Raw genomic sequence first — 104,254 nt, 5'->3', positions numbered from 1 at the left:
CTGTCGACCCAACTTCCGCCCACCGTGGTGGGGGGGGGCCCCCCCCCCCCCCCCCCCGGCCCCGGGGGGGGGGGGGGCGCGGCCCCCCCCCCCCCCCCCCCGCCCCACGTCAGGTGCCGGCCCCCGGCGGGCCCGTCGGGGAAAGACCCGAGGGAGGTAGGCCGGAGTCGTCGGTCAGCGCGCGGCCAGCGGTTGCCGGGCCGGGTCGACCGGGGCCGGCAGGGCACCCGTCCCGCCCAGGTGGGCGTGGATGGCGGCGGCCGCGGCCCGCCCCTCGGCGATCGCCCAGACGATCAGCGAGGCGCCCCGGTGCATGTCGCCGGCCACGAAGACGCCGTCGGCGTCGGTCTGCCAGTCCGGCCGGGCGTCGATCGCACCGCGCGCGTTGCGGCGCACCCCGAACTGGTCGAGCAGCGGCTGCTCCTCGGTGCCCTCGAAGCCGATCGCCAGCAGCACCAGGTCAGCCGGCAGCTCCCGCTCCGAGCCGGGCAGCGGGGTCACGATGCGTCGCCCGTCGCGCTTCTCCACGGTCACCTCGGCGATCCGCACCGCCCGCACCTGGCCGGTGCCGTCGTCGACGAACTCCTGCACCGCGACGGCGAAGACCCGCTCGCCGCCCTCCTCGTGCGCCGGGTAGCTGCGCAACAGCCAGGGCCACGTGGGCCATGGGTCCCGGGCCTCGTCCCGCGCCTGCGGCGGCTGCGGGTAGAGGTCCAGCTGGTGTACGCCGGCCGCGCCCTGGCGGTGCGCCACGCCCAGGCAGTCCGCCGCCGTGTCGCCGCCACCGATGATCACGACGTGCTTCCCGGCCGCGTCGATCGGCTTGCCGTCGGGCAGCACCGCCGTGTCGGGTCGGCCGCCCGCCGCCGCGGCGACCACCCGGTTGGCCGCGACGAGATGGTCCATCGCCTGGTGTACGCCACGCAGCCCGCGACCCGGGGTCTCCGGGGTGTCCCGGCCCTGCAACGCGCCGCAGGCGAGCAGCACGGCGTCGTGCTCGGCGCGCAACTGCTCGGCGGTGACGTCGACACCGACGTTCACCCCGGTGCGGAAGCGCACGCCCTCGGCGGTGAGCTGGGCCAGTCGCCGGTCGACGTGGACCTTCTCCAGCTTGAAGTCCGGGATGCCGTACCGCAGCAGGCCGCCGATCGCGTCGTCGCGCTCGTACACCGTCACGGCGTGACCGGCGCGGGCGAGCTGCTGGGCGGCGGCGAGACCGGCGGGCCCGGAGCCGACCACGGCCACCGACCGGCCGGTCGGCGTCGCCGCCGGACGTGGCGACAGGCCGCCCCGCGCGACAGCCGCGTCGGCGATCTCCACCTCGACCTGCTTGATGGTGACCGGCGCGCCCCCGCCGATGCCGAGCACGCAGGCCGCCTCGCAGGGCGCCGGGCAGAGCCGGCCGGTGAACTCGGGGAAGTTGTTGGTGGCGTGCAGCGAGTCCACCGCGGCGTCCCAGTTGCCGGTACGGACCAGGTCGTTCCAGTCCGGGATGCGGTTGCCCAGCGGGCAGCCGTCGTGGCAGAACGGGATGCCGCAGTCCATGCAGCGGGTCGCCTGCTCGCGGATGAGCTCCTCGCCGGCCGGCGGGTACACCTCGCGCCAGTCGCTGATCCGCACCGGCACCGGGCGGCGCGCGGGCAGCCGCCGGTCGTAGCGCAGGAAACCGTTCGGGTCAGGCACGAGCCACCTCCTGGACCGTCACCCGCTGGGCGGGCACGGTCGACACGGACTTCGCGGCGGGCGCGAGTGCGCTCATCACCGCGTCGTCGACGTCGCGGCCGGCGGCTTCGGCGGCCCGCATGATCTCCAGCACCCGGCGGTAGTCCCGGGGCACCACGGCGGTGAACTCCGCCACCGCCTCCGGCCAGCGCTTGAGCAGCCCCTCGGCGACCGCCGAGTCGGTCTCGGCGAAATGTCGCTGCACCAGCTCGTGCAGCACCGCCTGTTCCTCCTCGGACAGCGGCGCCAGGTCGACCAGCTCCGTGTTCACCCGGCGGCGGTCCAGCTGGTGCACGAACGCCGTGCCGCCGGACATGCCGGCGGCGAAGTTGCGTCCCGTCGGGCCCAGCACCACCACGGTCCCGCCGGTCATGTACTCGCAGCCGTGGTCGCCGACGCCCTCGACGACGGCCACCGCGCCGGAGTTGCGCACCGCGAACCGCTCCCCCACCCGGCCGCGCAGGAACAGCTCGCCCGCCGTGGCCCCGTACAGGATGGTGTTGCCGGCGATGGTCTGGTCCTCGGCCCGCTGCCCCGGCGCGGCGTCGCCGTCGACGAACGGGGCGGCGGCGTCGGGCCGCACGACGAGCCGACCGCCGGAGAGGCCCTTGCCCACGTAGTCGTTGGCGTCGCCGTGCAGCCGCAGGGTGACCCCGCGCGGAAGGAACGCGCCGAAGGACTGCCCGGCGGTGCCACTCAGCGTGAACTCGATCGTGTCGGCGGGCAGGCCGGCCCCACCGAAGCGGCGGGTCACCTCGCCGCCGAGCATCGCGCCGACGCTGCGGTCGCCGTTGCGCACCGCGACCTCCACCCGCACCGGCGTACGGTCGCGCAGCGCCGGCCCGGCCAGGGCGATCAGCTCGTTGTCCAGCGCCAGCTCCAGCCCGTGGTCCTGGGCGCGTACGCCCCGGCGCGCGGCCCCGGCCGGCAGCTCCGGCAGGTGCAACACGGGGGTCAGGTCGAGCCCGCCGGCCTTCCAGTGCGCGATCGCCGGGGCGACGTCGAGCAGCTCGGTCTGCCCGATGGCCTCCTCGATCGACCGCAGGCCCAGCTCGGCCAGGTAGCCGCGGACCTCCTCGGCGAGGAACAGGAAGAAGTTCTCCACGAACTCGGGCCGGCCGGTGAAGCGTTCCCGCAGCACCGGGTTCTGGGTGGCGATGCCGACCGGGCAGGTGTCGAGGTGGCAGACGCGCATCATCACGCAGCCCTCGACGATCAGCGGCGCGGTGGCGAAGCCGAACTCCTCGGCGCCGAGCAGCGCCGCGACCAGTACGTCCCGGCCGGTCTTGAGCTGCCCGTCGACCTGCACGGTGACCCGGTCGCGCAGCTTGTTGAGCAGCAGCGTCTGCTGCGCCTCGGCCAGCCCCAGCTCCCACGGGGTGCCGGCGTGCTTGAGCGAGTTCAGCGGGGAGGCGCCGGTGCCGCCGTCGTGGCCGGAGATGAGGATGACGTCGGCCTTGAGCTTGGCCACGCCCGCCGCCACCGTGCCGACGCCGACCTCGCTGACCAGCTTGACGTGCACCCGCGCGGACGGGTTGACGCACTTCAGGTCGTGCACGAGCTGCGCGAGGTCCTCGATGGAGTAGATGTCGTGGTGCGGCGGCGGGGAGATCAGGCCGACGCCCGGCGTGGCGTGCCGGGTACGGGCGATCCACGGCCAGACCTTGTTGCCGGGCAGCTGCCCGCCCTCGCCGGGCTTGGCGCCCTGCGCCATCTTGATCTGGAGGTCGTCGGCGTTGACGAGGTATTCGCTGGTCACGCCGAACCGGCCGCTGGCGATCTGCTTGACGGCGGAGCGGCGGGCCGGGTCGTGCAGCCGCTCGACGTCCTCGCCGCCCTCGCCGGTGTTGGACTTGCCGCCGAGCCGGTTCATGGCGATCGCCAGGGTCTCGTGCGCCTCCGCCGAGATCGACCCGTACGACATGGCGCCGGTGGCGAACCGCTTGACGATCTCCGTGGCCGGCTCGACCTCGTCGAGGGGCACCGGCGGTCGCACGCCCGTACGCAGGGTGAACAGCCCGCGCAGCGAGCCGGCCTGCGCGGCCAGCTCGTCGACCTTGGCGGTGTACCGGCGGAAGACGTCGTACTGGCGGCTGCGGGTGGCGTGCTGGAGCAGGAAGACCGTCTCCGGGTTGAACAGGTGCAGCTCGCCCTCGCGGCGCCACTGGTACTCGCCGCCCACCTCCAGCCGGTCGGACGCGGCAGCGCCCGGCGCAGGCCAGGCCAGCGCGTGCCGGGCGGCGACCTCGGCGTGGATGCCGTCCAGCCCGATCCCGCCGATCTTGCTCGGGGTGCCCCGGAAGTAGCGCTCGACCAGCCGGGAGTCCAGCCCGACGGCCTCGAAGACCTGCGCCCCGCAGTACGACGACACCGTCGAGATGCCCATCTTGGACATGATCTTCAGGACGCCCTTGCCGAGGCCCTTGACGTAGTTGCGGACCGCCTTGGCCGGTTCGACTCCGCTCAGCGCCCCCGTGGAGATCATGTCCTCCACCGACTCGAAGGCCAGGTAGGGGTTCACGGCCGCCGCGCCGTAGCCGATCAGCACCGCCGCGTGGTGCACCTCGCGGCAGTCGCCGGACTCGACGACCAGCGCCACCTGCGTGCGGGTCTGCTCGCGCACCAGGTGCTGGTGCACGGCGGCGGTGAGCAGCAGCGACGGGATGGGGGCGAGGTCGGCGTTGGAGTCGCGGTCCGACAGCACCAGGATGCGTACGCCATCCTCGATGGCCTCGGAGACGTGCCGGCAGATCTCGGTCAGCCGGGCCTTGATCCCGGCGCCGCCCTCCCGCACGCGGTAGAGCCCGGAGACCCGGACGGCCTTGAAGCCGGGCAGGTCGCCGTCCTCGTCGATGGAGAGGATCTTCGCCAGCTCGTCGTTGTCGATCAGCGGGTACGGCAGCACGATCTGCCGACAGCTCGCCGGGCCCGGGTCGAGCAGGTTGCCCTCCGGCCCGATGGTCGACGCCAGGCTGGTCACCAGCTCCTCGCGGATGGCGTCCAGCGGCGGGTTCGTGACCTGCGCGAAGAGCTGGTGGAAGTAGTCGTAGAGCAGCCGTGGCCGGGTGGAGAGCGGGGCGATCGGGGTGTCGGTGCCCATCGAGCCGAGCGGCTCGACGCCCGTGCGCGCCATCGGCGCGAGCAGGATCTTCAGCTCCTCCTCCGTGTAGCCGAAGGTCTGCTGGCGGCGGCGTACCGAGTCGTGGGTGTAGACGGTGTGCTCTCGCGGGGGCAGGTCGGTCAGCTCGATCAGGCCGGCGTGCAGCCAGTCGGCGTACGGCTGCTCGGCCGCCAGCTCCGCCTTGATCTCGTCGTCGTGCACGATCCGGCCGGCGACGGTGTCGACCAGGAACATCTTCCCCGGCTGGAGGCGGCCCTTGGCGACGACCCGGGCCGGGTCGAGGTCGAGCACGCCCGCCTCGCTGCCCAGCACCACGAGCCCGTCGTCCGTACGCCACCAGCGCCCCGGGCGCAGCCCGTTGCGGTCCAGCACGGCGCCGACGACCTCGCCGTCGGTGAAGGCGACCGACGCCGGCCCGTCCCACGGCTCCATCAGGCTCGCGTGGAAGCGGTAGAAGGCGCGCTTGTCGGCGGCCATGTCCGGGTCGTTCTCCCACGCCTCGGGAATCATCATCAGCACGGCGTGGGGCAGGCTCCGCCCGGCCAGGTGCAGCAGTTCGAGGACCTCGTCGAAGTTCGCCGAGTCGGAGGCGGCGGGGGTGCAGACCGGGAAGACCCGGCGGATGTTGCCCGGCAGGTTCGGGGTACGCAGCAGCGCCTCGCGGGCCTGCATCCAGTTCCGGTTGCCCCGGATCGTGTTGATCTCGCCGTTGTGCGCGATGAGCCGGTACGGGTGCGCCAGCGGCCAGGAGGGGAACGTGTTGGTGGAGAACCGGGAGTGCACCAGCGCGATCGCGCTCTCGACCCGCTCGTCGGTCAAATCCGGATAGAACGCCGGGAGCTGGTCGGGGGTGAGCATGCCCTTGAACACCATGGTCCGCGCCGACAGCGACGGGAAGTACGCCGGCACGCCCCGCTCGGCGCTCTCCCGCTCGGCCTGCTTGCGTACGCAGAACGCGACCCGTTCCAGCTCGACGCCGCCCAGCCGCGACCCGGCCGGCCCGGCCGGCGTACCGGTGAGCCGGTGCGCGGTGAGGAAGAGCTGCCGGACCCGGGGCATCGCCGCCAGGGCGGTCTCGCCGAGGCCGTCCGCGTCGACCGGCACGTCCCGCCAGCCGAGCACGTCGGCCCCCTCGACCAGCGCGTACTTCTCCACGACGCGGCGGGCGCGGGCCTCAGCATCGTCGTCGTCGGGCAGGAAGACCAGGCCGGTGGCGTACTCGCCGGCGGGCGGCAGCGGGAAGTCCACCACCGCGCGCAGGAACGCGTCCGGGATCTGGATCATGATGCCGGCGCCGTCGCCGGTGTTCGGTTCCGCGCCCCGGGCTCCCCGGTGGTCCAGCCGGCAGAGCGCGTCGAGGCCGTTGGCCACGACCGCGTGCGAGCGCCGCCCGTACAGGTCCGCCACGAAGGCCACGCCGCAGGCGTCGTGCTCCTGCGCGGGATCGTAGAGCCCGGCCGCGGGCGCCCCGGGGCCGAGGTGCGGGGGCTGCTCCGGGCTGCTGTGAGGGTACGGAAAGGCCACCGGGCCTCCTGTCGTCACTCAGGGTGGATCTCGATCGGGACGACGTCGGCCCTCAAGGGTCTATTGAGTCTACGTTAGGGTCCCGAGCGCAAGGCCAGTGCAGATTGATCACACCTTCCAAACTCTGGGACGTGTAGTCTCGCTCGGTGGATCTTCTGCGCACGGACCTGTTCGGCCGGTTGGAACGGTTCTACGACGCGGTGCCCCGGGATGCGGCCCGGACGGAGCAGCACGGCGCCCTCGTACTGTTCGTCCGGGAGGGCGCCGGATGGCCGTTCTACGCCCGACCCCGGCTCGACGCCACCGAGACGCCGTCGCTGGCCGACGTCGCGGCGGTACGGCAGCGCCAGCGCGAGCTCGGCCTGCCCGAGGCCTTCGAGTGGGTGCACGAGATGAGCCCCGACATGCTGCCCGTGGCCCGCTCGGCGGGGCTGTCGGTGCTGGAGGCGCCGCTGATGGTGCTCGACCCGGCCGCCCTGCCCGACCCGGGCACCCTCACGGACGTACCGGTGCGGATGCTCGACGCGACGGAGCCCGGCTTCGCGGCCGACGTGGCGGCGCGGCGCGCGGTCGCCGCCGTCGGGTTCGCCGCGGCCGGCACCGACCGCGGCGAGGCCGGGCCCGCCCAGCGGGACGCCGCGATGGCCGAGCTGGACGAGGCGGCGCTGGACGAGGAGCGCGCCTGCGTCGCCGACGGCCGGCGACTGTCGGCGCTGGCGGAGACGCCCACCGAGGGCGCGCTGGCCAGCGGAATTGCGATGCGGGTCCGCGACGTCGCCGAGATCGCCGGCGTGGCCACCCTGCCGTCCGCCCGCCGCCGTGGCCTGGGCGCGGCGGTCACCGCCACGCTGGCCCGCGAGCTGCTGGCCGCCGGCACCAGCCTGGTCTTCCTCTCGGCGGGCAGCGAGGACATCGCCCGGGTCTACGTCCGCGTCGGCTTCCGCCGCGTCGGCACCGCCTGCATCGCCGAACCCACCCCGGTAACCCCCTGACCCAGCCCCCAGCCCGGTCGATCATGCAGTTCTGGTGCCCGCTTCATCCCCTGTGACACCCTTTGTCCACCACCACAACTACATGATCGACGGCGGGAACGGGCGGGGCACGCGGGGACGGGTCAGGTTGGGGGGCGCCACTGGGCGGCCGTGTTGGCGGCCGTGGAGAGCAGGCGCGGGTTCAGGGTGCCGAGGGCGGCGTCGCGGGCGCGCAGGGCCAGCGGACCCCGGGCCTTCAGCACCGCCGACATCCGGCGGGCCTGCCGGACCACCGTCGCCGCCCGGGGCCGGCGCGCCCGGTCGTACGCCACCACCGCGTCGGGCAGCCGGGACTCGCGCAGCAGCGAGGCGAGGGTGGCGGCGTCCTCGAAGGCGAGGCAGGCGCCCTGGCCGAGGTGCGGCGGCATGGCGTGCGCGGCGTCGCCGAGCAGCACCACCCCACCCGGGCCGGCCGGGAAGCCGTACGACCTGGGCAGCGGACGCAGCTCGCGGATCTCCTGCTGGACCAGGTCCGTCGGGTCCGTGGCGTCGAGCAGGTCGGCGATCGGCGCGGGCCAGCCCGCGTACCAGCGGCGCAGCAGGGCGAGCTGGGTCTCCGGCGGCTCGGGGCGGGGCGCGCCGACGGCGGTCGCCACCCAGTAGATGCCGCCCCGGCTGGAGGCGCCGGAGGAGCCACGCTCGCCGAGCGAGGCGGACACGAAGCGGTAGCCGGCGCCGAGCACCTCGCCGCCGACGGGCTGGTCGGCGGGCAGCTTCGGGGCCCGGTACCAGGGGATCACCGCCCGCCAGGCGGCACAGCCCGAGCTGACCACCCCGGACCCCGGGGCGAGTTGCCGGCGCAGCTCGCTGTCGGTGCCGTCGGCGGCGACGACCAGGTCAGCCTCGAAGGTGTGCCGGCCGTCGCCGACCGAGGGCCGCTCACCGGAGGCGGCGCGGACCGTGCGCACGCTCACCCCCGTACGCAGCTCGACCTCGTCGCCCAGGCCGGCGATCAGCGCGTCGTGCAGGTCCTCCCGGTGCACCACCACCGGCATCCGGTCGGCCGGGGTGGGGCGGGGCTGCACCAGCCAGTGCCCGTCGGGGCGGCGCACCCCGCCGTCGGGCAGCGGTGTGGCGATCGCCTCCAGGCCGGCGCCGAGGCCGAGGGCGCGCAGCGCGCGTACGCCGTTGGGCCAGAGCACCACGGCGGTCGGCTCGGGACGCACCCGGTCGGCCCGCTCCAGCAGGGTCACCCGCCAGCCGGAGCGGGCCAGCGCGCCGGCGACCGCGAGGCCGCCGATCCCGGCGCCGACCACGACCGCGCTACGCATGGGGTGCTCCTCCTCAGCTGTCGCGGTCGGCGGGCCGGGCGCCCGTGGCCCCGGCCCGGTCCTCCGAGGTCTGCCCGGCGGACGCGGCGCCGTCCCGGGCCGCCCCGGATCCGGCCTCGTCGCCGCCCGCTCCGGGGGTGGCCTCTTCCCCGCTCGCGCCGGAGGCGGTCTCGTCGCCGCCCGGTTCGGCCGGCGTCTCGCCGGTCTCCCGCCAGTGCCGGTACTGCTCCTCGCTCACCACCCGGTAGCCCTCCGGGGCCGCCGGCTGGGCGCCGGCCTCCCGCGCGGACAGGTCGACCTGGGAGACGTCGGATTCGACCGCCGGCTCCGGCGTCGCGGCGGCGCCGATCGGGATGACGTACTCCCGGGGGCCGCGCACCCGCACGAAGTAGATCAGGGCGCCGAGGAAGACCAGGCCGGCGGTCCAGACGTTCAGGCGTACGCCGAGGATGGTGTTCGCCTCGTCGGTGCGCATCAGCTCGATCCAGAACCGGCCGGCCGTGTAGCCCATCACGTAGAGCGCGAACGCCCGCCCCCGGCCGAGGCGCAGCTTGCGGTCGAGCACGAGGACGAGCGCGGCCACGCCGAGGTTCCACAGCAGCTCGTAGGCGAACGTCGGGTGGTAGAGGCCCGGTTCGAGGATCGGCTGACCGGCGTCGTCGCGCAGGGCGTGGCCCGGATTGTCCGGGTCCATCCGGTGGATCTCCAGCCCCCAGGGCAGGCTGGTCCGGCCGCCGTAGAGCTCGTTGTTGAACCAGTTGCCGAGCCGGCCGATCGCCTGCGCCAGCGGCAGGCCGGGGGCCAGCGCGTCGGCGACCACCGCGAACGGGATGCCGAGCTGCCGGGCCGCGAGCCACGCGCCGACGGCCCCGCCGGCCACCGCGCCCCAGATGCCGAGACCGCCCTCCCAGATGGCGAACGCCTTCATGGGGTCGCCGCCGGTGCCGAAGTATTTCTCCGGCGAGGTGATCACGTGGTAGATGCGGGCGCCGACGATGCCGGCCGGAACCGCCCAGACCGCGATGTCGAGGACCGCTCCGGGGGCGACGCCGCGCTGGCGCAGCCGCCGCTCGGTGACCCAGCAGGCCACCACGATGCCGAGGATGATGCACAGCGCGTACGCCCGGATCGGCACCGGTCCGAGCTGCCAGACGGCGGTGCTGGGGCTGGGCAGGGCCGCCTGGGGGGTCAGCGAGGCGTAGGTCACGGGTGCACACGCTACCGCCGAAGACCCCTTCGGTGGCACCCGGTCCGCCGTCCACCGCTTTCGGCGGCCTCCGGTCAGCCGGTCGGGGTGCGGACGCCCTCGGCGAGTTCCGTGCTCAGCGCGCGCAGGGCGGCCAGCCCGGACGCCTCGTCCGGCGCGTCGAGCACACAGCGCACCAGGGCGCTGCCGACGATGACGCCGTCGGCGTACCCGGCCACGGTGGCGGCCTGCGCGCCCGTGCCGACGCCCAGCCCGACGCCGACCGGCAGGTCGGTGACCTCCCGTACCCGGGACACCAGGACGGGCGCCGCCTCGGACGTCTGCGCGCGGGCGCCGGTGACGCCCATGATCGCGGTGGCGTAGACGAAGCCCCGGCAGTGTCCGGCGGTCATCGCCAGCCGCGCGTCGGTCGAGGACGGCGACACCAGGAAGGTGCGGTCCAGCCCGTACGCGTCCGAGGCGGCGAGCCACTCGCCCGCCTCCTCGGGGATCAGGTCCGGCGTGATCAGGCCGGTGCCCCCGGCCGAGGCCAGGTCGCGGGCGAAGGCGTCGACGCCGTAGCGCTCCACCGGGTTCCAGTAGGTCATGGTGACCACGGCCGCCCCGGTGGCCGCGACCGCCTCGATGACGCGCAGCGCGTCGCGCGTGCGTACGCCGCCGGCGAGGGCGATGTCGCTGGCCTTCTGGATCACCGGGCCGTCCATCACCGGATCGGAGTACGGGATCTCCACCTCGATGACGTCTACCCCGGCGGAGACCATCGCCTTCATGGCGGCGATGCTGCCCTCGACGGTCGGGAAGCCGGCCGGCATGCAGCCGACCAGCACGGCCCGCCCGTCGGCGCGGGCCTTGTCGAAGGCCACCCCGATCCGGCTCACGTTCTCACTGCTCCTTGTCGAGGATGCCGAAGTAGTCGCCAGCGGTGTGCACGTCCTTGTCGCCCCGGCCGGAGAGGTTGACCACGATCGTCGGCTCCCGGCCCAGCTCGGCGGCGAGCTTCGGGGCGACCGCGAGGGTGCCGGCGAGCGCGTGCGCGCTCTCGATCGCGGGGATGACGCCCTCGGTGCGGCAGAGCAGTTCGAACGCGGCCATCGCCTCGTCGTCGGTGACCGGCAGGTAGGTCGCGCGGCCGCTGTCGTGCAGCCAGGCGTGCTCCGGCCCGACACCCGGGTAGTCGAGCCCGGCGGAGATCGAGTGCGACTCGCAGGTCTGCCCGTCGTCGTCCTGGAGCACGTACGTCCGGGTGCCGTGCAGCACCCCGGCGGAGCCGCCGGTGATGCTGGCGGCGTGCCGGCCCGTCGCGACGCCGTCGCCGCCGGCCTCGAAGCCGTAGAGCCGCACGTCGGGGTCGCCGACGAAGGCGTGGAAGATGCCCAGCGCGTTGGAGCCGCCGCCGACGCAGGCGGTGACGGCGTCCGGCAGCGCGCCGGTCAGGTCGAGGCACTGCTGGCGGGCCTCGTCGCCGATGCCCCGGACGAAGTCGCGCACCAGCGCCGGGAAGGGGTGCGGCCCGGCGGCGGTGCCGATCAGGTAGTGGGTCTCGTCGACGTTGGCGACCCAGTCGCGCATCGCCTCGTTCATCGCGTCCTTGAGGGTGCGCGAGCCGGTGGCGACGGGGACGACGGTGGCGCCGAGCATCCGCATCCGGGCCACGTTGAGCGCCTGCCGCTCGGTGTCGACCTGGCCCATGTAGACCACGCACTCCAGGTCGAACAGGGCGGCGGCGGTGGCGGTGGCGACGCCGTGCTGGCCGGCGCCGGTCTCCGCGATCACCCGGCGCTTGCCCATCCGCCGGGTCAGCAGGGCCTGGCCGAGCACGTTGCGCACCTTGTGCGCCCCGGTGTGGTTGAGGTCCTCCCGCTTGAGCAGCACCCGCGCCCCCGCCCTGACGGAGAACCGGCGGGCCTCGTAGAGCAGCGAGGGGGTGCCGGCGTAGTCACGCAGCAGGGCGGCGAACTCGGCCCGGAACGACTCGTCGGCCATCGCCGTGCGGTGCGCGGCCTCCAGCTCGTCCAGCGCCGCGACCAGCGCCTCCGGCACGAACCGGCCGCCGAAGCGGCCGAAGTGACCGGCGGAGTCGGGCAGCGAACCGGCCGGGGCGCCCAACTCGCTGCGCTCGCTCATGCCGGCACTCCGCTGCGCTCCGTGCCGCCACGAGGCACCACCGCGCTGAACCTGACGATTCGCTCGCTGCGCTCGCTCATGGGGATCGTCCTCTCGGTGCTGAGGAACCGGCGCGGGGTCAGCGCACCGGGCGGGGCGTGGCCGGGTGGTTGCCGGCGTTGACCAGCTCGGCCACCGCCTCGCGGGGACTCTTCTGGGTGACCAGGCCCTCGCCGACCAGGACCGCGTCGGCGCCCGCCGAGGCGTAGCGGATGAGGTCGTGCGGGCCACGCACCCCCGACTCGGCGATCTTGACGACGCTGCTGGGCAGGCCGGGCGCGATCCGCTCGAACACCGAGCGGTCGACCTCCAGGGTACGCAGGTTGCGGGCGTTGACCCCGATCACCTGGGCACCGGCCTCCAGGGCACGGTCGGCCTCCTCCTCGTCGTGGACCTCGACCAGTGCGGTCATGCCCAGCGACTCGATGCGCTCCAGCAGGCCGACGAGGGCGTTCTGCTCCAGGGCGGCGACGATCAGCAGCACCAGGTCGGCGCCGTGCGCGCGGGCCTCGTGCACCTGGTAGCTGGAGACCACGAAGTCCTTGCGCAGCACCGGGATGCCGACGGCGGCACGTACGGCGGCCAGGTCGTCGAGCGAGCCCCCGAACCAGCGGCCCTCGGTGAGCACGCTGATCGCCCGCGCGCCGCCGGCGGCGTACTCGCCGGCCAGCTCGGCCGGGTCGGCGATCTCGGCCAGCCGCCCCTTCGACGGCGACGAGCGCTTCACCTCGGCGATCACCGCGACGCCCGACTTGCGCAGGGCCGCGTACGCGTCCAGCGGCGGCGGCGCGGCGGCGGCCAGCTCGCGGATCCGCTCCAGCGGAACCTGCTCCTGCCGCCGGGCGACGTCCTCACGCACGCCGGCCAGGATCTCGTCGAGCACGCCTACGGACGCTGCCGGACCGGCCTCGTCGCCCTCCGCGTGCGCATGCTCAGCAGTCACCAACGGACTCCCCTCTCCGGGTGTCATGGGCCGATGCTAGGGGGCGCCACCTGGCGACAAGCGCCGGGGGTATGGCGTGCCTCACGGAATGGGCTCGGGCATAATGGCCGACCTCCGGTGAACGGAATGTCACGCTGGGCGATCACGCCCATTGACGGACAGCGCTCTCCGGCCACCCCGCCTCCTCCCGGTCATCGACGTGATCCTATCTGCTGTGGCGGCCGGCCGCCGGGCACGGCGCCGACCGCCGGCACCGGGCCGCGCGTGTGACCTACCTCAAGGTCGAACGGCCCTTTCCCAGGTGGCGGCCCCGGAAGCAGAGTTGACGTGTCGGTCACCACGGCGAAACGTGAGCCAGCCAGCATCGTCCTCGGGCAGACTCGATGACGCGCCTGCCCACCGCCGTCGAACGATCCTCCGCAGGGTGATGATCATGAGCAATGTCGAGCCGCACCAGACCATCGGACTGACGACCGTCTCGCGTACCGTCGCGTCGCTCGCCGTCGGCGTCGTGCACACGCTGGAGCGCGCCGTGGTGGGCGAGGCACGGATGCGCACGGCGCGGGGCAACGCCTGGGAGGCGGTCTGCGCCGACCGCGCCCGGGCCGAGCAGCGGGCCGAGCTCGACCGCCTGGTGGCGGAGCTGGCGGCGGCCCGCGCCGCCGCCCGCGAACGCCAGCCGGTCAGCTGACCGTCGGGTCCTCGCCCCGGTCCAGCGCGTCCCACGCCTCGGTGGTCTGCCGGCCCGTGACCCGCCCGCCCTCGCCCCGGGCGGCCGGGAGGGCGTCGCCCGCGGAGCGCCGCTCGTAGCGGGCACCCATCGCCGGCCACCGCCGGCCCCGCGCCGCCGTCAGCAGCCCGCCCGCCGTGGCGAGCACCCCGCCGAGCAGGCAGAGCGCCGGCCACTGCCGGGCGACCTCGCCGTCGAACGCCGCGACCAGGCCGTAGCCGCCGCCGGCGGCCACCGCCACGCCGAGCGCGCACAGCAGCCCGCCCAGCAGCCGCCGCGCCCGGCCCCGGGTGGCGAGCACGGCGCCCCCGCCGGCCAGCCCGACCAGCGCCAGCGCCGGCAGCCAGGGCAGCAGGCCGGCGCCCGTGCGGACGTCGCGTACCGGCGGCAGCGGGGTGGGCCGGGCCGTCAACTCGACCGCCCAGGTGCGGGTCGACGCCCACAGCGCCAGGCCCGCGCCGGCCACGCAGAGCAGCACGGCGTACGTCAGCTCGCGCCGGCCCGTGACCGCCCGGTCGCGCTCCTCGGCCTCGGCCGTCGCGGCGGTCGCCGGTTCGCCGCCGCGCGGCTCCGCGGCGGTCACCGGGCGGGCCGGAGGGTCTCGGCGGCGGCGATGGCGGCGAGTACGGCGGCGGCCTTGTTCTGGGTCTCCTGGTCCTCGGCGGCCGGATCGGAGTCGGCCACCACCCCCGCCCCGGCCTGCACGTACGCCCTGCCGTCGCGCATCAGCGCGGTGCGGATGGCGATCGCCATGTCGAGGTCGCCCCCGAAGCCGAAGTAGCCGACGGTACCGCCGTAGAGGCCCCGCCGCACCGGCTCCAGTTCCTCGATGATCTCCATGGCCCGCACCTTCGGCGCACCGGAGAGGGTGCCGGCGGGGAAGGTCGCGGCCAGCGCGTCGAAGGCCGTGCGGTCCTCACGCAGCGTGCCGACCACGGTCGAGACGATGTGCATGACGTGGCTGTAGCGCTCGATGGTGGCGAACTCCGGCACCTCCACCGTGCCCGGGCGGCAGACCCGGCCCAGGTCGTTGCGGCCCAGGTCGACCAGCATCACGTGCTCGGCGCGCTCCTTCGGGTCGGCGAGCAGCTCCGCGGCGAGACGGGCGTCGGCCTCGGGGGTGCCGCCGCGCGGCCGGGTGCCGGCGATCGGGTGCAGCAGCGCCCGCCGCCGCCCCTCGGCGTCGCTGGTCACCTTCAGGTGCGCCTCCGGCGAGGACCCGACGATGTCGAAGCCGTCGAAGCGCAGCAGGTACATGTACGGGCTGGGGTTCGTCGTGCGCAGCACGCGGTAGACGTCCAGCGGGTCGGCGTGCGTCTCCCGCTCGAACCGCTGGGCCAGCACGATCTGGAAGCACTCGCCGGCCCGGATCGCCTCCTTGGCCGCCTCGACGGCCTTCGGGTAGCCGCCCTCGGGCGTACGGCTGCGTACCTCGCCCGCCGGGGGTCGCTCGACGGTCGACACCATCGGCGGGATCGGCCGGGACAGCGCGGTGGTCATCGCGTCGAGCCGCCCGACCGCGTGGTGGTACGCCGCCGTGACCCGCGCGTCGCGGTCCGGCTCGTCCAGCGGCGGCAGGATCGCGTTGGCGACCAGGATCGCCGAGCCGTCGTAGTGGTCCAGCACCACCAGGTCGGCGGCGAGCATCATGCCCAGCTCGGGCACGCCCAGGTCGTCCTCGGTCAGCTCGGGCAGCCGCTCGAAGCGCCGGATCAGCTCGTAGCCCAGGTAGCCGACCATGCCCCCGGTCAGGGGCGGCATGCCGCTGGCCGCGTCCCACGCCGGGCCGGCGAGCGCCTCGACGGTCTCGCGCAGCACGCGGACCGGGTCGCCGGAGGTGGGCAGCCCGGCCGGTGGGTGGCCCGTCCACACCGCGGCACCGTCGCGCTCGGTGAGCGTGGCGCTGCTGCGTACGCCGATGAACGAGTAGCGCGACCAGGCCATGCCGGCCGAGCCGACGCCCTGCTCGGCGGACTCCAGCAGGAACGTCCCCGGGCCGCCGGCGAGCTTGCGGTAGACGCCGACCGGGGTCTCCGCGTCGGCGAGCAGCCGGCGGGTGACCGGGACGACCCGCCAGCGGGCGGCCAGCCCGGCGAAGGTGGCGAGGTCCGGGCTGGCCGCGCCGTCGGTGCGGGCGCCCCCGCCGGGCGTCGCGCGCTGCGTGCTCACCGGGCCCCCGCCCCTTCCCCGCCGACCGGCAGCTCCGTGAAGAAACAGGTGCGGTGCCCCGTGTGGCAGGCCGCGCCGACCTGGTCGACGTCGACCAGCAGCGCGTCGCCGTCGCAGTCCAGCGCCACCGCCCGGACGTACTGGTGGTGCCCCGAGGTGGCGCCCTTCACCCAGTACTCGCGGCGGCTGCGCGACCAGTAGGTGGCCCGGCCGGTGGTCAGGGTGCGGTGCAGCGCCTCGTCGTCCATCCAGGCGACCATCAGCACCTCGCCGGAGTCGTGCTGGCGGACCACGGCGGCCACCAGGCCGTCGGGGGTGCGGCGCAGCCGGGCGGCGATGGCCGGGTCGAGCCGCGACGGGCGGAGCGCGCCGTCGGCCGCGGGCTCCTGCGGACTGGGGTGGGCGCCGGTCGCGGGCGCGTCAGGTACGGGCACAGTGACCCATTGTCCCGCACGCGGGGCGGGCACGGGCGACGGCTCCCGCCGGGGCCGTGGCGGCCGGTGGGCGGGCCGGGTCAGCTGGTCGACGTAGCGGTCCAGCCGGCCGTCGGTCAGGGCGGCGGCCAGGTCCGCGCCGGCGACCCGCGCGACCTCGGCGGCGTACGGGCGGATCAGCGGCAGGACGCCGCCGACCAGGCGGGCCGCGGCGGCGCAGAGCTGGCCGACGGAGCCGGGCCGCAGGCCGAGGCAGAGCAGCAGGTCCGCCCGGTAGTTCGGGGGCGCCACCGGCAGGTCGAGGGCGGCGGCGAAGGCCGCCCGGCGCGACACCACCCGCACCGTGGGGTTTGCCAGCCGGAGCACGGACGGGCAGAGCCGCGCCAGGTCGGCGGCGGCCAGCCGGACGCCGAGGTGGTCGTCGGCGTCCCGCGCGCCGGCCACCTTGCCGAGCGTCGCGATCAGCTCCTCCAGCTGCGGTTCGCCGGCGGGCTGGCAGAGCACCGGCAGGTCGATGCGGGGCCGCCAGTGCGGGTCCGCCCACAGCAGCCGGGCCGGTGCCACCACCGGCAGCCCGAACGCCCAGTCGGCGGGCTCGCCGAGGCGGGTCAGCCAGGAGCGGACGTCGCGGGCGGCCACCGAGACGTGGGTCAGTCGCCCGTCGTGCTCGGCCAGGAAGGCCCGGCGGGCGGCGTACGGCGCCCCGCTGACGAGCACGTCGACATCGACGTCGCTGTGCGCGGTGGCGGCCCGGCGGGCGTGACTGCCGCGCAGCATGATGCCGACCACGGGCTGGTCGGCACCGGCCCGCAACCGAGCCGCCCATTCGCCGAGGAACCTCTCGTCCGGTGACGCAGCGTGACCCACGGCGCCATCGTGCCGTACGCCCGATCAGGGCGCAATGCCCGGTGGCATGCCTGATGCCCGTTGCCGGACCCGCTGTCCGGGTCCGAAGGCTAATGCCCGACCATCCCCGTCGCCGCTTCGGGGTACGCACCGGCGATCGTTGCGACGCCGTGGACGTCTCCACTAGCGTCGAGTTCAACGCGTGATGAGTTTCTCCCCGGGAGGCGCGGTGGACGAGGCGATCGCCGTACGCGACCTGGTCGTCGAGCGGGGCGGGCGGCGCGTGCTGCACGGCGTCAGCGCGTCCGTGTCACGCGGGCTGGTCACCGGGCTGCTCGGCCCGAGCGGCAGCGGCAAGACCACGCTGCTGCGGGCGGTGGTCGGCGTGCAGGTGGTCGACGCCGGCACGGTGACCGTGCTCGGCCGCCCCGCCGGGTCCCCGGAGCTGCGCCGTCGCGTCGGCTACCTCACCCAGGCGCCCAGCGTCTACGCCGACCTGACCGTACGGGAGAACGCGCGCTACTTCGCCGCGCTGCACGGCCGGGGCCGCGCCGACGCCGACCGGGCGGTCACCGACGTCGGGCTCGGGTCGGCGGCGGGGCAACTCGTCGGCGCCCTCTCCGGCGGGCAGCGCAGCCGGGCGTCGCTGGCCTGCGCCCTGGTCGGGGAGCCCGAACTGCTCGTCCTCGACGAGCCGACCGTCGGTCAGGACCCGGTGCTGCGCGCCGACCTGTGGGCCCGGTTCCACGCCATGGCCGCCGCCGGCACCACCCTGCTGGTCTCCAGCCACGTCATGGACGAGGCGGCCCGCTGCGACCGGCTGCTGCTGATCCGTGAGGGGCGGCTGATCGCCGACGACACCCCCGACGCGGTCCGCGCCGCCGCCGGCACCGACGACCTGGACGAGGCGTTCCTGCGGCTGATCAGGGCCACGGCGGGCGGGACCGGGCGGGAGGCGTCGTGAACCCCCGGATCCTGGCCGCCACCACCGGCCGCATCCTGCGCCAGCTCCGCCACGACCGGCGCACCGTGGCGCTGCTGCTGGTTGTCCCGTCGGCGCTGCTCGCCCTGGTCCACTCCATGTACGTCGACCAGCCCGCCCCGCCGGGGCAGCCGTCCACGTTCGACCGGGTGGCCCTCGTGATGCTCGGCTTCTTCCCCTTCGTGGTCATGTTCCTGGTCACCAGCATCGCCATGCTGCGCGAGCGCACCACGGGCACGCTGGAGCGGCTGCTCACCACCCCGCTGGGCAAGCTCGACCTGCTCTTCGGCTACGGCATCGCGTTCGGGCTCGCCGGGGTGCTCCAGGCGGCCGTCGCGTCCGTGGTCGCGTACGGGGTCTTCGGGCTGGACACCGCCGGTCACAGCGGACTGGTGGTCATGATCGCCGCGCTGAACGCCGTACTCGCCGTCGCGCTCGGGCTGTTCTGCAGCGCCTTCGCCCGCACCGAGTTCCAGGCCGTGCAGTTCATGCCGGTCGTGGTGGTGCCGCAGTTGCTGCTCTGCGGGCTCTTCGTGCCCCGGGGCGAGATGGCCGGCTGGTTGCAGGCGGTCAGCGACGCGCTGCCCCTGTCGTACGCCGTCGGGGCCCTCCAGCAGGTCGGCGCGCACGCCGAACCGACCGGCACGATGTGGCGGGACGTGGCGGTGGTCGCCGGCGCGGCGGCGCTGGCGCTGGTGCTCGCGGCGGCCACCCTGCGGCGGCGCAGCGGCTGAGCGGCTCCCTGGACGCGGCGAGGAGCGGCGATGGCACGGCGGACCGGACGGCGCCCCGGCAACCCGGACACCCGGCGGGCCATCCTCGACGCGGCCCGCGCCGCCTTCGCCGAGCGGGGCTTCGACGGGGCCTCGATGCGGGCCGTCGCCGCCGCCGCAGGGGTGGACCCGGCGCTGGTGCACCACTACTTCGGCGGCAAGGACCAGCTCTTCCTGGCCGCGATGCACGTGCCGGTCGACCCGGCCGAGCTGCTGCCGGGGGTGCTGGCGGGCGACCGCGCGGGTCTCGGGGAGCGGCTGGTGCGCGCCTTTCTCGGCGTCTGGGACTCCCCGGCCGGCACCGCCGGCGTGGCCCTGCTGCGCTCGGCGGTGAGCAACGAGTGGACCGCCCGGCTGCTGCGGGAGTTCCTGGTCACCCAGGTGCTGCGCAGGATCCTCGACCAGCTCGACGTCGATCCGGTCGAGCTGCCGCTGCGCGGCTCGCTGGTGGCCAGCCAGCTGATCGGGGCGGCCATGATGCGGCACGTGGTCCGGTTGGAGCCGTTCGCCTCGGCCGCCCCGGAGACGCTCGTGGCGGCGATCGGCCCCACCGTGCAGCGCTACCTGACGGGGGACCTCACCGAGGGCCTCGCCGGCTGACCGTACTCCTCAGGACTGGTCGGCGTGCCGGGGTGCGGCGTGGCGGCAGACCATCGGGTGCAGGATCCGGGTCAGCTCCGCCTGGCAGTCGAGCGGACGCGGGAACGCCAGGCGGACGCGGCGGCGGGCACCCGGCCGGCCGTGGCTGACCAGCAGGCCGTACCGGTCGATCCGGACCACCCGGGGCGCGACGTCGTCGGTGAGGCCCAGCTGGCGGCGCAGGTAGCCGGACACCTCGGCGGAGTGGTGGTCGGCGAGGTCGGCCAGCAGGTCCGCCTCGACGGCGTGCAGCGGGTCGGGCTCCGCCTCGGCGTATGCCTCGGGGTCGACGCGGTGGACGCTGTCGCCGTGCTCCCAGCGGGCCTCGACCACCTCGAAGCGGTGCAGCCGGAACCGGGTGCCGACGTCGAGCAGGTCACCGGCCGGCTCGACGGCCGCGAAGTCGAGCGCGGCGCGGCGTTCCTCGTCGCCGTCCAGCCGTGCCGCCCAGCCGGAGACCCAGGCCCGGCCGAGGCTGGGCGCACCGGCGGCGGGCGGCAGGTCGAGCACGTCCAGCACCAGCGCGATCTCGGTCTCGCCGTCGACGGGGCGCAGCGCGGCGGCGAAGTCACTGACCACCGGCACCAGCAGCAGCACCCGGCCGTCCGGGTCGGTCACGTGCCGGACCTGGTGCGGGCCGGGCCGGTGTGCGACGTGGGCGAGGCCGGGCAGCCGGCCCGCGACGAGGGTGCGGACGATCTCCGCCGGGCTGGGCCGCATTGACGCCTCCTTAGTAGGTTAGCCTTACCTAACTTGGAGACTAGAGCACCGGATCGGAGACGTCCAGCGTGAACCACCCCAGGCCCAAGGCCCGTCTCTCCCGCGCCCTCGGCATCCCACTGACCCGCAAGTGCGTGCGGTACGTCGAGCGGCGCCCCTACCCGCCCGGAGTGCACGGCCGGCAGCGCCGCCAGACCTCGGACTACCAGGTGCGGCTGCTGGAGAAGCAGCGCCTGCGCCACCAGTACAACGTCAGCGAGACCCAGCTGCGGCGCGTCTTCGACGAGGCCGCCCGGGGCGCGGGCAAGACCGGCGACAGCCTGGTCACCCTCCTCGAACGACGGCTCGACGCGGTGGTGCACCGGGCCGGCCTGGCCCGCAGCATCTACCAGGCCCGGCAGTTGGTCGCGCACGGCCACTTCACCGTCGACGGGCGCAAGGTCGACCGGCCGTCGTACCGGCTGCGGCCGGGACAGGTGGTGGCCGTCCGCGAACGCAGCCGCGCGTCCGTGCCGTTCCAGCTCGCCGCCGCGGGCGCCAACGCCACCGAGGGCCCCGGCCAGCCGTACCTGTCGGTGGAGCTGGCCGAGCTGCGCACCACGTTGCTGCGCGAGCCCGCCCGGCACGAGGTGCCGGTGATCTGCGACGAGCAGTTGGTGGTGGAGTTCTACTCCCGCTGAGCGCCGCACGTCCCGCTGAGCGCCGCACGCGGCCCGGCGCACGGCCGGGCCGCGCCGGGCCGGGTCCGCTCAGCGCGGGCCCGGCCAACGGGCAGACTCAACGGGCCGGCTCAGCGGGGCCGCTCGGCCGGGTCCCGCTCAGCGGGTCTGCTCCAGCCAGGAGGCGTAGAGCAGGCCGTAGACGGACTCCGGGTCGCGGACCAGCTCGTCGTGCGGACCGCGCTGCACGATCCGGCCCCGGTCCACCACGATCACCTCGTCGGCGGCCTGCGCGGTGGAGAGCCGGTGCGCGATCGCGAGGGTGGTACGCCCCCGGGTCACCGCGTCCAAGGTGCGTTGCAGCCGTACCTCCGTGGCCGGGTCGACGGCGCTGGTCGCCTCGTCCAGCACCAGCAGGTCCGGGTCGGCCACGTACGCGCGCGCCAACGCGACGAGCTGCCGCTCGCCCACGCTCAACGCCTCGCCGCGCTCCCCCACCGGGGTGTGCAGGCCCGACGGGAGCCCGTCCAGCCAGTCCGCCAGCCCCAGCTCGGTGAAGGCCACCGCGAGCTGCTCGTCGGTCAGCTCCGGACGCGCGAAGCGGACGTTCTCCGCCACGGTGGCGTCGAAGAGGAAGCCGTCCTGCGGCACCATCACCACCCGCGAGCGCAGCGAGGCGAACCGGACCTGCTCCAACGGCACACCCGAGAGCAGCACCTGGCCGGCGGTCGGATCCATCAGGCGGGTGAGCAGCTTGGCGAAGGTGGTCTTTCCGCTGCCGGTCTCCCCGACGACCGCCACCCGGCTCTTCGCCGGGATCTCCAGGCTGACGTCGTGCAGCACGGGCGGACCCCCCGGATACGCGAACCGCACCCCCGCGAAGCGGATGTCCAGCGGACCGGACGGCAGCTCACGCCCCTGCTCCCCCGGGTCGGCGACATCGGGCTCGACGTCCAGCACGTCCAGCACCCGGCGCCAGCCCGCGATGGCGTTCTGCGCCTCGTTGAGCACCTCGGTGGCGATCTGCACCGGCTGGATGAAGAGCGTGACCAGGAAGAGGAAGGCGGTCACCTCACCGATGCTCAGGGTGCGGTCGGCGCCGAGAGTCACTCCGAGCACCACCACGCCGGCCAGCGCCAGCCCGGCCGCCAGCTCGCCGACCGAGCTGCCCATGATGCTGATCCTGATCGCCCGCTGCTGGGCCCGCCGCTGGCCGTCGATCGCCGCGTCCAGCCGGCGGGCCGTCCGGCCGGCGATCCCGTACGCCCGGATGACCGGCGCCCCGACCACGCTCTCCCCGATCGCGCCCAGCAGCGTGCCGGTGCGCTGCCGGACCACCCCGTACGCCCCGGCGAGGCGGCGCTGGAGCAACCGGATCACGAACACGGCGGGCAGGAAGGCGGCGAAGACCACCAGCGTCAGCTGCCAGGAGTACACGAACATGACCAGCGTGGTGATCACCAGCTGACCGAGGTTGATCACCAGGATCACGCCGCCCCACTGGAGGAACTGCGTGATCTGGTCGACGTCGCTCGTCACCCGGGAGACCAGTGAACCGCGCCGCTCCGACTGCTGGTGCAGCATCGACAGGTCGTGCACGTGCCGGAAGGCCCGGATCCGCACGTTGGCCAGGGCGGTCTCGCTGACCGTGAAGAGCCGCCGCATCATCAGGTAGCCGCAGAGCGTGGTCACCACCAGCACGGCGGCGGTCGCGGCGACCACCGTCCAGACCACGCCCAGGTCCAGCCCGCCGACGATGCCGTTGTCGATGCCCTGCTGCACCGCCACCGGGACCGCCGCCCGGCCGACCATGTAGACCAGGGCCAGCCCGAGCGTGCCGGCGAGGCCCACTCGCAACTCAGGGGAGAGCGCCAGGCCGCGACGCAGCGTCTGCCAGGTCGTCTCGGACGTCTCCGGGACGTCGGCGGTCTCGGCCTCACGTGCCGCGTCCGTGGTGGTAGTAACGCTCACCGGGCTGGCCTTTCGTTCGCGACTGCGGGGCTCCGCTGCGCTGCACTCCTCGCGCTCACCGGGCTGGCCTTTCGTTCGCGACTGCGGGGCTCCGCTGCGCTGCACTCCTCGCGCTCACCGGTCCACCTCGATTTCCAGGCCCGACGTCAGCGGGGCGACCTCGTCGTACGTCTCGGCCTTGCTGTGGTCGACCTCGGCCTGCTCGTAGGCGGTGACCAGGTCGGCGTAGCCCGGCACGGTGGCCAGCAGCTCGGTGTGCGGGCCACGGGCGAGCACCCGGCCCTGTTCCAGGTAGACCACCTCGTCGGCCAGTGCGATCGTGGCCCGCCGGTAGGCGACCACCAGGATCGACGCGGCCGGCGCACCGGCCTCCCCCGCCGAGGCGCGCAGCCCCGCCAGGATGGCCGCCTCCACGCGGGGGTCGACGGCGCTGGTCGCGTCGTCGAGGACCAGCAGGCGCGGCCGGCCGGCGAGCGCGCGGGCCAGGGTGAGCCGCTGCCGCTGGCCGCCGGAGAGCGAGGTGCCCCGCTCGCCGACCTTCGTGTCGAGCCCCTCGGGCAGGGCCGCGACGAAGCCGTCCGCCTCCGCCAACCGCAGCGCGGCCCAGACGTCGTCGTCGCCGATGCCCGGCCGGTCCAGGGTCACGTTCGCCCGCACCGTGTCGTCGAAGACGAACGGCACCTGGGCGACCAGCGCGGCGGTGCCCGCCAGCGACGCGGCGCTGAGCCGGCGCAGGTCCACCCCGTCCAGGCACACCGTGCCGGCCAGGGGGTCGACCAGTCGTACGGCCAGCGAGGCGATCGTCGACTTGCCGGAGCCGGTCGGCCCGACCAGGGCGACGGTCCTGCCGGCGGGCACGGTGAAGGTGACGTCGCCGAGCACCTCCGTGCCGGGCAGGTGCGCCTCGGCCGGCTCGTAGCCGAACCGCACGTCGGCGAACGTGAGGGTGGCCGGGCGGGGCTCCGTCACGTCGAGCGTCGTGTCGCCGTACGTCATCTCGCCGGTGGCGTCGAGGACCCGCCGGACCCGGTCCCAGCCGGCGACGCTGCGCGGCAGCTCGGCCAGCACCCAGCCGATGGCCCGGACGGGGAACGCCAGCACCGTGAAGAGGAAGGCGATGCTGACCAGCTCGGCGACGCTGATCGCGCCCTGCCGCAGCCGCACCGACCCGACCACCAGCACCGCGAGGGTGCCCAGACTGGGCAGGGCCTCCAGCAGCGGGTCGAAGACGCCGCGCAGCCGCCCGACCGCCACCAGCGAGTCGCGCAGCTCGCCCGCGCGGGCGGCGAACCGGTCGGTCTCCTGCGCCTCGCGGCCCATCGTCTTGACGACCAGCGCGCCGTCGAAGCTCTCGTGCGCGATGCCGCTGACCTCGGCGCGCAGCCGCTGCGCGCGGGCCTGACGGGGTGCCATCCGGCGGGAGTAGGCGACGTTCAGCGCGAAGAGCGCCGGGAAGACCGCGAGGCCGACCAGGGCCAGCGCCCAGTCGGTGGCGAAGAGCGACGCCACCGCGCCGACCAGCATCACCAGGGTGCCGACCGCGAACGGCAGCGGGGCGATCGGGTACCAGGCCGCCTCGACGTCGGAGTTGGCGTTGGACAGCAACGTGCCGGTGGCGTTGCGGTGGTGCCAGGACAGCGGCAGCTCCAGGTAGCGGCGGGTGACCCGGCGCCGGTAGGCGGCCTGGAGGCGGTACTGCATGTAGCCCGCGCCGAGGCGGCGACCGAAGATGCCGGCCACCCGGAGCACGCTGATGCCGAACAGCGCGACGGCCGCCAGGGCCAGCCCGCCGACCCCGACCGCGCCGCGCTCGATCGCGGGCACCACCACGTCGCCGACCACGGCACCCACCACGAAGGCGCTGGCCACCGTCATGGCGCCGAAGAGAACGCTGCCGCTGACGGCGACCGCGAAGATGCGCGGCTCTTCCCGGATCGCCCGCCCGAGGACGGCCAGCCCCCGAACCAGCACGTCCCGACTTGTCCTGCTCGCCACGCTCTCCCCCGCCGTAAGCCACAATTATCTTCCTCATCCTTACCGGTCGGGGCCAGCTCCGCCGCCCCGGCGCGCTATGTCCGCCGTCACGGCGGCAGCGTCCACGTCGACGGCGAGTTCCACCGGCGGCCGGCGCACTGACGCGCCGAACAAGCCGTACGCGCCTACGATCGGAGCCATGCCGTGGTACGCCCGATCGGAGCGCGAGGCGCTCGTCGACCTGATGCAGACGCTGGGACCGGACGCGCCGACGGTCAACGAGGGCTGGTCCACCCGCGACCTCGCCGCCCACCTGGTGCTGCGCGAACGGCGGCCCGACGCCGCGGGTGGCATCCTGCTCCCGCCGCTGCGCGGCTACGGCGAGCGGGTGCGCCTGCGCATCGCGGCCCGCCCCTGGCCGCTCCTGCTCGACCAGGTGCGCCGGCCGCCGGCGTGGAGCCCGGTCAGCAACCCGCTCACCGACGAGCTGGCCAACACGCTGGAGTTCTTCATCCACCACGAGGACGTACGCCGGGCCCGCCCCGGTTGGCTCCCCCGCGACCTGGCGGCAGGGCTGAACAAAGCCCTCTGGAAGCGTTGCGGCGGGCTCGCCCGGCTGGCGCTGCGCCGGTTCCCGGCGGACGTCTTCGTCCAGGCGCCCGGCTACGGGGAGCTCTCCGTCGGCCGGGGCGGCGAACCCGTGCGGGTGGTCGGGGCGCCCGGCGAGCTGACCCTGTTCCTCAGTGGCCGGCAGCGGGTGTCCCGGGTGCAGATCGACGGGCCGCCGGCACAGGCGGAGCGGCTCCGGGGCAGCGACCTGGGCATGTGACCCAGTGTGCGGAAATGGTCACAGAGGAGCAGGAGACGAGGTCTCCCCAGTGACCGCAGCCGATCTCTGCTCACGTACGCTGTCCCCCCGTAGTCCCGCGGGGGGACAGCGCGACAGGGGGCACCATGCGGACCTTTGCGGTCTCGGCGCTACGGGAACCCCCCTTTCCCGCGCGCCAGCACGACGCCACCGACCGGGTGGCGCGGGAGAGCACCGAATGGGCGCTCGACCACGGGCTGATCAGTAACGGGCACCGGCTGCACCGACTGCGCCGGGCCGACGCCGCCGGGCTGGCCGGGCGGGCCTGCCCGGACGGCCCGATCGACGGGCTGCGGCTGCTCGCCGACCTGATCTCCTGGCTGTTCGTCATGGACGACGCCTGCGACGAGGACGGCCTCGGCGACTCCCCCACCCGGCTGGCGCCCACCATCGCCGCGCTGCTGGACGTGCTGGACGGTCCGGAGGGGCGGCCCGACGAACCGGCCACCACGGCCGGGCCGCTCGGCGAGGCGCTGGGCGACCTGTGCCGGCGGGCCCACGCCACCGGTGGACCCGCGGCACTGCTGCGCTTCCGCGGCGAGGTACGCGAGTACCTGCTGGCGCTGCTCTGGGAGGCGGCGAACCGGGAGCACGGGCGCGTGCCGGGGCTGTCCGAGTACGCCCAGATGCGCCGGCACACCGGCGCGGTCCACCCCAGCTTCACCCTCACCGAACTGGCCGCCGGGGCGCTGCCGGGCGCGGCGCAGCGCACCGAGCCTTCCCTGGTCGCCCTCGACCTGCTCGCCGCCGACCTCGTCTGCTGGTGCAACGACGTCTTCTCGTACGGCAAGGAGCACCTCGCCCAGCCGGACGTGCACAACCTGGTCGTGGTGATCGCCGCGGGGCGCGCGGACGGCGACGAGCCGGCGGCCCTGCGGGCGGCGGCCGACCGGTTCAACGCGACCCTGTCGGCGTACCTGGGGACGGAGGCCGCGCTGCTGGCCGCCGGGGACGACGACCTGCGGCCGGCCCTCACGGCGCGGCGCAACTGGATCCGGGCCACCTACGACTGGTCGCTGCGGGCGGCCCGGTACGCCTGAGCCGGGCCGCCATCTTGCGAGACGTGGCCCAGCCGTGATCCACAGGGCTAGCCGATGTCCGGGGGCAGGCAATACTCTTCGGTAACGAACGCCGACGTGACCATGGTCACGTCATCCCACCCCCGAAGGCGGCTACAGCGATGGCTCTCGATGTACCGTACCGTTCCATCCCCGACATGTTCCTCAAGCGCGTGGCGGCGTCCCCCGACCGCGACGCCTTCGCCCACCCGGCCCCCGACGACTCCGGGCCGGTCTGGCTGAACTGGGAGCAGGTGGCCCGTCGCGCCAAGGCGGTCGCCGCCGGGCTGCACGGCCTCGGTGTCGGCCTGGAGGATCCGGTCGCGATCCTGGCGAACACCCGGCTCGACTGGGTGATCGCCGACCTCGGCATCATGTGCGCCGGCGGCGCCACCACCACCGTCTACCCGACCACCGAGCCGGAGGACGCGACCTACATCATCGCCGACTCCGGCTCCCGCGTGCTCTTCGCCGAGAACCCGGCGCAGGCCGCCAAGATCGCCGGCGCGGACCTGCCGGCGCTGACCCACGTCGTGCTCTTCGACGGTGCCGCCGACCCGGCCGCCGCCGTCCCCCAGCTCACCCTCGCCGAACTGGAGGAGCAGGGCGCGAGCGCGCTGGCCGCCGAGCCGGACCTGGTCGACAGGCTGGTCGCCGGGATCGGCCCCGACCACCTGGCCACCCTGATCTACACCTCCGGCACCACCGGGCGCCCGAAGGGCGTCGAGCTGCTGCACGGCGGCTGGTGCTGGGAGGGCGTGGCCCAGGCCGAGCTGGGGCTGCTGCGCGAGAACGACCTCCAGTACCTCTGGCTTCCCCTGTCGCACTCGTTCGGCAAGACCCTGCTCTGCGGGGCGATCCACGTGGGCCTGCCGACGTACGTCGACGGCCGGGTGGACAAGCTGGTCGACCTGCTCTCGGTGATCCGGCCGACGCTGATGTGCGGCGCGCCCCGGGTGTTCGAGAAGGTCTACAACAAGGCGGTCACCACCGCACAGGCCGGTGGCGGCGCGAAGGCGAAGATCTTCGCCTGGGGCGTCCGGGTCGGCAAGGAGAAGGTCGCCCTGGAGCAGGCCGGCCGCCCCCTGCCGGGCGGGCTCAAGTTCAAGTACGCGCTGGCCGAGAAGCTGGTGTTCAGCAAGCTCCAGGCCCGCCTCGGCGGCCGGATCCGGGTGCTCGTCTCCGGCGCCGCCCCGCTCAGCCCGGAGATCGCCACCTTCTTCGCCGCGGCGAACCTGCCGATCTCCGAGGGCTACGGCCTCACCGAGACCAGCGCCGGCAACTTCGTCAACCCGCCCGACGGGCTGCGCATCGGCACCGTCGGCAAGGCGATGGGCGACCTGGAGTGCCGCATCGACACCGACGGCGAGATCCTGGTGCGCGGCCGGCCGGTGATGCGCGGCTACCACAACCTGCCCGAGGAGACGGCCGCCGCGTTCACCGAGGACGGCTTCTTCCGCACCGGCGACATCGGCACCCTCGACGCCGACGGCTACCTGAAGATCACCGACCGGAAGAAGGACCTGGTCAAGACCTCGGGCGGCAAGTACATCGCGCCGTCGCACATCGAGGGGATGTTCAAGGCCACCTGCCCGTACACCTCGCAGGCGGTGGTGATCGGCCAGGCCCGCAACTACTGCACGATGCTGGTCACGCTGGACCCGGACGCGATCAAGGGCTGGGCCGCCGGCACGCCGCTGGAGGGCCGCGACTACGCCGAGATCGTCGCCTCGCCCGAGGCGAAGGCGATGGTCGAGGGGTACGTGGCCGAGCTCAACGCCAAGCTCAACCGCTGGGAGACGATCAAGAAGGTCGCCATCCTGCCGCGCGACCTGACCATCGAGGACGGCGAGATCACCCCGTCACTCAAGATCAAGCGCCGCGGCGTGGAGAGCAACTTCGCCGGCGAGATCGAGAAGATGTACGCGGGCACGCTGGCCGAACTCTGAGCACGCGACGTCGGCGGCCCCGCGTTCCGGCGCGGGCCCGCCGACGTCGGGGCCGACCGTCGGCGTCGGGCCCGGGTCCGTTGCCGGAGCCGGGCCGTCGGGTGCGTTGTCGGAGCCGGGCCGTCGGGTGCGTTGCCGGAGCCGGGCCGTCGGGTCCGTTGCCGGAGCCGGGCCGTCGGGGCCGGGCGGGGCGGTCGGGCTCCGGGCCGGGCAGTCGGGCCCGGTGGCGCCGGGCTCAGAGGTAGTCGCCCCGCCAGCGCGTCTGCTCGGCCTCGGCGGCGCGCTGTTCCTCCAGTGCCACCTGCCGCACGTGCCGCCGCCACGGGGCGTCGACGGTCGTCTGCAGCGTGACCACCAGGACGGTGGCCACCGCCAACACGCCCAGGGCGGCCAGTTCCGGCACCCGCGCCGCCGCCGGGACCAGCGCGACGAGCAGCACCACCCCGCCGATCGACGGCCAGCGCGTCGCCCCCAGCATCCGCTTCGCCAGCAGGACCAACGTGAGCAGGTAGAGCGCGACGCCACCGTGGAGGACCAGCAGGTCGAAGCCGGGCAGCGGCACCCCCCACTGCGGGGTCCCCGGGGCGGCGCCCTCGTGGATCAGCCCCTTGAGACCCAGCGCGAAGAGGATCACGCCGGTGATCAGCGGCAGGTGCAGGTAGGTGTACACGTCCCGGGCCAGCCCGGCGCGGGTACGCGGGTCGCGGGTGTGGTGCAGCACCTGCTCCATGGCCAGGGCGAGGGTGTCGAAGTACGCCCACCACAGCGCCGCGACCACGCCGATGCCGAGCAGCGCCGCGACGATCACCGGCCACGTCAGCGGCAGGGCGGCGGTGGTGCCGGGCCCGAGCCCCAACGCGATGATCGACTCGCCGAGCGCCACCATGATGATCAGCGCGTGCCGTTCCGCCCAGTGCCCCGCCGAGAGCACCGTCCACCCCGCGCGGTGCTGGGCCAGGCCGGCGCCGTACTCGACGGCGAGCGCGCCGACCCACAACGTCAGCCGCAGACCGGTCTCGGCGCCGTCTTCGAAGAACCGCTGCGGCACCAGCGCGGCGGTCAGGATGAGCCCCGTGGCGATCAACAACGGCAGGATCAGTACGGGCATCCGCCGGCGCACCTCCCGGTCGGTGCGCACGGCCCAGAGGAAGACCGCCACCTGGGTCGCGCGGACCACGAAGTAGCAGGCGGCGAAGACCACCGGGCCGGGCAGCCCGCCGGGGTGGTCGACGAACGCCTTCGGCAGGCTCAGCGCGAGCACGAACACGGCGGCGGCGAGAGCGAACCCGATCAGTGGCGTCAGGCCCTGGTCGGTCCGGATCACGTTGCCCAGCGCAGCGAAGCCACTCCAGCACCACCACAGCAGGGCGAGCACCACCAGGAACCGGACCAGCCCGCGGAGGTCCAGGCTGCCGGCCGTCACCGTGGTCACGTTGAGGAAGGCGAAGACGAAGACGAGGTCGTAGAAGAGTTCGAGGCGGGTGGTGCGGGACCCCGGGGCGCTCGGCAGGATGCCGCGCGGCCACCGGATCTCCCCCGCGTCCCCCACCTGGGCAGTCTCCCAGGCGGGCAGTCGGGCGCAGGCACGATTGGCCGACCCGGTCAGGGCCGCGCGGCCCCGGTCCGGTGCCGGCTCAGGCGATGACCGCCGGTTCCCGCCACTGCGAGCGACCGCCCCGGTCCAGGTCGTACCGGACGGCGGCGATGCGGCCCACCGCCTCGACCAGGTCGGCGGCCGGCAGGGTGAACGGCAGCCGCAGGAAGCGCTCCAGCGTGCCGTCCAGGCCGAAGCGGGGACCGGGCGCCAGGCGTACGCCGACCTCCTCGGCGGCCCGGGCCAACGCGCTGGAGATCGGCCCGTCCAGTTCCGCCCAGAGGGTCACCCCGCCGTGCGGGACGGTGACCCGCCACTCGGGCAGGCGCTGCGCGAGCGCCGTCAGCAGCGCGTCGCGCTGGGCGGTGAGCTGGGCCCGGCGCGCCGCGACGATGGCCGGCGCGTCGGCGAGCAGGTGGACCGCGACCAGTTGGTCCAGGACCGGACTGGCCATGTCGACGCCGACCCGGGCGGCGGCGAGCCGCTGCACCTGCGGGGCGGAGGCGCGGACCCAGCCGATGCGCAGGCCGCCCCAGAACGGCTTGCTCATCCCGCCGATCGTGATCACCCGCGAGTGCCGGTCGAAGCTGGCTGTCGGTGGGGGCAGCACCGTCCCGTCCAGCGGCAGGTCCACGAAGGACTCGTCGACGACCAGGTCGGTGCCGACGGCGTGGGCCGTGGCCACCACCCGTTCCCGCAGCGCCGCCGGCATCAGGTGCCCGGTCGGGTTCTGGAAGTCCGGGATCAGGTACGCCAGCTTGGGCCGGGTCTGCCGGAGGCCACCGAGCAGCAGGTCGGCGTCCCACCCGGGCTCCTCCAGGGCCAGGCCGTGGGTGGTGATCCGGGCCCGACGCGCGGCCAGCGCGGCCAGCGCGTTCGGGTAGCTGGGCGCCTCGACGAGTACGTTGCCGCCGGGGGCGAGCGCCAGCCGGAGCACCAGGTCGAGGGCGTGCTGGGTGCCGTTGGTGACCATGATCTGGTCGGGCGAGGTGGGCAGGCCCCGGTCGGTGTAGGCGTCGGCCACCGCCTCACGCAGCTCGATGATCCCGGTCGGGTGGTAGCCGGCGCCACCCAGGTAGCGGGGCAGGTCCTCGGCCGCCGAGCGGGCGGCCGGCAGCAGCTCGGGCGGCGCGGCGAGCGCGGCGACCCCGAGATCGATCATGTCCCGGTCGTCCAGCGGGGTCCAGAGCCCGGTGCTCGCCACCCGGTGGGTGCCCGGGAGCATGGTCCAACTGCCGGCACCCCGTCTGCTGGCCAGGTGCCCGCTCTCGCGCAGCTCCCGGTACGCGGCCGTGACGGTGGTCCGGCTGATCTTCAGCGCCTCGGCCAGCTCCCGTTCGGCGGGCAGCCGTACGCCCAGCGGCAGCCGGCCGTCGGCGAGCAGGCCGCGTACGGCACCCGCCAGGGCGGCGTAGTCGGGGCTGCGACGGCGGCCGGGAAGTGCGTGCCACTGACCGAGGAGCCGGGCCAATTGAGCACCCCGAACCTGACTCGTCATGGCCACTCCTCCTGGATTGGCTCTTACGCTGCGCAAATTGGCCTCTAGCGTGGCATGGGTGACACCGATTGGCAATCTCCGACATCGTCCCGCGCGGCGACTCAGCCAGCTCTACGCGGGACTCGTCCTCTACGGCGTGAGCATGGCCCTGATGATCAACTCGGAGCTGGGCCTGGACCCGTGGAACGTGTTCCACCAGGGCCTGTCCGAGCTGACCGGCCTCTCCATCGGCACCGTCACCATCGCGGTGGGCGTGCTGGTGCTGCTGCTCTGGATCCCGCTGCGCCAGCGTCCCGGCCTCGGCACCGTCAGCAACGCCCTGGTGGTCGGGCTGGTGGTGGACGCGACGCTCCCGCTGCTGCCGGCGGGCGGGTCGCTGGGCGTACGGGCCGGGATGCTCGTCGCCGGCGTCGTGGCCAACGGGGTGGCGACGGGGCTCTACCTCGGCGCCCGCCTCGGGCCGGGTCCCCGCGACGGCCTGATGACCGGCTACGTCGCCCGCCGGCCCGGCCGCTCCGTCCGGCTCGTCCGCACCGTCATCGAGGTCACGGTGCTGGCACTGGGCTGGCTGCTCGGCGGGGTGGCGGGCGTCGGAACGGTCGTCTACGCGCTGGCCATCGGGCTGCTGACCCAGGTCTTCCTGCCGCTGTTCACCGTCCCCGGCCCGCAGAACCCCGCCCCGGACCCGGTCACGCCGCTCCCCACGGCCTGATCCGCCCCGGTGGCGCCGGACGCCTGCGAAGTGACGCTGCTCGACGTGCCGCCGGGCCTCGGGCACCGGCCTACCGCGCCCGTCCCGCGCCGCGTCCGCGACGATCCCCGTCCCCGGCAGACGGGCCCGACGCCGGTGTTCCCTTCGGACGCCACGCCCGGCAGAATCCTCGCATGGGGGAGAACGGATGGCGCTGGAGCGATGCCTGGATCTTCGTCTCGGTGGTGATCGCCAGCGGAGCGGGAAGGCACCGCCGGGCGGCGTCCAGCCGCCGTCCCGAGGGCGTACGCCTCGCCGACGTGCTCTCCACCGCCGACCATCTCAACCAGGCGATCCCCGAGCGGCACGAGGTGGAGGCGGCGGTCCGTCGCCTCGTCGGGGCCGGGCTGGTCAGCGTCACCGACGGCTGGTTCCGGATCACCGCTGACGGTGAGCGCCTCTGGCGCACCCGGCCGAGCGCCGGGCTGGCCACCACCGTGGACACCGTCCAGGGCGTGCTGACCCGGCGGCACGCCCCGGTCAGCGCCGAGTGGCACCTGGACGAGGCCGACCACGCCGCCGCCGTCCAGGAGTACGTGGTGCGGTCGATCCCCGCACCCCGGCGCTCGCCCGAGAACCGGGGCCGCCGGGACTGAGCCGCGCGGGCCGTCAGCGGACCGGGTGCCCGGCCACGCGCAGCGCGTCCTTGACCTCGCCGACGGTCAGCTCGCCGAAGTGGAAGACGCTGGCGGCGAGCACCGCGTCGGCGCCGGCGCCGATCGCCGGCGCGAAGTGCGCCACCTGGCCCGCACCGCCGCTGGCCACCACCGGCACGTCGACCACCCGGCGCACCGCGCCGATGAGTTCGAGGTCGAAGCCGGCCTTGGTGCCGTCGGCGTCCATCGAGTTCAGCAGGATCTCCCCCGCGCCCAGCTCGGCGCCACGGCGGGCCCACTCGACCGCGTCCAGCCCGGTGCCGCGCCGGCCGCCGTGGGTGGTCACCTCGAAACCGCTGGGCGTGCCGCCCGCGGGAGCCCTCCGCACGTCGAGCGAGAGCACCAGCACCTGCCTGCCGAAGCGGTCGGCGATCTCGGCGATCAGCTCGGGGCGGGCGATCGCGGCGGTGTTCACCCCGACCTTGTCCGCGCCGGCGCGCAGCAGGGTGTCGACGTCGGCGACCCGCCGGATGCCACCGCCGACGGTCAGCGGGATGAAGACCGACTCCGCCGTGCGGCGGACCACGTCGAGCATGGTGCCCCGGTCGCTGGAGGAGGCGGTGACGTCGAGGAAGGTCAACTCGTCCGCGCCGGCCCGGTCGTACGCCGCCGCCAGCTCCACCGGGTCACCCGCGTCGCGCAGGTCGAGGAAGTTGACCCCCTTGACCACGCGACCGGCGTCCACGTCGAGACACGGGATGACCCGTACCGCCACCGTCATGCCGCGAGCCTATCCTTCCCCGCTGGCGGCGGCGATCGGCCTGTGAGCCCGACCACCGCCGTCAGCAGCGGATCCCTGCTCCACCGGAGATGTCAGGGAGGTGCCTTCCTCACACCCGGACGAGCATCTTGCCGAGGTTCTCGCCGCGGAGCAGGCCGAGGAACGCCTCGGGGGCGTTCTCGATGCCGTCGACGACCGTCTCGTCGTACGAGACCTTGCCGTCCCGCAGCCAGCCGGCCATCTCGCGGACGAACTCGTCGCGCAGGTGCCCGTGGTCGCCGACCAGGAAGCCGCGCAGGGTGAGCCGCTTGCCGATGAGCAGCGCCAGGTTGCGCGGCGCGGCCGGGGGCTCGGTGTCGTTGTACTGCGCGATCATTCCGCAGATCGCGGCACGGCCGTGCATCTTCATCGCGGAGATCGCCGCCTCCAGGTGGTCCCCGCCGACGTTGTCGAAGTAGACGTCGACGCCGTCGGGGGCGGCGGCCTTCAACGAGTCGCGTACCGGGCCGTCGTGGTAGTCGAACGCCGCGTCGAAGCCGAGTTTCCGCAGCCGCTCGACCTTCGCCGCCGAGCCGGCGCTGCCGACCACGCGCCCCGCGCCCCTGATCTTGGCGATCTGCCCGACCAGGCTGCCCACCGCGCCGGCGGCGGCCGAGACGAAGACGGTCTCCCCCGGCTTCATCCCGGCGACCTCCAGCAGCCCGGCGTACGCGGTCAGGCCGGTCATGCCGAGCACGCTCAGGTAGGCGCTGACCGGGGCGAGATCGGGATCGACCTTCCGGGCGCCCCTCGCGTCGAGCAGCGCGTACTCGCGCCAGCCGAGGCCGTGCAGCACGGTGTCGCCGGGCCGGACGCCCTCGGCCTCGCTGGCCACGACCTCGCCGACGGCCCCGCCGTCCAGCGGCGCGTCGAGCGCGAACGGCGGCACGTACGACTTGACGTCGTTCATCCGGCCCCGCATGTACGGGTCGACCGAGACGTACCGGTTGCGGACCACGACCTGCCCCGGCCCGGGGGTGGGCACCTCGGTCTCGACGAGCCGGAAGTTGTCGGCGGTCGGCCAGCCCTGCGGGCGGGAGGCCAGGTGGATCTCCCGGTTGCGGGTGCTCACCGCGCCTCGCGCACGGTGAGGGCGACCTCGACGTTGCCGCGGGTGGCGTTCGAGTAGGGGCAGACCTGGTGCGCCTGTGCGAGCAGCTCCTCGGCGGTGGCCCGGTCGACGGCCGGGAGGTCGACCGCGAGGGCGACGGTCAGCCCGAAGCCGCCGCTGCCGTTGGCGCCGATGCCCACCTCGGCCTCCACGACCGAGCCGGAGACGTCGGCCTTCGCCTTGCGGGCGACCAGGCGCAGCGCCGAGTGGAAGCAGGCGGCGTAGCCGGCCGCGAAGAGCTGCTCGGGGTTGGCGGCGCCGCCGGCGCCACCCATCTCCTTCGGCACGGCCAGCCCCAGGTCGAGGGTGCCGTCGGAGGTACGGACGTGGCCGTCCCGACCGTCCCCGCTCGCCCGGGCGGACGCGGTGTAGAGCACCTGCATGGTGGTCACTGCTCCTTCTGTCGGTGGATCGTCTCGGTGACCCGGGTGAGGGTGTCGCGCAGGGCGACCAGCTCCGCCTCGGTGAGGCCCGTGGCGCTGGCGACCCGCAGCGGCACCTCGCACATCCGGTGCCGCAGGGCCCGCCCGTCGTCGGTCAGGCCCACCTCCACCCGCCGCTCGTCGCGCGCCGACCGGGTCCGGACGACTAGCCCCGCCCCCTCCAGCCGCTTGAGCAGCGGGGAGAGCGTGCCGGAGTCCAGCCGCAGGGCGGCGCCGAGCTCGGAGACCGTGGGGGTGTCGTCGCGCTCCCAGAGCACCATCAGCACCAGGTACTGCGGGTAGGTCAGGCCGAACTCGTCGAGGACGGGCCGGTAGACGTCGGTGAGGGCGCGCGACGCGGCATAGAGCGCGAAGCACACCTGCCGGCGCAGTACCAGATGGTCGGTCACCGGGAAACCGTAGCGCGCAATTTGGTTGTGCACAACCGATCAGTTGACGCACAGCGGCACGTTGGGCGGCACCGTCTCGCCGCGCTTCACCACCGTGGTCTGGGAGCCGAGCGTGCCGGAGGTCTCGATCGGTTTGGTCCGGAAGACCTTCAGGAAGAAGTTGACCACGTCGGCCACCACCTTCGGGATCGAGTAGCCGATGCCGTACCGCATGGTGACGTTGATCCCCGCGCCCCGGCAGACGATGAGACCGGCGCCCGAGCCCAAGGTCGCCCCGACAGTCGTACGCAGCCCCACGTAGAGACCGGCGCTGAACCCGAGCGCCCCGATCCCGACGGTGAACTTCACGTCGTAGCTGAGCAGCATGCCGTTCACGCCGATCGACACCCCGGTGATGGAGTTGGTCAGGCTGTCGCGGACCGTGAATCCGGCGGGCACCACGGGCCCGAAGAACGGGCGGTGGTACCCGTAGCCGACCGCGCCGGTCAGGGCGTACTCGCCGGCCGCGCGGAACGACCCGTCCTTGGCGGTGAAGACGGTCCGGACCTCCAGCAACTGGTCCACGGTGGCGGAGAACGGCACCCCGAGGATGGTGCCGATCGGCACGCTGAACTGCACCGGCACCACGACGGACTTCGCCAGGTTGCGCTGGTTGCCGACCTGGGTGGCGGCGTCGATCGAGACCCGGAGGCCGGCGCCCCCGGTGACGCTGAACTCGGCCCGGGTCACGGCGCCACCGCTGATGGCCACGTCGAAGCTCGCCGTCGGGCGCCGCATCACGAAGGTGACCGAGCCCGTCATCCGGATGTCGCCGTCGTCGTAGGCGAAGCTCAGACCGACGCCGTCGGCACAGCACTGCGGGGTCAGCTGGATCCCGCCCGCCTTCGCGGCGGACGACCCGCCCGTCCGGGCCGGCGGCTGCGGCGGCCGGGGCGCCTGACCCGCGCGGACCGGCACGGCCCGGCCGGGCAGGCGCGAGCCGCCCGACGCCCCGGCCCCGTCCGCACGGTCGGCCCCGGCGGGCCCCGGGACCAGCCCCCCACCCGTTCCGCCCTCCTCGGGCAGGTCGGCCGCCGCCCAGGCCGGCTCACCGGCGGCGTACGCGACGGGCCGGTCCAGCGGCACGGGCCGGTCGGTGCGGAAGGTGCCGTCCCGCACCACCTCGGTCAGGGTCACCGGGCCGATGGTCACCGCGAGGTCGTCCCCCTCCGGACGCACGTCCACCACCCGGCCGACCGCCCGTCCCGTCAGGAACATCACCCGCCCCGGGGCCAGTTCGTCCGCCCGCTCCGCGTCCGGGTCGATCCGCCAGGTCAGGCCGTCGTCGCTCACCGACCGCACCGCCCGCCCGCCACCGCCGACCAGCACCACGTCCGGCTGGTACGTCACGTCGGGATGCGGCTGCGGCGCCAGGCCGTGACGGATCGCGTCGGCGTGGTACGGGTCGGACGGGTCCCCGCCCGGCGGATCGTCGCGCTGGCAGGCCGACGTCACGACCACCAACAGGACCAGCACGGTCGCCGCCGCGAGCCACCGGACGACGGGGTTCGTCCTCATCGCGACCCGCTCAGAGCCGTCCGGCCACGGTACGGGCCACGCGTTCCAGGGGCGCCCGGTTCTCGGCCGGGTCGTTGAGCCGGACCAACCGCACCGACACCCACTGGCCGGCCCGGTGGACGAAGACGGCCTCGTGGCTCGCGTACGCCTCGTCGCCGACCCCCGGCAGCGGTCGCAGCTCGTGGCCGAGGTCCCGCTCGATGTCCAGGAACTTCTTGGCCCCGTCGCCGACGAAGACCTCCACCTGGGCGGTCGGCCCGGTCACCGGCCCGGTGTAGGTGCAGGTCTCCCGCACGGGCTTGGCGTCGTCCAGTCCGGTGCCGGCGAGCTGCTCGGCCTCCTTCCTGGACACCAGCGCGCAGGGGTCCGGCGCCGCCGCTGCCGACGGTGTCGGCTCCGGCTCGGCCTCGGTGCTTTCGACGACCGCCTCCGACGGCGCCACGACGTCGGGCGCGGGCGGCTGGCCCCCTTCGGCCCCGCCACATCCGGCCAGCGGCACGGCCGCCAGGCCGAGCAGCCCGGCCAGCAACGCGTACCGGCCCGGACGACGAATCTGCTGCACGATGTCCCTCCTTCGTGGCTGGCGGCCGGGGCCGGACGCGGGCCGGAACGGCGGCACGGTCATGGCCGGTCACCCCCGGTCAGCGGCGCCGGCTCGTCCGGCGTCGAGATCCACTCGGCCGGGCCCAGCCGGTCGACCCGCCAGCCCACGGCGCTGGCCACCGCGGCCACCGTCTCCGCGTCCGGTCCCTCGACCAGGGCGAGCACCACCTCGTCGGCCACGATCCGCACGGCTGCCCGCAGCCGGGTGGCGTCGGTGGTCAGCGCACCGACCGGCTCGTCGGCGCACTCCTGCGCGACGCCGTCGTAGCGTTCGAGGACGAAGAGTCGAGTGGCCATACGCCGACGCTAGGTCGGCCCGGCACCGGGGTAATCGGGTGTTTCCCTATCCTTCGCCGTCGGCCCGGGCCATCACGGCGCCCAGCTCGGCGCGGCTGGCGATCCCGAGCTTGCGGTAGATCCGCGCGAGGTTCGCCTCGACCGTCTTGGGGCTGATGAACAGCGTGTCGGCGATGACGCGGTTGGTCAGGCCGGTGGCGGCGAGCCGGGCCACCTCCCGCTCGGTGCCGGTCAGCTGGCGAGGCGCCGCCGGGCGGCCTCCCATGCGGTCCGCCTCCGCGCGGGCCCGGCCGGCGAGAGCCGCCGCGCCGAGCGCCTCGAACTCGAGGGCGGCCGTGGTCAGCGCCTCGCGTGCCTCGCGTCGGCGCCGGACCCGCCGGTACGCGACACCGGCCACCAGCAGACAGCGCGCCCGGTCCAGGGGCAGCACGTCGGCGGGCACCTCGGCCCTGGCGGCAGCCAGCTCCGCCAGGGCGTCCGACGGGTCCCGGCCCAGTGCGCCCGCGAGCAGCACCCGGCTGCGGGCCAGCCCCAGGGTGGTCCACGGCCGGGGCAGCCGCCGGTGCCGTACGGCCAGCCGGTCCAGCGCCTCCGCCGCGGTGACCAGGTCGCCCGTGCCGACGCAGGCCTCCAGCCAGTCCGGCTCGAACCGCTGGGCGATGGGCTCCGCCAGCCCCAGCTCGTCGACGGTCGCGGCCAGCTCGCCGTAGTACCGCGCGGCCTCGGGCAGCCGGCCACCGGTCAGCGCGGCGAACCCGGCCAGCTGGGCGAAGATCCGGCGGCGCCAGCGGTCGTCCAGCTCGGCGGCCCGGCGCAGCCCGTCCTCGGCGATCCGGCTGGCGTGCGCCACCTGCCCCCGGTACGCCCGCAGCAGCCCGTCCAGCCAGTGTTCGCCGGCCGAGTCGCTGCCGTACTGCTCCCCCAGCTCGCGGGCGGCGGCGATGTGCGCCGCGGCGGCCGAGTACCGCCCGGCGAGCAGCTCGCTCTCGCCCAGGTGGCAGAGGAGTTCGTGCTGGGACGGCTCGTCACCGCGGGCGACGGCCCGCGCCAGCATCCGACTGAGCCGGTCGCGGGCCCGCCCGTGCTCGTCGACCGCCTTCCACCAGGCCGCCGGCACGATGCCCGCCAGCCACGACGGGTCCTCCCCCTCCAGCACGAGCGCCCGTTCCAGGAGGTCCGTCCGGGCCGGCAACCCGGCCCGGACCTCGTTGAAGAACAGCAGCAGCAACGCCGCCGCGTGCACCGGACGGTCCTGCGGGCTGGCGGCCAGCAGCGCCACCGCCGCCTGGGCGTCCCGGCACGCCGGCTCCGGGGCATCGCGGAACAGGCTGAGATGGGCGTGGATGCGTCCCGCCAGCGTCGAGGAGGCCGGGGCCGCTTCCAGCGCCCGTTCGGCCGCCAACCGGGCGGCCTCCGGCGGTTCGTCGGAACTCCAGGCGACGACGGCCCGCAGCAGCAGCGCCTCCGCCCGTGCCGGCCCGGTCAACTCCTCGGCGGCGAGGTCGGCGGCCACCTTCGCGGCGGGGTAGTCGCCGCTGTCGAACCGGCACTCCGCGGCGGCCAACCGCCACCGCGCGAACTCCTCGGGCGTGCCCGGCGGGAGGAGCCGCGCCGCGGTGTCGTACAGCCCGGCCGCCGTCTCCGGCGCCCCCCGGGCCCGTTGCCGGACGGCGGCCGCCGCGATCTCCGCCGCCGCCCGCGGATCGGGTGCGCTGACGCAGCGGGCGAGCTGCCGCGCCCGCTCGTCCGGGTCGTACGCGGTGTCGGCGAGCAACCGGTGCAAGCGGCGACGCACACCCGGTGGCACGTCGTCGCGCACCGCCGCGGCGTAGACCGGGTGGGTGAACGCGACGGCCTCCCCGGCGACGGCCACCAGGCCGGCCTCCTCCGCCGCGTCGAAGGCCGTCGGCGACACCCCGGCCCGGACCAGCGCGGCCAGCGCGGGTACGCCGGAGAGGGCGGCGAGCCGGATCGCGTGCCGGGTGTCGGGCGGCAGGGCGGCCACCCGGTCGGCGACCAGCCGCCGCAGCGACGGCGCGGCCGGCAGGTCGGCGCCCGGGGCCGGCAGCTGCGGCATCCGCAGCACCGCGCGGGCGAGTTCGATGGCGAGCAGCGGGTTGCCCCCGGCCTCCTCGGCGATGCGCACCAGCAGGGGGCGGGGCAGCGCCGTGCCGGTCTCGGTACGCAGCACGTGGTGCAGCGCGCCGACGCCGAGCGGGCCGAGGGCGATCCGGTCGAGCCGCCCGCCGGTGGCGCCGTGGTCGATGCCCAGCGGGGCGGGGTCCACGCCCGCCCGTTCCGCGCGGGCGGTGACCAGGACGGCGACGCCCGGCGTCAGCCGGCGCACCGCGAAGCGCAACGCGCGCTCACTCGGCGGGTCGAGCCACGGGGCGTCGTCCACGGCCACCAGCAACCGGGGCACGGACGGGCCCGCACCGTCGCCCGCGACACCGGTGGCAGCAGCGAGGCCTGCGGCGGTGGCAGCGCCTGCGACGCCGGTCGTGGCGGCCGTACCGGTGGCGGTGGTGGCGGCCGTACCGGTGGCGGCCGTGGCGGTCGTGCTGGTGGCGGCGGTGGCCAGCAGCGACGCGGTGGCGACGCCGACCGTGCGCTCGTCGACCGGCTGCGTCACCTCGCCGGCGAGCAGCACCCCGGCCAACGCCGCGCGCTGCGGGGCGGGCAACTCGGGCACCCGGCCGGCGAGCGGGGCCAGCAGGTCCGCCAGCGCCGCGAACGGCAGTGCCGACTCCGACTCGGTCGGCGCGCAGGCCAGCACCAGCCAGCCGGCCCGGCCGGCCGTGGCCAGCAACGACCGGTGCACGGCCGTCTTGCCGATCCCGGCGGGACCCTCCACGAGGACCGGCCGTCCCTCGGCCAGGCTCCGCCAGGCATGGTCGACCACCAAGTCCCGACCGACGGCCGCCCCGCTCACCGGCTCAGTCTGGCACCGGCCCGCGACGGCGGTCGAGAACCGGACGGCGGGTCGCGCGAGACCGCCGATCCGGGCCGTCCCGCCAGGGCTCAGCGATCGCCGAGGTACGCCTCCAACTCCACCTCGACCAGGTGGTCCGGGTCGAGCAGACCGGCCACCACCACCAGCGTGGCCACCGGGCGGACCGCGCCGAAGACCGCGTTGTGCGCCCGCCCCACCTCGTCGGCGTACGTGCGGTCGGTGACGTACATCCGGGTCCGCACCACGTCCCCGGGCTCCGCGCCCACCTCGGCCAGCGCGGCCAGCCCGATCCGCAGGGCCTGCGCGGTCTGCGCCGCCGCGTCGCCCACGTGGGTGACCACGCCGTCCACCGTGGAGGTGCAGCCGGCCGTCCAGGCCAGGTCGCCGGCCCGGACCACCCGGCAGTAGCCGTACACCGACTCCCACGGGCCGCCCGACCCGAGCCGGGTGACGGTCACGCCGCGGCCAGGGTTTCCAGCGCCTGCGCCACCGTGAAGGCGCCCGCGTACAGCGCCTTGCCGGCGATCACGCCCTCCACACCCAACGGCTCCAGGGTGGCCAGCGCCCGCAGGTCGTCCAGGGTGGAGACGCCGCCCGAGGCGATGACCGGGGCATCGGTACGGGCGCAGACCTCGCGCAGCAGGTCCAGGTTCGGCCCGCGCATGGTGCCGTCCTTGGTGATGTCCGTGACGACGTAGCGCGCCGCACCCGCCTTGTCCAGCCGCTCCAGCACCTCGAACAGGTCGCCGCCGTCGCGCGTCCAGCCCCGGGCGGAGAGGGTACGGCCCCGCACGTCCAGCCCGATCGCCACCCGGTCGCCGAACTCGCCGCACACCCGGTCGCACCAGACGGGATCCTCCAGTGCGGCGGTGCCGATGTTCACCCGGGCCGCCCCGGTGCCCAGCGCGGCCCGCAGCGACTCGTCGTCGCGGATGCCGCCGGACAGCTCCACCTTCACGTCGAGCTGCCGCACCACCTCGGCCAGCAGGTGCGCGTTGGAGCCACGGCCGAACGCGGCGTCGAGGTCGACCAGGTGGATCCACTCGGCACCGTCGCGCTGCCACGCCAGCGCCGCCTCCAACGGGTCGCCGTACGTCGTCTCGCTGCCGGCGGCGCCCTGCACGAGTCGGACGGCCTGGCCGTCGGCGACGTCCACGGCGGGCAACAGGGTGAGGCTCACGGTATTTCTCCTCGAAGTCAGGTGCGACGGTCCAGGGCGATCACCACGATCGCCGGCAGTACGAGCAGCAACAGCACGACCAGCGCGATCCGCAGCGCCAGATCGTCGACGAACGTCCAGATCAGCGTCATCGCCGCCAGGGTCAGCAGCACGATGGCGGCGCGTTCGCCGCGGCTGTGCCGGGGCAGCCGGCCCGTCCGCCCCCGGCGCAGCGACGGCGTCAACCGGCGGACCAGCGCCCGGCGGCGCGACCGTCGGGCCGCCCGCCGCTCGCGGACGACCCGGGCCCGGGCAGCCTCGGCCTCCCGGGCGGCCCGACGCCGGGCCCGCTCCTTGCTCACGACGTACCCCTTCGCGGGCTGGCTGCCGACGGGATCGGCCCCGCCGCACCGGGCCGGCGCTCAGTCACCGGTGGAGAGCGTGGCGAGCCAGTTGCGCAGCAGCGCGGCACCGGTGTCGGCGGACTTCTCCGGGTGGAACTGCGCGGCGCACAGCGGACCCCGCTCGACGGCCGCCACGAAGTCCGTTCCGTGGTGGGCGGTGGTGACCAGGGCGCCGGCCTCCGCCAGGGCGCCCGGCTCCCGGACCCCGTACGAGTGCACGAAGTAGAACCGGCTGCCGGCCGGCAGGCCGGCGAAGAGCACCGAACCCGCCGGCGCGGTGACCGTGTTCCAGCCCATGTGCGGCAGCCGGGGGGCGGCCAGGCTGGTCACCCCGCCCGGGAGCAGCCCGAGGCCCTTGGTCACCACGCCGTGCTCGTCGCCGTGCTCGAAGAGCACCTGCATGCCCACGCAGATGCCCAGCACGGGACGGCCGGCGGCGACGCGCTCGGCGATCACCGGGCCGGCCCCGAGGGCCTCGATCCCCGCCATGCAGGCGGCGAACGCGCCCACGCCCGGCACCACCAGCCCGTCCGCCTCGGCGGCGGCGGTCAGGTCGTCGGTCACCGTCACGTCCGCGCCGGCCCGGGCCAGGGCCCGCTCAGCCGAACGCAGGTTGCCCGACCCGTAGTCGAGCACCACCACGCGGCTCATGCCGTCACCACCCTCCGGTCGGCGGCGCCGCGACGCGGCGGCCTGGTCCGCCCGCTCACGCGCCCTCCCCCGGCAGCAACCAGAGCGCACCGGCGACCGTGGCCAGGACGGCGAGCAGCGCGGTGACGATCACCGCGCCGCGCGGCGCACCCTGCCGGTGCAACGACCACGCCCCGCCGACCAGCACGCCGGCCAGGATCAACACCAACGACGGCAGCGCCCCGCCCATTCAGAGCGCCCCCTTCGTGCTGGGGATCGCGCCCGCCGCGCGCGGGTCGATCGCCGTGGCCTCGCGCAGCGCGCGGGAGACCGCCTTGAACTGGGCCTCCACCACGTGGTGGGCGTCCGGGTGCCCGCCGGGGCGGGCCGCCCGCAGCACGTCCACGTGCAGGGTGATCCGGGCCGCCTGGCCGAAGGACTCCCAGATGTGCCGGGTCATGCTGGTCGGGTAGACCGGCCCGATGTACGGCGCCAGCACCGGCTCGTCGTGCACCACGTAGGGACGGCCGGAGAGATCGACGGCGGCCCGGACCAGCACCTCGTCCATCGGGACGGTGGCCGAGCCGTACCGCCGGATGCCGGCCTTGTCCCCCAGCGCCTGGTCGAACGCGGCGCCCAGCGCGAGGGCCGTGTCCTCCATCGTGTGGTGGGCGTCGATCTCCAGGTCACCCACGGTCTGCACGGTCAGGTCGAAGCCGCCGTGCCGGGCGATCTGGTGCAGCATGTGGTCGTAGAAGCCGACGCCGGTGCCGATCTCGGCCCGGCCGGTGCCGTCGAGGTCGATCTCGACGAGGACCCTCGTCTCCTTGGTGATCCGCTCCACGCGGGCGGCCCTGCTCATTGCTTGCCTTTCGGTCGCGGCTGCGGGGCTCGCAAGCTCACTCCTCGCGCTCCCAACTGCTTGCCTTTCGGTCGCGGCTGCGGGGCTCGCAAGCTCACTCCTCGCGCTCCCACTAGATCTTCTCCATGGCGGTGAGGAAGGCGTCGGTCTCGGCCGGGGTGCCGGCGGTGACGCGCAGCCAGCCCGGCAGGCCCACGTCGCGGACCAGCACGCCGTGCTCCAGCAGGGCGCGCCAGGCGGCGGACTGGTCGCCCCCCACCTCGAACAGCACGAAGTTGGCGTCGCTGTCGGCCACCCGCACGCCCCGCTCGCGCAGCCGCGCCACGATCCGGTCGCGCTGCCCGCAGATCGCGGCCACCGTGCCGAGCAGGGCGTCGCGGTGCGCCAGCGCCGCCCGGGCCGCGGCCTGGGTGAGGGCCGAGAGGTGGTACGGCAGCCGGACCAGCTGCACCGCCGCCACCACCGCCGGGTCGGCCGCCAGGTAGCCCAGCCGGCCGCCGGCGAAGCCGAACGCCTTGCTCATCGTCCGGGTCACCACCAGCCGCGGGTGCCCGGGCAGCACCGCCAGGGCGCTGACCGTGCCGGGGCGGGCGAACTCGGCGTACGCCTCGTCGACGACCACCATGCCGGGCGCGGCGTCCAGCACCGCGGCGACCACCGCCGGGTCGAGGGCGGTGCCCGTCGGGTTGTTCGGCGAGCAGAGGAAGACCACGTCCGGGGCGTGCTCGCGGACCTGGGTGACCGCCTCGTCCGCCGTCAGCCCGTAGTCGACGCCCCGGCGGGCCGGTACCCACCGGGTGCCGGTGCCGAGCGCCAGCAGCGGGTGCATCGAGTACGCCGGGACGAAGCCGAGCGCGCTGCGCCCCGGGCCACCGAACGCCTGGAGCAGCTGCTGCTGGATCTCGTTGGAGCCGTTGGCCGCCCACACGTGGTCGACGGTGAGCCCGTGGCCGAGGTAGCCGGCCAGGTCGGCGCGCAGCGCCAGCGCGTCGCGGTCCGGGTAGCGGTTGAGGTCGCGCAGCTCCGCCGCCAGGGCCTTGCCGAGCGCGTCCACCACCGCCTCGGGCACCGGGTAGGAGTTCTCGTTGGTGTTCAGCCGCACGGGCACGTCGAGCTGCGGCGCCCCGTACGGCGACAGCCCGCGCAGGTCGTCGCGGATCGGCAGGTCGTCGAGGGTGGTCACGCGGCCACCCCGCTCCGGCGCGCGACGGCCCGGGGCCGACGGGGTCCGGGCCCGCTCACGACGCGGCCCCCGGGAAACGCACGCTGACCGCCTGCCCGTGCGCCGGCAGGTCCTCGACGCCGGCCAGGGTGACCACGTGCGGGGCCACCTCACGCAGCGCCTCCTGCGTGTATTCGACCAGGTGGATGCCGCGCAGGAAGGACTGCACCGACAGCCCCGAGGAGTGCCGGGCGCAGCCGCCGGTGGGCAGCACGTGGTTGGAGCCGGCGCAGTAGTCGCCGAGCGACACCGGCGACCAGGCGCCGACGAAGATCGCCCCGGCGTTGCGCACCCGTAGCGCCCACTCGCGGGCGTCCCGGGTCTGGATCTCCAGGTGCTCGGCCGCGTACGCGTCGACCACCCGCAGCCCGGCGTCGAGGTCGTCGACCAGGACGACGCCGCTCTGCTCGCCGGTCAGCGCGGTGGTGACCCGCTCGGCGTGCTTGGTGGCCGGCACCTGCCGGGCCAGTTCCCGCTCGACCGCCTCGACCAGCTCGACCGAGGGGGTCACCAGCACGCTGGCCGCGAGGGGGTCGTGCTCGGCCTGGCTGACCAGGTCGGCGGCGACGTGCGCCGGGTCGGCGGTGTCGTCGGCCAGGATGGCGATCTCGGTCGGGCCGGCCTCGGCGTCGATGCCGACGACGCCCCGCAGCAGCCGCTTGGCGGCGGTGACCCAGATGTTGCCCGGGCCGGTGATCATGTCGACCGGGTCGCAGTACGCGCTGCCCTCGGCGTCGACGGCCGCGCCGTACGCCAGCATCGCCACGGCCTGGGCGCCACCGACGGCGTAGACCTCGTCGACGCCGAGCAGGGCGCAGGCGGCCAGCACCCGGGCGTCGGGCAGCCCGCCGTTGTCCTTCTGCGGCGGGCTCGCCACGACCAGCGAGCGCACCCCGGCCGCCTGGGCCGGCACCACGTTCATCACCACGGTCGACGGGTACATCGCCAGGCCGCCGGGGACGTAGAGGCCGACCCGGTCGACCGGCACCCAGCGCTCGGTCACCGTGCCGCCCGGCACCACCTGGGTGGTGTGGTCGGTGCGGCGCTGGTCGGCGTGCACCTTCCGGGCCCGCGCGATCGACTCCAGCAGCGCCGCGCGCACCTCGGGAGCGAGGGTGCCCTCCGCCTCGGCGATCGCCTCGGCGGGCACCCGCAGCACCTCGGGCGAGATCCCGTCGAAGCGCTCGCTGGCCTCCCGGATCGCCGGGTAACCATGCTCCCGGACCGCCTCCACGAGGGGGCGGATCCGCTCGACGGCCACGGAGACGTCGAGTTGGGCACGGGGCAGCAGACGGCGCGGGTCGCGCACGCCGCCGCGCAGGTCGATCCGGTTCAACACCCTTGCGAGTCTAGGCGGCCCGGCCGGACGGCGACCGGCGCCGCCCGTACGCCGGGACGGTGAGCCGGGACACGCCGCCGCGGCGGGATCGGGCTACGCTCGGACGCGTGACTGCGCGGCTGCCGGTGTTTCCGCTCGGAATGGTCCTCTTTCCCGGCCTGGTGCTGCCGCTGCACATATTCGAGGAGCGCTACCGCGCCCTCGTCCGGCACCTGGTCGCGCTGCCGGAGGACGCCCCGCGCGAGTTCGGGGTGGTGGCCATCCGGGCCGGCTGGGAGGTCGCCCCGACCGGGCCGGACGGGCAGCCGCTGCCCGGCGGCGACGTCACCCTGCACGAGGTGGGCTGCACCGCCGAGCTGCGGCAGGTCACCGAGCGCCCCGACGGCGGCTTCGACATCGTCACGGTGGGCAAGCGCCGGTTCCGCATCGCCGACGTCGACCGCGACGCCGAGCCCTACCTCACGGCCGACGTGGAGTGGCTGCCCGAGCCGGGCGGGCCCGACGAGGTCGCCGACCTGCTCGCCGCCCGGGTGATCTCGGTCTTCCGGCAGTACCTGGGCCTGATCCGCGCCGACCCCGAGGAGCTCTCCGAGCAGCTGCCGGAGGACCCGACGGTGCTGTCGCACCTGGTGGCCGCGACGGCCGTGCTGACCGTGGCCGACCGGCAGCGGCTGCTCGCCATCGACGACACCGCCGCGCGGCTCCGCGCCGAGCTGCGCCTGCTCAACCGCGAGGCGGCGCTGCTGCGCCAGGTGCGGGCGGTTCCGGTGCCGCTGGCGGAGCTGGCGTCCCCGCCGACCCCCAACTGAGCCCGGGCGCTCGATCGGCACCTTCGGCACCGTATTCAGGGGCGCCGAAGCCCCCGCCGTCGGGCTCCCGCTCCGGGCGCAGCGACGGCCAGCGGGACCAGCCGGCCAGCAGGGTGTACGCCACGGCGGCGCCGAACGCGGGCAGCAGCAGGTTGCCGTGCGGCACCGGCAGCACGCCGAGCACCCAGTCGATGCCGCCGGCCCGCAGGTCGGCCGGCTTGTCGAAGGCCCTCCCGACGGGCGCGCTCTCCAGCAGCCGCTCGTAGTCGGCCAGCCCCACCCGACGGCCGACCTGCCAGGCGACCACGGCCGCGCCGAAGGCGCCGAACACGGCGGCGAGCAGGCCGACCGGCCCCCGTACCCGGCGCAGCACGAACCACAGCGCCAGCGCGACGAGCACCCCGAAGCCCAGCCCCAGCAGGCTGAACCAGCCGTCGGCCGCGACCGGCTGCTCCGGCTGCGGCTCGGCGTAGATCGCCCCGTCGGCGACCTTGAGCACGGGCGTGTCCGGCGCGAGCGCGGCCCAGAGCAGCCCGAGCGGCACCCCCAGCACGCTCGCCACGAGCACCGCCAGCAGGGCGAGCCGCACCGCCCGGCCGCGCGGCAGGTCCGGCTCGACCGGCGACGCGAGCGGGTAGCCGGCGGCGTACCCGAGGTCGGCGCCGCCGGGGAGGTACTCCACCGTCCCGCCGTGCGGCGGCGCGCCGGTCGGCGGGTGCCACGGGGCGCCGGTCGTGCCGTGCGGCGGCACGCCGGGGGTGGGGTACGGCGGGACGGGTTCCCGGGCGGGGTACGGGTCGGCGGGGCCGACGCGGGCCGGCGGTCCGGGTTCCGCCTGGGCGGCCGGCGCCCCCGGCTCGTCGGGCCGGCGGTGGGGCCGGTCGGGTTCGGGGGTGTCCGCGCTCACCCGATGATCCTCTCAGGCCCGTGGGCGGCGTGGGTGGCCGGTGGCGGCACACCCGCTCACCGGGCGAACGGCTCCAGCATCATCGCGGCGGCCTTCAACCACGCCTGCCGGGTCTCCTGCTGGAGCTGGTGATATTCGATCGAGGAACCGGTCTCCAGCGCCGGGTCGTACGGCACCACGGCGACGCCCCGGGTCCGGGTCGCGAAGTGCCGCTCCAGGTCGTCCTGCAACGGCGAGCGGCCCGGCGTCGGGCAGGAGATCAGGGTGACAGCGTTGTCGGCCAGCTCCCCCATCCCCACCTCGTGCAGCAGGTCCAGCATCCAGTCGGCGCTGAACGCGGCGTCCTCCCGTGGCACGGTGGTCACCACGAGCTGGTCGGCGGCCTGCATGACGGTGCGCCAGTTGGCGCTCTCCACGTTGTTGCCGGTGTCCACGCAGACCACGTCGTGGGTGCGCCGCAGCAGCTCCAACACCCGCCGGACGGTGAACTGGTCCAGCCGCTGGGCGAACCGCGGACTCTCCTCGCCGGCCAGCACGTCGTACGAGCCGTCGGAGGCGTGCCGCAGGTAGTCGTCCAGGTGCTCCAGCAGCTCGGCGCCCTCCTTGATCTCGACGTGCGCGAGATCGCTGACCAGGTGCCGGATGGTGCGGGCGTGCCGGGCGCTGCCGGCGCGTAGCCCGAGGGTGCCGCGCAGTTCGTTGTCGTCCCAGGCCAGTACGCCCCGCCCGCGTACGCTGCCGACGGTCGCCGCGGCCAGCACGGTGGCGGTGGTCTTGTGCACGCCGCCCTTCGGGTTGGCGAACGCGAGCACCCGGGGGGTGCCCAGCTCGCGGCGGAGCACCCCGACGGCGCGCTCCACCTCGCTCTCCGCGTCGCGGGGCCGCCACTCCACCCGGGGCGGGTAGCTCCGCTCGGCGGCCACCGGCGCGGCTGGCGGGGCTGGCGGGGGCGACGGAGCCGGCGGCGGCTGTGCCTGGTGGGCGGGCCGGTTGCGGTAGCCGTTGTCGAGCACCGCGTAGCGGGACTCGACCGGGGGCGGCTCCTGACGGTAGCCGTTGTCCAGCAGGGCGTAGCGTGACTCGATCGGCCCCGGGCCACGGCGTGGTTCGGACTCGACGCGGGGTGGCGGGGGCTGGGCCGGAACCCGGTACGCCGGCTCGACCGGATACTCGGGATCTGCCCGGTAGGTCGGCTCGGCGGGATCGGAGCGGTACGTCGGCTCGATGGGGCCGGAGCGGTAGGTCGGCTCGATCGGATCGGAACGATAGGTCGGCTCTATCGGATCGGAACGGTAGGTCGGCTCGATGGGATCGGAGCGGTAGGTCGGCTCTATCGGATCGGAACGGTAGGTCGGCTCGATGGGATCGGAGCGGTAGGCGGGCTCGGGCGGGTACTCGGGTTCCCGCCGGTAGCCGGGCTCGGGCGGTTCCAGCCGGTAGGCGGGCTCCACCCGGTAGGTGGCCTCGGCCCGGTAGCCCGCGTCGACCGGCCGGCCGTACTCCGCGCCGTACGGTGGCGGGCCGGGCTCCGGCACGTACGGCGGCTCGGGCGACCGCCCGATGGCCGGCACCCGCGCGGCGAAGCCGTTGCCCGACGAGCGGCGGGGCAGCGGCTCGGGCGGGAGCGGCGGCGGATCGGCGTGCCGGTCGGCCTCGGCCTGCTCGGCCGTGCGGCCGCCGTGGCGGGCCCGGTCGAGCAGCGCCCGCCACCGCGGTGCTGGTTCGGCCGGCCGCCCCCAGCCGGTCTCGCTGCCCTCCACGGCTCGCCCTCCCAGCACCATCGATGTCCGTCTGACAGGCTACGAACGAAACCCTATTCGGACCACACCCGTCTACGCACCTCCGGTTCTTCCTCCCGTCCCCGGGCGGGCGCCGGGGTGCCGCCGGCACCGGCGTCCGCCGAGGTCGACAGGGCCACCGCCGGCGGGCCGCAGCGCGTCGGTCCGGCCGGCCCCGGTGACGGACCGGTCACGTCCCGTGCGGGTTCCGACGTTTCGCCCACGGGCGGAGACAACGGGCTGCCGGACAGCCGGCGGGCCTGCTCGTCGGGGTGTCACGGGTGGGACGGCACTCAGTCGCGCAGGATCTCGAGCGCGCGGCCCAGGTCGTCAGGGTAGTCGCTGACGAAGCGCACCTCGTCGCCCGTGCGGGGGTGCAGGAAGCTCAGCGACCGGGCGTGCAGCCACTGCCTGCTCAGGCCGAGCCGGGCGGAGAGGGTCGGGTCCGCGCCGTAGGTCAGGTCGCCCACGCACGGGTGCCGCAGCGTGGAGAAGTGCACCCGGATCTGGTGGGTGCGCCCGGTCTCCAGCCGGACGTCGACCAGGCTCGCCGCCGGGAACGCCTCGACGGTGTCGTAGTGGGTGATGCTCGGCTTGCCGCCGGAGACTACCGCCCAGCGGTAGTCGTGGGTGGGGTGCCGGTCGATCGGGGCGTCGACGGTGCCGCGCAGCGGGTCGAGGTGCCCCTGCACGACCGCGTGGTAGCGCTTCTCCACCTCGCGGTACTTGAACGCCCGCTTCAACGCGGTGTACGCCTGCTCGCTCTTGGCCACCACCATGACGCCCGTGGTGCCCACGTCGAGCCGGTGCACCACGCCCTGCCGCTCGGCTGCGCCGCTGGTCGAGATGCGGTGCCCGATGGCGGCCAGCGCGCCGATCACCGTCGGGCCGGTCCACCCGGGGCTTGGGTGCGCCGCCACGCCGACCGGCTTGTCCACCACCACGATGTCGTCGTCCGCGTACACCACCCGCAGGCCCGGCACCGCCTGCGGCACCACCGTGGGCGGGGCGACCGGCGCGGGCAGGGTCACCTCCAGCCAGGCGCCGGCCTTGACCCGGTGGGAGTTGGGCCGGGCGATCCCGTCGACCAGCGCGTCGCCGGCGTCGACCAGGGCCGCGGCGGCGGTGCGGGACAGCCCGAACAGCCGCGAGACGGCCTGGTCGAGCCGCGTGCCGTCGAGGCCGTCGGGAACAGGCAGGGAACGGTGGTCGCCGCCGGCGGCGAAGGTGGCCGTCATGCCCGCTCCCGCTGCCCGGCGTCGGCCTGCGCCGCCTCGTCGGTCGACTCCTCGCAGCCGATCCGGCTGCCGTCGCGCTGCCGGCCGGTCAACTCCAGCACCAGCGCGAGCAGCACGCCGCAGACGAGGGCGCTGTCGGCCAGGTTGAACACCGGGAACACCCGGCCGTACGGGGCGAAGACGCTGACCATGTCCACCACGTGGCCCACGAACCAGCCCGGGGCGCGGAAGACCCGGTCGGCGAAGTTGCCGAGCGCCCCGCCCAGCACCAGGCCCAGCGAGATCGCCCAGGGCAGCGAGCGCAGCTTCAGCGCCATCCAGACGATCCACCCGACCACCCCGAGGGTGATCAGCGGGAAGACCCAGGTGTGATCGGCGCCGATGCTCCACGCCGCGCCGCTGTTGCGGGTGAGGCTGAGGTAGACCGCGCCGCCGAGCAGCCTGACCGGTTCCCGGTCCTCCAGGGCCGCCAGGGCGAGGTGCTTGGTGGCGGCGTCGGCGGCGAGCACGGTCAGCGCGAGGCCGAACAGGATAGCGGCGGCCCGTCGGTGGGGCGTGCCGGCCCTCGGCTCGGCGCTGCCGGCGACCGGCTCAGCGCTGCCGGGCCCGGCGGGCGGTGCTTCGGACATCTGCTCCCCATCGACGCTCGCGGCGACGCGTCCGCGCCGCCTCCCATGGCGGCCGGGGAGCGGGCCTCAGCGCCGCTCCTCCAGCTGCTTGCACGTCACGCAGAGGGTGGCTGACGGGAAGGCGGCGAGCCGCTCCACCGGGATCGGGTTGCCGCACCGCTCGCACCACCCGTAGCCACCCTCGTCGAGCCGCTCCAGCGCGCGCTCGACCTGCGTGATCCGTTCCAGGATGCTGTTGGCGAGGGAGATCTCCTGCTCCCGCTCGAACGTCTTGGTCCCGGTGTCGGCCTGGTCGTCCCCGGCCGAGTCGGTCAGCCGGTCGCGCTGCAGCTCGGTGATCTCGCTCAGCGTCCGATCGTACTCGGCGCGCAACTCGTCACGCCGCGCCGCCAGGGCCGCCCGGATCTTCTCGGTCTCCGCAGCGCTGCGGGTGGCCTTCGCCACCGGCTTCCGGCCGGCGGTCCTGGTGTCGGCTGGCTTCGCCATCGTCGCTCCCTCGGCCGCGGAACCGCGGCGGTCCGCGGCACCTGGACGGGGCCGCCGGCATCGGCGCCCCCAGGTACAAAAGGGGCGCGCGGCGACCAGGCCGCGCACTCCGGAGATTCGCAAGAATACGGAACGTACAGGCGCACGACAACGTGCCGCTCCGACGCACCGACGTTCGGCCCCTAATCCCATTCAATCGGGGCAAAAGGAACGCTAGCAGATCACCTGTCGGGGTCCTGGCCGTACTCGCCAAACCAGCGGGCCAGCCGGCCCCGCCGGCTGACCGCCCGCAGCCGTCGCTCCGTCTCGTCGCGCACGCCGGCGGTGGCCACGATCAACATGCTGTCGCCGGTCTTGAGCCGGAAGTCCGGACCGGGCACGACGCCCGCCCCGTCGCGCAGCACCAGGGTCACCGAGGCGCCCAGCGGCAGCCGCAACTCGTCGACGTGCACCCCGGCCAGCCGGGAACCGGGCGGCACCTCCAGCTGGAGCAGGTCCGCGCCCACCCGCTCCAGCGGCGCCGTCTCCACCCGGATCTCCGCCGGCTCCGCGGGTGCGGTCACCCGCAGCCGGCGGGCCACCGGGCCCAGCGTCCCGGTCTGCACCAGCGTGAAGATCACCACCAGTACGAAGACCGCGTCGAAGAGCCGGTCGGCGCCGGGCACCCGTTCCGACAGCGGAATGGTGGCGAGCACGATCGGCACCGCCCCGCGCAGCCCCGCCCAGGACAGGAACGCCTGCTCGCGCAGGTCGAACCGGAACGGCAGCGCGGACGCGGCCACCGACAGCGGCCGGGCCAGCAGCACCAGCGCCAGCCCGGCGACCACGGCCGGCAGCACGGCCGAGCCCAGCCGGCCCGGCGAGACGAGCAGCCCGAGCAGCACGAAGAGCCCGATCTGGGCCAGCCACGCCAGGCCGTCGGCGAAGCCCAGGATCGCCTGCCGGTGCGGCAGTCGCGCGTTGCCGAGGACGACGCCCGCCACGTAGACGGCGAGGAAGCCCGAGGCGTGCAGCACCGCGGCGGCGGCGTAGGCGAACACCGTCAGCCCGACCGCAGCGATCGGGTAGAGCCCCGCCGACGGCAGCGCCGCCCGGCGCAGCGCCCACCGACCGCCGAGACCGGCCGCGAAGCCGACCCCCGCACCGACGCCCAGCTCGTAGCTCACCAGGGAGATCTCGTACCACCACGGGTGGGTGATCCCCTCCCGGGACAGCAGCACCACCAGCAGCACGACCGGCGCGTCGTTCATCCCCGACTCCGCCTCGAGGGTGGCCACCAGGCGGGGCGGCAGCCGCAGCCGGCGCAGCGTGGCGAAGATCGCCGCCGCGTCGGTGGAGGAGAGCACCGCGCCGTAGAGCAGCGCCAACCGCCAGTCCAGTCCCAGCAGCAGGTGTACGACGAGGCCGACGACCAGGATGCTGACCACCACGCCGACCGTGGAGAGCAGGGCGGCCAGCCCGAGCACCGGGCGCAGGGCGCTCCACCGGGCGGTCAGCCCGCCCTCGGCGATGATCACGATGAGCGCGCAGAAGCCCAGGGTCCGGGTCAGTTCCGCGTCGTCGAAGCGGATGCCCAGCCCCGCCTTCCCGATCGCCACCCCGAGGGCCAGGTAGAACAGCAGGCTCGGCACCCCGAGCCGGGTGGAGAGCCGGACCGCGCCCACCGCCACGAGCAGGACAGCCGCACCGAGCAGAAGCGCGACATCCAGCCCGGACGTCACCGCCGCCCGGTCCCGGCCTCGGTCACCCGGCGGCTCCGTCGCGCAGCCGGCGCAGTGTCTCCGCCAGTTCGGTGGCGGGGCCCTCCACCAGGAAGAGCTTGTCGCGGCTGGCCGCGCCGACCCGCAACGACACCACGGCCGGCCGTACGCCGAGCGCGCCGGCCAGCGCCCGCCGGGCGGCCTCGGTGGCCCGCCCGTCCACGGCCGGCGCGTTCACCGCGATCACGAGCGCGGGCCCGTGCGGCCCGTCGAAGCGACCCCCGACCCGGGCCCGGGCGGAGCCGGGCTTCACCCGGACCGCGACGGTCAGCGTGGCATCCACGGGAGGCGGCCGGCCGCTCAGAGCCGACCGGCGTCGGCGAGCAGGGCGGTGTCGGGCGCGCAGCGGGCGCACGGAGTGAAGCCGAGGTCGACGGCCTCGGCGACCGGAAGCGGCTCGTGCCGCCGTCCCGCGAGGTACGCGCAGTCGGCGAGGTGGTAGCGGGGTCGCCCGTCGACCACCCGGACCTCGGCGTCGAGGCGGGCCACCCGGGCGGCCTCGATCGGCGTGACGTCCTGCGCGGGCGGCTCGTCGTCCGGCGCGGCCGGATGGGCGTGGACGTCGTCGTGCGGTGCGGCCGGATGGGCGCGGACGTCGTCGTCCGGCGCGACCGGATGGGCGCGGACGTCGTCATCCGGCGCGACCGGTCGGGCCCACGACGGGGCGGCTCGGACGTGGTCCTCGGTCGCCGGCGGCTCGGGCGGTTGCCGCCACCCGGTGCCGTCGGCGTCGACCGTGGAAGGAACGTGCTGGACGGGGATCTCCGGCTCCGCCGGCGGCGCGGCGGCGAAGGCGGGCCCAGTCGAGCGCGTCGCCCGACGGGGCCGCCACCCCGGCCGGCCCGGATCCGCCGTCGCCCGGTGCACGGCCGCCTGGCGGGCGCCCGCGACCAACGCGACGGCGGCCAGCAGGCTGGCCGCGATGGAGAGGGTCAGGAAAACGCTGGAGCCACCGGCCAGGCCGAGCACCAGCAGCACCACCGCGACGAGGATGAGCAGGAGACTGGCGACTATCACGGCTCACCCCCGCCGCGTCGTGCTGATGAGGCGAGGTCGGCGACCGTCATGGTGGCGACGGTCGCCGACCAATGGTTCAGCGGCCGGCTTCGAGAGCGCCGGAGCGACCGCCGCCGTAGGAACCGGCGAGACCTGCTGCGGCCAGCCCGTTGCCGCTGCCGGCGGCCCGGGTGCCCTCGCGGGTCATCTCGACCTCCAGGCCCTGGCCGCGACCGTCGAGGTCGCGCAGCTGGCTCTCCAGGTAGGCCTTGAGGCGGGTGCGGTACTCGCGCTCGAACTGCTTGAGCTCCTCGATGTGCTTCTGCAGGGCGGTGCGCTTGGCGTCCAGGCCGCCCATGGCCTCCTGGTGCCGCTGGCGGGCGTCGCGCTCCAGGGCGTCGGCCTTGGCGCGGGCCTCGCGGGTGACCTCCTCGGCCTTGGAACGGGCCTCGGAGAGCAGCTGGTCGGCCTCGCGACGGGCGTCGGAGACGTGGTCGTCGGCGGTCCGCTGGGCCATCATCAGCACCCGCAGCGCCTGCTGCTCGCCGTCGGCGCCACCGACGGCCGGGCCGCCGGCGGAGCGGGTCTGCTCCAGCTCGGCCTGCATCGCGCGGGCGGCCTGCTCGGCCGCCGCCTTGTCGCGCTGCACCCGGTCGAGCTGGGCCTTGACGTCGTTGAGCTCCGCCGCGAGACGGGCGTCGCCGCCGGGGCCGGCGGGGGCGCCACCACGGCCGCCACGCTCCACCTGGGCGCGCAGCTCGTTGTTCTCCTCGATGAGCCGGGCAAGCTCACGCTCGACCTCGTCGAGGAAAGCGTCGACCTCCTCCTCGTCGTAGCCCCGCTTGCCGATCGGCGGCTTTTTGAAGGCGACGTTGTGGACGTCGGCCGGGGTCAGCGGCATCGAAACTCCTCGGGTCAGTTGCGGCCGCGAAAGCGCGTCGCTCATCAGACGGTGCCGATGATCGACCGCCTCAACACGAACTCCATCAGCACGAACAGGATAACCAGGAGCACAAGTGAGGCCAGGTCGATGCTCACGGTACCAATTCGCAACGGAGGGATCACACGCCTCAACGCGTTGAGAGGGGGATCAGTGACGCTCCACACGATTTCCAAGCCCACCGATGCCCCACGTCCCGGCTGCCAGCGGCGGCCGTACTGCAGGACGGCGCTCAGGACGAACCGGGCCAGCAGGACGAGCAGGAAGAAGTAGAGCACCAGATACAGCACTTGCAGCACGATCGACAACACGGCAGGCGACGTCCCTCGGGTCGGGCGGGGCTAGCTCAGGCTGAAGAAGCCGCCCTCGGCGATCTTGGCCTTGTCCTCCGCGGTGACCTGGACATTGGCCGGTGAGAGCAGGAACACCCGATTGGTCACGCGCTCGATCGTACCCCGCAGCCCGAACGCGAGGCCGGCGGCGAAGTCGACAAGTCGACGCGCATCGGCCTCGTCCATCTCGGTGAGGTTGATGATCACCGGAACGCCGTCGCGGAAGTGCTCGCCGATGGTGCGCGCCTCCCGGTACGTGGTGGGGTGCAGCGTGGTGATCTGGTAGCGCTGCTCCTCCTCGGCGAGCACCGTGCGCTCCCGGGGCTGCGCCTGCGGCGCCAGGGCCAGGTTGTCGCGGGTGTGGTAGGTCAGCGCGCCCGAGGTCTCCGCGGCCGACGGACGGGTGATGGAGCGGACGCTGGACCGCTCGGCCCGCTCCGGCCGGTCGGTGTCGCCCCGCTCGACGTCGGCCGCCCGGGCGGCGGCACGCTCGGAGAGCCGGCCACGGTCGCCGAGGCGGGACCGGGGCGCCGGCGGCTCCTCGGAGTCGTCCTCCTCGTCGTCGCCGAACTCCTCCGAGTACCGGCTCTGCCGGTAACGCGAATCGCGGTAGCCACCCTTGTCGTAGCCACCGTCGTCGTAGGCCCGCTCGTCGTCCTCTTCGACCAGACCGAGCCAGACCCCCGCCTTGCGCAGTGCACCCATCCCGCGCCCTTCCCGTCCGCCGTGCGGCACGCGCCCCCGTACCCGTGTCGCTTCTCGCGAGTGGACCACTACTCTGCCCACCGGAGCGGACCGGCAATCCCCTGGCGCGCGATTCGCGTCGCACGCCACGACCCCCGACCGCGGGACGCCGCTCCCTCAAACAACACAGATGTAATTTGCTTCCCGCAGTCAGGCTACCGCAGCGTGGGACGCATTCCGAGCAACGCGCTACCGACGCGGACATGTGTCGCGCCGTACCGGATCGCGATTTCCAGGTCGCCGCTCATCCCGGCGGAAAGTGCGACGGCTCCCGGATGGACCGCCCTGAACTTGGCGGCCACCTCGGCCAACCGCGCGAACGCCCGCTCCGGCTCCCAACCCAGCGGCGCCACCGCCATCAGGCCGGCCAACCGCAGCGCCTCCGCGCCGGCCACGGCCTCGGCCACCGCGTCGAGCCCGGCGTCCTGGTCGGCCGAATCCGGCAGCGCTCCACCCCGGGCCACGTCACCGTCGATGCTCACCTGGAGCAGCACCTCCAGCGGCCGGTCCCGGACCGCGACCGACGCCGTGTCCAGCGCCCGCGCCAACCGGACACTGTCGACCGAGTGCACGACGTCCGCGTAGCGGACCACCGACCGGGCCTTGTTGCGCTGCAACTGCCCGATGAAGTGCCACCGGGGCGTGACCCCGGCCGCCGCCACCTCGGCCGCCTTGGCGGACGCCTCCTGGTCGCGGTTCTCCCCCACGTCGAGGACGCCGAGCCCGGCCAGCGCCACCACGTCGCCGGCCGGGTAGGTCTTGGTCACCGCGATCATGGTGACCTCGGAGTCGTCGCGCCCCGCGGCGGCACAGGCGCCCGCGATCCGGGACCGTACGTGGTCCACACCGGCTGCGATCTCGGCGCGCCGGTCGGGGCGCACGGTGTCTGGGCTGTCGGTCATCGGTGTACTCAGGAACCGTTCTTGAGGAAGTCGGGCACGTCGACGTCGTCGAAGAGCACCCGGCGGGGCGACTGCTGCGGGGCCGGCATGGTGGCCGGTGGCGCGACCGGGGTGCTCGGCTGCGTCGGCTGGTTCTGGTTGCTCTTGCGGGACGACTCGGCCGCCTTGTACGCGGGCGCACCCCCGTCGAAGCCCGCCGCGATGACGGTGACCCGCACCTCGTCGCCGAGGGCGTCGTCGATGACGGCGCCGAAGATGATGTTGGCGTCGGGGTGGGCCGCGTCGGTGACGAGCTGGGCGGCGTCGTTGATCTCGAACAGGCCCAGGTCCGACCCGCCGGCGATGGAGAGCAGCACGCCGCGCGCGCCGTCCATGCTCTGCTCCAGCAGCGGGCTGGAGATCGCCGCCTCGGCCGCCTCGACGGCACGGTTCTCGCCGCGCGCGCTGCCGATGCCCATGAGCGCGCTGCCGGCGCCGCTCATCACGCTCTTGACGTCGGCGAAGTCCAGGTTGATCAGACCCGGCGTGGTGATCAGGTCGGTGATGCCCTGGACGCCGGAGAGCAGCACCTGGTCGGCGGTGCGGAACGCGTCCATCATGCTGATGTTGCGGTCGCCGAGCGCCAACAGCCGGTCGTTGGGGATGACGATCAGCGTGTCGCACTGGTTGCGCAGCTCGTCTATTCCGGACTCCGCCTGCACCTGGCGGCGCTTGCCCTCGAACGAGAACGGCCGGGTGACCACGCCGATGGTCAGCGCGCCGAGCTTGCGGGCGATGTTCGCCACGACGGGCGCCCCGCCGGTGCCGGTGCCGCCGCCCTCGCCGCAGGTCACGAAGACCATGTCGGCGCCCTTGAGCACCTCCTCGATCTCGTCGCGGTGGTCCTCGGCGGCGTTCTTGCCGACGTCGGGGTTGGCGCCGGCACCGAGGCCACGGGTCAGCTCACGGCCGACGTCGAGCTTCACGTCGGCGTCGCTCATGAGCAACGCCTGCGCGTCGGTGTTGATCGCGATGAACTCGACGCCCTTGAGCCCAACCTCGATCATCCGGTTGACGGCGTTGACGCCGCCGCCACCGATGCCGACGACCTTGATGACCGCCAGGTAGTTGTGCGGAGGTGTCATCTCCGGTCCTTTCCCTTCGAGATTGGCATGGGCCGACCGGGTGGGGCCTGGCCAGACCAGCGGTCGACGAGAGCTGTCTCCAGCGCGGATCAGGGTCAAACCCTCACCCTCTACTAGAGGCTTACAGTTATGTCAACCACTGATCCCCTTCGGGGCAACGTAAGCGCCCTCACGCGATGAGCCAAGGACCCGCTCGGCGTGTCGCCCCCGGAGCGGGGCGGGTCACGTCGCGGTTGAGCGGCCGGTCACCGCAGCGTAACCACGTCCGGCGCGCTGACGTCGATGGTGTCGGCCTTGCGGTCGAGCAGCGCGCTGGCCACCCGGGCCTTGTCGGCGCCCCGGGTCGCGTCCCCCCAGACCACCACCCGGCCACCGCGCAGCCGCAGCGTGATCCGGGCCAGCCCCTCGACGGTCACGTCCACCAGCTCGGCGCGCAGCTGCGGGGTGAGCGCGCCGAGCACCTCCAGCGCCGCCCGGGTCGGCCCGTCGTCCGGCCCCGGCTCGGCGAGCCGGACCACCGGCAGGCCGTCCGGCGGTCGTGGCGCGTTGCGGAAGACCACGCCCGCGCGGTCGATCACCGCGAACTGCTGCCCGCGCGGCACCACCGCCACCGGTGTGCGCTCCGTCACCCGTACCACCAGCGCGTCCGGCCAGTCCCGGGTCACCACCGCCCGCTCCACCGCCGGCAGCCCGCCGACCCGCCGCGCGGTGGCGGCCAGGTCCACCCGGGCCAGCGGGGCCCCGTCGGGCACCGCGGCCGCGTCGCGGACCTGCACCGTCGTGACCAGCTCGGCGCCCTCGACACGAACCTCGCGCACCCCGAACAGGCCGGTGCCGAGCACGGTCCAGGCGAGCATCCCGGCGAGCGCGAGCACGCCCGCGGTGACCGCCCACGGCAGCGCCGCGCGCATCCGACGCTGCCGGGCCCGGGCCATGAACCGGCGGGTCGAGGCGGGCACCGCGTCGCTGCCTGCCCGGACCAGCTGCCACCGACGCACCGAGGCGCGCCGGCCCCCGCCGTCCGCGCCAGTGGTGCGCCCCCGCGCCGGGCCGGAACTCATCCGGCCGCGGGCGCCGCGCCGTCCGGGACCGCGCCGCCGGCCCCGCCGACGCCGGGGACGGTGCCGCCGATGGTCGTGCTCCCGCCCGCGTCGCCACCGGGCGTCGTGCCCGCCGGCGCCGCCGGATCGGCGGTACGCGCGGACAGCGCTGCCAACAGTTGGTCGCCCATCAGGGAGATCGGCGGGGCGCCCATGGTCACCACGACGTCGCCGGGGCGGGCCCGCCGGGCCACCTCCACCGGCGCGTCCTCCCACGAGTCCACGAAGACCTTTCGCTCCGCCGGCAACGCCACCGCCTCGATCAGGGCCGCCGACCCCTCCCCCGGCTCACGCAGCTCGCCCGGGCCGAAGACCTCCAGCAGCACCAGCTCGTCGGCGATGGCCAGTGCTTCGGCGATCTCCGCCTGGAGCTCCCGGGTGCGGTAGAGCCGGTAGGGCTGGAAGACGACGATCAGCCGGCCGTCCCCGGCCACCTCGCGCAGCGTCTGCAACGCCAGCGTCATCGAGGTCGGGTGGTAGGCGTACTCGTCGTAGACCAGCACGTCGTCCGCCGCGCCCTTGCGCTCGAAGCGCCGCCGTACGCCGGGGAACGCCGCGAGCGCGCCCTCCGCCGCCTCCAGCGACAGCCCCAGCAGGTACGCCGTCAGCACGGCCGAGGCGCTGTTGAGCCCCATGTGCCGCCCGGGCACCGGCAGCCGGAACTCGCCGAGCGACCGCCCGTCGATGCTGGCGATGTAGCGCACCCCCCGGGCCGACGAGGCCATGTCGGTCAGCCGCAGGTCGGCGTCGGCCGCCTCGCCGTAGGTGTGCACCCGGCGGCCCTCCGCGCGCAGCGTCTCCGCCAGCCGCCGGCCGCCCGGGTCGTCGGCGCAGGTGATGATGAAGCCGTCCGGGTCGGTGAGCCGGGCGAACTCGGCGAAGGTCGCCTCCAGCGTGGCGAGGTCGCCGTAGGTGTTCAGGTGGTCGGCCTCGATGTTGGTGATGATCGAGACGTACGGGCGGTAGATCAGGAAGGAACGGTCGCTCTCGTCCGCCTCGACCACGAAGTGCTCGCCCGTGCCGTGGTGTGCGCCCGAGCCGACCTCGGAGATCTCCCCACCGATCACGAAGGACGGATCCTGCCCGGCCTGCTGGAGCACCATGGTGACCATCGAGGTGGTGGTGGTCTTGCCGTGGGTGCCCGCGACCGCCACCGTCCGGCGGCCCGTCATCGCGGCGGCCAGCGCCTCGGAGCGGTGCAGTACGCGCAGCCCGCGCCGGCGCGCCTCCACCATCTCCAGGTGGTCCTGCGGGATCGCCGAGGAGTAGACGACCGTGTCGACGCCGTCGAGGTTGGACGCCTCGTGACTCATGTGGATCGTGCCGCCGAGAGCGCGCATGCCGGCCAGCGAGGGCCACTCCCGCAGTTCGCTGCCGGAGACCCGGATGCCCCGGGTCAGGAAGAGCCGGGCCAACCCGCTCATGCCGACCCCGCCGACCCCGATCAGGTGGATCGTGCCCAGGTCCTCGGCGGTCAGCGTGCCGGCCGGGGTGAACTGTGCGGTATTCATGCCGGGTACCTTCCCGTCGCGGCGGCCACACTCACGGATGCCAGCCTTTCGTTCGCGACTGCGGGGCTCCGCTGCGCTGCACTCCTCGCGCTCACCGGTGCCCGCCTTTCGTTCGCGACTGCGGGGCTCCGCTGCGCTGCACTCCTCGCGCTCACCGGGCCACCGCCTCGTAGACGAAGTTGAGCAGCGCCTCGTCGCCGTCCCGGCGGCCGTAGCCGGCAGCGGCGGCGCCCATCGCGTGCAGCCGGTGCGGGTCGCGGATCAGCGGGATGACGGTCCGCTCGACCCAGTCCGGGGTCAGCTCGGCGTCGTCGACGAGCAGCCCGCCGCCGGCCTCCACGACGGGCAGCGCGTTGCGCTTCTGCTCCTGGTTGCTGTGCGGGTACGGCACGTAGATGGTGGGCAGCCCGATCGCGGCCACCTCCGCGCAGGTCATCGCCCCGCCCCGGCCGAGCATCAGGTCCGCCGCGGCGTAGCCGGCCTCCATCTCGGACAGGTAGGGCAGCGTCACGTACGGCACCGGCAGGTCGGTGGGGATCGGCACCGGCTCGTTGCGGGCGCCGATCACGTGCAGCACCTGCACGCCGTTGCGGGCGAGTTCCTTGGCCGCCCCGGCGACGGCGAGGTTGATCGAGCGGGCGCCCTGCGAGCCGCCGGCGACGAAGAGCACCGGCAGGTCCGGACGGAGCCCGAAGTGCGCCCGGGCCGCGTTGCGCATGGCGAACCGGTCCAGCCCGGCGATGCCCCGGCGCAGCGGCACGCCCACCACCCGGGCGCCGCGCAGGGACTCGGCCTGGGCGGGCTGGTGCGGGAAGCCGACCGCGACGTGGTCGGTGAACCGCATCCCCAGCCGGTTGGCCACCCCCGGCGGCACGTTGACCTCGTGGATGACGATCGGCAGCTCGCGCCGCCAGGCGGCGAGGTAGGCCGGCACGGAGACGTACCCGCCGAAGCCGACCACCACGTCGGCGCGCACCTCGTCGATGACCTTGCCCGCGGCGCGCGCCGCGGTCCACATCCGCCCGGGGGTCTTGACCAGGTTCATGTTCACCGACCGGGGCAGCTGGTAGGCCGGGATCTGCCGCAGATCGTAGCCCTGCGGCGGGATCAGCTCGTTCTCCAGCCCCTTGGGTGTGCCCAGGCAGGTGATCCGGACGCCGGGGTCGTGTCGGCGCAGGCAGTCGGCGAAGGCGAGCAGCGGGTAGATGTGCCCCCCGGTGCCACCTCCCGCGAGCACCACCGAACGCAGCGGACCCATCAACGTCTCCTCTCGTCCGCCGACCCGCGGCGGGTCCGGGCCAGCCGGACACCGCGCGGTGCGGCCTGTTCGTCTTCTCGCCGCTCCCGCGACCGGGGTACGGACCCTCGGGCAGCCGGGGGCGCCGCCGGGCGGCGGCGTCGCCCGGGAAGCGGCGGCAACGGGGCCCAGAGTAGTCGGACCCATCGGGCCGGCGGACGGGCATGCAGCGCTCTGGCGGCGTCGGGTTCGGCGCGGGCGAAGGAGGCGAGCATCCCGATCGCGGCGAGGGTCACGACCAGGGCGCTGCCGCCGTCGGAGATGAACGGCAGCGGCACACCGGTGAGCGGCAGCAGGCCGACCACCCCGCCGATGTTGATCACGGCCTGGCCGACCAGCCAGGCGGTCGCCGCCGCGGCCGCGAGCCGGCGGAACGGGTCCTCGACCCTTCGGGCGATCCGCAGCCCGGTGTACGCCAGCACGGCGAAGAGCACCACCACCACCACGCACCCGACGACGCCCAGCTCCTCGGCGACCACGGCGAAGATGAAGTCGTTCTCCGCCGCCGGCAGCCACTGCCACTTGGCGATGCTCTTGCCCAGGCCGACGCCGAACCACCCGCCGTTCTCGATGGCGTAGCGCGCCTGGGCGATCTGGTAGCAGTCGGCCAGCTTGCACTCGTCCGGCGGCGGCGGGTTGATGAAGGCGGTCAGCCGGGCCAGCCGGTAGTTCTTCTCGCCCGTCTCGCCGGAGCCGGCGCCGAGCGAGGCCACCGCGACCAGCAGGCCGATGCCGAGCAGGCCCGCCGCCGAGAGCGCGGCGAAGACCCGCTTGCGTACGCCGGCCGCCCAGAGCAGGCCCACCACCAGGGCGAGCAGGCAGAGCATGGTGCCCAGGTCGTTGTAGCCGACGAGGACGAAGAGCAGGCCCACCACCGGGAAGAGGGGGGTGGCCAGCTCGCGCCACCAGCCCAGCGCGGCGCCCTTGCGGGCGATCACGTGGGCGCCCCAGAGCACCAGGGCGAACTTGGCCAGCTCGGAGGGTTGCAGCTGGATGCCGCCGACGAAGAGCCAGAGCAGCCGGGCCTCGACGGGCCCGATGCGGGCGGGGCTGTCGGTCAGCCGGGCGTACGCGAGCAGCAGGTTGAGCACCAGCAGCAGGCCGATGGCGGTGAACAGCATCGGGCGGCCCAGGGACCGGTAGGTCGTCGCGGGCAGCCGCTGGCAGGCCCAGAACGCGACGATGCCGATCACGGCGAAGATCGCCTGCTTGACCAGGGACGTGGAGGCATTGCCGTTCGCCGCGTAGTCCCGGACGCTGGTGGCCGAGAAGACCATGGTGAGGCCGATCAGCAGCAGCAGCCCGGCGCTGGACAGCAGCAGGTAGTAGGAGGCCAGTGGCCGGTCCAGCAACCCGCGCAGCGCGGCCAGCCCGCCGGCGGCGTCCAGCCCGTGCGGCACCTGGGGCCCCGGGGCGTCCGACCCCCGGGTCGCGGCCGGCGCGTCGCGCGTACGCCTGCCTCCCGGCGACCGCCCGGGTGTCCCCTCTGCCGTGACCTCGATGCCTCTTCCCTCCCCCACCCGACCATCATGGCGGTTTCCCGGGGTCGCCACCGGCGCAACCGGCCGGTCGGCGTGTCGGGCTTGCGTCGCGCCCCGGGGACGGTCCCGGGATCGGACGCGCCGTGGGGCCCGGGCGGACCGTGCCCGGGCCCCACGGCGGCGGTTGCCGACGGATCAGGCCATGTTGGCGAGGAACTCGCTGTAGAACAGGCCCAGCGCGATGGCCACGCCGATGCCGGCGATGATCCAGAAGCGGACCACGATGTTGACCTCGCTCCACCCGGCGAGTTCGAAGTGGTGCTGCAACGGCGACATCCGGAACACCCGCTTGCCGGTGGTACGGAACGAGATGATCTGGATCACCACGGACATGGTGATGATCACGAAGAGGCCACCGATGATCGGCAGCAGCAGGATCGTCCGGGTGGACATCGCCATGCCGGCGATCAGGCCGCCGAGGCCCAGCGCGCCCGTGTCACCCATGAAGATCCGCGCCGGCGAGGTGTTCCACCACAGGAAGCCGACGCAGGCCCCGGCAGCCGCGCCGGCGATCAGCGCGATCTCCAGCGGGTCCCGCACCGCGTAGCAGTAGTCCTGGGTGTAGTTCGGGTCGGCGCACCAGTGCCGGTACTGCCAGAAGGCGATCAGCGCGTACGCGGCGAGGACCATCACCGAGGCGCCGGTGGCCAGGCCGTCGAGGCCGTCGGTGAGGTTGACGCCGTTGGTCGCGGCCATCACCACGAAGATGAAGATGATCACCGCGCCGATCTTGGTGACGTCCAGCGCCGGGATGTCCCGGATGAAGCTGAGCGTCGTGCTGCCCACGGTCTCGGTGTTGGTCTCGGCCCCCGAGGCGTCGGTCATGGTGCTCGGGAAGTAGAGCGCCACGACGCCGAAGACCGCGCCGACCAGGATCTGACCGAGCAGCTTGCCGCGCTTGTTGAGCCCGCCGCTGTGCCGCTTGCGCACCTTGAGGAAGTCGTCGATGAAGCCGACGGCGCCGGAGAAGACCATCAGTCCCAGCAGCACCAGCGCGGTGATGGTCGGCTCGACCTGGGCGATCTGCGCGTCCGGCAGGGTCGTCAGCGCCAGGTGGCCGGCCACGTACGCGATGACCGTGGCAAGGATGAACACCACGCCGCCCATCGTCGGCGTGCCCTTCTTGCCCTCGTTGCTGGCGAGCCCGAGGTTCGATCGGATCGGCTGGCCGGCCTTCAGCCGGGCGAACACCTTGATCGCGATCGGGGTGCAGAGCAGCGACACCAGGAAGGCCACCCCGATGGCGACGATGACCGCCCTCATGCGGCGCCGCCCCCCGTCCCCGGCGGGTTGGTCCCGCTGCCGGCGGCGTCCGCGCGCAGCGCGTCGGCCACCTCCCAGGTGCGGTACCGGGAGCCCTTCACCAGGACGACGTCGCCCGGTCGTAACTCGCTCCGCAGCACCTCGACGGCCGCCGCCTGATCGGTGAGCAGCACCGACTCTCCTCCCCAGTCCCCTACCGATGTCGCGCCTTCGTGGATCGGCGCGGCCGGCTCGCCCACCACGAGCAGCCGGTCGACGCCCAGTTCGGCCGCGAGCCGGCCGACCTCGGCGTGCCCGTCGCGTTCGAACGGACCGAGCTCGGCCATGTAGCCGAGCACCGCGACGGTGCGCCGCTCCCGCCCGATGCCGGTCAGCGCGCGCAGCGCGACCGCCATCGAGGCGGGATTGGCGTTGTACGAGTCGTCGATCACGGTCACCCCGTCGACGCGCTCGAAGACGTCCATCCGGCGGGTGGAGACCAGCCCCAGCGCGCCCAGGGCGGTGGCCAGCTCGGCCAGCGGCATGCCCAGCTCACGGGCCACCGCGGCGGCGGCGAGGGAGTTGGACACCTGGTGCCGGCCGGTCAGCCCGAGCCGCACCGGCGCGGTCCCCTCCGGCGTGACGAGGGTGTACGCGGGCCGCCCGCGCTCGTCCAGCGTCACGTCCTCGGCCCGCACGTCGGCGTGCGCCGCCTCGCCGTAGCGGACGACCCGGGCGACCGTACGCGCGGCCATCGCGTCCACCAGCGGGTCGTCGGCGTTGAGCACGGCCAGCCCGTCGGCGGGCAGCGCCTCGACCAGCTCGCCCTTGGCCAGCGCGATCGTCTCCACCGAGCCGAACTCGCCGATGTGCGCCACCCCGACGTTGAGCACCACGGAGATCCGGGGCGGCACCACGTCGCAGAGGTAGCGCACGTGCCCCACCCCGCGGGCGCCCTTCTCCATCACCAGGTAGCGGGTCTCCGGCCCGGCCTGCAACGCCGTGTACGGGTGCCCCAGCTCGTTGTTGAACGAGCCGGGCGGCGCGACGGTCGGGCCGAGCCGCGCGGTCAGCTGGGCGATGAGGTCCTTGGTGGTGGTCTTGCCCGACGAGCCGGTCAGCCCGACGACGGTAAGCCCGGGCAGCCGGTCGACCACCGCGCGGGCCAGCCGTCCCATCGCGGCCAGCGCGTCGTCGACCAGCACCATCGGCACGCCGGGCACCTCCCGGGTGCCGAGCACGGCCACGGCCCCGGCGGCCACCGCGCCGGCGGCGTAGTCGTGCCCGTCCACCTTCTCGCCGGGGAAGGCGACGAAGAGCGCGCCCGGGCACACCTTGCGCGAGTCGAACTCCACCGGACCGGTGACCTGTGCCTGCGGGTCGGCGCCGGCCAGCCGCCCCTCGACCGCCGACGCGACCTCGGCCAGGCTGAGCGGGATCACCGCTGACCCGCCGGGTCGGCGAAGCGTACGCGCAGCGCGTCGGCCAGCTCGGTGCGGTCGTCGAACGGGAGCACCTCGCCGCCGATCTCCTGCCCGCGTTCGTGGCCCTTGCCGAGCACCGCGACCACGTCGCCCGGCTCAGCCAGCCGGACCGCCGCGTCGATCGCCGCCCGGCGGTCGGCCACCTCCTCGATCCGGGCCGTCGTGCCGGCGCTCCGGGCACCGGCGAGCACCTCGGCGCGGATCGCCGCCGGGTCCTCCGTACGCGGGTTGTCGTCGGTCACCAGCACCACGTCGGCTCCCTCCGCCGCGGCGGCGCCCATCACCGGCCGCTTGCCCCGGTCCCGGTCCCCGCCGGCACCGATCACGCAGATCAACCGGCCGGCGCCGTACTCGCGCAGCGCCGCCAGCGCGGCGACGATCGCGTCCGCCTTGTGCGCGTAGTCCACCACGCCCCGGACCGGGCCGGGGGCGCTCACCAGCTCCAGCCGGCCGGGTACCCCGCCGCAGGCGGCGACCCCGGCGGCGGCGGTGCGCGGGTCCACGCCGGCGGCGACCAGCGCGGCGATCGCCAGCAGGGCGTTGGCCACGTTGTGCCGCCCCGGCAGCGCCACCCCGGCCGCCACGACCAGCCCGTCGGGGCCGTGCGCCGTGAACCGCTGCGCGTAGCCCTCGCCGCCGACCTCGTCGGCCCACCAGGTGGCGGTCGGGTCGCCGGCCGCCGAGTAGGTGAGCGTCGCCGGCCCGTACAGCGGCTTCAGCGCCGGGTCGTCGTGGTTGAGCACCTCCACCGCGCAGCGCCCGTCGAACAGCTGCGCCTTCGCGGCGAAGTAGTCCGCCGAGTCGGCGTGGAAGTCCAGGTGGTCGGAGCCGAAGTTCGTGTAGCCGCCGACCGTGAAGCGGACCCCGCCGACCCGGCCCATCGCCAGGGCGTGGCTGGAGACCTCCATGACCACGGCCGTGACGCCGCGCTCCCGGGCGGCAGCCAGCATGGCGTGCAGGTCGGTGGCCTCGGGCGTGGTGCGCACGCTGTCGATCGCCAGGTCGCCGAGGCGGGTCTCGACGGTGCCGATCAGGCCGGTCGTGTGCCCGGCGGCGCGCAGCCCCGACTCGACCAGGTAGGCCGTCGAGGTCTTGCCGGCCGTGCCGGTCACCCCGATCACCGTCAGGTGCTCGGTCGGGTCGCCGTAGACGGCCGCGGCGAGGTCGCCCAGCACCGCGCGCGGGTCGGGCACCACCAGCGCCGGCAGGCCCGCCTCGGCCACCGCCGCGGCGCCCGCCGGGTCGGTCAGCGCCGCCACCGCGCCCGCGGCCGCCGCACCGGCGACGAACTCCGCCCCGTGCCGGTTCGCGCCCGGCAGGGCGGCGTACAGGTCGCCGGGCCGGACCTCCTGGCTGGCGTGGGTCACCCCGGTCACCACCCGCTCGGCGGCGCCCTCCGGGGGCTCGACGGCGAGCCGGGCGGCGAGGTCGCCGAGCCGGACACCGATCACGGTACGGGGACGAGGATTGCCGGGCACGGCGTCAGACCCTACCCGGTCGTCCGGTTCCGGCCGCACAGCCGCCCCGGTGGTTCGTCGGCACTCACCGATGATGTCGCGGCGCGGCCGCTCAGCGCGGATAGACCGTGAACTTCGGGGCCTTCTCCCCACTCGGCGGCACCCCGTAGTGACGCAGGGTGAACTGCATCATGTCCCGGAACGCGGGGGCCGCGATGTCCCCGCCCCCGCCGGAGGGGGTGTGCGCGAAGACCGCGATCACGTAGCGCGGGTTCTCGGCCGGGGCCATGCCGATGAACGAGGCCACCTCGCCGGGCTGCTTGCGCCCGTCGACCAGCCGCCACCCGGTGCCGGTCTTGCCGGCGACCCGCCACTCGGGGATCGCCGCGGCCCTGCCGGTGGCGCCCTCGACGGTGGTGACCGCCTCCAGGATGTGCCGCAGCGCGGCGGCGTTCTCCGGGCTGAGCACCGACCGGGTCACCGGGGCCTCGGTCGGCGTACGCTTCCCGTCCGGCCCGATCACCTCCCTGACCAGGCGCGGCTGCACGTACGTGCCGTTGTTGGCGATCGTGGCGTAGACGGCCGCCATCTGCAGCGGCGTGGCGTCGACGCTGTGCCCGATCGGCACCGACCCGGCCGACGACCCGCTCCACTCGTCGGCCGGCAGCAGGCGCCCGGCGGCCTCGCCGGGCATGCCCACCCGCGTCGGCTCCCCGAGTCCGAAGCGCTTCTGGTAGTCGATCAGGCGTTCCGGGCCGAGCTTGTCGGCGATCTGGATGGTGCCGACGTTCGACGAGTACGCCATCATGCCGGGCAGGCTCATCCGCCGCCCGTCGGCCCGGTGGGTGTCGGCGAACCAGGTGTCGCCCTTCTTGATCGCGTTGGCGATCGGCAGCGTCGTGTCGGGGGTGATCACCCGCTCCTGGAGCGCGGCGCCGAACGTGATCGCCTTGTGTACCGAGCCGGGATCGACCACGAAACTGGTGGCCGCGTCCTCCCGGTCGGTCGGCTCGCTCGGTACCGGCTTGGCCGCGTTGTAGGTGGGGTGGCTGGCCTGCGCCAGCACCTCGCCGGAGGGGATCTCGATCACCACGGCCGCGCCGGTGCTGCCCTTGCTCCGCGCCATGTGCCGGCTGAGCATCCGCTGCGTCATGAACTGCAGGTCGCGGTCGATGGTGAGCTGGAGCGAGCTGCCCGGCTTGGCCTTCGTCGTCTCGCTGTAGCCGCCGGGGATCGGGGCGGCCAGGTCGCCGAGGCCGACCTCGTAGACCCGCTTGCCGTCCGTACCGCGCAGCACGTCGTCGTAGCGGGCCTCCAGCCCCTCCAGCCCGAGCATGTCCTGGCTGGTGAAGCCGAGCAGATTGGCCGCGAGGTCGCCGCCGGGCACCTCGCGCCGCTCGTCGCGGTGGGTGTAGATGCCGGGCCGCTCCAGCGCCGTGATCTGCCGGGCGCGGTCGATGTCCACCCCCCGGGCCAGGTACTCGAACTGCGAGTCCTTGCCGTTGTCCCGCTTGCGGGGCTTCATCTTCTCGGCCAGCTCGGAGGCGGGGATGCCGAGCAGCGGGGAGAGCGCCCGGGCGGTGCCCAGCAGATCCTCGATCTGGGTGGGGTCGGCGTAGACGTAGCGGGCCTCGACGCTGTGCGCCAGCGGAGCCCCGAACCGGTCGTAGATGGCGCCGCGCGCCGCCGGCAGGGTGACGGTACGCAGCCGGTCGGCGACGCCGCCGCCCGCGTACGCCGGGGTCTCCACGGTCTGGAGGACGACCAGCCGGATGCCGATGACGGCGAAGAGGGTCAGGGTGAGCACGGTGCCCAGCCGCAGCCGGCGCCGGGGATCGGCCAGCCGGGGCGGCTTCGGCGGCTTGCGCGACGGCCGCCGGGCGGCCGGGCGGTCCGGCCGGCGCGCGGGACGCGGGGTGGTGCGGCGGCGCGGCGGCGGCGGTTCCTCCTCGCGGCGGGGCGTCCGCGGCGTGACGGTGCGCACGACGCCGGAGCGGCCGGCCGCCTCCCGCCTGCCCGCCCGGCCGGCGCCGGTGCGCCCGCCGTCGAGCACCTGCAGCGCGGGACGGAACGGGTCGCCGGAGCGGGTGCTGCGCGGCGTGCGGCGCTGCTCGGCGGGGCCGGCGTCGACGTCGCGCTCGGCGCGACCCCCGGCGCGCTGCTCGCGCACCGTGCGCCCGCGCGGGGTGTACGCCCGGGCGTCGGAGATGCCACCGACCCCCGGCTCGCCGGAGCGCGGCTCGGTGCCCCGGCCGCCCGCGTTACGTGACGAACCGCGCCGGGAGCCTGTGGCGTCCCGGCGCGGTTCCTCCGATCTGGGCGGCACTGTCGTCAGCCTCCCGTGCCCTGCTGGCTGGTGATCGAGGGCCGGCCCTCGGCCGGCTGCGGTACGCCGATCACCTTGCCGTCGGGCAGCCGGATGTAGGCCGGCTCGCCGGCCTCCACCAGACCGAGCCTGCGCGCCTGTGCCTCCAGGTTGCCCGGGGCCGACGCGTCGGCGATCTGCTTGTTCAGCTGCTGCTGCTCCACGTCGAGCTTGGCCTGCTGCTCCTGGAGCTTCTCCAGCCGGAAGGCGTTCTCGTTGATCTTCGTGTTGACCAGCAGGATGCCGAGCACCCCGCCGACCACGAGCACCACCACCAGCGCGGCGAAGGGCGCCCGCGGCACCTTCACGGGCGGCGGCGGCGCCACCCGCAGCCGGGGCGGACGCGCCGCACGGGCGCCTTCCCGCTCGGCCGGCCGCAGCGCGGCGCTGCCCTGCGTCGGGAACTCGCGCGCCCCCCGGGCGCGAGTCTCCCCCTGCCGGGTCGCACGGTCCGCCCGCGGCGCGCCGGTCCCGATGCGCGTGGCCCGCTCCGCCGTGGTCCGGCCCCCCGACCGCGGTGCGCGCTGCCCGCCGCCGGTCACGTCCCGGCGGTCGCGCTTGTCAATCGTCATGTCCCTCCCCCTCTTCGTCCGTCCCTGTCCCGTCCCCCGGGGTCCGCCGGATCCGTGTCGGATCCGCCGGATCCCGCCCCTGGCTGGTGCATCGCCTTCACCCGCCGGCGGTACCGTTCGCGGTCGGTACGCCCCTGCTGTGCCGCGTCCGGGTCGAGTCGCTCCGCGGCCCGCAACCGCACCGAGGCGGCTCGCGGGTTCGCGGCGACCTCCGCCTCCCCGGGCAGTTCGGCGCCCCGGCTGAGCAGCCGGAACGTCGGACCGGACCCGGGCAGTTCGACCGGGAGGTCGACCGGGCCCTTGCTGCGGACCCGGTCACTGAGCGCCGCCTTGGTGAGCCGGTCCTCCAGCGAGTGGTAGGACAGGACCACCATGCGGCCGCCCACGTTGAGCTTGTCGAGCGCGGCCGGCAGCGCCGTCTCCAGCGCTGCCAGCTCCTTGTTTACCTCGATCCGTAAAGCCTGAAACGTTCTCTTGGCCGGGTGTCCACCGGTTCGTCGGGCAGGTGCCGGAATGGACTCCCTGACCAGTTCGGCCAGCCGAGCCGACGAGGTGATCCGGGCCCGCTCGCGCTCGCGGATGATCGCCGAGGCGATCCGGCCCGCGAACTTCTCCTCGCCGTAGACCCGCAGCACGCGGGCCAGGTCCGGGTGGGCGTAGGTGTTGACCACCTCCTCGGCGGTCACCCCCCGGGTCTGGTCCATCCGCATGTCCAGCGGGGCGTCCTGCGCGTAGGCGAACCCGCGGTCGGGCGCGTCGAGTTGCAGGGAGGAGACCCCCAGGTCGAACAGAATCCCGTCGATCCCCGGATAGCCCAGCCGGTCGAGCACCTCGGGCAGCTCGTCGTAGACGGCGTGCTCCAGGTGGACCCGGTCGGTGAAGCGGGCCAACCGGACGCGTGCGTGGGCGAGTGCCTCGGTGTCCCGGTCGAGCCCGATCAGCACCGTCTCCGGATGCGCCTCGAGCACCGCCTCGGCATGCCCGGCCAGCCCCAGTGTCGCGTCGACGTGGACCGTCCGGCCGCCTCGGCCCAGCGCGGGGGCCAGCAACTCGAGACACCGCTCGAGTAGCACCGGCACGTGCGTGCCGCGTAGCTCCCCCATGTCGACCCCCACTGGTGTGAAACCTTCGTCCTTCATGCGTCCGTCGTCGGACGACGCCGTGCCGTCGTACCGCCAGATCCCCATCCGCTCCCGCCCGTCGGAGGCCGCGGCCCTCCGATCGGATCGTGCGCCTGGCACCGGGGAAGGGGTGCCAGGAACTCGAAAGCGGGTGGAGATCTCGCAGTACGTCGGGCGTCGTCACGCCCTACAGACCGCTGGGCAGCACCCCCTCCTCGATGTCGGCGAAGTCGTCTTCGCTCTCCGCGAGGTAGCTCTCCCACGCAGCCTTGTCCCAGATCTCCACCCGGGTGCTCGCGCCGATCACGACCAGGTCCCGGTCGAGAGCGGCGTAGGCCCGCAGGTGGGCCGGGATCGTCACCCGGCCCTGTTTGTCGGGCACCTCGTCGTGCGCGCTGGCGAAGAAGACCCGGCTGTAGGCCCGGGCCGCCTTGTTCGTCATCGGCTGCGCGCGCAACTGCTCCGCGATCCGCTGGAACTCGGGCATCGGGAACGCGTAGAGGCAGCGGTCCTGCCCTTTGGTGATCACGACACCCCCCGCCAGCTCATCCCGGAACTTCGCCGGAAGGATCAACCGGCCTTTGTCGTCCAGGCGTGGGGTGTGGGTGCCGAGAAACATCGGCCCAACCCCCTCGCCCTTGAGCGGCGTTCGCGGCGCCGCTGACCCCCCGGGCCGGTGGGCCCTCCCGGCCTCACCATCGGGCTCCACTCTACTCCACTTCCCTCCACCCGCAACCAGAATCGCGCCCTCGGCGCGGCGTTTCGGCGCGCAAAACAGCACGTCAATCGGGGTGGAGCGGAGTGGAGGGCCGGACGGGCCCCGGGGCCCGTCCGCTTTCCGACATAGATCGACTCCGTACGGCCGAGCACGTCCCGGCCACCCGCCGGGTCATCCCGGCCGAACGGTTCGCCGTCGGCGGCGATCTGGCGGGGTCCCCGGTCCGGTAACCTCGCTCGGGTGACGGACGCGAAGATGCCCCTGCGGGCAAAGGTGGCCAGCTCGGTGTCGCGGACCGCCGCGGCGCTGTCGCGGGCCGCGGGGCGCGGTGACGGTTCGGTCATCGGTGGCTGGATCGGCCTGAAGATCGACCCGGACCTGCTGGCCCACCTGTCGGCCGGGCGCGCCATCGCCCTGATCTCCGGCACCAACGGCAAGACCACCACCACCCGGCTCGCCGCGGCGGCGGTCGGGGTGCTCGGGCGCGTCGCCACCAACTCCTTCGGCGCCAACATGCCGACCGGTCACACCTCGGCGCTCGCCAAGGCCGGCAGCACGCCCTACGCCGTGCTGGAGGTGGACGAGCACTACCTCGCCCAGGTGCTGGAGGCCACCGAGCCGCACGTGGTGGCGCTGCTCAACCTCTCCCGCGACCAGCTCGACCGGGCCAAGGAGGTCGCCATGATGGCGCAGCTCTGGCGCGCCGCCCTGGTCCGGCACACCGACGTCCACATCGTCGCCAACGCCGACGACCCGATGGTGGTGTGGGCCGCGACGCCGCCGCCCAACCACGACCACCGCATCGCCCCGCCGCAGGTCACCTGGTTCAGCGCCGGGCAGCGCTGGCACGACGACTCCTGGGTCTGCCCCGAGTGCGGCTCCACCATCCAGCGCTCCGGCGACCAGTGGTGGTGCAGCGGCTGCCCCCTGCGCCGGCCCCAGCCGCAGTGGACGGTGGAGGACGACGGCGTGGTCGACCCGACCGGCGCCTGGCACAAGGTCAAGCTCCAGCTCCCTGGCAAGGTAAACATCGGTAACGCCGCGACCGCGCTGGCCGTCGCCGCCGAGTTCGGCGTACGCCCCGTGGACGCGGTGCTCCAGCTCGGCACCGTCGCCTCCGTGGCGGGCCGCTACGCGCAGGTCGACCGGGACGGGCGCAACATCCGGCTGCTGCTGGCCAAGAACCCGGCCAGTTGGCTGGAGGCATTCGACATGGCCGACCTCGCCCCGACACTGCTCTCCATCAACGCCCGGGACCCCGACGGGCTGGACACCTCGTGGCTCTTCGACGTCGACTTCGCCCCGCTACGGGGCCGGCAGGTGCTGATCACCGGCGACCGCGCGTACGACCTCGCGGTCCGGCTGGAGATCAACGACGTGCCCTTCCAGCATGTGCGCACGTTCGGCGACGCCGTCCGGTCGGTGCCCCCGGGGCGCCTGGAGGTCATCGCGAACTACACCGCCTTCCAGGACATCCGAGCGGAGTTGGACCGTGTCAACTGAGAGCCTGCGCATCGTCTGGATCTACCCCGACCTGCTCTCCACCTACGGCGACCGCGGCAACGCGCTGATCCTCGCCCGCCGGGCGCGCCAGCGCGGTTTCCCGGTCGAGGTGCTGGAGGTCCGCTCCGACCAGCGCCTGCCCGCCACCGCCGACATCTACCTCATCGGTGGCGGCGAGGACGGTCCGCAGGCGCTCGGCGCGCAGCGGCTGCTCGCCGACGGCGGCCTGCACCGGGCGGTCGCCCAGGGCTCGGTCGTGTTCGGTGTCTGCGCCGGCTACCAGCTCCTCGGCACCTCCTTCTTCGCCAAGGGCACCCTCTGCACCGGGCTTGAGCTGCTCGACATCTCCTCCGACCGGGGGCCGACCCGCGCCGTCGGCGAGCTGGCCGGCGACGTCGACCCGCGGCTGGGCGTACCGCCGCTGACCGGGTTCGAGAACCACGGCGGGCGCACCCACCTCGGCCCCGGGGTGTCCCCGCTGGCCCGGGTCACCGCCGGGGTCGGCAACGACGGCGCCACCGAGGGCGCGTGGCGGGGCAAGCTGCTCGGCACGTATTCACACGGCCCGGCCCTGGCCCGCAACCCCGCCCTGGCCGACCTGCTGCTGCGCTGGGCCACGGGCGTGCACCAGCTCCCGCCGCTGGACGACACCTGGTCGGACCGGCTGCGCGCGGAGCGTCGCGCCGCCGTGGCTGCCGCCCGGGCATGATCCCGGCCGTCCGCCGGTTGCTGCGGCAGCCGTCGGCCGTCCGGTTCGCGCTGCTGCTGCTCCTGCTCGCCTCCCTCGGGGTGGCGCTGCTCGTCGTACCGCTGCCCGAGGTGCGGGAACTGCCCCGGCTGGCCGACCGGCTGGGCGGCCTCGCCCCCGTGGCGGCGGTCCTCGGCGGGGCGCTGCTGCTCGTCGCGCTGGTCCCCCGGACCTTCATCACCCTCGCCTCGGGGGCGATCTTCGGTGCGCTGGAGGGCGCCGCGTACGCGTTGGGTGCAGCGCTGCTCGCGGCGGCGCTGGGCTTCACGGTCGGCCGCCTGCTCGGGCGGGAGTTCGTCGCCGCCCGGGTACGCGGCCGGCTGGCCCGCCTCGACGGCTGGTTCGCCCGGCAGAGCGTGCTCGGCGTGGTCACCGTACGGCTGCTGCCGATCGCCGGCTTCGGCCTGGTCAGCTACGGCTACGGCACCACCGGCGCCCGGGTGCTGCCGTTCCTCGCCGGCAGCGTGATCGCCTCCGCGCCCACCGCGTTCGGCTACGCGGCGGTGGGCGCGGCGGTCACCTCGCCGGGGGACGTCAACTGGTTCGCCGCCGCCCCCGCCGCCCTCGGCCTCATCGCCAGCGTCGTGCTGATCCGCCGCTGGTGGCGCGCCGAACGGAAACGCCGCCTCGCCCGGGCTGAGTCCCGACGTGCACCCGCCCCGCGACGGAGTGCCGGGTGAGTTGCCTCAGGCGGCCGGGGAGACCAGCCCCGCGTCGTACGCGGCGATGACGAGGTGCACACGATCGCGGGCGCCGAGCTTCGTGAACAGCCGGGCCACGTGAGCCTTGGCGGTGGCCACGCTGATCACCAGCTCGGCGGCGATCTCGCCGTTGGACAGGCCCCGCCCGACGAGGGTGAGCACCTCGCGCTCCCGCTCGGTGACGCCGTCGAGGGCCCGCGTCGGGGCGGCGGGGGCGGGCCGGCGGGCGAACTCGGCGATGAGCCGGCGGGTGACCCCGGGGGCGATCAGCGCGTCCCCGGCGGCGACCACCCGGACCGCGCCGAGGATGTCGTCCAGCGCCATGTCCTTGACCAGGAAACCGCTCGCGCCGGCGCGCAGTGCGGCGTGCACGTGTTCGTCGTCGTCGAAGGTGGTGAGCACGAGTACGCGGGTGGCTCCGCCGTGGGCGGCGATCGCGCGGGTGGCCTGGATGCCGTCCATGCCGGGCATCCGCAGGTCCATCAGCACCACGTCCGGGGCGACCTCGCGGGCCAGCCGTACCGCCTCGGCCCCCGTGGCCGCCTCGCCGACGACGTCGATGTCGTCGGCGTCGGCGATGAGCACCCGCAGGCCGGCGCGGACCAGTGGCTGGTCGTCGACGAGCAGCACCCGGACGGTCACCGCTCCCCCGTCCCGGCCTGCGGCGGCGTGCGATCGAGCTGGAGGTGGTGACCCGGCTGGTCCTGTGGTCCCGGCGGCGCCTCGGCCGCCGGTGGCGCCGGCAGCCACGCCGCCACCCGGAAGCCGCCCTCGGGGCGCGGCCCGGCGTGGAACCGCCCGTCGGCCAGGGCGACCCGCTCGCGCATCCCGACGAGCCCGTGGCCGTCGCCGCCGACCGCGCCGCCCCGGCCGTCGTCGACGATCTCCACGGCGACCTCGTCGGGTTCGTGCGTGACGGTGACCCGGCACCGGTCGGTGCCCGCGTGTCGTACCACGTTGGTCAGTGCCTCCTGGACTATCCGGAACGCGGCGAGGTCCACGTCGGCCGGGACCGGCCGCCGTTCGCCGCGCTGCCGCAACTCGACCCGCACCCCGGCGTCGGCGGCGGCGGTGACCAGCCGGTCGAGGTCGTCCAGCCCGGGCGTCGGATCCAGCGACGCCGACTCCGACTGCGGGCGGCGCAGCGCGCCGAGCGTACGCCGCAGGCCGGCAAGGGTGTCGCGGCTGGTCGTCTCGATGGTGGCCAGCGCGGCGCGGGCCTGCGCCGGTTGGGTGTCGATGACCCGCGCCCCCACGCCGGCCTGGATGGCGATCACCCCGATGCTGTGGGCGACCATGTCGTGCAGCTCGCGGGCGATGCGCAGCCGCTCGGCGGTGACCGCCTCGGTGGCGGCGTGCGCCCGCAGCGCCTCGGCGTAGCCGCGCCGGGCCCGCACGGAGTTGCCGACCGTCCACGCGGTGACGACCACCAGCACGGAGCTGATGGCCCGGCTCAGGGGGTCGCTGCTGGGGTTCGCGAAGCCTGCGGCGACCTGCACGACGAGCACCGCGACGGCCACCGGCACCGAGACGCGGCGGTGCCTCCTCGCCGCGATCAACCCCACCACCAGGTCGATCGCCAGGAACTGCACGTACCAGATGTCGGTCCGGTAGCCGTCCTCCGGGATGTTGACGGCCACGGTGACCACGCAGGCCGCGACCAGCATCAGCGCCAGGGCCAGCACCGGCCGGCGCCGCAGCAGGCCGGCGGGCGGCGCGACGGCCAGCAGCGGCACCAGGTAGCGCTCGGCGAGCCACCAGTCGCCGAACCCCACGCCGGACCCGCTCGACGCCACCGTCGGGGCCATGAGCACGGCGCCGGGCAGCAGCGCGACGCCGACCCAGGGCAGCGCCGCCCGCGCCAGCGACCCGACGCGGCGCGGCGGTGGCGCGGTCGCATCCATGCCGCACACGGTAGCCAGCTCACCGCCGCCCGGGCATCGGCCCGCGGGCGTACGCCCCGGGGCGGGTCACCCGCCGGCGGATGTGGCCGCCGGGGCGACGCGGTGCCGGGCGCCGCCCGGCACCGTGGACCACGTGATCGAACTGAACGCCCTGACGAGACGGTACGGCCCCAGGACGGCCGTCGACGACCTCACCCTGACCGTGCGCCCCGGCCACGTCACCGGGTTCCTGGGCCCGAACGGGGCCGGCAAGTCCACCACGCTGCGGATGATCCTCGGCCTCACCACACCCACCAGCGGGACGGCCACCGTGTGCGGGGTCCGGTTCGCCGACCGGCCGCGCGGGTTGCGCCACGCCGGCGCGCTGCTCGACGCCGGTGACGTGCACGGTGGACGTACCGCCCTCGCGCACCTGTCGGCGCTGGCCCGCAGCAACGGCATCGCGCGTGGCAGGGTCGACGAGGTGCTGCGCGAGGTGGGGCTGGCCAGCGCCGCGAAGCGGCGGATCGGCGGCTTCTCGCTCGGCATGCGCCAGCGGCTCGGCATCGCCGCCGCGCTGCTCGGCGACCCACCCGTGCTGCTCTTCGACGAGCCGTTCAACGGACTCGACCCGGAGGGGGTGCGCTGGGTACGGGACCTGTTCCGGCGGCTGGCCGCCGAGGGGCGCACGGTCTTCGTCTCCAGCCACCTGATGAGCGAGGTGGAGAACTGCGTCGACCGGCTCGTGGTGATCGGCCGGGGTCGGCTGATCGCCGAGCAGAGCCTGGCCGAGTTCGCCGCCCGTGGCACCCGGGCCACCGTCAGCGTCCGTACGCCCGACCCGGCGGGCCTGGCGGCCGCGCTGGAGGCCGACGGCGCGACGGTGGGGCGGGAGGACGACGGCACGCTCCTGGTCACCGGCCTGGCAGCGGCCCGGGTCGGCGACCTCGCGCTCGCCCACCGGATCGCCCTGCACGGGCTCACCCACCGCACCGCCTCGCTGGAGGAGGCCTTCATGGAACTCACCGCCGACAGCGCCGAGTACCGCGCTGATCAGAGCCTCCTGCGGGCCGAGCGAGCGGTCGATGCGGGTGGGCCGCAGCCCGTGGCCGGCCTCGCTGGCGAGGAGACCCGATGAGCACCTTGACCAGGCCGATCCGCCGACCGGCCGACACCGAAGCCGACGCCCCGGCCCGCTTCCGCGACCTGCTGGCAGCCGAGTGGATCAAGCTGTGGTCGCTGCGCTCGACCCGCTGGACGCTCCCGCTGGTCTACCTCTTCGTCATCGCGGTCAGCGTGAACGCCAGCCTCGCCGACCACCGGAACTGGCCCACGTACCCCGAGGGGCGCCGGGAGATGTTCCACCTGTACGGGCCGGTGCGCGACGCCTTCCCCGAGGCCGGCTACCTGCTGCTGATCCTCGCCTCGGCCACGGTCGGCGCCCTGACGATCGTCGGCGAGCACCAGAGCGGGCTGATCCGGGCCACCTTTGCCGCCGTGCCCGCCCGCCGGGCGGTGGTCGCGGCGAAGGCAGCCGTGCTGGCCGGCGTCATGCTCGCCTTCGGCACGATGACCGCGGCCACCTCGTTCTGGGTGTCCCAGGCGATCCTCGCCGACCGGGGTGCCGGTTGGTCGATCGGTGAGCCCGGCGTGCTGCGCGCGGTCGTGGCGAGCGCCGTGCTGGTACCCGTGTGTGCGCTGGTCGGGATGGGCATGGGCGCGCTCACCAGGCACGCCGCCGCGGCCGTCTTCGCGGCCACGACGGTGCTCCTGCTCCTGCCGATGGTCGTCGATCGCGACGAGCACCGGGGGATCGCGGAGCTGCACGACACCCTGCCTCTCGTCGCCTGGCTGCGACTGATCGAGGTGCACCCCGACATCGTCAACCCGGTCCCGTACCCGCCCACGGTCACCGGCGCCTGGCTGACCTTCGCCGCCTGGTCCCTGGTCGCGGCGCTCACGGCGGTCACCCTGACCCACCGCCGCGACCCCTGACCCCGGGCTGAGCCCCGTCGATCATGCAGTCGTGGTGCCCGGCTGATCCGGGTACGGGGACTTCGTCCCCCACCACGACTGCATGATCGACGCGCAGGGCGCGGGAGGCGCGCAAGGCGCGGCAGGGGTCAGGCCACCACCGAGACCATGCGGCCCTTGATGACGATGACCTTGCGGGGCTCCTTGCCGGCCAGGGAACCCGCGACCGCCTCCAGGGCCGCCGCGCGGACGGTCTCCTCGGACGCGTCGGCGGCCACCTCGACCCGGCCGCGTACCTTGCCGTTGATCTGCACCGGGTACGTGACCGTCTCCGCCACCAGCAGCGCCGGGTCGGCGGTCGGGAAGTCCGCGTACGTCAGGGAGGTGTCGTGTCCCAGCCGGCGCCACAGCTCCTCGGCGACGTGCGGGGCGAACGGCGCCAGCATCAGCACCAGCGGCTCGGCCACCTCGCGGGGGGTCTCCGCCAGCCGGGTCAGCCCGTTGGTCAGCTCGATCAGCTTGGCGATCGCGGTGTTGAACCGGATCGTCTCCATGTCGCCGCGGACCCCGTCGATCACCTTGTGCAGCAGCCGCCGCGTCGCCTCGTCGGCGGGGGCGTCGGTGACCCGCAGCGCGCCGGTCTGCTCGTCGACGACCGCCCGCCAGACCCGCTGCAGGAACCGGTACGACCCGACGACCGCCCGGGTCTCCCACGGGCGGGACACCTCCAGCGGGCCCATCGACATCTCGTAGACGCGGAACGTGTCCGCCCCGTACGCGGCGCACATCTCGTCGGGCGTGACCACGTTCTTCAGGGACTTGCCCATCTTGCCGTACTCGCGCTTGACCGCCGTGTCGCCCAGGTAGTAGCCGCCGTCGCGCTCGGTCACCTCCTCGGCCGGCACGTAGGCGCCCCGGGCGTCGGTGTAGGCGTACGCCTGGATGTAGCCCTGGTTGAACAGCTTGCGGAACGGCTCGAACGACGAGACGTGGCCCAGGTCGTACAGCACCTTGTGCCAGAACCGCGCGTACAGCAGGTGCAGCACGGCGTGCTCGGCGCCGCCGACGTACATGTCGGTGCCCCCGCAGTCGCCCTCGCCGCGCGGCCCCATCCAGTACGCCTCGTTCTCGGCGTCGACGAAGCGCTGCGAGTTCGTCGGGTCCAGGTAGCGCAGCTCGTACCAGCAGGAGCCGGCCCACTGCGGCATCACGTTCGTCTCGCGGGTGTAGCGCTTCGGTCCGTCGCCCAGGTCCAGCTCCACCTCGACCCAGTCGCGCCGGCGCGACAGCGGCGTCTCCGGGTCGCTGTCGGCGTCCTCGGGGTCGAACGTGCGCGGCGAGAAGTCGTCGACCTCGGGCAGCTCGACCGGCAGCATCTCCTCCGGCAGCGCGATCGCCGCGCCGGTCTCGTCGTACACGATGGGGAACGGCTCGCCCCAGTAGCGCTGCCGGGAGAACAGCCAGTCGCGCAGCCGGTAGGTGACCGCGCCGGTGCCGTGCCCGCCGGCCTCCAGCCACTCGATGATCCGGGCCTTGGCGTCGGCCACCCCCAGGCCGTTCAGGTCCAGGCCGCGCTCGGGCGCGGCGCTGTTGACCGCCGGACCGTCCCCGGTGTACGCCTTGCCGTCGAAGCCCTCCGCCGGCTGCACGGTACGCACGATCGGCAGCTCGAAGACCTCGGCGAAGGCCCAGTCCCGCTCGTCCTGGCCGGGCACCGCCATGATCGCGCCGGTGCCGTAGCCGGCCAGCACGTAGTCGGCGATGAAGACCGGGACCTGCCCGCCGGTGACCGGGTTGGTGGCGTACGCCCCGACGAAGACGCCCGTCTTCTCCTTCGTGTCGGCCTGCCGCTCGACGTCGGTCTTGGCCGCCGCCGCCTTGCGGTACGCCTCGACGGCCGCGCGCGGGTTGGCGTGCCCGCCGGTCCACGCGTCCCTCGTCCCGTCCGGCCAGGCGGCCGGCGTCAGCGCGTCGACCAGCTCGTGCTCGGGGGCCAGCACCATGTAGGTGGCGCCGAAGATCGTGTCGGGCCGCGTCGTGAACACCCGGATCGGCGCGACGCTGGTCGGGAAGTCGATGTGCGCGCCGGTGGAGCGACCGATCCAGTTGCGCTGCATCAGCTTGATCGGCTCGGGCCAGTCCAGCTTGTCCAGGTCGTCCAGCAGCCGGTCGCCGTACGCGGTGATCCGCATCATCCACTGCTTCAGGTTGCGCTTGAAGACCGGGAAGTTGCCCCGCTCGGAGCGGCCGTCGGCGGTGACCTCCTCGTTGGCCAGCACGGTGCCCAGCCCCGGGCACCAGTTGACCGGCGCCTGCGAGACGTACGCCAGCCGGTGGTCGTCGACGACGGCCCGGCGTTCGGCGACGGACAGCTCCGCCCACGGGCGGCCGTCGGGCGTCGGCCGGTTGCCGCCCTCGAACTCGGCGATCAGCTCGGCGATCGGGCGGGCCCGCTCCGCCTCGGTGTCGTACCAGGAGTTGAAGACCTGCAGGAAGATCCACTGCGTCCAGCGGTAGAAGTCGGTGTCGATGGTGGCCACCGAGCGGCGCTCGTCGTGGGCCAGGCCCAGCCGGCGCAGCTGCGCCTTGTAGCGCTCGATGTTGGCCACGGTCGTGGTGCGCGGGTGGGTGCCGGTCTGCACCGCGTACTGCTCGGCGGGCAGGCCGAACGCGTCGAAGCCCATCGCGTGCAGCACGTTGCGCCCCGCCATCCGCTGGTAGCGGGCGAAGCAGTCGGTGCCGATGTAGCCCAGGGGATGCCCGACGTGCAGGCCCGCGCCCGACGGGTACGGGAACATGTCCAGGACGTACAGCTTCTCCGCCCCCGCGCGCGGGTGGGCGGGGTCGGCCAGCGGACCGGTCGGGTTCGGGGCGTGGAACGTCCCCTCGCGCGCCCAGACGTCCTGCCAGCGCAGCTCGATCTCCTCGGCCAGGGCCGCGGTGTACCGGAACGGGGGAATGTCGGCCGGTGCTGCCTCACTCATGGCGTCTCCTCGCTTCGCTCGTCGCCGCCGGCCACGCCACGGCCGGGCTGGGTGCTGACCTCGCTCGGCGCGGTCATGTCGGTACGGCTCGGGTCTCTCCGCCGCCGGCGCCGCGCCGCCCGAGGGCCGGCGCCGGTGCCGGGGCCGACCGCCGGGGCGTCCGGCGGAGGGCACAAAAAAGCCCCTCGCGCAGGAGGGGCCGCCGTGCTGTCGCGCGTCAGCGCATCAGCACGGCCCGGTAAGAAGCAGGAAGAATCCGGCCATGACCGGGAGTGTACCCGCCGTCCGGTCCCACCCGCTGCCCGCCACCACTGGTCGGGACGGACGGACCCCGCACCGTACGCGTGCGGCAGCCCTTTGTGATCATGACCGGCACCCAGAGCGACCGCCGAATCCCCCGACCCGGCGAATATTCGGTGCGTAACCGACCGTCTACCTGCGGGGTTCGGCGACAGCGACAAACATGGTTAGCCTGAGAGACCAGTGAGATTTCTGCGGCAGAAGAGGCTCGGCGTCGCGAACCTTACGGCGGGTCCAGCTGCTCCATAGAGAGCTACCGTGCGGCGACGAGGAGGAGGCCCGTGACACAACAGACCTGGGACGAGGTGGGCGGCCTGTTGCCGCACGACGAGTTCCGCGCCGCCAGCGAAGCCATCGTGTCGAACATCGAGCAGGTCATCGAGGGTAAGTCCGCCACCGTGCGGCTCGCCCTGGCCGTCCTGCTCGCCGAGGGTCACCTGCTCATCGAGGACGTGCCGGGGGTCGGCAAAACCAAGCTGGCCAAGGCCATGGCCCGGTCGATCGACTGCTCCGTACGCCGCATCCAGTTCACCCCCGACCTGCTGCCCAGCGACGTCACGGGAGTCAGCGTCTACAACCAGGAGACGCACGACTTCGAGTTCCGCCCCGGCGCGGTCTTCGCCAACCTGGTCGTCGGCGACGAGATCAACCGCGCCTCCCCGAAGACGCAGTCCGCGCTGCTGGAGTGCATGGAGGAGCGCCAGGTCACCGTCGACGGCGTCACCTACCACCTGCAGACGCCGTTCATGGTCATCGCGACGCAGAACCCGATCGAGATGGAGGGCACCTATCCCCTCCCCGAGGCGCAGCGCGACCGGTTCACCGCCCGCATTGCCATGGGCTACCCGGACCCGAACGCCGAGCTGGCGATGCTCGACGGGCACGGCGCCACGGACCCGCTGGACGAGCTGCGTCCGGTCTCCGACGCCAACACGGTGCGGCAGCTGATCGGCCACGTCCGACAGGTGCACGTCGCCGACGCCGTCAAGCAGTACGCGATCGACCTGGTCACCGCCACCCGCGAGGCCCCCGACCTGCGCCTCGGCGCCTCTCCCCGGGCCACCCTCCAGCTGCTGCGCACCGCCCGCGCGGTGGCCGCGCTGGAGGGGCGCGACTACGTCCTCCCCGACGACCTGCAGGTGCTGGCCGTGCCGGTACTCGCGCACCGGATCATCCCCACCGCCGACGCCCAGCTCGCCCGGCGCACGACCGACGCGATCGTCTCCGAGCTGGTGCACCGGCTGCCGCTGCCGCACGACCGCGGTCGCTCCCCGTACGACACCCGCCCCACGGGCGAGGGCAACGGCCGGACGCCGTACGAGCCGCGGAGGCGGTGACGTGCGCGACGGGCTGCAAGGGCTGACGACCCGCGGCCGTTCGTTCCTCGCGGCCGCGGTCGCGGCGGCGATCTCGGCCGGCATCCTCGGCGAGAAGGACCTGCTCCGGGTGGCCGTGCTGCTGGCCATCCTGCCGCTGCTCGCCGCGGCCTACGTCGGGCGCAGCCGCTACAAGCTGGCCTGCAGCCGCTCGCTGGACCCGCACCGGGTGCCCGTCGGGGCGAGCTCCCGGGTGGTGCTGCGGTTGCAGAACATGTCCCGGTTGCCCACCGGCACCCTGCTGCTGGAGGACCGGCTGCCGTACGCGCTGGGCAGCCGGCCCCGGGTGGTGCTGGAGCGGTTGGGCGCCCACCAGGCCAGCTCGGTGGCCTACACGGTGCGGGCCGACGTGCGGGGCCGCTACGAGGTGGGCCCGATGGTGGTCCGGATGACCGACCCGTTCGGGTTGTGCGAGCTGAGCCGCGCCTTCCCGAGCACCGATCATCTGACCGTCATCCCGCAGGTCACGCCCCTGCCCTCGGTGCGCCTGCCCGGCGAGTACGCCGGCAGCGGCGACAGCCGGGCCCGCTCGGTCGCGGTGCACGGCGAGGACGACGCCGCCACCCGGGAGTACCGGATGGGCGACGACCTGCGCCGGGTGCACTGGAAGTCCACCGCGCGCACCGGCGAGCTGATGGTGCGCCGGGAGGAGCAGCCCTGGGAGAGCCGCGCCACCGTCGTGCTGGACACCCGCGCGTACGGCCACCGCGGCGACGGGCCGACGGCCTCGTTCGAGTGGGCGGTCTCCGCCGCGGCGAGCATCGCCGTGCACCTGCGGCAGGCCGGTTACAAGCTGCGGCTGGTGACCGGTTCCGGCGCCGACGTGGACGCCTCCGAGGCGACCGGCGACGGGGTGCTCCTCGACCACCTCGCGGAGGTCCGGCTCGACAAGGTCGGCGAGCTGAGCACGCTCGTGCAGCGGGTCCGGCAACGGTCGGACGGCGGCCTGATCATCGGCCTGTTCGGCTCGGTGAGCACGGCCGAGGCCGAACTGCTGGCCGGGCTGCGCGGCAACGGCGCCACCTGCGTCGGCTTCCTGCTCGACAGCTCCACCTGGCTCAACCTGCCGACCAGGGCCCGGGCCGAGGCCGACCACGCGCACGGCGCCGCCGCGCTGGCCATGTTGCAGAGCGGCTGGCGGGTCATCGGGGTCGACCACGGCACGCTGCTGCCCGCCCTGTGGCCGCAGGCGGCCCGCGGGTCGCAGGGCTTCGCGCTGCGGGCGGCGATGGCCGAGACGGTGGCCGGCGGCATGCGATGAACGGAAGGGGCTCCTCATGACCGCCCACCGGAACCTGGGCTTCGTGGCCGCCGCGGCCACGCTGCTCGCCGCCGCGCCGCTGTCGGCCATCTTCGAACGCTGGACGTGGCTGATCCAGTCGGCGATCGCGGTGGCCGTGGTCGCCGCCGTCGCCGCGCTGGCCCGGCTGGCGCGGGTGCCGCTGTGGGGCCAGGTGCTGGGCATGCTGGCCGGCCTGACGCTGGCCCTGGCCTGGCTCTTCCCCGGTGGCACCGAGCTGCTGGGTGTCGTGCCCACCCCGTCGACCTTCACGCACTTCGGCGAGCTGCTCGGCGGCTCGCTGGAGGACATGCGCTCCTACGGCGTCAAGGTGCCCGACACCGACCCGCTGCTGTTCGTCACGGTGCTCGGTGTCGGCGGGGTGGCCGTGGTGGTCGACGTGCTCTCCGTCGGGCTGCGCCGACCGGCGCTCGCCGGCCTGCCGATGCTGGCGATCTACTCGGTGCCCGTCGCGGTCTACGTCGACAGCGTCCCGGCGGTGCCGTTCGTCGTCGGCGCGGCCGGTTTCCTCTGGCTGCTGGTGACCGACAACGTCGACCGGGTCCGCCGGTTCGGCCGGCGGTTCACCGGCGACGGACGGGACGTCGACGTCTGGGAGGCGTCGCCGTTGGCCGCCGCCGGCCGGCGGTTGGCAGCGGTGGGCGTGGCGGTGGCCGTGGCGCTGCCGCTGGCCGTGCCGGGGATGACGGGCGGGCTGCTGGACACGCTGGGCGCCGGTTCGGGCAGCGGCAACGGCAACGGCCGCCCCGGGCAGGGCGGGACCGGCAGGATCGACCTGTTCGCGGCGTTGAGCGGGCAGCTCAACCAGTCCGAGGTCGCCGACCTGGTCAAGGTCACCACGAACGAGCCCAGCCCCTTCTACCTGCGCTTCGGGGTGGCCGACAAGCTCACCCCGAACGGCTTCCGGGAGGGCACCCCCACCGGCCGGTCCGTCGACGACCTGCCGGCGCCGTCGGCGCGGGGCGTCGAGCAGCGGACCTACCAGGCCACGGTCGAGGTGACGAAGAACCTCACCATGCCGCTGCTGCCCGTCTACACCGAGCCGGTGCGCACCGAGGGCCTGGGCGACAACTGGGCGTACGACCCGAGCATGCAGGTGCTGTTCTCCAACCGGGAGAACTCCCGCGACAAGCGCTACTCGTTCGACTACGTGCGCTCGTCGTACACGCCGGCGGCCCTGCGGCGCTCCGAGCCGCTGCCGGCCGACCACGCCGTACGGCGCCTGCACCCCACGCCGCCGCCGGTGCCCGAGGTGGAGGAGCTCGTGTCCACACTGGTGCGCGGCAAGGACACCGACTACGACAAGGTCCGCGCCATCTACGACCACTTCTCCGCCGACAACGGCTTCACCTACTCCCTGAGCACCAAGGGCGGCACCAGCGGGCAGGAGATCGTCGACTTCCTCGACAACAAGGTCGGCTTCTGCCAGCAGTACGCCGCCGCGATGACGTGGCTGGTCCGGGCCGCCGGCATCCCGGCGCGGGTGGCGTTCGGCTTCGCCAACGGCAGCAACTCCGCCAACGGCACGTACACGCTGACCAACCGGAACCTGCACGCGTGGACGGAGGTCTACTTCAACCAGGTCGGCTGGGTGCCCTTCGATCCCACCCCGGCGTACGGCGTGCAGGGCTACACCCGGTCGGCGTGGGCGCCGGACATCGACGCCCCGGAGGACGATTCGCCGGCCCCCGGCCCGTCGAGTGCTCCCGGCGACGCCGGCCCGTCGGGCGGCCCGGCAGGGCCCGACGGTCCCGAGGAGGACGTCGACTCCGGCCTGGCTCTCGACGGCGCGACTCCGACCGAGCAGCGCCCGGTCTGGCCCTGGTACGCCGCCGGCGCGGTGCTGGCCCTGCTCGCCCTGCTCGCCCTGCCGGCGCTGCGGCGCGCGGCCCTGCGCCGGCGGCGCCGTGGTGCGGCGACGCCCGCCGCGACGGCGGTGGGTGCCGAACCCGGTGACGCGCCTGCCGGCGGGCGGCGCATGGTGGTGCTGGCGGACGCGGAGCGGGCGCGGGCGGACGCGCACGCCGCCTGGGACGAACTGCTCGACACGCTGGTGGACTACCGGGTCCGGGTGGACCGCACGGAGACGCCCAGGGCGACCGCCGACCGGTTGTCCCGGGAGTCGCTCGCCACCGACGGGGAGGCGACGACGGCGGTACGCCTGCTCGGCCGCGCCGAGGAGCGCGCCCGTTACGCCCGCGATCCGCTGACCGGCGAGCAACTCCTGCCGGCCCTACGCACCGTACGCGCCGCGCTGGCCGCGCAGTCCGACCGGCGTACCCGCCTGCTGGCGGCGGTGCTGCCGCCGTCGGTCCTGCTGCGCTGGCGCACGGGCACGGCCGAGGCGTCGTCGCGGCTGGTGGCGGCCGGCGGCCGGGCCCGGCACCGGTTGCTGCGCTGGAACCCGCGTCGCCTGCTGGCGGGCCGCCTGGCCCGCTGACCGACGGACGACCGGGCCGGTGGGGCGGCTGCCCCACCGGCCCGTCGCGTTCGTGGGGCCGGCGGGGTCGTCGAGCCGGCGGGGCCCAGCGCCGCGAGCGGCTCAGCCCAGGAGGCTCAGCGCGGGAGGCTCAGCGCAGCGAGCGGCTCAGGGCAGGATGCTCAGCGCGGCTCAGCCCAGGCCGGGGCATGCGGGCACACACGCCCGGGGGCGTGCGGAATCGTCACGGGCCGCCGGGGCTACCCCGGCGGCCGTCTCGTCGTCGCGGCGCGCGTCAACGGTGGATGGGGCTCAGCGGTGCCCCTCCGGACGCTGCCGCCACCGGTCCTCCATCCGGTCCAGCAGCGAGGGCCGGCGACCCGACCGGCCGCGGGGGCGACGACGGCTCGTCGTCCCGCCCACGACGTGCAGGTCCGGTGACTGCGCCCGACGGTGCGACTGCACCGCGAACGCGGCCGAGGCCAGCATGACGACGAAACCCGCCACTGCCAGCGGCGGAGTCTTGATCACCGCGCCGTAGACCAGCAGGGCCAGCCCAGCGATCATCACGCCGGCAGCGACGAGCAGGCGACGCCGCGCGTGAAAGCGCGGATCGCTGGCGCGCACGGCCGAGGCGAATTTGGGGTCCTCGGCAAGCGACCGCTCGATCTGCTCGAACAGCCGCTGCTCGTGCTCCGAGAGCGGCACGGCACTCCTCCCCGGTCACGTTGGTCGGCCCGGTCGGGCCGACAGACCGTGGCAGCCAACCGGCTGCTTACCCGCAAGTCTACGAGGGCCCCCGCGCGTCGGAAAGCGGGACGACCTACGGCCGGGGAGGATTTTCATTTCGTCGGTCCTCGCGGGCCGCCAGCAGACTGGCCGGACCTATGACGGAGCGCCCGAAACGGGCAGCCGCGGCGTCGGCGGCGGCCTCCGCCTCCCGCCAGCCCCGCTCGGGCGCACCGAGGGTGAGCTGGCGCGGGGTCTCCCGCGCGGTCGCGAGCCCCTCGACCCGTACGCCGACCAGCCGGACGGGCTCACCCGGGTCGAGAGCGGTGTAGAGCGCCCAGACGGTGTCGAATATCTCCCTGGCGACGTCGGTCGGCACGCCCGCCGTGCGGGAGCGGCTGACGGTGCGGAAGTCGGCCAGCCGCACCTTGAGCGACACTGTCCGCCCGACCTGACCGGCCCGGCGCAGCCGGACGCCGACCTTCTCGGCGAGCGCGAGCAGCGCCCGGCGGATCTCCAGCGGGTCGCTGACGTCGACGTCGAAGGTCACCTCGGCGCCGATCGACTTCTCCGCGTGCTCGGGGCTGACCCGGCGCGGGTCGCGACCCCAGGCGAGCTCGTGCAGGTGCGCGGCGGACGCCTCGCCGAGCGCCTTGCGCAGCATGCCGATCGGCGCCTCGGCGAGATCGCCGATGGTGGCCAGGCCCAGCCGCCGCAGCGTCTCGGTGGAGCGCTCCCCCACCCCCCACAGCGCCGACACCGGCAGTGGGTGCAGGAAGTCGAGCACCCGGGCGGCCGGTACGACGAGCAGGCCGTCGGGCTTGGCCCGGGTCGAGCCGAGCTTGGCCACGAACTTGCTCGGGGCGACGCCGACCGAACAGGTCAGCCCCTGCTCGCCGGCGACCCGCTCGCGGATGCGGCGGGCGATGGCGGCCGGCGGGCCGAAGAGCCGCCGCGCTCCGGCCACGTCGAGGAACGCCTCGTCCAGGGAGAGCGGCTCGACCAGCGGGGTGACGTCGCGGAAGATCTGCATGACCGCGGCGGAGGCCGCCGAGTACTGCGTGAAGTCCGGCGGCAGATAGACCGCGTGCGGGCAGAGGGCCCGGGCCCGGGCGGTGGGCATGGCGCTGCGTACGCCGTAGCGCCGGGCCTCGTAGCTGGCCGAGCTGACCACCCCGCGCGGGCCGACCCCGCCGACCACGACGGGACGACCGCGCAGCTCCGGCCGGCGGCGAACCTCGACCGAGGCGAAGAAGGCGTCCATGTCGACGTGCAGGATCGGGCAGCCGGAGTCGTCGGCGTCCGGCCCGAACCGGGGATCGCCGCCCCGGGGCAACGACTGGCTGCGACCCATACCCGCAGGCTAGCCCGGGCCTGTGACATCCCCGCCCGACGGGCCGACGCGGTCAGCCGCGTACGACCAGCAGCGGGATGGTCATCTCGGCCGCCGTGTCCGCCCCGTGGTACGCCACCAGCCGGGAGACCGCCGGTGGCTCGGAGCGGGAGGCGGTCACCGCGTACGTGCCGTTGCAGATGACCACCACGTCGCCGATGCGCTGCAGGTGTTCCTCCGCCACCGGGCCGAACCAGCCGGCGGCCACCACCTCGTCGCGGGTACGCACCCGGGCCGCGTCGCCGAGCACCGCCGACCAGGCGGCCACGACGTCGTCCACGGCGCCCGGGACGACGTGCAGGTAGCGGACCCGGGGTTCCCCGGCGACCACCGCCAGCCCGGCGCGCAACCGGGGGTCGGTGTCCAGGTCGACGCGGTGTCCGGCCGGCACGTCGAGCTGGCCGTGGTCGGCGGTGAGCAGCAGCGCGGCGTCGGGGGGCAGCCCGTCGACGAGCCGGGTCAGCAGCCGGTCCACCTCGGCCGCGGCGATCCGCCAGGGTGCCGAGTCGACGCCCGTGAGGTGGCCGTGCCGGTCCAGGTCGGGGTGGTAGCCGGAGACCAGCGTGGGCCCCGACCCGGCGCGCAGGGCGGCGAGCATCCGGGCGGCGAGCACGTCGACGCCGGCCGCGCCCCGGTAGTCGCCGCCCCGGTTAGCGGCCAGCGTGAGCCCGCTGCCGCCGAACTCCGGCCGGCTCACCGCCGTCACCGCGACCCCGGCGGCGCGGGCCCGTTCCAGCTGGGTACGCACCGGCTGCCAGCGCAGCGGTGGCGGGTCGGCCGCCCAGTCGACGTGGTTGAGCACCCGGTCGGTCCCCGGCACCCGCACGGTGAAGCCGAGTACGCCGTGCGCGCCGGGGGCGGCGCCGGTGCCCAGCGTCACCAGGCTGGTCGGCGTGGTCGACGGGAAGCCGCAGGTCAGCGTCCGCCCTACGGTCGCGGCGAGTCCCGCCAGGGTCGGCGCGTACGGGGCGGCGGTCGGGATCTGGTGCCAGCCGAGCCCGTCGACGAGCAGCACCGCGACGCGGCGCACCCCGGGCAGCGCGGCGCGCAGCCCGAGCGGGTCGGCGGCGCCGGGCACGCCGAGCACGGCGAGCGCGCCCGGCAGGACGTCGGCGAGACTGGCGTCGCCGTAGCGCGGCCCGACGATCCCCAGCGGGTCGGTCACGGGCGGCGGGCGAACAGGTGCAGCTGGGCGGCGAGGTCCCGCCAGGGCGCCCGCGCGGCGAGCGCCCGCTCCAACTCGACCAGGGCGGCCGGCTGGCCGTCGGCGACGGCGGCGGGGAGCAGGTCGGCGAGCACGCGTACGCCGTGGGTCTGCTCGACCACGAGCCCGGCGGCGGTGAGCAGCGCGGCGGCGCCGTCGGCGTCGTAGCGCCGGCGCAGGGTGTCCCGGGCGCCGGCGGTGCCGGCCGGATCGGCGGCCAGCGCGGCGGCGACGTCCAGGTGCCCGTTCATGGCCCGGCCGAGCACGGCGGCGGCCCGGCTGGCGACGAGCACGCTCGCGGCGCCGCCCGGCCGCAGCGCGGCGGCCAGCGCCGCCACCACCGCCGCCGGGTCGTCGACGACCTCCAGCACGGCGTGGCAGAGCACCAGGTCGGCGCTGCCCGGCTCGACCAGGCCGGCGAGCGCGTCGCCGTCGCCCTGCACGGCGCGGACCCGCTCGGCCACGCCGGCCTCAGCGGCCCGGCGGGTCAGCGCGGCGAGCGCGTCGGGGCTGGCGTCGACGACGGTGACCCGGTGCCCGGCCTGGGCCAGCGGCACGGCGAAGCCGCCCGTGCCGCCGCCGACGTCGAGCACGGTCAGCGCGGTGTCGGCGCGGCGCTCCAGCTCGGCGCGCAGCACCGACCAGATCACGGCGGTACGGGGGGTCAGCGGCGGCCCGGCGAGCCGGCCTGGGGTCTGCTCCACCCGGTCGAGCCTAGTCACCCGGTCCAGCCGCACCGAGCCGCACCTGTGGCGACCCGGCCGGCTCCGGGTGGAAGGTCAGGACTCGCCGGCTGCGGCGTCGTCCTCGGCCCGCGACCGCAGGGCGTTGGCCACCGGGCCCTCGACGATCTCGTACTCGCGCGGCTCCGTGTGGTGGCTCGGGGTCCAACCGGCGCCGAGCCGGGTCCGCCGGGAGTTCGCCACCCCACCGCTACCGTCGTTGTTTCCCATGATCGTTCGTCCCCCTCGTGCTCGCGCGGGCCACTCTGCCCGCGCGAGCTGGAGTGTCCCTCCATCCGGCCCGGAAAACCGTAATGTGGATCACTGCCGTCAGCGGAAGTCGCGCGAGGGCGGACTGACCGGGGGCTCGATGGCGTCCAGGCGGTCGGCGGTGAGGTTGATCACTCCTTCGTGCCGCTGCAACCGCCCCCGCACCACCAGAGCGGCGCTGGTGCGGGCCACCCGCCGGTAGCGCTGCCACAGCCCCGGGGAGCAGGTGACGTTGAGCATCCCCGTCTCGTCCTCCAGGTTGAGGAAGGTGACCCCGCCGGCGGTCGCGGGCCGCTGCCGGTGGGTGACGATCCCGCCGACCCGGATACGTCGCCCCGGCTCCACCCCGCCGAGCCGGGCGATCGGCACCGCGCCGAGCGCGTCGAGCCGGGGACGGATGAAGCTCGCCGGGTGGTTCTCCGGCGACAACCCGGTCGCCCAGACGTCGGCGACCAGCCGCTCCACCGCCTCCATCCCGGGCAGCGTGGGCGCGGTCGCGCCGGTCACCGTGCCCGGCAGCCGGCCCGGCCGGTCCTGGGCCGCCGCGCCGGCGGCCCAGAGGGCCTGCCGCCGGGACAGCCCGAAACAGGCGAAGGCGTCCGCGGTGGCCAGCGCCTCCAGCTGCGCGGCGGTGAGACCCACGCGCCGGGCCAGGTCCGGCATGTCACGGTACGGCCCGCGCGCCGCCCGCTCCGCCTCGATCCGCTCGGCCACCCCGTCGCCGAGGGTACGCACGCCGGAGAGCCCGAGCCGGACGGCCGGCCCGCCCAGCCCCCAGGCGTGCGGCGGTTCCCCCGGCACGCTGCCCCACCGGGTCTGCGGGGTGGACTCCAGCACCGCTTTCGCGCCGCTGGCGTTGATGTCCGGCCGGCGTACCTCGACGCCGTGGCGGCGGGCGTCGTCGACCAGCGTCTGCGGCGAGTAGAAACCCATCGGCTGGGCGTTGAGCAGGGCGGCCAGGAACGGGCCCGGGTGGTAGCGCTTGAGCCAGGAGCTGGCGTAGACCAGGTAGGCGAAGCTCATCGCGTGGCTCTCCGGGAAGCCGTAGCTGGCGAACGCGGAGAGCTTGCGGTAGACGTCGTCGGCCAGCTCGCCGGTGATGCCCCGCTCGGCCATGCCCGCGTAGAGCCGGTCGGCGATACGGGCCATCCGCTCGGCGGAACGCTTGGCGCCCATCGCCCGGCGCAGCTGGTCGGCACCCGCCGCGTCGAAGCCGGCCAGGTCGATGGCGAGCTGCATGAGCTGCTCCTGGAACAGCGGCACGCCGAGGGTCTTCTCCAGCGCGTTGCGCATCAGCGGGTGCGGGTAGGTCACCGGCTCCTGGCCGTTGCGGCGTCGGATGTACGGGTGCACCGAGCCGCCCTGGATCGGGCCGGGCCGGATCAGCGCCACCTCGACCACCAGGTCGTAGAACTCGCGGGGCTTCAACCGGGGCAGGGTGGCCATCTGGGCGCGGCTCTCCACCTGGAACACCCCGACCGAGTCGGCCCGGCAGAGCATGTCGTAGACCTCGGGGTCGTCCAGCGTCATGTCGCCGAGGTCCAGGCTCATGCCGATCATCTCGTAGCCGTAGTGCAGCGCGGAGAGCATGCCGAGCCCGAGCAGGTCGAACTTGACCAGGCCGACGGCGGCGCAGTCGTCCTTGTCCCACTGGAGCACGCTGCGGCCCGGCATCCGCCCCCACTCCACCGGGCACACCTCGATCACCGGCCGGTCGCAGATCACCATGCCACCGGAGTGGATGCCCAGGTGCCGGGGGAACGTCTGCAACTCGTTGGCGTACGCGACCACCTGCTCCGGGATGTCCGCCACGTCGACCGTGGCGACCGACCCCCAGCGGTCGATCTGCCTGCCCCAGGCGTCCTGCTGGCCGGGCGAGAACCCGAACGCCTTGGCCACGTCCCGCACCGCCGAGCGGGGCCGGTAGGAGATGACGTTGGCTACCTGGGCGGTGTGCTCCCGGCCGTACCGGGCGTAGACGTGCTGGATCACCTCCTCCCGGCGGTCGGACTCGATGTCGACGTCGATGTCGGGCGGGCCGTCGCGCTCCGGGGCGAGGAAGCGCTCGAAGAGCAGCCGGTGCCGGACGGCGTCCACGTTGGTGATCCGCAGCGCGTAGCAGACCGCCGAGTTGGCCGCCGAGCCCCGCCCCTGGCAGTAGATGTCCTGCTCGCGGCAGAACGTGACGATGTCGTAGACCACCAGGAAGTAGCCGGGGAAGCCCAGCTCCTCGATCATGTTCAGCTCGTGGTCGAGCTGCGCGTACGCCCTCGGGTGCGCCTCGGGCGGGCCGTAGCGCTCGCGGGCGCCGGCGTGGGTGAGGTGGCGCAGCCAGCTCATCTCGGTGTGCCCGGGCGGCACCGGGTACGCCGGCAACCTCGGCGCGACGAGCTGGAGGTCGAAGGCGAGCTCGGCGCCGAACTCGGCGGCCCGCGCCACCGCCCCCGGGTACGCGGCGAACCGGGCCGCCATCTCCGCGCCGCTCCTCAGGTGGGCGGTGCCGGCCGCGGGCAGCCAGCCGTCGATCTCGTCCAGGCTGCGCCGGGCCCGTACGGCGGCGACCGTGGTGGCCAGCCGCTGCCGGCCCGGGGTGGCGTAGTGCACGTTGTTGGTGGCCACCGTGGGCAGCCCCGCCGACGCCGCCAGCGCGGCGAGCGCGTCGTTGCGGTCGGCGTCGACCGGGTGCCCGTGGTCGGTCAGCTCCACCGCCACCGTCTCCGCGCCGAACAGGGCGGTCAGCCGGTCCAGCTCCCGGGCCGCCGCGTCCACCCCCTCGGTGAGCAGCGCCGCCGGCACGTGGCCCTTACGGCAGCCGGTGAGCACCAGCACGTGGTCGCGCAACTGCTCGGCGATCTCCTCCAGGTCGCCGTAGACCGGGCGGCCCTTCTCCCCGCCGCGCAGTTGGGCGCGGGAGATGGTCGAGGCCAGCCGCGCGTACCCCTCGTGGCCGTGGGCGAGCAGCAGCAGGTGCCGCCCGAGCGGGTCGGGCTCGCCGTTCTGCGGGCCGGGCAGGTCCAGGGAGAGCTCGGCGCCGAAGACGGTCGGCAGGTGCAGCGCGCGGGCGGCCTCGGCGAAGCGCACCACCCCGTAGAAGCCGTCGTGGTCGGTGACCGCTAGCGCGGTGAGGCCCAGCCGGACCGCCTCCTCGACCAGTTCCTCCGGGTGGCTGGCGCCGTCGAGGAAGCTGAAGTTGGTGTGCGCGTGCAGTTCGGCGTACGGCACCGCGCCCTCGGGACGGGCCACCTCGGACGGCTGGTAGTGCTCCCGCCTGCGGCTCCAGGCGGGAGAGTCGCCCCCGTCGGCGTCCACGGCCAGCGGGTCCACCACGTGCAGGTGCCGCTCGTCGCGCCCCGGGCCGCCCTTCCCGGCCCGCTCCTCCCCCGGTCCGCCCGAAGCCCCTCGTTCCGCCCCCGGCCGATCCTCGCTTGTCGCCCCCGTGCCCGGCCGACCCGCGCCCGATCGGCCGGTGCCGGGTTCCCGGCCGGAGAGCACACGCTCCAACTCCGACCAGGGCAGCTTCGGGTTGTGGAAGTTCATCAGAGCCCCTCCGGGCGGGCAGCCGGCAGGGGTACAGCCCGCCCGGACCGAGCCGCCGGCAGGGCTCCGCCCCGCGCAGACCGGGCCGCAGGCAAGGCTCCGCCCCGGCCAAGCCGACCCGTTGGCAGGACGTCGGGCCGGGCGGGGCGGCGGAGGCGGGGCGAGGGCTGGTCGAGGACCTCGGGCAGGCGCTCAGTCATAGATCGCCTCCACCAGCCACCGCCCTGCCTCGACGGCGAGCAGCAGCGCCGTACCGTCGGTCAGGCAGACCTGGAACCGGGCCCGGCGACGGGCCTCGGCCGGCGCCCACCAGCGCTCGTCGACCGGCCACGGGCCGGCCCAGCCGACGATCTCGACCGGCCGGGCGGCGCCGACGGTCAGCCGGGCCGGCTCGGCGCTGACCTGGAGCCGCGCGCTGACCTCGACCGGCTCGCCGGCGGCGTCGTGCACGACCGCGGCGAGCGGGTCGGGCAGCACCACGGCCGGCGCGGGCGGTGGCAGCCGGCCCGGCCACGGCTGCTCACCGGGGCGGGCCGGGAGGCGTTCGTCGCCCCACGGCACCAGGCGTACCTGGTCGGCCGGGGAACGCCCACCGCCGAGCACCGCGGTGACCACCGCCTCGGGACCGAGGATGCCCTGCACCCGGCTCAACGCCCGGTGCGCCCGCTCTCGTTCCTCGCCGACCTCCCCCCACAGGCCGGATTGCAGGCCGGCCTGTGCGACCACCCCGTCCGGGACCAGTCGCAGCCGGATGATGCCCGCCGTCGGGCGGGTCGAGCGGGCGCCGGCCCGACCGGTGCCGCCGGACAGCCAGCCGTCGAGCTGCCAGCGCACCCGGTCGGCGATGGCCTCGGCGGTGAGCAGCCCGTCGTGCCGCCAGACCCGGTGCAGTTCCTGGCCGTGCGCGGTGACCGCCTCGATGCCGAGCCGGGTGCAGGCCAGCCCGTGTGCGGCGAGCCGGTCGTGCAACCGTTCGGCCAGCGCCCGGGCGGCGAAGGCCGCCGCGTCGACCCGGTCGAGCGGCTCGTCGTGGTCGGCGGTGACCGCGAGATCGGCCGGGGGTTGCCGGACCGCGAGCGGACGGTGGTCACGCCCGGACGCCAGCCGTTGGGCCAACGCGCCGTCGAAGCCGAACCGGGCCAGCACGTCACCGGCGGGCAGCGCGGCGAAGTCACCCAGGGCGCGTACGCCGAGCCGGCGCAGCAGATCGGCCAGGGCCGGGCGGCCGAGCGCCTCGACCGGCAGGTCGGCGAGGAACCGCGGTGTCCCGCCGGGCGGAACGATCCGCCCGTCGCGGGCGGCCAGCCCGGCGGCGAACACCCCGTCGGCGATGCCGACCTGGCTCTCCACCGCGCAGGTCTGGGCGACGTGCTCGACGATCCGTTCGGCGGCGGCCTCCTCGCCGCCGAGGTGGCGGCTCGGCCCCCGGGCCGCCACCGCGCACGCGCCGGGGCGTACCACCTCGACGCCGGCGACCAGTTCCTCGACGGTGGCGACCACCGGTTCGAACGCCCGGGTGTCCCGCCCGGGGTCGTACTCGACGACGGTGAGCTGCGGGCAGCGGCCCTGTGCCTCCCGTTTGCGCAGCCCCCGGCGCACCCCCTCGGCGCGTGCCCGCTCGGAGCAGGCGACCACCCGGTTGGCGTGCAGCACGGCGACCGGACCGGTGGCCGGCACTCCGTCGACGATCTCCGCGGCGAGCACCGGCCAGTCCGGGCACCAGAGCAACAGGACCCGCGCGGGCGCGGCGCTCACGTGACACCGACCAGGGCGGACGCGGCGCTCACGACAAGGCGACCAGGATGAGCGCGCGCCATCAGGAGGGGCGCGACGGTCACGACGGCGCGACCAGGGTGAGCGCGGCACGACGGGACGGGCCGGTGGGCGCGGGGGCGACGGCCGGGCCGACCGGGCGGAGCCGACCGGCAGCCGACCGGCCGGTGGCGGAGACCGCGGCGACGGGGGCGGAGCGCGGAACGACCCGGGTGAGCCCGTCGCCGGGCAGCCAGACCTTGACCTCCTTGGGCCGGGCGGCGGCCCCGCGGCCCCGCGCGGAGACGGTGACCTCGCGGCGGCGCAGCCGGCCCCGCCCCTGCCCGAGCCCCTCCCAGGCGCCCCGGACCACCTGGAGGGTCACGTCCGCGCCGTCCCACCGCCCGTACGGGACGAGGACGCTGCCGCGCTGCCGGGCCCGGGCGGCCAGCCGGTTGGCCACCGACGCGGAGACCGTCGCCGGCACGGCGGTGACCACGACGTCCACGCCGTCGATCAGCGCGGCGATGACCGTGGCCCACTCCGGGCCCGGGTGCGGCACCAGGGCCAGCCGGTCCAGGGCGATACCCAACTCGGCGGCGGCACCCGCCCCGAACGTCGGGACCCCGACCACGGCACACCACGAGCCGGCCCGGGACGCCTCGGCGAGCAGCGCCAGGACCAGCGAGGTGCCGCCGCTGCGTCGGGGTTGGCCGGTGGCGACCGCGATCGTGCTGCCCCGCCGCAGTCCCCGGTTGGGCAGCAGCCCGGTCAGTTCCGGGGCCACCGGCAACACCCGGTGGCCACCCTCCGGGTCCGGCGCGCTCGCCGGGCGCACAAGAGCGGCCAGTGCGGCGGAACCGACCACCATCCGGCCCGCCATCGGACCTACCCCCCGTCGTGCTGTCGGATCAGACGTGCGCGTTGCACCTCGGGCACCCGGTCACCGCCGGACGACCCGGCACCCAGTCGCGGCCGAACGGCCAGGTCAGGCGGCGAGGCCGTCGAGCGCCGGTTGGTGGGCCACACCGAGCGTGGTCTCCACGACCGTGACGAACTGCTCGGCGGAGCGCAGCAGGTCGTCGGCCTCCCGGGCGGTCACGACCCGTGGGATGCCGGCCTCGGCGGCGGCCCGCTTGCCGGCGCCGAGGGCGAAGAACCTGGCCCACTCGTCCATCTCGGGGGCGACGCCGGAGAGCAGCACCCAGACGCTGGTGACCCGGTGGCGTCGGGTGGGGGCGGGACGTGCCCGGGCGGCGAGCACGGCTGCGGCGGCCCGGAGCGCGGCCAGGTGGGCGGCCGCGTAACGGAGGCCGTCGGGACGGGTCTGGGTGGCCTCGGCCAGCCCACGCCGGGCCACCGCGAGAAGCTGGGCGGGGGTGCGGTGCGGCAGCACGTGCGCCGGCACCGTCGGTGCCTGAGCCGGGTTGGTCGGCATGGGACTGTCTCCTCCACGTGGCCGAGGCGCCGCCCCTGGGACGGCCCTTGGGCCGCCGGCGGGACGCCGGGTCGAGTGGTGCGGAGGAAGACGCACCGGTGGGCGGCCGGCCGGGTGTGGATGCTTCCCCACACCACACCCGGCCGGCGTTGCCAGCGGGTTCGTCGCCCGCCGCCCGGGGGTCGTGGGCGGCGGGCGACGCTCCTGCCTGACGGGCCCGGACTCGCGACTGCCCGGGACCCAGGTGCGGCCCGCGGAGCCGCACCGCCCGGAGCCGCGCCGCGAAACACCGCCCCGGGATGTTGGAACGGGCGTTCGAGGCAATCGAACACTCGTTCTAACTGCTGCTGACAGTACACCCTCCCTCCGACGAAAATGCAACGTGTGGCGCGCGGACCTCGGACGACGCCGCAGGTGCCGGTTCCGGCGTACGCCGCCGCGCACCGTGGCGGCCAACGCCGGAGAGGGCCGGCGGCGGTAGCCTCCGCCCGTGACAACCCCCCGCCCCGCCCTCGGGGTCGCCATGGTGCTCGCCTCGGCCGGGCTCTTCGCCGTCAACGGCACCGTCTCCAAGCTGGTGCTCCGCGCCGGCCTGGACGTCCCGCAGCTCACCCTGCTGCGGGCCGTCGGCGCCGTGACCGGGCTGCTGCTGTTGAGCGTGCTGCTGCGCCCGGGGATCCGCCGGCTCCGGGTCACCCCCGGGCAGCTGCCGCTGTTGATCGGGTACGGGCTGGCCGGGTTCTTCGCCGTACCGATGCTCTACTTCGTCGCCATCTCCCGGCTGCCGGTCGGGATCGGGCTGCTGTTCGAGTACACCGCCCCGCTGCTGGTCGCCCTCTGGGCCCGGTTCGCCCAGCGCCACCGGGTGCGTCCGCGGCTCTGGGCCGGCCTGGCGCTGAGCCTGGTCGGCCTCGGCTGCGTGGCCGAGGTGTGGGGCGAGCTGAAGCTGGACGGTCTCGGCGTGCTCGCCGGGTTCGGCGCCGCACTCTTCCTCGCCGTCTACTACGTGCTTGGCGCCCACGGCGCGGCACGCCGGGACACGTTGTCGCTGTGCACCTGGGCGTTCGGCGCCTCCGCCGTGGCGGGCCTGCTCACCCGCGCGCTCACCGTGGGCGCCGGCGGCTGGGAACCGCTGGGCGCCGACACCGACGGGGGCGTGCCCGTGGCGCTGCTCTGCGGGTACGCGGTGGTGCTCGGCTCGATCGCGCCGTACCTGCTGGTGGCCGGGGCGATGCGGCACCTGCCCGCGACCAGCGTCGGGATCCTCGGCATGGCCGAGCCGGTGCTCGCGGCGGCGGTCGCCTGGGCCGTGATCGGCCCCGGCGAGGCGCTCAACACCGCCCAGCTCACCGGCGGGCTCCTGGTGCTGGCCGGCGTCGCGCTGGCCGAGACGGCCCGGATCGCCCCGCCCCGGACCATCGCGCCGCCCGTGCCCGCACCGCCTGAGCAGCCCGCACCGGCCGAGCCCGTGTCGCCCGAGCCATCCGCGCCTGAGCAGCCCGAGCCATCCGCGCCGGCCGGGCCGCCTGCACCGGGCGGCGCCGCGCCCCCGCCACGGGCCGACCGGGCGTCGACGCGCCGCGCCCGGTCCGGGCGCGGCACGGCCGGCTGAGCCGCCGACCGGGGCACCGGGAAGAATGGCCGCATGCAGCCACACCCGAACGTACAGGCGGTGCAGGACGTGCTCGACGCCGCCGGCACCCGGGACGCCTCCGGCGCGCCGAGCGTCGTCCGCCTGCTGCCCGACGCGGTCCACACCGCCGCAGCCGCCGCCGAGGCGCTCGGCGTCGGTGTCGGCCAGATCGCCAACTCGCTCGTCTTCGACGCGGACGGCGAACCGCTGCTGGTGCTCACCTCCGGCGCGCACCGGGTGGACACCGCCGGTCTGGCCGCGTCCGTCGGGGTCGGCCGGCTGCGCCGGGCCACCCCCGAGTTCGTCCGCGCGCACACCGGTCAGGTGATCGGCGGGGTCGCCCCGGTCGGCCACCCGCGCCCGCTGCGCACCCTGGTCGACACGGCCCTGGAGTCGTACGACGAGATCTGGGCGGCCGGCGGCGTGCCACGGGCGGTCTTCCCCACCACGTACCCGGAGCTGCTGCGGGTCACCGGCGGCGCGCCCACCTCCGTGGCGTGAGCGCGCCGAGCGACGGCGGGACCGACGTCCCGGAGCTGGTCACACTGCACGTGTGGCGCACCCCTCGCGCCGCGCTGCCCAGGGCGCTGACCCGGATGGCGCTCGATCCCCGGCGGCTGCGCGCGCTGCCCGGCGTCCGGTTCGGCAAGCTGCTCGGCACCGGGACCGGCACCGGCTTCGGGCCGGGCGACGCCGACCTCACCCGGTGGGCGGCGCTGACCGTGTGGGACTCCCCCGCCGCCGCGGCCGGCTTCGACGCCTCGCCCGTGGGGCGCGCCTGGGCACGGATCGCCCGCGCGTCCGTCCGGGTCGACCTGCGCCCGCTGAGCAGCCGGGGCGAGTGGTCGGGCCGCCGGCCGTTCGGGGAGCCGCCCGGCGGCCGGGTCGCCGGTCCGGTGCTGGCGCTGACCCGGGCCCGGCTGCGGCCCCGGCGGGCGGCCACCTTCTGGCGGGCGATCCCCCCGGTGGCCGCCGCGCTGCACGCCGCGCCCGGCCTGCTGGCCCGCTTCGGCGTCGGCGAGGCCCCGCTGGGTTGGCAGGGCACGGTGAGCGTGTGGCGCGACCCGGCAGACCTCGTGGCGTTCGCGTACCGTCACCCGGAGCATCGGGCGGCGATCATGCGGACCCCCACCGAGGGGTGGTACGCGGAGGAGCTCTTCGCGCGGTTCGAGGTGCGCGACGTGGTGGGTGACCGGTCGGTGCTGGGGTGGGTCGCGGACGGCGACCCGGGAGCGGCGGAGGGTGCACGGGCATGAGGTTGGTGCGGTGGACGCCGGACGATCTCGTCCGACGGCTGGACGACGTGGTGGCCGTCTACGGCGAGGCGATGGGGTACCGCCCGGAGCTGTTGGAGGCCCGGCGCGGCTACATCGCCACCCACGTACGCCGACCCGGCTTCCGCGCCGTCGCCAGCCTGACCAGCGAGGGCCACCTGGCCGGCTTCGGCTACGGCTACCTGGGCGGCTCGGGGCAGTGGTGGCACGACCAGGTGTGGCGGGCGCTGGACGCCCCGACCCGGCAGCGCTGGCTGACCCGCTGCTTCGAGGTGGTCGAGCTGCACGTGCGACCGCCCGCGCAGGGGCACGGTCTGGGCGCGCGGCAGCTGCGGGCCCTGCTCAGCCTGGCGGAGGGGACGACCACGCTGCTCTCCACGCCGGAGGCCGACGAGACGCGCTCCCGGGCCTGGCGGCTGTACCGGCGGTTCGGCTTCGTCGACGTCCTGCGCGACTTCCACTTCCCCGGCGACGAGCGCCCCTTCGGCGTACTCGGCCGGGACCTGCCGCTGGAGCCCCCGACAGCCGCCGCGCCCGGCCGGGGCACCCCGTGACCCGACGGCTGTCCTGGGCGCTGCTGGCCGTGCTGGTGCTGGCGCAGATCTGCTACCCGCTGACCGCCGGGCAGACCCGGGCGCGGCTGACCGTCGCCACCGTCGTGCTCGGCTACCTGCTCTCGGTGAGCCACGCGCTGCTCACCCGGGGCCCGCGTACGGCGGCGGCGCTGGTGGCGGTGGCCATGGTCGGTGGGTTCGCCATCGAGGCGCTCGGCGTGGCCACCGGCTTCCCGTTCGGCAGCTACGACTACTCCGGCGAGCTGGGGCCGAAGCTGGCCGGTGTGCCGCTGATCATCCCGCTGGCCTGGACCTGGATGGCCTGGCCGGCCTGGCTGGCCGCCACCCGGCTGACCGGCGGCGGGCCGCCGGCCGGCGGCACCCCCGGCAGCGGGTCGGGCATCGGCAGCGGAGCCGGGATCGGCAGTGGCAGCGGGCCCGGTCCCAGCAGCGGCAGCGGAGCCGGGATCGGCAGCGGGCCCGGGGTCGGCAGTGGCACCGGTGGTCGGCCGGGAAGCCGGTTCC

The 104,254-nt window shown here is 74.8% G+C and carries 91 protein-coding genes and 2 pseudogenes (1 of these 93 running past the window's edge); 25 read left to right on the top strand and 68 right to left on the bottom strand.

What is annotated here, in order from left to right; genetic code table 11:
• Positions 1-174: 174 nt before the first annotated feature.
• Complete coding sequence (locus ACGFIG_RS13210; protein WP_393002318.1) at positions 175-1,683, bottom strand: glutamate synthase subunit beta; 1,509 nt, start codon at positions 1,681-1,683, stop codon at positions 175-177.
• On the bottom strand, positions 1,676-6,367 hold the full coding sequence (gene gltB, locus ACGFIG_RS13205) for a glutamate synthase large subunit (protein WP_393002316.1): 4,692 nt from the start codon (positions 6,365-6,367) through the stop codon (positions 1,676-1,678). Before gltB ends, ACGFIG_RS13210 begins: the two co-directional genes overlap by 8 nt.
• A gap of 146 nt (positions 6,368-6,513) precedes the next feature.
• On the opposite strand from gltB, the gene ACGFIG_RS13200 reads away from it, so the two are divergent.
• Entirely contained in the window at positions 6,514-7,359 is an 846-nt protein-coding gene (locus tag ACGFIG_RS13200; RefSeq protein ID WP_393002314.1) for a GNAT family N-acetyltransferase, read from the top strand.
• Between the two features lie 122 nt (positions 7,360-7,481).
• On the opposite strand, the gene ACGFIG_RS13195 is transcribed toward ACGFIG_RS13200, so the two are convergent.
• The 5 genes from ACGFIG_RS13195 to trpC form a co-directional block, all read right to left on the bottom strand.
• On the bottom strand, positions 7,482-8,669 hold the full coding sequence (locus ACGFIG_RS13195; protein ID WP_393002312.1) for an FAD-dependent oxidoreductase: 1,188 nt from the start codon (positions 8,667-8,669) through the stop codon (positions 7,482-7,484).
• Between the two features lie 13 nt (positions 8,670-8,682).
• Entirely contained in the window at positions 8,683-9,876 is a 1,194-nt protein-coding gene (gene lgt, locus ACGFIG_RS13190) for a prolipoprotein diacylglyceryl transferase (RefSeq protein ID WP_393002310.1), read from the bottom strand.
• A gap of 74 nt (positions 9,877-9,950) precedes the next feature.
• Positions 9,951-10,754, bottom strand: coding sequence for a tryptophan synthase subunit alpha (gene trpA, locus ACGFIG_RS13185; RefSeq protein ID WP_393002308.1), 804 nt, complete (start codon positions 10,752-10,754; stop codon positions 9,951-9,953).
• 4 nt (positions 10,755-10,758) lie between these two features.
• On the bottom strand, positions 10,759-12,000 hold the full coding sequence (trpB, locus tag ACGFIG_RS13180) for a tryptophan synthase subunit beta (protein ID WP_393002306.1): 1,242 nt from the start codon (positions 11,998-12,000) through the stop codon (positions 10,759-10,761).
• A gap of 118 nt (positions 12,001-12,118) precedes the next feature.
• The gene (trpC, locus tag ACGFIG_RS13175; RefSeq protein ID WP_393002921.1) at positions 12,119-12,922 is read right to left on the bottom strand and encodes an indole-3-glycerol phosphate synthase TrpC; all 804 of its coding nucleotides are present in this window, start codon (positions 12,920-12,922) and stop codon (positions 12,119-12,121) included.
• Positions 12,923-13,415: 493 nt separating this feature from the next.
• Here trpC and ACGFIG_RS13170 point away from each other — a divergent pair, with 493 nt between their 5' ends.
• A complete protein-coding gene (locus ACGFIG_RS13170; protein WP_393002304.1) occupies positions 13,416-13,673 on the top strand; it encodes a hypothetical protein in 258 nt (85 codons plus the stop codon).
• On the opposite strand, the gene ACGFIG_RS13165 is transcribed toward ACGFIG_RS13170, so the two are convergent.
• The 4 genes and pseudogenes from ACGFIG_RS13165 to ACGFIG_RS13150 form a co-directional block, all read right to left on the bottom strand.
• Positions 13,666-14,295: a Trp biosynthesis-associated membrane protein gene (locus ACGFIG_RS13165; protein WP_393002302.1), complete on the bottom strand. Its 630-nt coding sequence runs from the start codon at positions 14,293-14,295 to the stop codon at positions 13,666-13,668. The genes ACGFIG_RS13170 and ACGFIG_RS13165 overlap by 8 nt on opposite strands.
• A complete protein-coding gene (locus ACGFIG_RS13160; protein WP_393002300.1) occupies positions 14,292-15,881 on the bottom strand; it encodes an anthranilate synthase component I in 1,590 nt (529 codons plus the stop codon). Before ACGFIG_RS13160 ends, ACGFIG_RS13165 begins: the two co-directional genes overlap by 4 nt.
• Complete coding sequence (gene hisI / locus ACGFIG_RS13155) at positions 15,878-16,315, bottom strand: phosphoribosyl-AMP cyclohydrolase (RefSeq protein ID WP_393002919.1); 438 nt, start codon at positions 16,313-16,315, stop codon at positions 15,878-15,880. The genes ACGFIG_RS13160 and hisI overlap by 4 nt, the downstream gene beginning before the upstream one ends.
• 180 nt (positions 16,316-16,495) lie before the next feature.
• Positions 16,496-17,092, bottom strand: a pseudogene (locus tag ACGFIG_RS13150) (phosphoribosyl-AMP cyclohydrolase); the annotation flags it as partial.
• A gap of 298 nt (positions 17,093-17,390) precedes the next feature.
• On the opposite strand from ACGFIG_RS13150, the gene ACGFIG_RS13145 reads away from it, so the two are divergent.
• Genes ACGFIG_RS13145 through ACGFIG_RS13135 form a run of 3 tightly spaced genes read left to right on the top strand, consistent with a single transcriptional unit; the run spans position 17,391 to position 19,516 of the window.
• Positions 17,391-18,125: an ABC transporter ATP-binding protein gene (locus ACGFIG_RS13145; protein ID WP_393002917.1), complete on the top strand. Its 735-nt coding sequence runs from the start codon at positions 17,391-17,393 to the stop codon at positions 18,123-18,125.
• The gene (locus ACGFIG_RS13140) at positions 18,122-18,877 is read left to right on the top strand and encodes an ABC transporter permease (protein WP_393002298.1); all 756 of its coding nucleotides are present in this window, start codon (positions 18,122-18,124) and stop codon (positions 18,875-18,877) included. The genes ACGFIG_RS13145 and ACGFIG_RS13140 overlap by 4 nt, the downstream gene beginning before the upstream one ends.
• A gap of 30 nt (positions 18,878-18,907) precedes the next feature.
• Positions 18,908-19,516: a TetR family transcriptional regulator gene (locus ACGFIG_RS13135; RefSeq protein WP_393002296.1), complete on the top strand. Its 609-nt coding sequence runs from the start codon at positions 18,908-18,910 to the stop codon at positions 19,514-19,516.
• Positions 19,517-19,525: 9 nt separating this feature from the next.
• Here ACGFIG_RS13135 and ACGFIG_RS13130 read toward each other — a convergent pair whose 3' ends face one another.
• Positions 19,526-20,275, bottom strand: a complete 750-nt coding sequence (locus ACGFIG_RS13130; protein WP_393002294.1) for a DUF2470 domain-containing protein — start codon at positions 20,273-20,275, stop codon at positions 19,526-19,528.
• Positions 20,276-20,343: 68 nt separating this feature from the next.
• Here ACGFIG_RS13130 and rpsD point away from each other — a divergent pair, with 68 nt between their 5' ends.
• Complete coding sequence (gene rpsD, locus ACGFIG_RS13125; protein ID WP_393002292.1) at positions 20,344-20,955, top strand: 30S ribosomal protein S4; 612 nt, start codon at positions 20,344-20,346, stop codon at positions 20,953-20,955.
• A 138-nt stretch (positions 20,956-21,093) separates the two neighbouring features.
• Here rpsD and ACGFIG_RS13120 read toward each other — a convergent pair whose 3' ends face one another.
• A complete protein-coding gene (locus ACGFIG_RS13120; protein ID WP_393002915.1) occupies positions 21,094-22,821 on the bottom strand; it encodes an ABC transporter ATP-binding protein in 1,728 nt (575 codons plus the stop codon).
• A gap of 198 nt (positions 22,822-23,019) precedes the next feature.
• Positions 23,020-24,900, bottom strand: a complete 1,881-nt coding sequence (locus tag ACGFIG_RS13115; protein WP_393002290.1) for an ABC transporter ATP-binding protein — start codon at positions 24,898-24,900, stop codon at positions 23,020-23,022.
• Positions 24,901-25,078: 178 nt separating this feature from the next.
• Here ACGFIG_RS13115 and ACGFIG_RS13110 point away from each other — a divergent pair, with 178 nt between their 5' ends.
• The 3 genes from ACGFIG_RS13110 to ACGFIG_RS13100 all read left to right on the top strand — a co-directional run bounded on the left by ACGFIG_RS13110 (position 25,079) and on the right by ACGFIG_RS13100 (position 28,754).
• Entirely contained in the window at positions 25,079-25,708 is a 630-nt protein-coding gene (locus ACGFIG_RS13110) for a TIGR03085 family metal-binding protein (RefSeq protein WP_393002288.1), read from the top strand.
• Positions 25,709-25,833: 125 nt separating this feature from the next.
• A complete protein-coding gene (locus tag ACGFIG_RS13105) occupies positions 25,834-26,787 on the top strand; it encodes a terpene synthase (RefSeq protein ID WP_393002286.1) in 954 nt (317 codons plus the stop codon).
• A gap of 140 nt (positions 26,788-26,927) precedes the next feature.
• Positions 26,928-28,754, top strand: a complete 1,827-nt coding sequence (locus ACGFIG_RS13100) for an AMP-dependent synthetase/ligase (protein WP_393002284.1) — start codon at positions 26,928-26,930, stop codon at positions 28,752-28,754.
• A gap of 235 nt (positions 28,755-28,989) precedes the next feature.
• Here the strand turns inward: ACGFIG_RS13100 and ACGFIG_RS13095 are convergent, their stop codons facing one another.
• Both ACGFIG_RS13095 and ACGFIG_RS13090 read right to left on the bottom strand, forming a co-directional pair.
• Positions 28,990-30,303: a low temperature requirement protein A gene (locus tag ACGFIG_RS13095; protein WP_393002283.1), complete on the bottom strand. Its 1,314-nt coding sequence runs from the start codon at positions 30,301-30,303 to the stop codon at positions 28,990-28,992.
• An 85-nt stretch (positions 30,304-30,388) separates the two neighbouring features.
• Positions 30,389-31,846, bottom strand: coding sequence for a PLP-dependent aminotransferase family protein (locus ACGFIG_RS13090; protein WP_393002282.1), 1,458 nt, complete (start codon positions 31,844-31,846; stop codon positions 30,389-30,391).
• Positions 31,847-31,904: 58 nt separating this feature from the next.
• Here ACGFIG_RS13090 and ACGFIG_RS13085 point away from each other — a divergent pair, with 58 nt between their 5' ends.
• Both ACGFIG_RS13085 and ACGFIG_RS13080 read left to right on the top strand, forming a co-directional pair.
• Positions 31,905-32,558: a YitT family protein gene (locus ACGFIG_RS13085; protein WP_393002281.1), complete on the top strand. Its 654-nt coding sequence runs from the start codon at positions 31,905-31,907 to the stop codon at positions 32,556-32,558.
• A gap of 173 nt (positions 32,559-32,731) precedes the next feature.
• Positions 32,732-33,193, top strand: coding sequence for a hypothetical protein (locus ACGFIG_RS13080; protein ID WP_393002279.1), 462 nt, complete (start codon positions 32,732-32,734; stop codon positions 33,191-33,193).
• 13 nt (positions 33,194-33,206) lie between these two features.
• Here the strand turns inward: ACGFIG_RS13080 and hisF are convergent, their stop codons facing one another.
• From hisF to hisD, 16 genes are all read right to left on the bottom strand, one after another.
• Entirely contained in the window at positions 33,207-33,974 is a 768-nt protein-coding gene (gene hisF / locus ACGFIG_RS13075; protein WP_393002277.1) for an imidazole glycerol phosphate synthase subunit HisF, read from the bottom strand.
• 109 nt (positions 33,975-34,083) lie between these two features.
• Positions 34,084-35,085, bottom strand: coding sequence for an NADP-dependent oxidoreductase (locus tag ACGFIG_RS13070; RefSeq protein ID WP_393002275.1), 1,002 nt, complete (start codon positions 35,083-35,085; stop codon positions 34,084-34,086).
• Positions 35,082-35,507, bottom strand: coding sequence for an organic hydroperoxide resistance protein (locus ACGFIG_RS13065; protein WP_393002913.1), 426 nt, complete (start codon positions 35,505-35,507; stop codon positions 35,082-35,084). The genes ACGFIG_RS13070 and ACGFIG_RS13065 overlap by 4 nt, the downstream gene beginning before the upstream one ends.
• A gap of 5 nt (positions 35,508-35,512) precedes the next feature.
• The gene (locus tag ACGFIG_RS13060; RefSeq protein ID WP_393002273.1) at positions 35,513-35,956 is read right to left on the bottom strand and encodes a MarR family winged helix-turn-helix transcriptional regulator; all 444 of its coding nucleotides are present in this window, start codon (positions 35,954-35,956) and stop codon (positions 35,513-35,515) included.
• Positions 35,957-35,995: 39 nt separating this feature from the next.
• Positions 35,996-37,513: a hypothetical protein gene (locus ACGFIG_RS13055; protein ID WP_393002271.1), complete on the bottom strand. Its 1,518-nt coding sequence runs from the start codon at positions 37,511-37,513 to the stop codon at positions 35,996-35,998.
• A 10-nt stretch (positions 37,514-37,523) separates the two neighbouring features.
• Positions 37,524-38,075, bottom strand: a complete 552-nt coding sequence (locus tag ACGFIG_RS13050; protein WP_393002269.1) for a DUF3558 family protein — start codon at positions 38,073-38,075, stop codon at positions 37,524-37,526.
• 59 nt (positions 38,076-38,134) lie between these two features.
• On the bottom strand, positions 38,135-38,413 hold the full coding sequence (locus tag ACGFIG_RS13045) for a hypothetical protein (RefSeq protein WP_393002267.1): 279 nt from the start codon (positions 38,411-38,413) through the stop codon (positions 38,135-38,137).
• Positions 38,414-38,459: 46 nt separating this feature from the next.
• Complete coding sequence (locus ACGFIG_RS13040; protein ID WP_393002265.1) at positions 38,460-41,345, bottom strand: LuxR C-terminal-related transcriptional regulator; 2,886 nt, start codon at positions 41,343-41,345, stop codon at positions 38,460-38,462.
• Between the two features lie 89 nt (positions 41,346-41,434).
• Positions 41,435-41,824 (bottom strand): RidA family protein, encoded by a 390-nt coding sequence (locus ACGFIG_RS13035; protein WP_393002263.1) that lies wholly within the window; start codon positions 41,822-41,824, stop codon positions 41,435-41,437.
• Complete coding sequence (priA, locus tag ACGFIG_RS13030) at positions 41,821-42,546, bottom strand: bifunctional 1-(5-phosphoribosyl)-5-((5-phosphoribosylamino)methylideneamino)imidazole-4-carboxamide isomerase/phosphoribosylanthranilate isomerase PriA (protein WP_393002261.1); 726 nt, start codon at positions 42,544-42,546, stop codon at positions 41,821-41,823. The genes ACGFIG_RS13035 and priA overlap by 4 nt, the downstream gene beginning before the upstream one ends.
• A 17-nt stretch (positions 42,547-42,563) precedes the next feature.
• Complete coding sequence (locus tag ACGFIG_RS13025; RefSeq protein WP_393002259.1) at positions 42,564-42,887, bottom strand: hypothetical protein; 324 nt, start codon at positions 42,885-42,887, stop codon at positions 42,564-42,566.
• Positions 42,888-42,947: 60 nt separating this feature from the next.
• Positions 42,948-43,580 carry an imidazole glycerol phosphate synthase subunit HisH gene (gene hisH, locus ACGFIG_RS13020; protein WP_393002257.1) on the bottom strand — a complete coding sequence of 211 codons (633 nt, stop codon included), beginning with the start codon at positions 43,578-43,580 and terminating at the stop codon, positions 42,948-42,950.
• Between the two features lie 55 nt (positions 43,581-43,635).
• On the bottom strand, positions 43,636-43,809 hold the full coding sequence (locus tag ACGFIG_RS13015) for a hypothetical protein (protein ID WP_393002255.1): 174 nt from the start codon (positions 43,807-43,809) through the stop codon (positions 43,636-43,638).
• Positions 43,810-44,421 carry an imidazoleglycerol-phosphate dehydratase HisB gene (hisB, locus tag ACGFIG_RS13010; RefSeq protein ID WP_393002253.1) on the bottom strand — a complete coding sequence of 204 codons (612 nt, stop codon included), beginning with the start codon at positions 44,419-44,421 and terminating at the stop codon, positions 43,810-43,812.
• A gap of 112 nt (positions 44,422-44,533) precedes the next feature.
• A complete protein-coding gene (locus ACGFIG_RS13005; protein ID WP_393002251.1) occupies positions 44,534-45,604 on the bottom strand; it encodes a histidinol-phosphate transaminase in 1,071 nt (356 codons plus the stop codon).
• Between the two features lie 55 nt (positions 45,605-45,659).
• The gene (gene hisD / locus ACGFIG_RS13000; protein WP_393002249.1) at positions 45,660-46,982 is read right to left on the bottom strand and encodes a histidinol dehydrogenase; all 1,323 of its coding nucleotides are present in this window, start codon (positions 46,980-46,982) and stop codon (positions 45,660-45,662) included.
• 107 nt (positions 46,983-47,089) lie between these two features.
• Between hisD and ACGFIG_RS12995 the strand changes: the two genes are divergently transcribed.
• On the top strand, positions 47,090-47,791 hold the full coding sequence (locus tag ACGFIG_RS12995; protein WP_393002247.1) for an LON peptidase substrate-binding domain-containing protein: 702 nt from the start codon (positions 47,090-47,092) through the stop codon (positions 47,789-47,791).
• On the opposite strand, the gene ACGFIG_RS12990 is transcribed toward ACGFIG_RS12995, so the two are convergent.
• The 24 genes and pseudogenes from ACGFIG_RS12990 to mraZ all read right to left on the bottom strand — a co-directional run bounded on the left by ACGFIG_RS12990 (position 47,706) and on the right by mraZ (position 73,936).
• Positions 47,706-48,698, bottom strand: a complete 993-nt coding sequence (locus tag ACGFIG_RS12990) for a DUF2567 domain-containing protein (protein WP_393002245.1) — start codon at positions 48,696-48,698, stop codon at positions 47,706-47,708. The genes ACGFIG_RS12995 and ACGFIG_RS12990 overlap by 86 nt on opposite strands.
• Positions 48,699-48,754: 56 nt before the next feature.
• Positions 48,755-50,458, bottom strand: coding sequence for an AAA family ATPase (locus ACGFIG_RS12985; RefSeq protein ID WP_393002243.1), 1,704 nt, complete (start codon positions 50,456-50,458; stop codon positions 48,755-48,757).
• Positions 50,459-50,769: 311 nt separating this feature from the next.
• Positions 50,770-51,714 (bottom strand): RluA family pseudouridine synthase, encoded by a 945-nt coding sequence (locus ACGFIG_RS12980; RefSeq protein ID WP_393002241.1) that lies wholly within the window; start codon positions 51,712-51,714, stop codon positions 50,770-50,772.
• Positions 51,711-52,343 (bottom strand): signal peptidase II, encoded by a 633-nt coding sequence (gene lspA, locus ACGFIG_RS12975; protein WP_393002239.1) that lies wholly within the window; start codon positions 52,341-52,343, stop codon positions 51,711-51,713. The genes ACGFIG_RS12980 and lspA overlap by 4 nt, the downstream gene beginning before the upstream one ends.
• A gap of 66 nt (positions 52,344-52,409) precedes the next feature.
• Positions 52,410-52,829, bottom strand: a complete 420-nt coding sequence (locus ACGFIG_RS12970) for a TraR/DksA C4-type zinc finger protein (protein WP_121400566.1) — start codon at positions 52,827-52,829, stop codon at positions 52,410-52,412.
• Positions 52,830-53,050: 221 nt separating this feature from the next.
• Complete coding sequence (locus ACGFIG_RS12965; RefSeq protein WP_393002237.1) at positions 53,051-54,550, bottom strand: potassium/proton antiporter; 1,500 nt, start codon at positions 54,548-54,550, stop codon at positions 53,051-53,053.
• A 22-nt stretch (positions 54,551-54,572) separates the two neighbouring features.
• Complete coding sequence (locus tag ACGFIG_RS12960; protein ID WP_393002235.1) at positions 54,573-54,872, bottom strand: DUF167 domain-containing protein; 300 nt, start codon at positions 54,870-54,872, stop codon at positions 54,573-54,575.
• 17 nt (positions 54,873-54,889) lie between these two features.
• Positions 54,890-55,606, bottom strand: a complete 717-nt coding sequence (locus tag ACGFIG_RS12955; protein ID WP_393002233.1) for a hypothetical protein — start codon at positions 55,604-55,606, stop codon at positions 54,890-54,892.
• A gap of 76 nt (positions 55,607-55,682) precedes the next feature.
• Positions 55,683-56,486 (bottom strand): DivIVA domain-containing protein, encoded by an 804-nt coding sequence (locus ACGFIG_RS12950; RefSeq protein ID WP_393002231.1) that lies wholly within the window; start codon positions 56,484-56,486, stop codon positions 55,683-55,685.
• Between the two features lie 44 nt (positions 56,487-56,530).
• The gene (locus ACGFIG_RS12945) at positions 56,531-56,836 is read right to left on the bottom strand and encodes a YggT family protein (protein ID WP_088999245.1); all 306 of its coding nucleotides are present in this window, start codon (positions 56,834-56,836) and stop codon (positions 56,531-56,533) included.
• Between the two features lie 30 nt (positions 56,837-56,866).
• A complete protein-coding gene (locus tag ACGFIG_RS12940; protein ID WP_393002229.1) occupies positions 56,867-57,562 on the bottom strand; it encodes a cell division protein SepF in 696 nt (231 codons plus the stop codon).
• A 194-nt stretch (positions 57,563-57,756) separates the two neighbouring features.
• Positions 57,757-58,503 carry a YggS family pyridoxal phosphate-dependent enzyme gene (locus ACGFIG_RS12935; protein ID WP_393002227.1) on the bottom strand — a complete coding sequence of 249 codons (747 nt, stop codon included), beginning with the start codon at positions 58,501-58,503 and terminating at the stop codon, positions 57,757-57,759.
• 8 nt (positions 58,504-58,511) lie between these two features.
• Positions 58,512-59,627 (bottom strand): cell division protein FtsZ, encoded by a 1,116-nt coding sequence (gene ftsZ, locus ACGFIG_RS12930; protein ID WP_393002225.1) that lies wholly within the window; start codon positions 59,625-59,627, stop codon positions 58,512-58,514.
• A 245-nt stretch (positions 59,628-59,872) separates the two neighbouring features.
• Positions 59,873-60,688, bottom strand: a complete 816-nt coding sequence (locus ACGFIG_RS12925) for a cell division protein FtsQ/DivIB (protein WP_393002223.1) — start codon at positions 60,686-60,688, stop codon at positions 59,873-59,875.
• The gene (gene murC, locus ACGFIG_RS12920; RefSeq protein ID WP_393002221.1) at positions 60,685-62,238 is read right to left on the bottom strand and encodes a UDP-N-acetylmuramate--L-alanine ligase; all 1,554 of its coding nucleotides are present in this window, start codon (positions 62,236-62,238) and stop codon (positions 60,685-60,687) included. Before murC ends, ACGFIG_RS12925 begins: the two co-directional genes overlap by 4 nt.
• 151 nt (positions 62,239-62,389) lie before the next feature.
• A complete protein-coding gene (gene murG / locus ACGFIG_RS12915; protein WP_393002219.1) occupies positions 62,390-63,496 on the bottom strand; it encodes an undecaprenyldiphospho-muramoylpentapeptide beta-N-acetylglucosaminyltransferase in 1,107 nt (368 codons plus the stop codon).
• Positions 63,496-64,905 (bottom strand): FtsW/RodA/SpoVE family cell cycle protein, encoded by a 1,410-nt coding sequence (locus ACGFIG_RS12910; protein WP_393002911.1) that lies wholly within the window; start codon positions 64,903-64,905, stop codon positions 63,496-63,498. Before ACGFIG_RS12910 ends, murG begins: the two co-directional genes overlap by 1 nt.
• 306 nt (positions 64,906-65,211) lie before the next feature.
• Entirely contained in the window at positions 65,212-66,339 is a 1,128-nt protein-coding gene (mraY, locus tag ACGFIG_RS12905; protein ID WP_393002217.1) for a phospho-N-acetylmuramoyl-pentapeptide-transferase, read from the bottom strand.
• Entirely contained in the window at positions 66,336-67,760 is a 1,425-nt protein-coding gene (gene murF, locus ACGFIG_RS12900) for a UDP-N-acetylmuramoyl-tripeptide--D-alanyl-D-alanine ligase (RefSeq protein ID WP_393002215.1), read from the bottom strand. Before murF ends, mraY begins: the two co-directional genes overlap by 4 nt.
• Positions 67,757-69,319 carry a UDP-N-acetylmuramoyl-L-alanyl-D-glutamate--2,6-diaminopimelate ligase gene (locus ACGFIG_RS12895; RefSeq protein WP_393002213.1) on the bottom strand — a complete coding sequence of 521 codons (1,563 nt, stop codon included), beginning with the start codon at positions 69,317-69,319 and terminating at the stop codon, positions 67,757-67,759. The genes murF and ACGFIG_RS12895 overlap by 4 nt, the downstream gene beginning before the upstream one ends.
• 52 nt (positions 69,320-69,371) lie before the next feature.
• Entirely contained in the window at positions 69,372-71,585 is a 2,214-nt protein-coding gene (locus ACGFIG_RS12890) for a peptidoglycan D,D-transpeptidase FtsI family protein (protein WP_393002211.1), read from the bottom strand.
• A 5-nt stretch (positions 71,586-71,590) separates the two neighbouring features.
• Positions 71,591-72,196, bottom strand: coding sequence for a septum formation initiator family protein (locus ACGFIG_RS12885; RefSeq protein WP_393002209.1), 606 nt, complete (start codon positions 72,194-72,196; stop codon positions 71,591-71,593).
• A pseudogene (gene rsmH / locus ACGFIG_RS12880) lies at positions 72,186-73,299 on the bottom strand (16S rRNA (cytosine(1402)-N(4))-methyltransferase RsmH). Before rsmH ends, ACGFIG_RS12885 begins: the two are co-directional and overlap by 11 nt.
• Positions 73,300-73,504: 205 nt before the next feature.
• Positions 73,505-73,936 carry a division/cell wall cluster transcriptional repressor MraZ gene (gene mraZ / locus ACGFIG_RS12875; protein ID WP_088999233.1) on the bottom strand — a complete coding sequence of 144 codons (432 nt, stop codon included), beginning with the start codon at positions 73,934-73,936 and terminating at the stop codon, positions 73,505-73,507.
• A gap of 354 nt (positions 73,937-74,290) precedes the next feature.
• Here mraZ and ACGFIG_RS12870 point away from each other — a divergent pair, with 354 nt between their 5' ends.
• The 3 genes from ACGFIG_RS12870 to ACGFIG_RS12860 are packed head-to-tail and all read left to right on the top strand — an operon-like array spanning position 74,291 to position 76,966.
• Positions 74,291-75,538: a MurT ligase domain-containing protein gene (locus ACGFIG_RS12870; RefSeq protein WP_393002909.1), complete on the top strand. Its 1,248-nt coding sequence runs from the start codon at positions 74,291-74,293 to the stop codon at positions 75,536-75,538.
• Positions 75,528-76,247, top strand: coding sequence for a type 1 glutamine amidotransferase (locus ACGFIG_RS12865; protein WP_393002207.1), 720 nt, complete (start codon positions 75,528-75,530; stop codon positions 76,245-76,247). The genes ACGFIG_RS12870 and ACGFIG_RS12865 overlap by 11 nt, the downstream gene beginning before the upstream one ends.
• Positions 76,244-76,966 carry a TVP38/TMEM64 family protein gene (locus ACGFIG_RS12860; protein WP_393002205.1) on the top strand — a complete coding sequence of 241 codons (723 nt, stop codon included), beginning with the start codon at positions 76,244-76,246 and terminating at the stop codon, positions 76,964-76,966. The genes ACGFIG_RS12865 and ACGFIG_RS12860 overlap by 4 nt, the downstream gene beginning before the upstream one ends.
• A 6-nt stretch (positions 76,967-76,972) precedes the next feature.
• On the opposite strand, the gene ACGFIG_RS12855 is transcribed toward ACGFIG_RS12860, so the two are convergent.
• Positions 76,973-77,629 carry a response regulator gene (locus ACGFIG_RS12855; RefSeq protein WP_393002203.1) on the bottom strand — a complete coding sequence of 219 codons (657 nt, stop codon included), beginning with the start codon at positions 77,627-77,629 and terminating at the stop codon, positions 76,973-76,975.
• Positions 77,626-78,891, bottom strand: a complete 1,266-nt coding sequence (locus ACGFIG_RS12850; RefSeq protein ID WP_393002201.1) for a sensor histidine kinase — start codon at positions 78,889-78,891, stop codon at positions 77,626-77,628. Before ACGFIG_RS12850 ends, ACGFIG_RS12855 begins: the two co-directional genes overlap by 4 nt.
• A gap of 133 nt (positions 78,892-79,024) precedes the next feature.
• Here ACGFIG_RS12850 and ACGFIG_RS12845 point away from each other — a divergent pair, with 133 nt between their 5' ends.
• Both ACGFIG_RS12845 and ACGFIG_RS12840 read left to right on the top strand, forming a co-directional pair.
• Positions 79,025-80,008, top strand: a complete 984-nt coding sequence (locus tag ACGFIG_RS12845; RefSeq protein ID WP_393002199.1) for an ABC transporter ATP-binding protein — start codon at positions 79,025-79,027, stop codon at positions 80,006-80,008.
• Positions 80,005-80,865, top strand: coding sequence for a hypothetical protein (locus ACGFIG_RS12840; protein WP_393002197.1), 861 nt, complete (start codon positions 80,005-80,007; stop codon positions 80,863-80,865). The genes ACGFIG_RS12845 and ACGFIG_RS12840 overlap by 4 nt, the downstream gene beginning before the upstream one ends.
• Positions 80,866-80,993: 128 nt before the next feature.
• Here ACGFIG_RS12840 and leuS read toward each other — a convergent pair whose 3' ends face one another.
• Positions 80,994-83,828, bottom strand: a complete 2,835-nt coding sequence (gene leuS, locus ACGFIG_RS12835; RefSeq protein WP_393002195.1) for a leucine--tRNA ligase — start codon at positions 83,826-83,828, stop codon at positions 80,994-80,996.
• 581 nt (positions 83,829-84,409) lie between these two features.
• Between leuS and ACGFIG_RS12830 the strand changes: the two genes are divergently transcribed.
• The 3 genes from ACGFIG_RS12830 to ACGFIG_RS12820 are packed head-to-tail and all read left to right on the top strand — an operon-like array spanning position 84,410 to position 89,244.
• Positions 84,410-85,465, top strand: coding sequence for an AAA family ATPase (locus ACGFIG_RS12830; protein WP_393002193.1), 1,056 nt, complete (start codon positions 84,410-84,412; stop codon positions 85,463-85,465).
• 1 nt (position 85,466) lies between these two features.
• Complete coding sequence (locus tag ACGFIG_RS12825) at positions 85,467-86,765, top strand: DUF58 domain-containing protein (RefSeq protein WP_393002191.1); 1,299 nt, start codon at positions 85,467-85,469, stop codon at positions 86,763-86,765.
• Between the two features lie 16 nt (positions 86,766-86,781).
• Complete coding sequence (locus tag ACGFIG_RS12820) at positions 86,782-89,244, top strand: DUF3488 and DUF4129 domain-containing transglutaminase family protein (protein ID WP_393002189.1); 2,463 nt, start codon at positions 86,782-86,784, stop codon at positions 89,242-89,244.
• A 291-nt stretch (positions 89,245-89,535) separates the two neighbouring features.
• On the opposite strand, the gene ACGFIG_RS12815 is transcribed toward ACGFIG_RS12820, so the two are convergent.
• From ACGFIG_RS12815 to ACGFIG_RS12775, 9 genes are all read right to left on the bottom strand, one after another.
• Positions 89,536-89,931 (bottom strand): DUF3040 domain-containing protein, encoded by a 396-nt coding sequence (locus tag ACGFIG_RS12815; protein ID WP_393002187.1) that lies wholly within the window; start codon positions 89,929-89,931, stop codon positions 89,536-89,538.
• A 115-nt stretch (positions 89,932-90,046) separates the two neighbouring features.
• A complete protein-coding gene (locus ACGFIG_RS12810) occupies positions 90,047-91,306 on the bottom strand; it encodes a DNA polymerase IV (protein ID WP_393002185.1) in 1,260 nt (419 codons plus the stop codon).
• A 52-nt stretch (positions 91,307-91,358) separates the two neighbouring features.
• Positions 91,359-92,555 carry an alkaline phosphatase family protein gene (locus tag ACGFIG_RS12805; RefSeq protein WP_393002907.1) on the bottom strand — a complete coding sequence of 399 codons (1,197 nt, stop codon included), beginning with the start codon at positions 92,553-92,555 and terminating at the stop codon, positions 91,359-91,361.
• Positions 92,507-93,271 carry a methyltransferase domain-containing protein gene (locus ACGFIG_RS12800; RefSeq protein ID WP_393002183.1) on the bottom strand — a complete coding sequence of 255 codons (765 nt, stop codon included), beginning with the start codon at positions 93,269-93,271 and terminating at the stop codon, positions 92,507-92,509. Before ACGFIG_RS12800 ends, ACGFIG_RS12805 begins: the two co-directional genes overlap by 49 nt.
• 57 nt (positions 93,272-93,328) lie before the next feature.
• The gene (locus tag ACGFIG_RS12795; protein WP_165947806.1) at positions 93,329-93,502 is read right to left on the bottom strand and encodes a hypothetical protein; all 174 of its coding nucleotides are present in this window, start codon (positions 93,500-93,502) and stop codon (positions 93,329-93,331) included.
• Positions 93,503-93,601: 99 nt separating this feature from the next.
• On the bottom strand, positions 93,602-96,868 hold the full coding sequence (locus tag ACGFIG_RS12790; protein WP_393002905.1) for an error-prone DNA polymerase: 3,267 nt from the start codon (positions 96,866-96,868) through the stop codon (positions 93,602-93,604).
• A gap of 402 nt (positions 96,869-97,270) precedes the next feature.
• Positions 97,271-98,833: a DNA polymerase Y family protein gene (locus ACGFIG_RS12785; protein ID WP_393002181.1), complete on the bottom strand. Its 1,563-nt coding sequence runs from the start codon at positions 98,831-98,833 to the stop codon at positions 97,271-97,273.
• A 79-nt stretch (positions 98,834-98,912) separates the two neighbouring features.
• Entirely contained in the window at positions 98,913-99,713 is an 801-nt protein-coding gene (locus ACGFIG_RS12780) for a hypothetical protein (RefSeq protein WP_393002179.1), read from the bottom strand.
• Positions 99,714-99,818: 105 nt separating this feature from the next.
• Entirely contained in the window at positions 99,819-100,268 is a 450-nt protein-coding gene (locus tag ACGFIG_RS12775; RefSeq protein ID WP_393002177.1) for an SAV_6107 family HEPN domain-containing protein, read from the bottom strand.
• A 490-nt stretch (positions 100,269-100,758) separates the two neighbouring features.
• Between ACGFIG_RS12775 and ACGFIG_RS12770 the strand changes: the two genes are divergently transcribed.
• The 5 genes in view from ACGFIG_RS12770 to ACGFIG_RS12750 are tightly spaced (at most 33 nt apart) and all read left to right on the top strand, a layout consistent with a single transcriptional unit that may run on beyond the window.
• Positions 100,759-101,880 (top strand): DMT family transporter, encoded by a 1,122-nt coding sequence (locus tag ACGFIG_RS12770; RefSeq protein WP_393002175.1) that lies wholly within the window; start codon positions 100,759-100,761, stop codon positions 101,878-101,880.
• Positions 101,881-101,913: 33 nt separating this feature from the next.
• Positions 101,914-102,402, top strand: a complete 489-nt coding sequence (locus tag ACGFIG_RS12765; RefSeq protein WP_393002173.1) for a YbaK/EbsC family protein — start codon at positions 101,914-101,916, stop codon at positions 102,400-102,402.
• Entirely contained in the window at positions 102,399-103,157 is a 759-nt protein-coding gene (locus ACGFIG_RS12760) for a monooxygenase (RefSeq protein WP_393002171.1), read from the top strand. Before ACGFIG_RS12765 ends, ACGFIG_RS12760 begins: the two co-directional genes overlap by 4 nt.
• Entirely contained in the window at positions 103,154-103,729 is a 576-nt protein-coding gene (locus ACGFIG_RS12755) for a GNAT family N-acetyltransferase (RefSeq protein WP_393002169.1), read from the top strand. Before ACGFIG_RS12760 ends, ACGFIG_RS12755 begins: the two co-directional genes overlap by 4 nt.
• Positions 103,726-104,254: the 5' portion of a carotenoid biosynthesis protein gene (locus tag ACGFIG_RS12750; protein ID WP_393002167.1), read on the top strand. Its footprint extends 443 nt past the window's final position; only the first 529 of its 972 coding nucleotides appear in the window; its start codon is at positions 103,726-103,728; the stop codon falls past the right edge of the window. The genes ACGFIG_RS12755 and ACGFIG_RS12750 overlap by 4 nt, the downstream gene beginning before the upstream one ends.

It is taken from the genome of Micromonospora sp. NPDC049048 (assembly GCF_043197615.1).
Taxonomy (GTDB): domain Bacteria; phylum Actinomycetota; class Actinomycetes; order Mycobacteriales; family Micromonosporaceae; genus Micromonospora.
Note: the sequence above shows the minus strand (reverse complement) of the source record. Positions and strands in the feature narration are given on the sequence as shown.

Coding starts and splice junctions, on each gene's coding strand:
- ACGFIG_RS13195 (WP_393002312.1), bottom strand. CDS start 8,669: ATGCGTAGCGCGGTCGTGGTCGGCGCCGGGATCGGCGGCCTCGCGGTC.
- trpB (WP_393002306.1), bottom strand. CDS start 12,000: ATGAGCGAGCGCAGCGAGTTGGGCGCCCCGGCCGGTTCGCTGCCCGAC.
- ACGFIG_RS13170 (WP_393002304.1), top strand. CDS start 13,416: ATGAGCAATGTCGAGCCGCACCAGACCATCGGACTGACGACCGTCTCG.
- ACGFIG_RS13135 (WP_393002296.1), top strand. CDS start 18,908: ATGGCACGGCGGACCGGACGGCGCCCCGGCAACCCGGACACCCGGCGG.
- ACGFIG_RS13130 (WP_393002294.1), bottom strand. CDS start 20,275: ATGCGGCCCAGCCCGGCGGAGATCGTCCGCACCCTCGTCGCGGGCCGG.
- ACGFIG_RS13110 (WP_393002288.1), top strand. CDS start 25,079: ATGCCGTGGTACGCCCGATCGGAGCGCGAGGCGCTCGTCGACCTGATG.
- ACGFIG_RS13105 (WP_393002286.1), top strand. CDS start 25,834: ATGCGGACCTTTGCGGTCTCGGCGCTACGGGAACCCCCCTTTCCCGCG.
- ACGFIG_RS13100 (WP_393002284.1), top strand. CDS start 26,928: ATGGCTCTCGATGTACCGTACCGTTCCATCCCCGACATGTTCCTCAAG.
- ACGFIG_RS13090 (WP_393002282.1), bottom strand. CDS start 31,846: ATGACGAGTCAGGTTCGGGGTGCTCAATTGGCCCGGCTCCTCGGTCAG.
- ACGFIG_RS13080 (WP_393002279.1), top strand. CDS start 32,732: ATGGGGGAGAACGGATGGCGCTGGAGCGATGCCTGGATCTTCGTCTCG.
- hisF (WP_393002277.1), bottom strand. CDS start 33,974: ATGACGGTGGCGGTACGGGTCATCCCGTGTCTCGACGTGGACGCCGGT.
- ACGFIG_RS13065 (WP_393002913.1), bottom strand. CDS start 35,507: ATGCAGGTGCTCTACACCGCGTCCGCCCGGGCGAGCGGGGACGGTCGG.
- ACGFIG_RS13055 (WP_393002271.1), bottom strand. CDS start 37,513: ATGAGGACGAACCCCGTCGTCCGGTGGCTCGCGGCGGCGACCGTGCTG.
- ACGFIG_RS13045 (WP_393002267.1), bottom strand. CDS start 38,413: ATGGCCACTCGACTCTTCGTCCTCGAACGCTACGACGGCGTCGCGCAG.
- hisH (WP_393002257.1), bottom strand. CDS start 43,580: ATGAGCCGCGTGGTGGTGCTCGACTACGGGTCGGGCAACCTGCGTTCG.
- ACGFIG_RS13015 (WP_393002255.1), bottom strand. CDS start 43,809: ATGGGCGGGGCGCTGCCGTCGTTGGTGTTGATCCTGGCCGGCGTGCTG.
- hisB (WP_393002253.1), bottom strand. CDS start 44,421: ATGAGCAGGGCCGCCCGCGTGGAGCGGATCACCAAGGAGACGAGGGTC.
- ACGFIG_RS12980 (WP_393002241.1), bottom strand. CDS start 51,714: ATGACGGCCACCTTCGCCGCCGGCGGCGACCACCGTTCCCTGCCTGTT.
- lspA (WP_393002239.1), bottom strand. CDS start 52,343: ATGTCCGAAGCACCGCCCGCCGGGCCCGGCAGCGCTGAGCCGGTCGCC.
- ACGFIG_RS12970 (WP_121400566.1), bottom strand. CDS start 52,829: ATGGCGAAGCCAGCCGACACCAGGACCGCCGGCCGGAAGCCGGTGGCG.
- ACGFIG_RS12950 (WP_393002231.1), bottom strand. CDS start 56,486: ATGCCGCTGACCCCGGCCGACGTCCACAACGTCGCCTTCAAAAAGCCG.
- ACGFIG_RS12940 (WP_393002229.1), bottom strand. CDS start 57,562: ATGGGTGCACTGCGCAAGGCGGGGGTCTGGCTCGGTCTGGTCGAAGAG.
- ACGFIG_RS12935 (WP_393002227.1), bottom strand. CDS start 58,503: ATGACCGACAGCCCAGACACCGTGCGCCCCGACCGGCGCGCCGAGATC.
- ftsZ (WP_393002225.1), bottom strand. CDS start 59,627: ATGACACCTCCGCACAACTACCTGGCGGTCATCAAGGTCGTCGGCATC.
- ACGFIG_RS12925 (WP_393002223.1), bottom strand. CDS start 60,688: ATGAGTTCCGGCCCGGCGCGGGGGCGCACCACTGGCGCGGACGGCGGG.
- murC (WP_393002221.1), bottom strand. CDS start 62,238: ATGAATACCGCACAGTTCACCCCGGCCGGCACGCTGACCGCCGAGGAC.
- murG (WP_393002219.1), bottom strand. CDS start 63,496: ATGGGTCCGCTGCGTTCGGTGGTGCTCGCGGGAGGTGGCACCGGGGGG.
- mraY (WP_393002217.1), bottom strand. CDS start 66,339: ATGAGGGCGGTCATCGTCGCCATCGGGGTGGCCTTCCTGGTGTCGCTG.
- ACGFIG_RS12885 (WP_393002209.1), bottom strand. CDS start 72,196: ATGACGATTGACAAGCGCGACCGCCGGGACGTGACCGGCGGCGGGCAG.
- mraZ (WP_088999233.1), bottom strand. CDS start 73,936: ATGTTTCTCGGCACCCACACCCCACGCCTGGACGACAAAGGCCGGTTG.
- ACGFIG_RS12870 (WP_393002909.1), top strand. CDS start 74,291: ATGCCCCTGCGGGCAAAGGTGGCCAGCTCGGTGTCGCGGACCGCCGCG.
- ACGFIG_RS12860 (WP_393002205.1), top strand. CDS start 76,244: ATGATCCCGGCCGTCCGCCGGTTGCTGCGGCAGCCGTCGGCCGTCCGG.
- ACGFIG_RS12850 (WP_393002201.1), bottom strand. CDS start 78,891: ATGGATGCGACCGCGCCACCGCCGCGCCGCGTCGGGTCGCTGGCGCGG.
- ACGFIG_RS12840 (WP_393002197.1), top strand. CDS start 80,005: ATGAGCACCTTGACCAGGCCGATCCGCCGACCGGCCGACACCGAAGCC.
- leuS (WP_393002195.1), bottom strand. CDS start 83,828: ATGAGTGAGGCAGCACCGGCCGACATTCCCCCGTTCCGGTACACCGCG.
- ACGFIG_RS12820 (WP_393002189.1), top strand. CDS start 86,782: ATGACCGCCCACCGGAACCTGGGCTTCGTGGCCGCCGCGGCCACGCTG.
- ACGFIG_RS12810 (WP_393002185.1), bottom strand. CDS start 91,306: ATGGGTCGCAGCCAGTCGTTGCCCCGGGGCGGCGATCCCCGGTTCGGG.
- ACGFIG_RS12795 (WP_165947806.1), bottom strand. CDS start 93,502: ATGGGAAACAACGACGGTAGCGGTGGGGTGGCGAACTCCCGGCGGACC.
- ACGFIG_RS12780 (WP_393002179.1), bottom strand. CDS start 99,713: ATGGCGGGCCGGATGGTGGTCGGTTCCGCCGCACTGGCCGCTCTTGTG.
- ACGFIG_RS12775 (WP_393002177.1), bottom strand. CDS start 100,268: ATGCCGACCAACCCGGCTCAGGCACCGACGGTGCCGGCGCACGTGCTG.
- ACGFIG_RS12765 (WP_393002173.1), top strand. CDS start 101,914: ATGCAGCCACACCCGAACGTACAGGCGGTGCAGGACGTGCTCGACGCC.
- ACGFIG_RS12755 (WP_393002169.1), top strand. CDS start 103,154: ATGAGGTTGGTGCGGTGGACGCCGGACGATCTCGTCCGACGGCTGGAC.